General features: G+C 68.2%; 126 protein-coding genes and 2 tRNA genes (1 of these 128 only partly in view). 43 read left to right on the top strand and 85 right to left on the bottom strand.

Annotated features, from left to right (window positions below; translation table 11 throughout):
• Positions 1-227 precede the first annotated feature (227 nt).
• The 3 genes from LG388_RS10305 to LG388_RS26660 are packed head-to-tail and all read left to right on the top strand — an operon-like array spanning position 228 to position 3,116.
• Positions 228-1,466 (top strand): branched-chain amino acid ABC transporter substrate-binding protein, encoded by a 1,239-nt coding sequence (locus LG388_RS10305; RefSeq protein WP_225782702.1) that lies wholly within the window; start codon positions 228-230, stop codon positions 1,464-1,466.
• 4 nt (positions 1,467-1,470) lie between these two features.
• The gene (locus LG388_RS26665) at positions 1,471-2,112 is read left to right on the top strand and encodes an AMP-binding protein (protein WP_255632152.1); all 642 of its coding nucleotides are present in this window, start codon (positions 1,471-1,473) and stop codon (positions 2,110-2,112) included.
• Positions 2,106-3,116, top strand: coding sequence for an AMP-binding protein (locus LG388_RS26660; RefSeq protein WP_255632157.1), 1,011 nt, complete (start codon positions 2,106-2,108; stop codon positions 3,114-3,116). The genes LG388_RS26665 and LG388_RS26660 overlap by 7 nt, the downstream gene beginning before the upstream one ends.
• Positions 3,117-3,191: 75 nt before the next feature.
• Here the strand turns inward: LG388_RS26660 and LG388_RS10290 are convergent, their stop codons facing one another.
• From LG388_RS10290 to LG388_RS10280, 3 genes are read right to left on the bottom strand one after another with little or no spacing between them, the layout of a single operon-like run.
• A complete protein-coding gene (locus LG388_RS10290; protein WP_225782701.1) occupies positions 3,192-3,713 on the bottom strand; it encodes a hypothetical protein in 522 nt (173 codons plus the stop codon).
• Positions 3,710-4,873 carry a glycosyltransferase gene (locus LG388_RS10285; RefSeq protein WP_225782700.1) on the bottom strand — a complete coding sequence of 388 codons (1,164 nt, stop codon included), beginning with the start codon at positions 4,871-4,873 and terminating at the stop codon, positions 3,710-3,712. Before LG388_RS10285 ends, LG388_RS10290 begins: the two co-directional genes overlap by 4 nt.
• A gap of 29 nt (positions 4,874-4,902) precedes the next feature.
• Positions 4,903-5,673: a Crp/Fnr family transcriptional regulator gene (locus tag LG388_RS10280; protein ID WP_225782699.1), complete on the bottom strand. Its 771-nt coding sequence runs from the start codon at positions 5,671-5,673 to the stop codon at positions 4,903-4,905.
• Between the two features lie 98 nt (positions 5,674-5,771).
• On the opposite strand from LG388_RS10280, the gene LG388_RS10275 reads away from it, so the two are divergent.
• The 7 genes from LG388_RS10275 (at position 5,772) to LG388_RS10245 (ending at position 14,151) form a co-directional block, all read left to right on the top strand.
• Entirely contained in the window at positions 5,772-7,718 is a 1,947-nt protein-coding gene (locus LG388_RS10275; protein WP_225782698.1) for a long-chain fatty acid--CoA ligase, read from the top strand.
• A gap of 101 nt (positions 7,719-7,819) precedes the next feature.
• A complete protein-coding gene (locus tag LG388_RS10270; RefSeq protein ID WP_225782778.1) occupies positions 7,820-8,644 on the top strand; it encodes an ABC transporter ATP-binding protein in 825 nt (274 codons plus the stop codon).
• Positions 8,645-8,646: 2 nt separating this feature from the next.
• The gene (locus tag LG388_RS10265) at positions 8,647-9,576 is read left to right on the top strand and encodes a branched-chain amino acid ABC transporter permease (RefSeq protein ID WP_225782697.1); all 930 of its coding nucleotides are present in this window, start codon (positions 8,647-8,649) and stop codon (positions 9,574-9,576) included.
• Positions 9,577-9,579: 3 nt separating this feature from the next.
• Complete coding sequence (locus LG388_RS10260; protein ID WP_225782696.1) at positions 9,580-10,644, top strand: branched-chain amino acid ABC transporter permease; 1,065 nt, start codon at positions 9,580-9,582, stop codon at positions 10,642-10,644.
• An 85-nt stretch (positions 10,645-10,729) separates the two neighbouring features.
• Positions 10,730-12,037 carry an ABC transporter substrate-binding protein gene (locus LG388_RS10255; RefSeq protein WP_225782695.1) on the top strand — a complete coding sequence of 436 codons (1,308 nt, stop codon included), beginning with the start codon at positions 10,730-10,732 and terminating at the stop codon, positions 12,035-12,037.
• A gap of 4 nt (positions 12,038-12,041) precedes the next feature.
• Positions 12,042-12,881 (top strand): ABC transporter ATP-binding protein, encoded by an 840-nt coding sequence (locus LG388_RS10250; RefSeq protein ID WP_225782694.1) that lies wholly within the window; start codon positions 12,042-12,044, stop codon positions 12,879-12,881.
• Positions 12,882-12,903: 22 nt separating this feature from the next.
• A complete protein-coding gene (locus LG388_RS10245; protein ID WP_225782693.1) occupies positions 12,904-14,151 on the top strand; it encodes a phenylacetate--CoA ligase family protein in 1,248 nt (415 codons plus the stop codon).
• A gap of 34 nt (positions 14,152-14,185) precedes the next feature.
• Here LG388_RS10245 and LG388_RS10240 read toward each other — a convergent pair whose 3' ends face one another.
• Both LG388_RS10240 and LG388_RS10235 read right to left on the bottom strand, forming a co-directional pair.
• The gene (locus tag LG388_RS10240; protein ID WP_225782692.1) at positions 14,186-14,428 is read right to left on the bottom strand and encodes a SlyX family protein; all 243 of its coding nucleotides are present in this window, start codon (positions 14,426-14,428) and stop codon (positions 14,186-14,188) included.
• Between the two features lie 32 nt (positions 14,429-14,460).
• A complete protein-coding gene (locus LG388_RS10235) occupies positions 14,461-15,096 on the bottom strand; it encodes an FABP family protein (RefSeq protein ID WP_225782691.1) in 636 nt (211 codons plus the stop codon).
• 179 nt (positions 15,097-15,275) lie between these two features.
• On the opposite strand from LG388_RS10235, the gene LG388_RS10230 reads away from it, so the two are divergent.
• Complete coding sequence (locus LG388_RS10230; RefSeq protein ID WP_225782690.1) at positions 15,276-16,253, top strand: tripartite tricarboxylate transporter substrate-binding protein; 978 nt, start codon at positions 15,276-15,278, stop codon at positions 16,251-16,253.
• Between the two features lie 392 nt (positions 16,254-16,645).
• Here the strand turns inward: LG388_RS10230 and LG388_RS10225 are convergent, their stop codons facing one another.
• Positions 16,646-17,857 carry a porin gene (locus tag LG388_RS10225; protein ID WP_225782689.1) on the bottom strand — a complete coding sequence of 404 codons (1,212 nt, stop codon included), beginning with the start codon at positions 17,855-17,857 and terminating at the stop codon, positions 16,646-16,648.
• A 280-nt stretch (positions 17,858-18,137) separates the two neighbouring features.
• Here LG388_RS10225 and LG388_RS10220 point away from each other — a divergent pair, with 280 nt between their 5' ends.
• The 4 genes from LG388_RS10220 (at position 18,138) to LG388_RS10205 (ending at position 22,334) form a co-directional block, all read left to right on the top strand.
• On the top strand, positions 18,138-18,980 hold the full coding sequence (locus LG388_RS10220) for an undecaprenyl-diphosphate phosphatase (RefSeq protein WP_225782688.1): 843 nt from the start codon (positions 18,138-18,140) through the stop codon (positions 18,978-18,980).
• 275 nt (positions 18,981-19,255) lie between these two features.
• Positions 19,256-20,842: a TerC family protein gene (locus tag LG388_RS10215; RefSeq protein WP_225782777.1), complete on the top strand. Its 1,587-nt coding sequence runs from the start codon at positions 19,256-19,258 to the stop codon at positions 20,840-20,842.
• A 74-nt stretch (positions 20,843-20,916) separates the two neighbouring features.
• Entirely contained in the window at positions 20,917-21,303 is a 387-nt protein-coding gene (locus LG388_RS10210; RefSeq protein ID WP_225782687.1) for a hypothetical protein, read from the top strand.
• Complete coding sequence (locus LG388_RS10205) at positions 21,300-22,334, top strand: tripartite tricarboxylate transporter substrate binding protein (protein ID WP_225782686.1); 1,035 nt, start codon at positions 21,300-21,302, stop codon at positions 22,332-22,334. The genes LG388_RS10210 and LG388_RS10205 overlap by 4 nt, the downstream gene beginning before the upstream one ends.
• 68 nt (positions 22,335-22,402) lie before the next feature.
• Here the strand turns inward: LG388_RS10205 and LG388_RS10200 are convergent, their stop codons facing one another.
• From LG388_RS10200 to LG388_RS10180, 5 genes are all read right to left on the bottom strand, one after another.
• Positions 22,403-22,729 (bottom strand): DUF1840 domain-containing protein, encoded by a 327-nt coding sequence (locus tag LG388_RS10200; protein WP_225782685.1) that lies wholly within the window; start codon positions 22,727-22,729, stop codon positions 22,403-22,405.
• 15 nt (positions 22,730-22,744) lie between these two features.
• The gene (locus tag LG388_RS10195) at positions 22,745-24,010 is read right to left on the bottom strand and encodes a cyclopropane-fatty-acyl-phospholipid synthase family protein (RefSeq protein ID WP_225782684.1); all 1,266 of its coding nucleotides are present in this window, start codon (positions 24,008-24,010) and stop codon (positions 22,745-22,747) included.
• Positions 24,011-24,324: 314 nt separating this feature from the next.
• A complete protein-coding gene (locus LG388_RS10190) occupies positions 24,325-25,389 on the bottom strand; it encodes an ATP-dependent Clp protease proteolytic subunit (RefSeq protein WP_225782683.1) in 1,065 nt (354 codons plus the stop codon).
• Entirely contained in the window at positions 25,389-25,595 is a 207-nt protein-coding gene (locus LG388_RS10185) for a hypothetical protein (protein WP_225782682.1), read from the bottom strand. Before LG388_RS10185 ends, LG388_RS10190 begins: the two co-directional genes overlap by 1 nt.
• Before the next feature lie 161 nt (positions 25,596-25,756).
• Positions 25,757-26,002, bottom strand: coding sequence for a hypothetical protein (locus LG388_RS10180; RefSeq protein WP_225782681.1), 246 nt, complete (start codon positions 26,000-26,002; stop codon positions 25,757-25,759).
• Between the two features lie 151 nt (positions 26,003-26,153).
• Here LG388_RS10180 and LG388_RS10175 point away from each other — a divergent pair, with 151 nt between their 5' ends.
• Entirely contained in the window at positions 26,154-26,438 is a 285-nt protein-coding gene (locus LG388_RS10175) for a hypothetical protein (protein ID WP_225782680.1), read from the top strand.
• Between the two features lie 402 nt (positions 26,439-26,840).
• Here LG388_RS10175 and LG388_RS10170 read toward each other — a convergent pair whose 3' ends face one another.
• From LG388_RS10170 to LG388_RS10005, 34 genes are all read right to left on the bottom strand, one after another.
• Positions 26,841-27,098 (bottom strand): hypothetical protein, encoded by a 258-nt coding sequence (locus tag LG388_RS10170; protein ID WP_225782679.1) that lies wholly within the window; start codon positions 27,096-27,098, stop codon positions 26,841-26,843.
• A 232-nt stretch (positions 27,099-27,330) separates the two neighbouring features.
• Positions 27,331-27,855, bottom strand: coding sequence for a hypothetical protein (locus LG388_RS10165; protein WP_225782678.1), 525 nt, complete (start codon positions 27,853-27,855; stop codon positions 27,331-27,333).
• Positions 27,852-28,397 carry a lysozyme gene (locus LG388_RS10160; protein WP_225782677.1) on the bottom strand — a complete coding sequence of 182 codons (546 nt, stop codon included), beginning with the start codon at positions 28,395-28,397 and terminating at the stop codon, positions 27,852-27,854. Before LG388_RS10160 ends, LG388_RS10165 begins: the two co-directional genes overlap by 4 nt.
• Positions 28,394-28,645: a holin gene (locus tag LG388_RS10155; protein WP_225782676.1), complete on the bottom strand. Its 252-nt coding sequence runs from the start codon at positions 28,643-28,645 to the stop codon at positions 28,394-28,396. Before LG388_RS10155 ends, LG388_RS10160 begins: the two co-directional genes overlap by 4 nt.
• Entirely contained in the window at positions 28,642-29,160 is a 519-nt protein-coding gene (locus LG388_RS10150; protein ID WP_225782675.1) for a DUF4376 domain-containing protein, read from the bottom strand. The genes LG388_RS10155 and LG388_RS10150 overlap by 4 nt, the downstream gene beginning before the upstream one ends.
• A gap of 15 nt (positions 29,161-29,175) precedes the next feature.
• Positions 29,176-30,288, bottom strand: a complete 1,113-nt coding sequence (locus tag LG388_RS10145) for a glycine-rich domain-containing protein (RefSeq protein ID WP_225782674.1) — start codon at positions 30,286-30,288, stop codon at positions 29,176-29,178.
• Between the two features lie 2 nt (positions 30,289-30,290).
• A complete protein-coding gene (locus LG388_RS10140) occupies positions 30,291-31,232 on the bottom strand; it encodes a hypothetical protein (RefSeq protein WP_225782673.1) in 942 nt (313 codons plus the stop codon).
• Positions 31,229-36,262 carry a hypothetical protein gene (locus LG388_RS10135; protein WP_225782672.1) on the bottom strand — a complete coding sequence of 1,678 codons (5,034 nt, stop codon included), beginning with the start codon at positions 36,260-36,262 and terminating at the stop codon, positions 31,229-31,231. Before LG388_RS10135 ends, LG388_RS10140 begins: the two co-directional genes overlap by 4 nt.
• A gap of 15 nt (positions 36,263-36,277) precedes the next feature.
• Entirely contained in the window at positions 36,278-36,601 is a 324-nt protein-coding gene (locus tag LG388_RS10130; RefSeq protein ID WP_225782671.1) for a hypothetical protein, read from the bottom strand.
• A gap of 128 nt (positions 36,602-36,729) precedes the next feature.
• Positions 36,730-37,158 carry a hypothetical protein gene (locus tag LG388_RS10125; protein ID WP_225782670.1) on the bottom strand — a complete coding sequence of 143 codons (429 nt, stop codon included), beginning with the start codon at positions 37,156-37,158 and terminating at the stop codon, positions 36,730-36,732.
• Between the two features lie 119 nt (positions 37,159-37,277).
• Positions 37,278-37,748: a hypothetical protein gene (locus LG388_RS10120; RefSeq protein WP_225782669.1), complete on the bottom strand. Its 471-nt coding sequence runs from the start codon at positions 37,746-37,748 to the stop codon at positions 37,278-37,280.
• A gap of 103 nt (positions 37,749-37,851) precedes the next feature.
• Positions 37,852-38,034: a hypothetical protein gene (locus LG388_RS10115; RefSeq protein WP_225782668.1), complete on the bottom strand. Its 183-nt coding sequence runs from the start codon at positions 38,032-38,034 to the stop codon at positions 37,852-37,854.
• A complete protein-coding gene (locus tag LG388_RS10110) occupies positions 38,031-38,450 on the bottom strand; it encodes a hypothetical protein (RefSeq protein WP_225782667.1) in 420 nt (139 codons plus the stop codon). The genes LG388_RS10115 and LG388_RS10110 overlap by 4 nt, the downstream gene beginning before the upstream one ends.
• A complete protein-coding gene (locus LG388_RS10105; RefSeq protein WP_225782666.1) occupies positions 38,447-39,013 on the bottom strand; it encodes an HK97-gp10 family putative phage morphogenesis protein in 567 nt (188 codons plus the stop codon). Before LG388_RS10105 ends, LG388_RS10110 begins: the two co-directional genes overlap by 4 nt.
• On the bottom strand, positions 39,013-39,372 hold the full coding sequence (locus tag LG388_RS10100; protein ID WP_225782665.1) for a head-tail adaptor protein: 360 nt from the start codon (positions 39,370-39,372) through the stop codon (positions 39,013-39,015). Before LG388_RS10100 ends, LG388_RS10105 begins: the two co-directional genes overlap by 1 nt.
• The gene (locus tag LG388_RS10095) at positions 39,372-39,686 is read right to left on the bottom strand and encodes a head-tail connector protein (RefSeq protein WP_225782664.1); all 315 of its coding nucleotides are present in this window, start codon (positions 39,684-39,686) and stop codon (positions 39,372-39,374) included. Before LG388_RS10095 ends, LG388_RS10100 begins: the two co-directional genes overlap by 1 nt.
• A complete protein-coding gene (locus LG388_RS10090; RefSeq protein WP_225782663.1) occupies positions 39,683-40,078 on the bottom strand; it encodes a hypothetical protein in 396 nt (131 codons plus the stop codon). The genes LG388_RS10095 and LG388_RS10090 overlap by 4 nt, the downstream gene beginning before the upstream one ends.
• Positions 40,079-40,125: 47 nt before the next feature.
• Positions 40,126-40,386, bottom strand: a complete 261-nt coding sequence (locus LG388_RS10085; RefSeq protein ID WP_225782662.1) for a hypothetical protein — start codon at positions 40,384-40,386, stop codon at positions 40,126-40,128.
• Positions 40,387-40,428: 42 nt separating this feature from the next.
• A complete protein-coding gene (locus tag LG388_RS10080) occupies positions 40,429-41,670 on the bottom strand; it encodes a phage major capsid protein (protein WP_225782661.1) in 1,242 nt (413 codons plus the stop codon).
• Between the two features lie 9 nt (positions 41,671-41,679).
• A complete protein-coding gene (locus LG388_RS10075; RefSeq protein ID WP_225782660.1) occupies positions 41,680-42,546 on the bottom strand; it encodes a head maturation protease, ClpP-related in 867 nt (288 codons plus the stop codon).
• Between the two features lie 3 nt (positions 42,547-42,549).
• A complete protein-coding gene (locus tag LG388_RS10070) occupies positions 42,550-43,794 on the bottom strand; it encodes a phage portal protein (RefSeq protein WP_225782659.1) in 1,245 nt (414 codons plus the stop codon).
• A 44-nt stretch (positions 43,795-43,838) separates the two neighbouring features.
• Complete coding sequence (locus tag LG388_RS10065; protein WP_225782658.1) at positions 43,839-45,590, bottom strand: terminase large subunit; 1,752 nt, start codon at positions 45,588-45,590, stop codon at positions 43,839-43,841.
• Positions 45,547-45,942, bottom strand: a complete 396-nt coding sequence (locus tag LG388_RS10060; RefSeq protein ID WP_225782657.1) for a hypothetical protein — start codon at positions 45,940-45,942, stop codon at positions 45,547-45,549. Before LG388_RS10060 ends, LG388_RS10065 begins: the two co-directional genes overlap by 44 nt.
• A 142-nt stretch (positions 45,943-46,084) precedes the next feature.
• Positions 46,085-46,483, bottom strand: a complete 399-nt coding sequence (locus LG388_RS10055; protein WP_225782656.1) for an HNH endonuclease — start codon at positions 46,481-46,483, stop codon at positions 46,085-46,087.
• Complete coding sequence (locus tag LG388_RS10050; protein ID WP_225782655.1) at positions 46,473-46,694, bottom strand: hypothetical protein; 222 nt, start codon at positions 46,692-46,694, stop codon at positions 46,473-46,475. Before LG388_RS10050 ends, LG388_RS10055 begins: the two co-directional genes overlap by 11 nt.
• A complete protein-coding gene (locus LG388_RS10045; protein ID WP_225782654.1) occupies positions 46,691-46,885 on the bottom strand; it encodes a hypothetical protein in 195 nt (64 codons plus the stop codon). The genes LG388_RS10050 and LG388_RS10045 overlap by 4 nt, the downstream gene beginning before the upstream one ends.
• Before the next feature lie 15 nt (positions 46,886-46,900).
• Positions 46,901-46,977 (bottom strand) — tRNA-Met (locus LG388_RS10040).
• Between the two features lie 129 nt (positions 46,978-47,106).
• A complete protein-coding gene (locus LG388_RS10035) occupies positions 47,107-47,310 on the bottom strand; it encodes a hypothetical protein (protein WP_225782653.1) in 204 nt (67 codons plus the stop codon).
• Between the two features lie 128 nt (positions 47,311-47,438).
• Positions 47,439-48,023: an HTH domain-containing protein gene (locus tag LG388_RS10030; RefSeq protein ID WP_225782652.1), complete on the bottom strand. Its 585-nt coding sequence runs from the start codon at positions 48,021-48,023 to the stop codon at positions 47,439-47,441.
• Positions 48,020-48,322 (bottom strand): hypothetical protein, encoded by a 303-nt coding sequence (locus tag LG388_RS10025; RefSeq protein WP_225782651.1) that lies wholly within the window; start codon positions 48,320-48,322, stop codon positions 48,020-48,022. The genes LG388_RS10030 and LG388_RS10025 overlap by 4 nt, the downstream gene beginning before the upstream one ends.
• On the bottom strand, positions 48,300-50,135 hold the full coding sequence (locus tag LG388_RS10020; protein ID WP_225782650.1) for a toprim domain-containing protein: 1,836 nt from the start codon (positions 50,133-50,135) through the stop codon (positions 48,300-48,302). Before LG388_RS10020 ends, LG388_RS10025 begins: the two co-directional genes overlap by 23 nt.
• The gene (locus tag LG388_RS10015; protein ID WP_225782649.1) at positions 50,132-51,088 is read right to left on the bottom strand and encodes a helix-turn-helix domain-containing protein; all 957 of its coding nucleotides are present in this window, start codon (positions 51,086-51,088) and stop codon (positions 50,132-50,134) included. The genes LG388_RS10020 and LG388_RS10015 overlap by 4 nt, the downstream gene beginning before the upstream one ends.
• 11 nt (positions 51,089-51,099) lie before the next feature.
• Positions 51,100-51,669 (bottom strand): hypothetical protein, encoded by a 570-nt coding sequence (locus LG388_RS10010; protein ID WP_225782648.1) that lies wholly within the window; start codon positions 51,667-51,669, stop codon positions 51,100-51,102.
• 122 nt (positions 51,670-51,791) lie between these two features.
• Positions 51,792-52,322 (bottom strand): phage regulatory CII family protein, encoded by a 531-nt coding sequence (locus tag LG388_RS10005; RefSeq protein WP_225782647.1) that lies wholly within the window; start codon positions 52,320-52,322, stop codon positions 51,792-51,794.
• Between the two features lie 66 nt (positions 52,323-52,388).
• Here LG388_RS10005 and LG388_RS10000 point away from each other — a divergent pair, with 66 nt between their 5' ends.
• Both LG388_RS10000 and LG388_RS26655 read left to right on the top strand, forming a co-directional pair.
• A complete protein-coding gene (locus tag LG388_RS10000; RefSeq protein WP_225782646.1) occupies positions 52,389-52,643 on the top strand; it encodes a hypothetical protein in 255 nt (84 codons plus the stop codon).
• A gap of 4 nt (positions 52,644-52,647) precedes the next feature.
• The gene (locus LG388_RS26655; RefSeq protein WP_255632151.1) at positions 52,648-52,773 is read left to right on the top strand and encodes a hypothetical protein; all 126 of its coding nucleotides are present in this window, start codon (positions 52,648-52,650) and stop codon (positions 52,771-52,773) included.
• Positions 52,774-52,874: 101 nt separating this feature from the next.
• Here the strand turns inward: LG388_RS26655 and LG388_RS09995 are convergent, their stop codons facing one another.
• Positions 52,875-53,105, bottom strand: coding sequence for a hypothetical protein (locus LG388_RS09995; protein WP_225782645.1), 231 nt, complete (start codon positions 53,103-53,105; stop codon positions 52,875-52,877).
• Between LG388_RS09995 and LG388_RS09990 the strand changes: the two genes are divergently transcribed.
• The 6 genes from LG388_RS09990 (at position 53,104) to LG388_RS09965 (ending at position 56,449) form a co-directional block, all read left to right on the top strand.
• Positions 53,104-53,859 carry a S24 family peptidase gene (locus LG388_RS09990; protein WP_225782644.1) on the top strand — a complete coding sequence of 252 codons (756 nt, stop codon included), beginning with the start codon at positions 53,104-53,106 and terminating at the stop codon, positions 53,857-53,859. The two genes, LG388_RS09995 and LG388_RS09990, sit on opposite strands and share 2 nt — an antisense overlap.
• A gap of 16 nt (positions 53,860-53,875) precedes the next feature.
• Positions 53,876-54,406, top strand: coding sequence for a hypothetical protein (locus tag LG388_RS09985; RefSeq protein ID WP_225782643.1), 531 nt, complete (start codon positions 53,876-53,878; stop codon positions 54,404-54,406).
• A 193-nt stretch (positions 54,407-54,599) separates the two neighbouring features.
• The gene (locus LG388_RS09980; RefSeq protein ID WP_225782642.1) at positions 54,600-54,875 is read left to right on the top strand and encodes a hypothetical protein; all 276 of its coding nucleotides are present in this window, start codon (positions 54,600-54,602) and stop codon (positions 54,873-54,875) included.
• Complete coding sequence (locus tag LG388_RS09975; RefSeq protein ID WP_225782641.1) at positions 54,872-55,327, top strand: hypothetical protein; 456 nt, start codon at positions 54,872-54,874, stop codon at positions 55,325-55,327. Before LG388_RS09980 ends, LG388_RS09975 begins: the two co-directional genes overlap by 4 nt.
• Positions 55,324-55,779 carry a hypothetical protein gene (locus LG388_RS09970; protein ID WP_225782640.1) on the top strand — a complete coding sequence of 152 codons (456 nt, stop codon included), beginning with the start codon at positions 55,324-55,326 and terminating at the stop codon, positions 55,777-55,779. Before LG388_RS09975 ends, LG388_RS09970 begins: the two co-directional genes overlap by 4 nt.
• A 64-nt stretch (positions 55,780-55,843) precedes the next feature.
• Complete coding sequence (locus LG388_RS09965; RefSeq protein WP_225782639.1) at positions 55,844-56,449, top strand: hypothetical protein; 606 nt, start codon at positions 55,844-55,846, stop codon at positions 56,447-56,449.
• A 32-nt stretch (positions 56,450-56,481) separates the two neighbouring features.
• On the opposite strand, the gene LG388_RS09960 is transcribed toward LG388_RS09965, so the two are convergent.
• On the bottom strand, positions 56,482-57,078 hold the full coding sequence (locus LG388_RS09960) for an Arc family DNA-binding protein (RefSeq protein ID WP_225782638.1): 597 nt from the start codon (positions 57,076-57,078) through the stop codon (positions 56,482-56,484).
• A gap of 84 nt (positions 57,079-57,162) precedes the next feature.
• Here LG388_RS09960 and LG388_RS09955 point away from each other — a divergent pair, with 84 nt between their 5' ends.
• The 10 genes from LG388_RS09955 (at position 57,163) to LG388_RS26810 (ending at position 63,573) form a co-directional block, all read left to right on the top strand.
• The gene (locus LG388_RS09955) at positions 57,163-57,348 is read left to right on the top strand and encodes an Arc family DNA-binding protein (RefSeq protein ID WP_225782637.1); all 186 of its coding nucleotides are present in this window, start codon (positions 57,163-57,165) and stop codon (positions 57,346-57,348) included.
• A complete protein-coding gene (locus LG388_RS09950; RefSeq protein ID WP_225782636.1) occupies positions 57,345-58,121 on the top strand; it encodes a KilA-N domain-containing protein in 777 nt (258 codons plus the stop codon). The genes LG388_RS09955 and LG388_RS09950 overlap by 4 nt, the downstream gene beginning before the upstream one ends.
• 25 nt (positions 58,122-58,146) lie before the next feature.
• Complete coding sequence (locus LG388_RS09945) at positions 58,147-59,208, top strand: hypothetical protein (protein WP_225782635.1); 1,062 nt, start codon at positions 58,147-58,149, stop codon at positions 59,206-59,208.
• A 67-nt stretch (positions 59,209-59,275) separates the two neighbouring features.
• Positions 59,276-60,061, top strand: coding sequence for a hypothetical protein (locus LG388_RS09940; RefSeq protein ID WP_225782634.1), 786 nt, complete (start codon positions 59,276-59,278; stop codon positions 60,059-60,061).
• The gene (locus tag LG388_RS09935) at positions 60,058-60,468 is read left to right on the top strand and encodes a hypothetical protein (protein ID WP_225782633.1); all 411 of its coding nucleotides are present in this window, start codon (positions 60,058-60,060) and stop codon (positions 60,466-60,468) included. Before LG388_RS09940 ends, LG388_RS09935 begins: the two co-directional genes overlap by 4 nt.
• Before the next feature lie 234 nt (positions 60,469-60,702).
• Positions 60,703-61,377 (top strand): HNH endonuclease, encoded by a 675-nt coding sequence (locus tag LG388_RS09930; protein WP_225782632.1) that lies wholly within the window; start codon positions 60,703-60,705, stop codon positions 61,375-61,377.
• A complete protein-coding gene (locus tag LG388_RS09925; RefSeq protein WP_225782631.1) occupies positions 61,377-61,556 on the top strand; it encodes a hypothetical protein in 180 nt (59 codons plus the stop codon). Before LG388_RS09930 ends, LG388_RS09925 begins: the two co-directional genes overlap by 1 nt.
• Positions 61,553-61,840 carry a hypothetical protein gene (locus LG388_RS09920; protein WP_225782630.1) on the top strand — a complete coding sequence of 96 codons (288 nt, stop codon included), beginning with the start codon at positions 61,553-61,555 and terminating at the stop codon, positions 61,838-61,840. Before LG388_RS09925 ends, LG388_RS09920 begins: the two co-directional genes overlap by 4 nt.
• A complete protein-coding gene (locus tag LG388_RS09915) occupies positions 61,830-62,009 on the top strand; it encodes a hypothetical protein (protein ID WP_225782629.1) in 180 nt (59 codons plus the stop codon). Before LG388_RS09920 ends, LG388_RS09915 begins: the two co-directional genes overlap by 11 nt.
• Positions 61,981-63,573 carry a recombinase family protein gene (locus LG388_RS26810; protein WP_225782776.1) on the top strand — a complete coding sequence of 531 codons (1,593 nt, stop codon included), beginning with the start codon at positions 61,981-61,983 and terminating at the stop codon, positions 63,571-63,573. Before LG388_RS09915 ends, LG388_RS26810 begins: the two co-directional genes overlap by 29 nt.
• On the opposite strand, the gene LG388_RS09905 is transcribed toward LG388_RS26810, so the two are convergent.
• From LG388_RS09905 to rplN, 18 genes are all read right to left on the bottom strand, one after another.
• Positions 63,530-63,606: transfer RNA gene (locus LG388_RS09905), tRNA-Met, on the bottom strand. The genes LG388_RS26810 and LG388_RS09905 overlap by 44 nt on opposite strands.
• Positions 63,607-63,625: 19 nt before the next feature.
• Positions 63,626-64,024, bottom strand: coding sequence for a 50S ribosomal protein L17 (gene rplQ, locus LG388_RS09900; protein WP_225782628.1), 399 nt, complete (start codon positions 64,022-64,024; stop codon positions 63,626-63,628).
• 93 nt (positions 64,025-64,117) lie between these two features.
• On the bottom strand, positions 64,118-65,113 hold the full coding sequence (gene rpoA / locus LG388_RS09895) for a DNA-directed RNA polymerase subunit alpha (protein ID WP_225782627.1): 996 nt from the start codon (positions 65,111-65,113) through the stop codon (positions 64,118-64,120).
• Positions 65,114-65,259: 146 nt separating this feature from the next.
• On the bottom strand, positions 65,260-65,883 hold the full coding sequence (rpsD, locus tag LG388_RS09890; RefSeq protein WP_225782626.1) for a 30S ribosomal protein S4: 624 nt from the start codon (positions 65,881-65,883) through the stop codon (positions 65,260-65,262).
• Positions 65,884-66,020: 137 nt separating this feature from the next.
• On the bottom strand, positions 66,021-66,425 hold the full coding sequence (gene rpsK / locus LG388_RS09885; protein ID WP_038201952.1) for a 30S ribosomal protein S11: 405 nt from the start codon (positions 66,423-66,425) through the stop codon (positions 66,021-66,023).
• A 10-nt stretch (positions 66,426-66,435) separates the two neighbouring features.
• A complete protein-coding gene (gene rpsM / locus LG388_RS09880; protein ID WP_225782625.1) occupies positions 66,436-66,801 on the bottom strand; it encodes a 30S ribosomal protein S13 in 366 nt (121 codons plus the stop codon).
• Positions 66,802-66,824: 23 nt separating this feature from the next.
• On the bottom strand, positions 66,825-66,938 hold the full coding sequence (gene rpmJ / locus LG388_RS09875; RefSeq protein ID WP_038201958.1) for a 50S ribosomal protein L36: 114 nt from the start codon (positions 66,936-66,938) through the stop codon (positions 66,825-66,827).
• A gap of 150 nt (positions 66,939-67,088) precedes the next feature.
• Positions 67,089-68,429 (bottom strand): preprotein translocase subunit SecY, encoded by a 1,341-nt coding sequence (gene secY / locus LG388_RS09870; RefSeq protein WP_225782624.1) that lies wholly within the window; start codon positions 68,427-68,429, stop codon positions 67,089-67,091.
• Positions 68,430-68,459: 30 nt separating this feature from the next.
• Positions 68,460-68,891 carry a 50S ribosomal protein L15 gene (rplO, locus tag LG388_RS09865; RefSeq protein WP_225782623.1) on the bottom strand — a complete coding sequence of 144 codons (432 nt, stop codon included), beginning with the start codon at positions 68,889-68,891 and terminating at the stop codon, positions 68,460-68,462.
• A 1-nt stretch (position 68,892) separates the two neighbouring features.
• The gene (gene rpmD, locus LG388_RS09860; protein WP_225782622.1) at positions 68,893-69,078 is read right to left on the bottom strand and encodes a 50S ribosomal protein L30; all 186 of its coding nucleotides are present in this window, start codon (positions 69,076-69,078) and stop codon (positions 68,893-68,895) included.
• A gap of 17 nt (positions 69,079-69,095) precedes the next feature.
• Positions 69,096-69,614 (bottom strand): 30S ribosomal protein S5, encoded by a 519-nt coding sequence (gene rpsE, locus LG388_RS09855; protein ID WP_225782621.1) that lies wholly within the window; start codon positions 69,612-69,614, stop codon positions 69,096-69,098.
• A gap of 26 nt (positions 69,615-69,640) precedes the next feature.
• The gene (gene rplR / locus LG388_RS09850; RefSeq protein WP_225782775.1) at positions 69,641-70,006 is read right to left on the bottom strand and encodes a 50S ribosomal protein L18; all 366 of its coding nucleotides are present in this window, start codon (positions 70,004-70,006) and stop codon (positions 69,641-69,643) included.
• A gap of 11 nt (positions 70,007-70,017) precedes the next feature.
• Complete coding sequence (rplF, locus tag LG388_RS09845; RefSeq protein ID WP_225782620.1) at positions 70,018-70,551, bottom strand: 50S ribosomal protein L6; 534 nt, start codon at positions 70,549-70,551, stop codon at positions 70,018-70,020.
• Positions 70,552-70,567: 16 nt separating this feature from the next.
• Positions 70,568-70,963 (bottom strand): 30S ribosomal protein S8, encoded by a 396-nt coding sequence (rpsH, locus tag LG388_RS09840; protein WP_225782619.1) that lies wholly within the window; start codon positions 70,961-70,963, stop codon positions 70,568-70,570.
• 20 nt (positions 70,964-70,983) lie between these two features.
• Positions 70,984-71,289, bottom strand: a complete 306-nt coding sequence (gene rpsN, locus LG388_RS09835) for a 30S ribosomal protein S14 (protein WP_225782618.1) — start codon at positions 71,287-71,289, stop codon at positions 70,984-70,986.
• A 10-nt stretch (positions 71,290-71,299) separates the two neighbouring features.
• The gene (rplE, locus tag LG388_RS09830) at positions 71,300-71,839 is read right to left on the bottom strand and encodes a 50S ribosomal protein L5 (RefSeq protein WP_225782617.1); all 540 of its coding nucleotides are present in this window, start codon (positions 71,837-71,839) and stop codon (positions 71,300-71,302) included.
• 8 nt (positions 71,840-71,847) lie between these two features.
• The gene (rplX, locus tag LG388_RS09825; protein WP_225782616.1) at positions 71,848-72,165 is read right to left on the bottom strand and encodes a 50S ribosomal protein L24; all 318 of its coding nucleotides are present in this window, start codon (positions 72,163-72,165) and stop codon (positions 71,848-71,850) included.
• A 12-nt stretch (positions 72,166-72,177) separates the two neighbouring features.
• On the bottom strand, positions 72,178-72,546 hold the full coding sequence (rplN, locus tag LG388_RS09820) for a 50S ribosomal protein L14 (RefSeq protein WP_017760917.1): 369 nt from the start codon (positions 72,544-72,546) through the stop codon (positions 72,178-72,180).
• Positions 72,547-72,905: 359 nt separating this feature from the next.
• On the opposite strand from rplN, the gene proC reads away from it, so the two are divergent.
• Positions 72,906-73,736: a pyrroline-5-carboxylate reductase gene (gene proC / locus LG388_RS09815; RefSeq protein WP_225782615.1), complete on the top strand. Its 831-nt coding sequence runs from the start codon at positions 72,906-72,908 to the stop codon at positions 73,734-73,736.
• Positions 73,737-73,770: 34 nt separating this feature from the next.
• Here the strand turns inward: proC and ubiA are convergent, their stop codons facing one another.
• From ubiA to LG388_RS09800, 3 genes are all read right to left on the bottom strand, one after another.
• Positions 73,771-74,649 (bottom strand): 4-hydroxybenzoate octaprenyltransferase, encoded by an 879-nt coding sequence (gene ubiA / locus LG388_RS09810; RefSeq protein ID WP_225782774.1) that lies wholly within the window; start codon positions 74,647-74,649, stop codon positions 73,771-73,773.
• A gap of 37 nt (positions 74,650-74,686) precedes the next feature.
• On the bottom strand, positions 74,687-75,256 hold the full coding sequence (locus LG388_RS09805) for a Dps family protein (protein WP_304956843.1): 570 nt from the start codon (positions 75,254-75,256) through the stop codon (positions 74,687-74,689).
• A gap of 160 nt (positions 75,257-75,416) precedes the next feature.
• Positions 75,417-76,406, bottom strand: a complete 990-nt coding sequence (locus tag LG388_RS09800) for a LysR substrate-binding domain-containing protein (RefSeq protein WP_225782614.1) — start codon at positions 76,404-76,406, stop codon at positions 75,417-75,419.
• 150 nt (positions 76,407-76,556) lie between these two features.
• On the opposite strand from LG388_RS09800, the gene LG388_RS09795 reads away from it, so the two are divergent.
• Positions 76,557-77,195, top strand: a complete 639-nt coding sequence (locus LG388_RS09795; RefSeq protein WP_225782613.1) for a LysE family translocator — start codon at positions 76,557-76,559, stop codon at positions 77,193-77,195.
• A 20-nt stretch (positions 77,196-77,215) separates the two neighbouring features.
• Here LG388_RS09795 and recG read toward each other — a convergent pair whose 3' ends face one another.
• A complete protein-coding gene (recG, locus tag LG388_RS09790; RefSeq protein ID WP_225782612.1) occupies positions 77,216-79,384 on the bottom strand; it encodes an ATP-dependent DNA helicase RecG in 2,169 nt (722 codons plus the stop codon).
• Positions 79,385-79,478: 94 nt separating this feature from the next.
• Here recG and queA point away from each other — a divergent pair, with 94 nt between their 5' ends.
• Both queA and tgt read left to right on the top strand, forming a co-directional pair.
• On the top strand, positions 79,479-80,555 hold the full coding sequence (gene queA, locus LG388_RS09785; RefSeq protein ID WP_225782611.1) for a tRNA preQ1(34) S-adenosylmethionine ribosyltransferase-isomerase QueA: 1,077 nt from the start codon (positions 79,479-79,481) through the stop codon (positions 80,553-80,555).
• Complete coding sequence (gene tgt, locus LG388_RS09780; RefSeq protein WP_225782610.1) at positions 80,549-81,739, top strand: tRNA guanosine(34) transglycosylase Tgt; 1,191 nt, start codon at positions 80,549-80,551, stop codon at positions 81,737-81,739. The genes queA and tgt overlap by 7 nt, the downstream gene beginning before the upstream one ends.
• Before the next feature lie 33 nt (positions 81,740-81,772).
• Here the strand turns inward: tgt and LG388_RS09775 are convergent, their stop codons facing one another.
• The 5 genes from LG388_RS09775 to LG388_RS09755 form a co-directional block, all read right to left on the bottom strand.
• Positions 81,773-82,144 (bottom strand): hypothetical protein, encoded by a 372-nt coding sequence (locus LG388_RS09775; RefSeq protein ID WP_225782609.1) that lies wholly within the window; start codon positions 82,142-82,144, stop codon positions 81,773-81,775.
• Between the two features lie 170 nt (positions 82,145-82,314).
• Positions 82,315-82,704 (bottom strand): DUF3597 domain-containing protein, encoded by a 390-nt coding sequence (locus LG388_RS09770; RefSeq protein ID WP_225782608.1) that lies wholly within the window; start codon positions 82,702-82,704, stop codon positions 82,315-82,317.
• A 196-nt stretch (positions 82,705-82,900) separates the two neighbouring features.
• Positions 82,901-84,013 carry a serine endopeptidase gene (locus LG388_RS09765; RefSeq protein ID WP_225782607.1) on the bottom strand — a complete coding sequence of 371 codons (1,113 nt, stop codon included), beginning with the start codon at positions 84,011-84,013 and terminating at the stop codon, positions 82,901-82,903.
• Positions 84,014-84,045: 32 nt separating this feature from the next.
• Positions 84,046-85,992, bottom strand: a complete 1,947-nt coding sequence (locus tag LG388_RS09760; RefSeq protein ID WP_225782606.1) for an MFS transporter — start codon at positions 85,990-85,992, stop codon at positions 84,046-84,048.
• Between the two features lie 133 nt (positions 85,993-86,125).
• A complete protein-coding gene (locus LG388_RS09755; RefSeq protein ID WP_225782605.1) occupies positions 86,126-86,971 on the bottom strand; it encodes a hypothetical protein in 846 nt (281 codons plus the stop codon).
• Between the two features lie 118 nt (positions 86,972-87,089).
• Between LG388_RS09755 and LG388_RS09750 the strand changes: the two genes are divergently transcribed.
• A complete protein-coding gene (locus LG388_RS09750) occupies positions 87,090-87,863 on the top strand; it encodes a helix-turn-helix transcriptional regulator (RefSeq protein WP_225782604.1) in 774 nt (257 codons plus the stop codon).
• 9 nt (positions 87,864-87,872) lie between these two features.
• Here the strand turns inward: LG388_RS09750 and LG388_RS09745 are convergent, their stop codons facing one another.
• Entirely contained in the window at positions 87,873-88,493 is a 621-nt protein-coding gene (locus LG388_RS09745; protein WP_225782772.1) for a glutathione S-transferase family protein, read from the bottom strand.
• Between the two features lie 154 nt (positions 88,494-88,647).
• Between LG388_RS09745 and LG388_RS09740 the strand changes: the two genes are divergently transcribed.
• Both LG388_RS09740 and LG388_RS09735 read left to right on the top strand, forming a co-directional pair.
• On the top strand, positions 88,648-89,544 hold the full coding sequence (locus tag LG388_RS09740) for a LysR substrate-binding domain-containing protein (protein ID WP_225782603.1): 897 nt from the start codon (positions 88,648-88,650) through the stop codon (positions 89,542-89,544).
• A gap of 44 nt (positions 89,545-89,588) precedes the next feature.
• A complete protein-coding gene (locus LG388_RS09735) occupies positions 89,589-90,254 on the top strand; it encodes a flavin reductase family protein (RefSeq protein ID WP_225782602.1) in 666 nt (221 codons plus the stop codon).
• Positions 90,255-90,260: 6 nt separating this feature from the next.
• Here LG388_RS09735 and LG388_RS09730 read toward each other — a convergent pair whose 3' ends face one another.
• The 8 genes from LG388_RS09730 to LG388_RS09695 form a co-directional block, all read right to left on the bottom strand.
• Positions 90,261-92,348: a CHASE2 domain-containing protein gene (locus LG388_RS09730; protein ID WP_225782601.1), complete on the bottom strand. Its 2,088-nt coding sequence runs from the start codon at positions 92,346-92,348 to the stop codon at positions 90,261-90,263.
• Between the two features lie 26 nt (positions 92,349-92,374).
• Positions 92,375-93,763, bottom strand: a complete 1,389-nt coding sequence (locus LG388_RS09725) for a FecR domain-containing protein (RefSeq protein WP_225782600.1) — start codon at positions 93,761-93,763, stop codon at positions 92,375-92,377.
• 56 nt (positions 93,764-93,819) lie between these two features.
• On the bottom strand, positions 93,820-94,572 hold the full coding sequence (locus tag LG388_RS09720; RefSeq protein WP_225782599.1) for a response regulator transcription factor: 753 nt from the start codon (positions 94,570-94,572) through the stop codon (positions 93,820-93,822).
• 124 nt (positions 94,573-94,696) lie between these two features.
• Positions 94,697-95,566 (bottom strand): OmpA family protein, encoded by an 870-nt coding sequence (locus tag LG388_RS09715; RefSeq protein WP_225782598.1) that lies wholly within the window; start codon positions 95,564-95,566, stop codon positions 94,697-94,699.
• Positions 95,567-95,591: 25 nt separating this feature from the next.
• On the bottom strand, positions 95,592-101,522 hold the full coding sequence (locus LG388_RS09710) for an ESPR-type extended signal peptide-containing protein (protein WP_225782597.1): 5,931 nt from the start codon (positions 101,520-101,522) through the stop codon (positions 95,592-95,594).
• Positions 101,523-101,898: 376 nt separating this feature from the next.
• On the bottom strand, positions 101,899-103,206 hold the full coding sequence (locus LG388_RS09705; protein ID WP_225782596.1) for an FIST N-terminal domain-containing protein: 1,308 nt from the start codon (positions 103,204-103,206) through the stop codon (positions 101,899-101,901).
• A 62-nt stretch (positions 103,207-103,268) separates the two neighbouring features.
• The gene (locus tag LG388_RS09700) at positions 103,269-104,096 is read right to left on the bottom strand and encodes a PhaM family polyhydroxyalkanoate granule multifunctional regulatory protein (RefSeq protein WP_225782595.1); all 828 of its coding nucleotides are present in this window, start codon (positions 104,094-104,096) and stop codon (positions 103,269-103,271) included.
• A 63-nt stretch (positions 104,097-104,159) separates the two neighbouring features.
• Entirely contained in the window at positions 104,160-105,182 is a 1,023-nt protein-coding gene (locus LG388_RS09695) for a TraB/GumN family protein (RefSeq protein ID WP_225782594.1), read from the bottom strand.
• Between the two features lie 54 nt (positions 105,183-105,236).
• On the opposite strand from LG388_RS09695, the gene LG388_RS09690 reads away from it, so the two are divergent.
• The gene (locus LG388_RS09690) at positions 105,237-105,653 is read left to right on the top strand and encodes a VOC family protein (protein WP_225782593.1); all 417 of its coding nucleotides are present in this window, start codon (positions 105,237-105,239) and stop codon (positions 105,651-105,653) included.
• Entirely contained in the window at positions 105,650-106,819 is a 1,170-nt protein-coding gene (locus LG388_RS09685; RefSeq protein ID WP_225782592.1) for a toxin-antitoxin system YwqK family antitoxin, read from the top strand. The genes LG388_RS09690 and LG388_RS09685 overlap by 4 nt, the downstream gene beginning before the upstream one ends.
• A gap of 43 nt (positions 106,820-106,862) precedes the next feature.
• Here the strand turns inward: LG388_RS09685 and LG388_RS09680 are convergent, their stop codons facing one another.
• On the bottom strand, positions 106,863-107,285 hold the full coding sequence (locus tag LG388_RS09680; RefSeq protein WP_225782591.1) for a VOC family protein: 423 nt from the start codon (positions 107,283-107,285) through the stop codon (positions 106,863-106,865).
• A 30-nt stretch (positions 107,286-107,315) separates the two neighbouring features.
• On the bottom strand, positions 107,316-107,787 hold the 3' end of the coding sequence (locus LG388_RS09675) for a bifunctional cytochrome P450/NADPH--P450 reductase (RefSeq protein WP_225782590.1). It continues 2,765 nt past the right edge of the window; only the last 472 of its 3,237 coding nucleotides appear in the window; its start codon lies beyond the right edge, outside the window; its stop codon occupies positions 107,316-107,318.

Genomic DNA, 107,787 nt, shown 5'->3' with positions numbered 1-107,787 from the left:
CGCGCACGCAGCGCTTCGACGCGGTGCGCGCCCGCGCCGCCGCGAAGGGGTGCACTTCGCGGACACGCAGGCGCCCTGACCCTGGGCGCATGGCCCGCGCGCGCTGTCAGTCACGCAGGCGACCGCAGCCGCGCGGCGGCAGTCGCCCAACTGACTGCGGCGCCGCGCGGCCTGTTCCGACACTGCGCGGGTCCGCTCGAGGCGGACAGCATCAAGGAGACCCGTTCATGTTCAAGCCCACCCTGGTGGCCCTGGCACTGGCCTGCGCCTTCGGCGCGCACGCCCAACAACAACAGACGCTGAAGATCGCGCTCATCGACCCGCTGAGCGGCCCGATGGCCGACGTCGGCAAGATCTTCGAGAACCACCTGCGCTTCGCAGCCGACAACATCAATGCGGCCGGCGGCATCGACGGCATCAAGCTGGAAGTGCTGGCCTTCGACAACAAGCTGTCCACGCAGGAAAGCCAGGCCGCGCTGCAGGCCGCCGTGGGCGCGGGCGTGAAGGCGGTTTTCGTCGGCGGCGGCTCGGCCACCGCCACGGCCGTGATCACGGCGGCCAACCGCAACAACGAGCGCAACCCCGACAAGTCGGTGCTGGTGTTCAACTTCGGCGGCATCGACCCCGACCTGGTGGGCAAGAGCTGCTCCTTCTGGCACTTCATGACCGACGCGCAGGTGACCATGCGCATGAAGGCCTACGCGGACTTCGTGAAGAAGACGCCCGACATCAAGAAGGTCTACTTCCTCAACCCCGACTACAGCTTCGGCCGCCAGTGGACGGCCTTCGGCAAGAACCTGCTGGGCGAGGCGCGCTCGGACCTCCAGTTCGTGGGCGAGGATTTCTTCCCCACCGGCACGGTGAAGGACTTCGCGCCCTACATCGCCAAGATGCGCGCCGCGGGCGCCGACACCGTCGTGTCGGGCAACTGGGGCAACGACATGGCCCTGATGATCAAGGCCGCCGGCGAATCGGGCTACAAGCTGCGCATCCTCACGCACAGCAGCGCCAATAAGTCGACCATGATCGCGCTGGACGCCGCGCCCACGGTCAAGCTGAACATGATCGGCGAATGGTTCCCGGGCGCCGACAACGCCACGGCCGCCAAGCTGGAAAGCGCCTTCGAGGCCAAGTACAAGGAAGCCTTCTACCTGGTGCGCCTGTCCACCGCCACCGAATTGCTGGCCCAGGGCGTGCGCAAGGCCAAGTCCACCGATCCGAAGGCGATCGCGTCGGCGCTGGAAGGCATCTCGTACAAGTCCATCCTCGGCGACGTGAGCGTGCGCAAGGAAGACCACCAGTTCATGGCGCCGCAGTACGTCTACACCAACCACAAGGTGGACGGCAAGACCGTGAAGAAGGGCTTCGACGGCACGAACCAGGGCTTCGTCGCGGAATCGCTGACCCCGGTCTCGGCGCTGGCCGTGCCCAACACCTGCGAGATGAAGCGCCCGGCGGGACTCTGAAGCCATGACCTCCCGCCCCTGGCTCAAAAGCTACCCCGAAGGCACCAGCTGGAACGCGCCGCTCCGGCTGACGGCACTCACCGCCCTGCTGGCCGACGCCGTGCGGCAATGGCCGCAGCGCATCGCGCTGCGGCAGCACGGCGTGGTGCTGGACTACGCCACGCTCGCGCAGCACGTGCAGCGCGCGGCCGGCGGCCTGCGCGAGCTGGGCGTGCAGCCCGGTGTGCACGTGGGCCTGTACCTGCCCAACGTGCCGCAGTACATCGTGGCCTTCTTCGCCGTGCTGCAGGCCGGCGGCACGGTAGTGAACTATTCGCCGCTGGACGCCGGCCAGACCCTGCGCCACAAGGTGGAAGACAGCCAGACGCGGCTGATGATCACCTTTGACGCGCCCGAACTGCTGGGCAAGATGGAGGCCATCGCGGGGCACGGCACGCTGCAGACGCTGGTGGTGGGCCGCGCGGACGACTTCGCGGCCGTGCCCGCCGCCGCCACCGCCGTGCAGCCGGCGCCCGCGTGCCCTTCGCCGCGCTGCTGGCCGCGGCCCCGCTGGCCCGGCCGCATGTGCCGGCCGACATCACCACGGCCATCGCCGTGCTGCAGTACACCGGCGGCACCACGGGCCAGCCCAAGGGCGCGATGCTGAGCCACGCGAACCTGAGCGCGGCGGTCTCGCAGGTGTGGCACACGCTCGTCGCCTCGGGCACGCTGGCCGAAGGCGAGGAGCGCTTCCTGGCCGTGCTGCCGCTGTTCCACATCTACGCGCTGGTGGTGAACATGCTGTTCGGCCTGTCCATCGGCGCCGAGCTGTCGCTGCACCAGCGCTTCGACCTGGACGCCACGCTGCGCGAGTTCGTCGAGCGTAAGACCACCGTCTTCCTGGGCGTGCCGACCATGTACGTGGCCTTCACGGGCCACCCGGACATCGAGAAGCTGGACCTGTCCTCGCTCAAGTTCTGCAACTCGGGCGGCGCGCCCATCGCGGCCGAGGTCTACCAGGCTTTCGTGCGCATGGCGCAGTGCCGGCTGCAGGAAGGCTGGGGCATGACCGAGACCTGCACCATGGCCACCGCGTCGCCGGGCTTCAGCCACTACCGGCCGGGCTCCTGCGGCATTCCGGTGCCGGGCGTGGACGTGAAGGTGATCGACCTCAAGGACCAGCACGACCTGCCCGAGGGCGAGCACGGCGAGCTGTGCATCCGCGGCCCCAACGTGATGGTGGGCTACTGGCGGCGGCCCGACGCCACGGCCGAGGCCATGACCGCCGATGGCTACCTGCGCACCGGCGACGTGGGCTACATGACGCCCGAGGGCTTCGTCTACATCGTGGACCGCACCAAGGACATGCTGATCTGCGGCGGCTTCAACGTCTACCCGCGCAACATCGAAGAGGCGATCTACAAGCACCCCTCGGTCGAGGAAGTGATCGTGATCGGCATTCCCGATGCCTACCGCGGCCAGTCGCCCAAGGCCTTCATCAAGTTCAAGGCGGGGGCGCAACGCCCGACGCTGGACGAGCTGAAGCGCTTCCTGGGCGACTTCCTGGGCAAGCACGAGATGCTGCAGGCGATGGAAGCGCGCGACGAGCTGCCGAAGACGGCGGTGGGCAAGCTGTCGAAGAAGGACCTGCAGGCCGAGGTGGCGCGTTGAGCGTTGAGCGTTGAGCGGGATGAAACACCCCGACTTCACAGGGCTGTTCACGCTCGACGCCAAACGCTCAACGCATCACGATCGCCCGCCCGCCTCGCGCCGCACCAGCCGCACATGCGCCCAGGCCAGCGCGATGGCCAGGGCGGTGCCGCCCCAGTAGTCGACCGGCGCGCCACCCAGCCAGTGCGGGTGCCAGGTCACGATCTCGGGCGTGAAGCGCGCCAGACCGTAGGCCGGGTTGAGGACGAACCAGAGGAAGTCCTCCGTCACCCAGAACACGGCCACGCCGGCGACGGACAACACCACGTCGCTCCAGCGCCAGCGCGCGCTGAAGGCCAGCGGCATGAAGAAGACCAGGATCATGAAGCTGAAGACCCAGGCGTGGTAGCCGGTCATCGCTCGCCCACCCCAGAAGAGATCGAGCAGCCAGTGCTTCTCGATGCGCCAGGTGGGCAGCGAGGTGGCCCAGCCCGCACCGCCTTCGATCTGGATCTCGGCGTTGGCGAAGAAACAGGCCATGAGCATGGCCCAGGCGTAGAAGATGACGATGCGGCGCCAGGGACGGGCCACGGCTTGCGGGTCGTGGCATGCGCTCATATCGCGGCCTCTGCGGATGCCGGCGCGCCCAGCACATGCGTCAGCACCGCCCGCGCCGCCTGCGGCCGGCCCAGCGCCCGGCTGCGCGCCGCCATGGCCTGCAGCCGCGGCGCATCGGCCATCAGCCGCGCCACCTTGTATTCCACGCCGATGCCGTCCCAGGCCAGCCAGGCCGCGCCCTCTTCCATCAGGTAGCCCGCGTTGTGCTCCTCCTGGCCCGGAATGGGCGAAGTCAGCAGCATCGGCCGCCCCAGGGCCAGGCATTCGGCAATGGTGAGGCCGCCGGGCTTGGTCATGACCAGGTCGGCGGCGGCCATGAGCCTTTCCATCTCGTTCGTGAAGCCCAGTGCGCGCAGCCGCTCGGGATGGCGCTGCTGCAGCGCCTGCAGGCCGGCGAGTGCCTGCGCATTGCGCCCGGCCACCGCGATGAGCTGGAAGTCCAGGCCTTCGAGGGCGAGCAGCCGCGCCGCCAGCGCGGGCAGGTCGCCGATGCCCGCCCCGCCCGACGCGACCAGCAGCGTTCGCCGCGCGGCGCCGAGGCCTAGGGCCTGCAGGCAGGCCTCGCGCGACAGCGGCGCGCGCGGCGCGAAGGCCGGCATCACGGGAATGCCCGTCACGTGGATGCGCTCGGCCGGCAGTCCCCGCGCCCGCATGCGGAAAGCCACCTCCTCTGTGGCCGCGAAATAGCCGTCCATGCCCGGCACCAGCCACATGTTGTGCAGGTCGAAATCGGTCACCTGCAGCCACACGGGGCAGTCGATGCGGCCGCGGCTGCGCTCGCGCATCAGCAGCTCGGCCGGCAGGAAGTGCGTGCAGACGATGGCGTCGGGCTTCTCGCGCCGCAGCGCGCGCAGCAGGGCCGTGGCGCTCAGCCGCTCGATGCCGCGCCGCACGCGCTGGGCGGTGGCCGTGTGCGGCGTGCTGTCGCTCTTGGCGTGCAGGTAGGACCAGAGCTCCGGCGCGCGGTGGACCAGGTGGAGGTAGCCCTCGGTGTAGACCTTGCGGAAGCCGGCGGCCACATGCGCCATGGCATCGATGTGCACGGCGCGGCAGCCGGGCCAGCCCAACTCGGCGGTGGCCACCAGGGCCTGGGCGGCACGCACATGGCCGTTGCCGGCGCTCACGCTGAGGGTCAGGAGCTTGGATGCGGAGGCAGTCATGCAAAACGAGGGGAAAGCGGCCGCGCCGATCAGCCGCCGCCGCGCGCCGGGCCGAACTGGCCCTGGCGCAGCGCCGGCAGGTCCAGCACGCGCAGCCCACCATACTCGATGCGGATGACACCCTGGTCCTGCAGGTGGCGCAGCGCCTCGTTCACGCGCTGGCGCGACAGGCCGACCAGGTAGGCCAGTTCCTGCTGCGTGATGCGCAGCACCTCGCCCACCCGCGGGAACAGCACCGGGTTGACCAAGGCGGCCAGGCTGCGCGCCACGCGCGCGTCGGGGTTGTTCAGGCGGTCGATCTCGCGCGCGGCGATGAACTGGCCCAGGCGCTCGTTGAGCTGGCTCATGATGAAGCGGTTGAAGCCGATCGAGTGGTCCAGCAGCCAGTGGAAACTGTCCACCGGGATGCCGGCGACCACGCTGGCGCGCAGGGCCTGCACGTTGTAGCGGTAGGGCTCGCGCTTGAGGGCCGTGCCCTCGCCGAACCAGCCGCCCGACGGCAGGCCCGCGAAGGTCATGGTCTGGCCCTGCGCCGTGTCGGAGCTCATCTTGAGCAGGCCCTCGATCACGCCGAACCAGTAGGTGACGGGCCGGCCCACGCGGCACACATGGTCGCCCGGCCGCGCATTGACCGCCGTGATCTCCGGCAGCACGCCGGCGCGCTCGGCCGGCGTGAGCGCGGGCAGCCACGGAATGGCCTCGAGCTCGCGCGCCGTCGGCGCACGGCGGCGCTGGTGCAGCGAATCGGTGCCCGCATCCGCGCGGCGCGGGGCCTGGGGAAAGTCCGGGGAAGGGGTCACCCTTAAATTGTCGTTGAGCCGACATCCTGGCGTCAAAGCGCGGCCTACGATCCGCCCACTTCTGCAAGGCTGCCGTGTGGAAGCCACCGAGGAACGTGATGGACACCACCTTTCCCCAACTGCTGCGCAAGCATGCCGCCGAACGGCCGGACGCGCCGGCCATGCGCGAGAAGGAGTTCGGCATCTGGCAGACGCTGAGCTGGCGCGAGCTGGCACAGATGGTCGAGCACGCGGCCTGCGGCCTGCATGCGGCCGGCCTGCAGCGCGGCGAGCACCTGGCGGTGGTGGGTGCCAACCGGCCGCGGCTGTACGCCTGCATGCTGGCCGCCCAGGCGCTGGGCGCGATCCCCGTGCCGCTGTACCAGGACGCCGTGGCGGCCGAATGCGTGTTTCCGCTGTCCAACGCCGAGGTGCGCATGTGCGTGGTGGAAGACCAGGAGCAGGTCGACAAGATGCTGGAGGTGCGCGCCCAGTACCCGGCGCTGGCGCGCATCTGGTATGACGACCCGCGCGGCTTGCGCAACTACAGCGAGGAGGGCCTGGCCGGTCTCACCGAGCTGCTGGAACTGGGCAAGGCGCGCGCCGCGCAGGACAGCGGCTTCTTCGCGGCCCAGGTCGCGCAGGGCCGTCCCGACGATGTGGGCGCCATGTTCTTCACCTCCGGCACCACGGGCAACCCCAAGGGCGTGGTTCACACCCACCGCAGCCTGCTCAACCGCGCCAAGGCCGGCGCCGACTTCGACAAGCTCACGGCCGCCGAGGACGTGCTGGCCTACCTGCCGCCGGCCTGGATCGGCCAGAACATCTTCAGCTACTCGCAGTGGCTGGCCTGCGGCTACACGGTCAACTGCCCCGAGTCCGCCGCCACGGTCAGCATCGATCTGAAGGAGATCGGCCCGACCTACTACTTCGCCCCGCCGCGCGTGTTCGAAGGCCTGCTGACCAGCGTGATGATCCGCATGGAGGACGCCGGCCGCATGAAGCGCGCGATGTTCCACCGCTTCATGGACGTGGCGCGCCGCGTCGGTCCCGCGCGCATGGACGGCAAGCCGCTCTCGCTCGCGGACCGCCTGCTCTACGCGCTCGGCGACCTGTGCGTCTACGGCCCGCTGCGCAACACGCTGGGCTTCTCGCGCGTGCGCGTGGCCTACACCGCCGGCGAGGCCATCGGCCCGGACCTGTTCACCTTCTACCGCGCGATCGGCATCAACCTCAAGCAGCTCTACGGCTCGACCGAGACCGCCGTGTTCGTCTGCCTGCAGCCCGACAACGCCGTGCGCGCCGACACCGTGGGCGTGCCCATCGAGGGTGTGGAGATCAAGGTGGCCGACAACGGCGAGATCCTGGTGCGCTCGGCCGGCCTGCTCAAGGGCTACTACAAGAATCCCAAGGCCACCGAGGAGGTGCTGACGGCCGACGGCTGGTACCACACCAGCGATGCCGGCTTCCTCGACGCGAGCGGTCAGCTCAAGATCATCGACCGCGTGAAGGACGTGGGCCGCCTGGCGGGTGGCGCCAACGACGGCGCCATGTTCGCGCCCAAGTACGTGGAGAACAAGCTCAAGTTCTTCCCCTACATCAAGGAGGCCGTGGCCTACGGCGATGGCCGCGCCACGGTCTGCGTGATGCTCAACATCGACTTCGAGGCCGTGGGCAACTGGGCCGAGCGCCGCAACCTGCCCTACGCGGGCTACACGGACCTGGCCGGCAAGCCCGAGGTCTACGAACTCATGCGCGAGTGCGTGGAGAAGGTCAACGCCGATCTCGCGCAGGACGCCATGCTGGCCGGCAGCCAGGTCAGCCGCTTCCTCGTGCTGCACAAGGAGCTCGACGCCGACGACAACGAGCTCACGCGCACCAACAAGGTCCGCCGCGGCTTCATCGCCGAGAAGTACGCCGTGCTGATCGACGCGCTGTACGGCGGCCGGAGCCAGCAGTTCATCGAGACCCAGGTCAAGTTCGAGGACGGGCGCACCGGCAGCGTGAGCGCCACGCTCAACATCCTCGACACCAAGACCTTCCCCGCCGTGCGCAAGGCCGCGTGATATGACGCCCCCACGCGCATCACTTCGTGTATCGCTGCCCCCCGAGGGGGCGCGTCAATGCCTTCGGGCGGCCGGGCGGCACTGACATGTACGACCCCACCATGACCGACATCCAGCTGCCGCCCTCGTCGCAAGCGCCCGCCACGGGCCGCAAGATCGGCGACGTGATCCTGGAAGTGCGCAACATCAGCCTGCGCTTCGGCGGCGTCAAGGCGCTGACCGACATCAGCTTCGATGTGCGCGAGCACGAGATCCGCGCGATCATCGGCCCCAACGGCGCCGGCAAGAGCTCCATGCTCAACTGCATCAACGGCGTCTATGCGCCGCAGGAAGGCGCCATCACCTTCCGCGGCCAGACCTTCAAGCACATGAACTCGCGCCAGGTGGCCGAGATGGGTGTGGCGCGCACCTTCCAGAACCTGGCCCTGTTCAAGGGCATGAGCGTGCTGGACAACATCATGACCGGCCGCAACCTGCGCATGAAGAGCAACCTCTTCCTGCAGGCGCTGCGCTGGGGGCCGGCCGAGCGCGAGGAGATCGCGCACCGCGAGAAGGTCGAACGCATCATCGACTTCCTGGAGATCCAGCCCTTCCGCAAGACACCCGTGGGCCGCCTGCCCTACGGCCTGCAAAAGCGCGTGGACCTGGGCCGGGCCCTGGCCATGGAGCCGCAGGTGCTGCTGCTCGACGAGCCCATGGCCGGCATGAACGTGGAAGAGAAGCAGGACATGTGCCGCTTCATCCTCGACGTCAACGACGAGTTCGGCACCACGGTCGTGCTGATCGAGCACGACATGGGCGTGGTCATGGACATCTCCGACCGCGTGGTGGTGCTCGACTATGGCAAGAAGATCGGCGACGGCACGCCGGACGAAGTGCGCGGCAACGAAGACGTGATCCGCGCCTATCTGGGAACGGAGCATTGACCATGGGGTTCTTCCTCGAAACACTGTTCGGCGGCCTCATGGCCGGCATGCTCTACGCCCTGGTGGCGCTGGGCTTCGTGCTGATCTTCAAGGCCTCGGGCGTCTTCAACTTCGCGCAGGGCGCCATGGTGCTGTTCGCGGCGCTGGCCATGGCGCGCTTTTCCGAGTGGTTCCCCAAGTGGCTGGGCTTCGACAGCTTGCTGCTGGCCAATGCGATGGCGCTGGTCGCCGCGATCGCGCTGATGGCGGGCCTGGCCTGGCTCATCGAGCGGCTGGCACTGCGCCAACTGGTCGGCCAGGAGCCGATCGCGCTCTTGATGGCCACGCTGGGCATCGCCTACTTCATCGATGGTGCGGGCCAGCTGCTGTTCGGCAGCGCCACCTACAAGATCGACGTGGGCATGCCCAAGGACCCGATGATGGTGCTGGAAGGCACGTTCGACGGCGGCCTGCTGCTGAGCAAGGAAGACCTCTATGCGGCGCTGGTCTCGGCCCTGCTCGTCATCGGCCTCACGCTGTTCTTCCAGAAGACGCCGACCGGCCGGGCGCTGCGCGCCGTCGCCGACGACCACCAGGCCGCGCAGTCCATCGGCATCCCGCTGTCGCGCATCTGGGTCATCGTCTGGACCATCGGCGGCATCGTGGCGCTGGTGGCCGGCATCATCTGGGGCTCCAAGCTCGGCGTGCAGTTCTCGATCTCGCTGGTCGCGCTCAAGGCCCTGCCGGTCGTGATCCTGGGCGGGCTCACCTCGGTGCCGGGCGCCATCGTGGGCGGCCTCATCATCGGCGCGGGCGAGAAGCTCTCGGAGATCTACATCGGCCCCATGCTGGGCGGCGGCATCGAGAACTGGTTCGCCTATGTGCTGGCCCTGGGCTTCCTGCTGCTCCGGCCCCAAGGCCTGTTCGGCGACAAAATCATTGATCGGGTCTAAGCGATGCTGTACAGAGAAAACGGCCAGTTCAAGCAGACCTACCGCGCCGACCTGCAGATCTTCCCGGTGCTGCAGGACCGCATCGGCATCTCCGTGCTGCTGCTCGTGGCCTTCGTCGCCGTGCCGCTCCTGGGCAGCGACTACTTCTTCCGCGCGATCCTGATCCCCTTCCTGATCCTGGCGCTCGCGGCCCTGGGCCTGAACATCCTGGTCGGCTACTGCGGCCAGATCTCGCTCGGCACGGGCGCCTTCATGGCCATCGGCGCCTATGCGGCCTACAACCTGCAGGTGCGCATCGAGGGCATCCCGCTGCTGCTCGCGCTGATCGGCGGCGGTCTCGCGGCCACGGTGTTCGGCGTGCTGTTCGGCATTCCCAGCCTGCGCATCCGCGGGCTCTACCTCGCGGTGGCCACGCTCGCGGCGCAGTTCTTCACGGACTGGTTCACCAACCGCGTCAAGTGGGTCACGAACGACTCGCCCTCGGGCTCGGTCAGCGTGGGTGCGCTGTCGTTCTTCGGCCTGCCGGTGGAGACGCCGGTGCAGAAGTACCTGCTGTGCCTGGCCATCGTCTGCGTGTTCGCACTGCTGGCCAAGAACCTCGTGCGCGGCGCCATCGGCCGCCAGTGGATGGCGATCCGCGACATGGACGTGGCGGCCGCCGTGATCGGCATCCGCCCGGTCTATGCCAAGCTGTCGGCCTTCGCGGTGAGTTCCTTCATCGTCGGCGTGGCCGGCGCGCTGTGGGGCTTCGTGCACCTGGGCTCCTGGGAGCCGGCGGCCTTCAGCATCGACCGCTCGTTCCAGCTGCTGTTCATGGTCATCATCGGCGGCCTGGGTTCGATCTCGGGCGCCTTCTTCGGCGCGGCCTTCATGGTGCTGCTGCCGCTACTGCTCAACTACGTGCCGCACTGGCTGGGCCTGCCGTTGTCCACGGCGACTGCCTCGCACCTGGAGCACATGATCTTCGGCGCGCTGATCGTGTTCTTCCTGATCGTTGAGCCGCATGGCCTGGCGCGCCTGTGGCTCACGGCGCGCGAGAAGCTGCGCCTGTGGCCGTTCCCGCACTGAGCCCGCGCCTGCCGCCCTGGATTCTCTGCCGACCCTTGCCTGATTCACCCCGCACGCCAACGTGCCCATTCCAAGGAGACAAACCATGAAGAAAAAGCTGAGTTCCCTGGCCCTGGCGGCCGCCGCCGGCCTGTCCCTGCTGGCGCCGCCGGCCGCCCATGCGCAGGCCGAGCAGTTCGTGCCGCTGCTGGTCTACCGCACCGGCCAGTTCGCGCCCCTGGGCATCCCATGGGCCGATGGCAAGCAGGACTACCTGAAGCTCATCAACGCGCGCGATGGCGGCGTGAACGGCGTGAAGCTGGCCTTTGAGGAATGCGAGACGGCCTATGACGCCGCCAAGGGCGTGGAGTGCTATGAGCGCCTCAAGGGCAAGGGCGATGCGGGCTTCGACACGCAGTCGACCGGCATCACCTTCGCCGTGACCGACAAGGCCTTCGTGGACAAGAAGCTGGTGGTCACGCCGGGCTACGGGCTGTCGCAGTCGGTGGATGGCACGGTGTTCGAGTGGAACTTCCCGCTGCTGGGCACCTACTGGACCGCGGCCGACGTGATGATCCAGGACATCCTGAAGAAGGAGAAGGGCAATCTCAAGGGCAAGAAGATCGCGCTGGTTTACCACGACTCGCCCTACGGCAAGGAGCCCATCCTGCTGCTGCAAAAGCGCGCCGCCAAGGAAGGCTTCGAGCTGTCGCTGCTGCCCGTCACGCCACCCGGCGTGGAGCAAAAAAGCACCTGGCTGCAGATCCGCCAGCAAAAGCCCGACTATGTGCTGCTGTGGTCGGCCGGCGTGATGACGCCCGCCGCCGTGCGCGAGGCCCAGGCCACCGGCTATGCGCGCGACAAGATCTACGCCATCTGGTGGGCCGGCTCGGACCATGACGTGAAGGACATCGGTGCCGGTGCCAAGGGCTACAACGCCATCACCATCCACAACAGCGCGGCCAAGGACAAGGTGCATGACGACCTGAAGAAGCTGGTCTACGACAAGGGCCAGGGCACGGCGTCCAACGCCAGTTCCATCGGCTCCATCGCCCACACGCGCGGCATGATGATCTCGATGCTGCAGGTCGAGGCCATCCGCGCCGCGCAGGAGAAGTTCGGCAAGGGCAAGGTCATGACCGCCGAGCAGATCAAGTGGGGCATGGAAAACCTGGACCTCACGGCCGACAAGCTCAAGGCCCTGGGCTTCGGCGAGGTGATGCGGCCGGTGAAGACCTCGTGCAGCAACCACATGGGCACCGACTGGGCGCGCATCGTGCAGTGGGACGGCGGCAAGTGGAACATCACTTCCGACTGGTACCAGGCCGACAAGAGCCTGATCGACCCGCTGGTCAAGGAGCTGTCGGCCAAGTACGCCAGCGACAAGAAGATCACGCCGCGCAGCTGCTCCTGAAGCCATGTCAGCACTGCCTTCGGCCGAGCGCCGCGCATCCTCGGATGCATTCCTCGATGTCAACGGCATCGAGGTCATCTACAACCACGTGATCCTGGTGTTGAAGGGCGTCTCGCTGCGCGTGGACGAAGGCAGCATCGTGGCCCTGCTGGGCGCCAATGGCGCCGGCAAGACCACCACCTTGCGGGCAGTCTCCAATTTGCTGCACGCCGAGCGCGGCGCGGTGACCAAGGGCTCGATCGCGCTGCGCGGCGAGCGCATCGAGAACCTGACGCCGGCCGAGCTCGTGGACCGCGGCGTGATTCAGGTCATGGAGGGTCGGCACTGCTTCGCCCACCTGACCATCGAGGAAAACCTCATGACCGGGGCCTACACGCGCCGCGACGGCAAGGGCGCCGTGGATGCGACGCTGGAGAAGGTCTACGCCTACTTCCCGCGGCTCAAGACCCGGCGCACCAGCCAGGCCGCCTACACCTCGGGCGGCGAGCAGCAGATGTGCGCGATCGGCCGCGCGCTGATGGCCAACCCCAAGATGGTGCTGCTCGACGAGCCCTCCATGGGCCTGGCGCCGCAGATCGTCGAGGAGGTGTTCGAGATCGTGAAGGACCTCAACACCAAGGAGCGCGTGACCTTCCTGCTGGCCGAGCAGAACACCAACATGGCGCTGCGCTACGCCGACTTCGGCTACATCCTGGAGAGCGGGCGCGTGGTCATGGACGGCGCGGCCAGCGCGCTGCGCGAGAACGAGGACGTCAAGGAGTTCTACCTCGGCACCGGTGGCGAAGGCCGCAAGAGCTTCCGCGACGTCAAGAGCTACAAGCGCCGCAAGCGTTGGCTGGCCTGAACCCTTTGCACCCCTGATCTCCATGACCGATTTCTACGACGCGCTGGAAACCCGCGACCCGGCGGAGCGCGAGCGCGACCTGCTGGCCGCACTGCCCAGGCAGGTCCTGCAGGCGCAGACCGCGTCCACGGCCTTTGCGAAGATCCTCGACGGCACGAGGCCGGCCGAGCTGACCAGCCGCGCCGCGCTGGCCCGGCTGCCGGTCACGCGCAAGTCCGAACTGCTGGCGCTGCAGCAGGCCCGGCGTGAAGAGGACGCATTCGGCGGCTTCGCCGCCATTCCTCGCGGCGCGCGCATGCGCCGCATCTTCGCCAGCCCCGGCCCGATCTACGAGCCCGAGGGCACGGGCGCGGACTACTGGCGCACGGCGCGCGCGCTGTTCGCCGCGGGCTTTCGCGCCGGCGACCTGATCCACAACAGCTTCAGCTACCACATGACGCCGGCGGGCTCGATCATGGAGACCGGCGCGCATGCGCTGGGCTGCACCGTGTTCGCGGGCGGAACGGGCCAGACCGAGCAGCAGCTCGAAGCCATCGCCCACCTGCGCCCGAACGGCTACGCAGGCACGCCCAGCTTCCTCAAGATCCTGCTGGAGAAGGCCGCGGAGAAGGGCCAGTCGCTGGGCACGCTCAAGAAGGCCCTGGTGTCGGGCGAGGCCTTTCCGCCCAGCCTGCGCGCCTTCCTGGCCGAGCGCGGGGTGCAGGGCACGCAGTGCTATGCGACGGCCGACCTGGGCCTGATTGCCTACGAGACCGAGGCGCGCGAAGGGCTGGTCGTGGACGAAGGCGTGCTGCTGGAGATCGTGCGCCCGGGCACGGGCGACCCGGTGCCCGAGGGCGAGGTGGGCGAGGTCGTGGTGACCACACTGAACCCCGACTACCCGCTGATCCGCTTCGGCACGGGCGACCTCTCGGCCGTGCTGCCCGGCGCCTGCCCCACGGGCCGCACCAATGTGCGCATCAGGGGCTGGATGGGCCGTGCCGACCAGACGACCAAGGTGCGCGGCATGTTCGTGCACCCCTCGCAGGTGGCCGAGGTGGTGCGCCGCTTTGCGCAGGTGGCGCGCGCGCGGCTGGTGGTGCAGGGCCAGACCGGCGAGGACCGCATGACGCTGAAGGTGGAATGCGCGGCCGCCCCCGAGGGCCTGGCGGCGCGCCTGGCCGAGGCGGTGCGCGACGTGACCAAGCTGCGCGCCGAAGTCGAGGTGCTGGCGCCCGGCGCCCTGCCCAACGACGGCAAGGTGATCGAGGACGCGCGCAGCTACGCCTGAGCGCAGCGCCCGGCGCCCCGGCGCCGACGCGCCCTCAGTAGTGGGGCGGCAGCTCGTCGCGCAGGCTTCGCGGCGCACTGCCGGCACTGTCGGGCGACTGGCGTTCTTCCAGCTCGCGCAGCTTGCGCTGCAGGGCGTCGATCTGCTGTTGCTGGCGGTAGACCGTCAGGTTGAGCTGCTCCAGCAGGTCTTCGGCATAGCTCGCCTTGATCTCCAGGGCGTCGAGGCGCTCGGAGGCCGGCGGGCCGGCGGCGGCTTCGGGGTCGTGGGCATGCATGCAGCGATTGTCGGCGCGGCGCGGCCTGCCGCTCAGGTCGCGGCGCGCGCCAGCGGGTTCGGCGTCGGCTGCGCCACCATGTGCAGCAGGTTGCGGTCGGTGTGGTGGAAAGGCGCCTCCTGGCCTTCGATGTGCAGCACGGTGTCTTCGTCATACCCCCAGCTGCCATCGTCGTTGAAGAAGACGCGGATGCGGAATTCGGAGGTGCGAAACGCTTGCTGCAGGAAGGGCGCCGAGCAGATGCCCCAGGTTTCCAGGCCCTGCGTGGCGACCAGCTCGAACTCGCGCGCGTCGGGCGCCACGCGGCCCGCGGCCATGGCGACCTGCCCGCGCGGGATGGTCAGCGTGTGCATCACGGTCTGCGTCGCCGGCTCCCACAGCCAGTAGCCCACCTGCTCGTGGTAGGTCTTGACCTGCCCGGGCTTGGTGATGTGCGTGTGGTAGCGCAGGCCGTACAGCAGTTGCGGGCCATTGGTCACGGGGTCGATGGGCTGCAGTTCGATGCGTTCCACGTAGGCCTGCTTCCTGGGACCTTCGGCCTTGGGCTTCACGTCCAGGCCGCGCTGGCCCTCCCAGATGCCGGCCATGGGGCGCAGGGGCCCCAGCTGTTCGAGCGTGCGCAGGTCCACGTCCTGGGGTTCGGTATAGATGTCGCGGGAAATGGTCATGAATGAAGGGCAGGATGTGATCAGGAAACAAGGCGCAGGGACGACTGCCGCCTGCGCGGGGCCGGCGGTCCGGCACGGACGGCATAACCCCTCCTCCTAGGGCAATTTTCGATGGTGGGACCTTTCAAGCGCCGATAACATCGCGCACCCCTTGCTTTTTGTAACTCTTCGGAGACAGTATGAAGAAACTGTTCGCCTTCACGGCCCTGGCTGTCGCGGCCGCAGGCGCATTCGCCCAGGACTTCCCGGGCGGCAAGCCCATCACCATCGTGGTGCCCTTCGCGGCCGGCGGCCCGACCGACCGCGTGGCCCGGGACTTGGCCGAAGCGATGCAGAAGCCGCTGGGCGGCTCGCCGATCGTGATCGACAACGCCGCCGGTGCCGGCAGCACCATCGGCAATGCCAAGGTGGCGCGCGCCAAGAACGACGGCTACACGCTGCTGGTCACGCACGTGGGCATGGCCACCACGCCCGTGCTGTACCGCAAGCTCTCGTACAACTACGAGACCGACTTCGAATACCTGGGCATGATCAATGACGTGCCCATGACGCTGATCGGCAAGCCGCAACTGGAAGCCAACAACTTCGCGCAGCTGCGCGAGTGGATCGGCAAGAACAGCGGCAAGGTGAACCTAGCCAATGCCGGCATCGGTTCGGCTTCGCACCTGTGCGGCCTGCTCTTCCAGAGCGAGCTGAAGGCCGAAATGACCACTGTGCCCTACAAGGGCACGGCCCCGGCGATCGCCGACCTGCTGGGCGGCCAGGTGGACCTGCTGTGCGACCAGACCACTAACACGACGAGCCAGATCGAGGCCAAGAAGGTCAAGCCCTATGCCGTCACCACGCTCAAGCGCCTGAGCACGCCCGCCCTGAAGGACATCCCCACGCTGGACGAATCGGGCCTGAAGAACTTCCAGGTCACGATCTGGCACGGCCTGTACGCCCCCAAGGGCACGCCCGCGCCGGTGCTGAAGAAGCTCAACGATGCGCTGAAGGTGGCCCTGAAAGACCCCGACTTCATCAAGAAGCAGGAAGGCCTGGGCGCCGTGGTGGTGAACGACAAGCGCGTCGAACCCGCCGAGCACAAGAAGTTCGTGCAGGCCGAGGTGGCGCGTTTCGGCCCCATCGTCAAGGCCGCAGGCGTGTACGCGGACTGAGCGGCGGCGTCTCGCTCCCACTCAAAAAAGCCGGGGACCCCCGGCTTTTTTGTGGGCGCGCGGGCCTGGCATCGGCAAGGCCTGTGTCACGGGAGCCCCCGGCCCCCTGCACGCAGCGCCCCGGGCCGTCCGGGCCCCAGCCCCTGCACGAAGAACCCGCGTCAGGCGCCAACGCGCAGGCGAAAAAAAGCCCGCACAACGGCGGGCCGAATGAACCAGCAGGCTCCTTGGAGAAACTTGGAATGAAGGCTGCCCCGGATGCGGGCAACCCTTTGGCTTCCCGAAGCGCGCGCTTGCAACACGCGCCTCGGGTCGGCAGGGTCTTGCGACCTTGCCGCCGGACTTTGCAGCTACAGCGCCAGCACGCTGCAAGGCCCGGCCGTCTGCGCCAATCAGAACGAGTGGCGCAGACCGAACTCGTAGCCCGTCGAGTTCTTCATGCGGTAGGTCGCGCCGGCGGGCGCCAGTTGCGCGGCCGTCAGGGCCGGGCCGCCCACGGTCAGGGCCGCGCCGTTCTTGTTCGACACGCGGGCCACGGTGGCGTACAGGGCCGTGCGCTTGGACAGGTTGTGCTGGTAGCCGAGCGCGAACTTGTTGGCCTTGCGGTCTTCCACCGGGTTCCACAACGTGCCGACGGTGTTGTCGTCGTACTTGACGTGGGCGTAGCTGGCGCGGATCAGGCCCGCGCCGACCGGCACGGACACGCCCAGCAGGTAGCCTTGCACCTTGGTCTTGGGGTCCACCACCAGGAAGCCGTTCGTGTAGTCGGCCGCCAGCGTGCTGCGCTCGGTGCGGTTCTGCGAATACTGGCCGAAGAGCTTGACGACGCCGAAGTCATAGGTGGCGCCGGCGCTCAGGATCTTGTTCTTGGTGGTGCGGTCGGTGCCGATGTTGATGGTGTCGGTCGTGACCGTGGCACCGTCCAGCTGGCCATAGGCCACGGCCACGTCCAGCGGGCCGTTGGCGAAGCCGATGCGGCCGCCGAAGAACTGGCCGGCCTTGGAGTCGCGCTGCACGGCCGTGAGCGGGTCGAAGCGGCTGCGCTCGTGGAAGGCGTACATCACGTTGCCGTACACGCCGCCCAGGCCCCTGGGCAGGAAGTACTGCACCGAGTTGCTCACGCGGCTGTGGCTGTAGGCGGTGGCGATCAGCGAGGCGCCGATGCCGGTGGCGCCGAACGGATCGAACTGGTCGTCGTTCAGCTTGGTGGGCGTGGAGTCGCGGCCCAGGCGCAGCTCACCGAAGCCGCCGGCCAGGCTGACGGTCGAGCGGCGGCTGAAGGCGCTCAGGCCACCGCCGTCGTCGTTGGTCAGGGGCGATTCGAGCCAGAAGCCGGCCGTCAGGCCGCCACCCAGATCTTCCACACCGCGAAAGCCCAGGCGGCTGGAGCTCAGGCCCGAATTGCGCAGCTCGGTGCGGCTGACCTTGATGCTGTCGGCCAGCAGCGAGGGGCGGGTCAGGTCGGCCAGCGTGTAGACGCGCTCGGCCTTGTTGGAGACGTTGCTGACCGCGACGTCGACCACGCCGAACAGGGTGACGGAAGACTGGGCCGATGCGACGCCGCACAGCGCCAGTGCGGCCAGGGCCGCCAGGGTCTTTTTCATTCGTAGAACTCCAGGATGTGTACTGTTGCTTCTCTGCCGTAAGCGGGGAGCCCGGGCACCCAGCCCGGGACGCCTTGCAGGCTCCAGCCACAACAAGTCAGTTCCGTGACATCGGGTAAACCCTTTTGATTGCTTCTTTGGAGTGTTGCGTCTAGTTCACATCCCTTGGCCCCGGGACACCGGCTGCGCGCCCGCGCCGTGGGGTCACCGGGGCCGTGCGACACTCGCGGCCCCGCGGCGGGCACCGGCCCGCGCTTGCGCCGTCATCGAAGAATTGCCCATGGGTGTTGTGTCCTGGCTCGAAGCAGCCCTCCTCGGCCTGGTCCAAGGACTGACCGAATTCCTTCCCATTTCCTCCAGCGCCCATCTGCGCATCCTCGGGCCGCTGCTGCCCTCGGGGGTGGACCCGGGCGCCAGCTTCACCGCCATCACCCAGCTGGGCACCGAGCTGGCGGTGCTGATCTACTTCCGCCACGACATCCTGCGCATCCTGCGCGCCTGGTTTGCCTCGCTGGCGCCCGGTGGCCGCCGCGGCGGCATGCCTGCCGACGCCCGCATGGGCTGGCTGATCATCATCGGCACGCTGCCGATCGCGGTGCTGGGGCTGCTGTTCAAGGATGCGATCGAGACCTCGCTGCGCAACCTCTACATCACGGCCGCCATGCTCATGCTGTTCGCGCTGGTCCTGGCCTGGGCCGACCGGCGCGGCCGCAAGACGCGTGACCTGCAGACACTGAGCTGGGGCCACGGACTGCTCTACGGGTTGGCACAGGCGATGGCGCTGATCCCGGGCGTGTCGCGCTCGGGCGGCACGATCACGGCTGGCCTGCTGCTGGGCTACACGCGCGAGGCCGCCGCGCGCTATTCCTTCCTGCTCGCCGTGCCGGCCGTCATGGCCTCGGGCCTGTACCAGCTCGTCAAGAGCTGGGGCGTGCCCGGGCCGGTGGCGCCCGGCCCGACGGCGCTGGCCACGGTCATCGCCTTCGGGGTGGGCTACGGCGTCATTGTCTGGTTCCTGCGCATCGTGTCCTCGCGCAGCTACATGGTTTTCGTCTACTACCGCCTGGCCCTCGGCGCGCTGCTGTTCGCCCTGCTGGGCGCGGGCCTGCTGGCACCGCACTGACGCAGCGCCCACCGCCCTGACCACGCCCTGACGCCATCATTTCCCCGGCAAGGTCCGGGAATTCAGGCGCCGCGAAGGCGGCCGCTTTCTAGACTTGCCCCCATGCCCCCCGAACCTCCCAGTCGGGCGCTGGCCTGCGCCAGCACCCCGTCCAGGCGACCGGCCTGCCCCGTTTTCCGGTCCTTCCCCGCCTTCTTTCCTCGCACCGCGCCGGCCGCCTCGGCCCGCCCAGCGGCGCGCCTGCGCGCCGCGGCGGCCGAAGGAGCGCGCGCATGATGGAGCTGCTCACCGACCCGGCAGTCTGGGCCGGCCTGCTGACGCTGGTCGTGCTGGAGATCGTGCTGGGCATCGACAACCTGATCTTCATCGCGATCCTGGCCGACAAGCTGCCGCCGCACCAGCGCGACCGTGCGCGCGTGATCGGGCTGAGCCTCGCGCTGGTCATGCGCCTGGGCCTGCTGTCGGTCATCTCCTGGCTGGTCACGCTCACGGCGCCGCTGTTCAGCGTCTGGGGCAAGCCCTTCTCGGGGCGCGACCTGATCCTGCTGGGCGGCGGCCTGTTCCTGCTGTACAAGGCCACGACCGAGCTGCACGAGCGTCTGGAAGGCGTGGTGCACACGCACCGCACGCAGGTGGCTTACGCCGGCTTCGGCGTGGTGGTGGCGCAGATCGTGGTGCTCGATGCCGTGTTCTCCCTCGACGCCGTGATCACGGCCGTGGGCATGGTGAACGACCTGCCCGTGATGATGGCGGCCGTCGTGATCTCCATCGGCGTGATGCTGCTGGCCTCCAAGCCGCTCACGCGCTTCGTGAACGCGCACCCCACCGTGGTCATGCTGTGCCTGAGCTTCCTGCTCATGATCGGCCTGTCGCTGGTGGCCGAGGGCCTGGGCTTCCACCTGCCCAAGGGCTATCTGTACGCCGCCATCGGCTTCTCGATCCTGATCGAGTTCTTCAACCAGTGGGCCCGGCGCAACCAGGCGCGCCAGCAAGCCGCGCAGCCGCTGCGCGAGCGCACGGCCGAGACCGTGCTGCGCCTGCTCGGTGGGCGCCTGCATGGCGAGACCGTGCCCAGCAGCGACGCGGACGACCGGCCGGCCGAAGCGCCCGCCTTCGCGCCCGAGGAGCGGCACATGGTCAGCGGCGTGCTGTCGCTGGCCGAGCGCAGCGTGCGCTCGATCATGACGCCGCGCGGCGACATCTCCTGGGCCGACATCGAGGAAGACGCCGCCGAACTGCGTGCCCAGCTGCTGGCCACGCCGCACAGCATGTTCCCGGTGTGCCGCGGCTCGCTGGACGCGGTCATCGGCGTGGCGCGCGTCAAGGACCTGCTGGGCGCCGTGGCCGAGGGAGGCCGCCTCGACGCATCCGACGGCTGCCTGCGCCCGCCCCTTTACCTGCCCGCCAGCACCACGGTGATGCAGGCGATCGACATCCTGCGCCACGCGCGCGGCCAGCTCGCGCTCGTCACCGACGAATACGGCCAGGTGCAGGGCGTGGTCACGCCGATCGACGTGCTGGAAGCCATCGCCGGCGAGTTCCCGGACGAGGATGAGACCCTCGAGATCCAGGGCGTGGGCGACGGCCAGTGGCGCGTCGCCGGCTCGGCCGACCTGCACCAGCTCGAGCGCCTGCTGGACACGCACGACCTCGTGAGCGACACGGACCGCTACAACTCCGTGGCCGGCTACCTGCTGGCGCGCTTCGGCCGGCTGCCCGCGGTGGACGAGACGCTGCGCCACGACGGCTTCGAGTTCCGCGTCGGCGAGGTCGACGAGCAGCGCATCCTCTGGGTAGCGGTGCGGCGCCTGGGCCCCGCGGAGCAGGCGACGCCCGCCGAGGCCGAAGCCGGGCCCCTGTAGGCCGGCGCCGGCAACCGGGCGCTCCAGGGGTTTTCACCCTGCGGGGCGCGGCGGGATAGCCGCTACAACGCGGCATGCCGATCTGCCTGCGCGTGGTCGATTCCATCACCGAGCTCCAGCCCCGGGACGCGGGCTGCATCGCCGTCAGCGGCTCGCACGGCGGCCGCAGCTCGGCGCGCTATGCGCTCGCGGCGCAGCCGCTGCTTTCGGTATTCAACGACGCCGGCGGCGGTCGCGACGCCGCCGGCATCGCGGCCCTGGACCTGCTGCAGGCCCGGGAGCTGGCCGCCTGCACGGTGGCCCACCACAGCGCGCGCATCGGTGAAGCGCGCAGCACGCTCGATCACGGCGTGCTGAGCCACCTCAACCCCGCCGCGCAACGCCTGGGCCTGCGCCAGGGCCAGCCGCTGCGCGCCGTCCTGCGCCAGCTGTGGCCCGATCATCAGGAGATCTCTGCATGAGCCCCGTTCCTGCGTCCCGTGCTTGCCCCCTGTCCGCCCGCCGCCGCGCATGGCTGGGTGCCGCCCTGCTCGGGGCCCTGGCCTGGCCGGGCGCCGCATTGGCCGAGGCGAACTGGCCCAGCAGGCCCGTGCGCATCGTGGTGCCCTTCGCCGCCGGCGGCACCACCGACATCCTGGCGCGAGCCGTGGCGCCCGAGCTGTCGAAGGCGCTGGGACAGCCTTTCGTCGTGGACAACCGCGCCGGGGCCGGGGGCAATGTCGGCGCTGAGATCGTGGCCCGCGCGCCCGCCGACGGCTACACGCTGCTCATGGGCACCGTCGGCACGCATGGCATCAACCGGGCCCTGTACCCCAAGCTGCCTTTCGACCCGATCCAGGACTTCGTGCCCGTCACCATGGTCGCGGCCGTGCCCAACGTGATGGAGATGAACGCCGAGAAGGCGAAGCAGCTGGGCATCGATTCGGTGGCCAGCTTCATCGCCAAGGCCAAGGCGAACCCGGGCCAGTTCAACATGGCGTCCAGCGGCAGCGGCACGTCGATCCACCTGGCCGGCGAACTGTTCAAGCGCATGACGGGCGTGCAGATGACCCACGTGCCCTACAAGGGCTCGGCACCGGCCCTGCTGGACCTGGTGGCCGGCAATGCCGACGTGATGTTCGACAACCTGCCGTCGTCCATGCAGCAGATCAAGGCCGGCAAGCTCAAGGCGCTGGCCGTGACCAGCAGCCAGCGCTCGGCCGCCTTGCCCGACGTGCCCACGGTGGAAGAGGCCGGCGGCCCGGCGCTCAAGGGCTTCGAGGCCAGTTCCTGGTTCGGCCTGCTCGCGCCGGCAGGCACGGCGGCCGGCACCGTGCAGCGCCTGCAGCAGGAAGTGGCGCGTGCACTGGCCAGCGCCGATGTGAAGGAGAAGATGCTGGCGCAGGGCGCAATTCCCAGCGGCAGCACGCCGGCCGAATTCACCCAGCACATCGCGCGCGAGCACGAGAAATGGGCGCAGGTGGTGAAGGATTCGGGGGCGAAGGTGGATTGACACCGATCGGTGCGCCGCGCGCGCGCCGGCCCCCGGCCGGCGCCTTCGGACGGGCCCGCAGGCCCCGCTCAGGTGCCCCAGACGATATCGCGGTTCTCCGCCATCGATTCGCGCATCATCTTGATCAGCGGCGCAGCGCGCTGGTGCAGGCCCACGTGCTGGATCTCCGCCTGCGTGTCGTGATCCTCGGCTGCATGCGCGTCATGGTTGTGCCGCCCCTGCTCGGCCTCGCGCTGCGACGCCGCCTGCAGCGCCGAGATGGCGCCAGGCATCTGGTCGACGGTGATGATGCCGCTGCTGCCCGCCGATTTGCCGATGATCTCCAGGAGCGGCCGGGCGTGGCCTTCGAGCATCAGCACGTCCGCGCTGGCCTGGGACTTGAAGCGATAGAGCATGGGCGACCTCCGTGATCAGTTGTAGATGTAGTTGCGGGTGAAGGGATAGTCCGTCTGCGCGCCGCGCATCGCATGGGCCTGGATCTGGCCGTCGGGCCGCGCGCACAGCATCTGGTGCAGCGAGATCCAGCCTTGCTCGAAACTCATCGCGCAGCCCGAAAGATACAGCCGATAGGCCCGCAGGATGCGCTCGCCGCGCTCGGGGCCCGCCGTTTTTTCCAGCACCGCGCGCGCCTTTTCCAGCTGCGCTTCCAGCGCGTCGGACCAGGCCCACAGCGTGCGCGCGTAGTGCGGGCGCAGGTTCTCGGTGTCGACCATTTCCAGCCCGGCGCCGGCGATGTGCTGCAGCACGCTGCTCACGTGCAGGAGTTCGCCGCCCGGGAAGATGTATTTCTCGATGAAGTCGCCCATGCCGGCGCCCAGTTGCTGGTGCGCCAGGACACCCGCCGTGATGCCGTGCTGCAGCGTCAGCCCCCCGGGCACGAGCAGCTTCTGCACGCCGCGGAAGTAGCCGTCCATCTGGGCCTGGCCCACATGCTCGAACATGCCGACCGATGCGATCTTGTCGAAGGCCTGCTGGCCCTCGAGTTCACGGTAGTCCATCAAGTGCACGCGCACCCGGTCCGCCAGCCCGCGCTCAGCGATCAGCGCCTGCACGTGCGCATGCTGGTTCTGCGAAAGGGTGATGCCGGTCGCATCCACGCCGTAATGCTCGGCGGCCCACAGCAGCAGGGCGCCCCAGCCGCAACCGATGTCCAGGAAGCGCTCGCCGGGCTTGAGCCGCAGCTTGCGGCAGATGTGGTCCAGCTTGGCGGCCTGGGCCCCCGCGAGGTCCAGGCTGGCCTCGCGGAAGTACGCGCAGGAATACACCCGGCGCGGATCCAGCCACAGCGCATAGAAGTCGTCGGAGACGTCGTAGTGGAACTGGATCTGCTCGCTGTCCTTCTGGCGCGTGTGGGCCCCCCGCGACTTGGCATTGCGCAACAGGCGGGACCACCACCCGGTCTGCGTCTGCACCGGCTGGCCCGGCATCAAGGCGGCGGCGGCCTGCATCAGGTCGCGCATGGCGCCCTCGATCTGCACGCGGCCTTCCACGTAGTCCTCGGCCACGCTGCCGATCTGGCGGGCCGCCAGCTTGGCCACGCTGGACCAGCGCGAGAACGCCAGCCGCAGGCGCGCGCCCGCGGGTTCGATGCGCTGCCCATCGGGCAAGGCGACGGCCACCGGCACCGGAAGTGCCGCAAGTTCCGCTTCGATGCGAGGTGCCAGACTGCTGTTCATGCTGGTTCAAGCCCTTTCTCTGACTGCCGCGTCCAGGACGCGCCTTCACTTTGTCACAAAAGAAAAGAGAGAGCAGTAGGACGGAAGATGACAGCTGCGCGCGTCAGGGTCATTGCGGGCCTGGACGACGATCAAGCCCTAACGGCAGTAAGCGGCGACAGCATTGCGCCGGCGGCCCGGGATGCTTCGGAAAAACAAAAGGCCCTCTTTCGAGGGCCTTCTGCATTTCTGGAATTGGTTGCGCGAGCGGGATTCGTGAGCGAGAGACTGATTCACATACCCAAAGCACTCAACAAGAGCGGCTAAATGCCACACTACTTGCCCTTAAGTTCGCGGCGCTGAGCGCGGTTCAAACCCGGCTGGAACACCGGCGGAACGGCCGGGGCACGACCTGGACCAGGCGCAGGCTGGTTCGGCACACCCACAGGAACGCCGGCCTGTACCAACATTGACTGCATTTGGTTGATGAAGGCGCGGCCCAGGTGGTTCTCGATGATCTTGACCGCACCCGTATCTGTCATCGTATGCGTGGTCGCATGGAAGACGCTGAGGAAGATGTCTTGTTCCTCTTCGTCGGCCTCAAGATCGACGATCTTCAAACCCTTTGCTCTCAACTCATCGCGGTTGATGTGCCGACCGTGACTGTTGAAGTTTTCGTGACTTGAGAGCCACGTAGCGGCAGTAGCCGCCTTGGTGTCGGCATCGGCGTCACCCTTAAACATGTAGCGACTGAGCCACTGCTGGACCAGCTCTCTAGACAGCTTTGATGCCCGGTCAGCCTGCACCAAGAGGTCCGGCCCATATTGGGACAGGATTGGCGCCCACACCGCTAGGTTCCGCTGATCCGCCAAGCACTCTCGGCGAGCGCGCTCGAACTGTTCAATGATCGACTGCGCAGCCACCTGCCGGTAACCGCCAAGCGGTGTTGGCAAATTGAACTGAGGATCTGAAGGACCTAGGAACGAGTGCTTGCCCATGACGATCTCGTCGCAGGCGCAAGCAATCATGCCCGCAGCAGACATAGCCGCGCTGGGGACGATGGCTCGAATGTGGGTGAACTTCTTACGAAGGTAGTCGACGATTGCCGCAGCAGCGTCAATACCGCCACCCGGACTGTGCAAGATCAGGTCGAGCTTGTCTTCCTTGACCCCATGCATCACCTCCATAAAGCCCTGCAGATCTCCCGACCCGATGGACAGCATTTGAGGGGGAGTGCCCTGGTCCGGAAGCGTCCACTTCGTGGCGTACAGGATCACAGCACGCCCGGTCTTCTGGCGTGCCGCGACTAGATACCCTCGTCGAACTCTGTCGTGCGGCTGCTTGTCTCGCTGCTGTATCAGCTCATGGATGCTGAAGCCGATCTTGCCCCAGCTTGGCATCAGTCAGCCATGCCCCACTGGCCCACGCTCGGCACCGAAGTGAAGCGGACAGCATTCATACTGGCCTGCACCTGCAGATAGTCCTGATGAACCTCCTGGCCCGCGCGGACCATGGCCAGCGTCTCCATGACCGTGGCGACGCCGGGCTGGCTGCATGCTTGCTCCAGCATCTCAGCAAACTCAGTGCTCAGTCCAAGGTCTTCCATGATTACTCCAGTGACAAAAAAAGCCCCTACGGGCGGAGGCCAGGTGGCCGATAACACAGATTGTGGGCGGCGAATATCGAAAAGCAAGAGGTAGGAGCCCCGCCGAAAGGGTTAGAGCGGTCACTAACGTGACGACCATCACACACCAAAGTTCTACATTTTCACGGCTTTTGAGAATTCATGGGCCTGATCCAGAACACCCACAGCCCGCGCAGCCACGCGAAGCCGTACAGCACCGACACCGCGAAGATGCCCCACTGCTCGGCCTTCCAGCTGGCGTAGAACCAGAACGGCTGCCCGATCAGCCCGAAGATGCATGCCCAGCGCGCCAGCTTCGGCCGGCGCTCCTGAGACAGCCAGGCGGCGAGCGCGCCCAGGATGGGGATGGCGATCTGATCGATGGGCATGGCGGATTGTGCTGGATGGATGCACAGTAGGTCTGGGCGGCATGGTCAGATTTCAAATCCGAGCATGCGCGTCCGGAATTCGGACGCGCTCCCTGTCGGCCGACGCCGCATGTTCACACCGCCGCCACGGCCGGAGCGGTAGATTCCGCCCATGCCGCTCCGCATCACCCTCCAGGACTACCCCGGCGCCGATCCGGCCATGCTGACCACGGCCGTCACCCGCTTCCGGCGCGAGCTGGAGCGCAAGCTGGGCGACGAGGCCGAAGCCGCGTTCAAGGCCTTCCAGAACGCCAGCGAGTCCAGCGCCAACGAGCTGACAAAGGAAGAGCATCGGCTGGCGACCGCCTACCACGCGGCCTACGAGGCGGCGCGCACGGCCGGCTTCCGCGACCTCGGCGATGTGCAGGAGGCGTACTTCGACGTGCGGTTGACCTGAGGGGAGGCCGCTGCCATCATGAGGCACCGCAGGCACGATCCGCCGTTTCTCCTCCCTGACGGCGGCTGCGGCTTGGCCCACCCACGGCGGTGGGCCTTTTTGCTGGCGCCTGTACGCAGCCCCTTAGCCAGTCAGCCGGGCGAGTTCAGCGCGCACGGTGCGCAAAAGCTTTATTGGCGGCTTCTCGCGCCGTAGCGCCCTGGCGCACAACCGTGCATAGATGTCAGTGAGCCTCACCCATCGGGTGTAACGAGGATCCATCGCATCGAGCAACATAGTGGCTCCTTGCTTGCTAAGCGGAAGGGCAAGAGGAAGATCCAACTCTCCCCGCAAGCATGCCCGCAAAGCTCAACCACTACAAAACGTTTCCAATGCCCGCTGCTGGATGATGGGCTTTTGCCCTCAATCGAACAAATCCAAATGGGGCGGGAGTCGCGGATCGGGCAGGCCCAGGAACTGCGCTCCCATGGCCGTCACGTCCCGGATCACAGCCGGGCGCACCACGACCGCACGGCCGCACGGCAGAAAGTCAAGGACTCCCGCATAGCCGACGACGAGCCCACCCTCGATGAGGCTGCGGACCCCGAGTACTTCGTTCAGGTCCTCAACGATCAGCGGCAAGTCCTCCTGGGAAATGGCTCTAAGTTGCTCAATTGACATTGGGTATCTCCTATGTCAATTGACGCTCATCGCCAACGGAGTCGCCACAAGATGAAACGCCGCCCCCGAGTGGTCGGGCGCCCGGGCCGCGGGCAGTAACACTTCCATCTATGTTGTAGGCACGATACGCGTTCACGTCTTACATGGCGACGTCGTGAAATCCTACCTTGCTATGGCAGTGATCTGATGGTAATTACCGCCCTCGTCCTACGCGCCCGGTGGCTGCGGTTCACTAGGGAACTGCAAACAGCAGCCGATCTGCCTGGATCTGCTCCACCAGCAGCATCACTTCTGCGTCCCGTCGCTCAAGATCTCCACGGAGCGCCGCGACCACTCCGACGCCGGCTGCAAGCTGCCGGTCGAGGGCTTCACATCGATCTGCGAGATCGCGGCGGGCAGCGGCGTCGCCCTGGGCTTGCGCGCGATAACGGGCGGCTCGGACTTCGGCGCCGTCACGCACCCGGCGAGCATCAGCAAGCTCAGCGCGCAGAGCAAGCTCACGGCCAGGCGCCGCGAGAGAGAACCGCTCGGCGGCGGCGAGTGTGAGGCCTGCATGTTGGTGCTCCAGGGTTGCGGTCTTCTGTTCGTCGGTACGCGCGGCCTCGGCGCGGTCGGCGCGTCCGGTGGCCAGCTCTGTCTTCACTTCGGCTACTGCTGCGCGTCCGGTCATGCCGTTGAGGTGCCAGCCGGCAGCGAACGATGCACCGGCAATGACCACCGCGGCGGCCCACTTAACCCAAGGCGGGATGATGGTCATGTGTCATCGCACAGGGTGCGCTCCGCTTTTCGCCGGTTGTGCAGCCCCTGCACGAACACCCCGCCTGCATAGGACCAGTTGGGCGTGCCGTCGTAGCGGAACGCCAGCAGCGCGCAGCCCTCGGCGATGCGCCCGACGTTGATCGCGCGGAAGGCCTGCGAGCCACACGCGCCCTCTTTCCCGACGTTGACCGCGAACATGGTGAGCCCGATCAGGCGACGTGCCGTCAGGTAGTCCCACGACACGCAGCCGAGGACCGCATAGCCGTATTCCAGCAGCGTGACCTTGTTGACCTCGCGGCACTGGTCATCAGACAGCGGCGTGCCCACCTTCGCGGCCCAATCTGTGCGGCCGGCGCAGTAGGTCGGAATGCCGCCTGCGAGGTGGTCGGCGTACACCCGCTTGATGTTGCCCTCCAGGCGCTCCAGTGTCGTGAACGCCAGGGGGCTGGTCAGCGCGGCCAGCAGCGCGGCGGGGATCGCTCCTTTGCGCACCAGCGCTGCCGGCATGCTCGGCTGACGCGGCAGGGTGACGCCGCTCATACCTCGTCCCACCCCGTGCCGAACTTGTGCCGCAGCCGGGCCTCCGACTCGCGTTGTTCGCGCCGGTCCTTGCGCCAGGCCCAGTACTGCCCGAGCAACAGGCCCAGGACACCCAGCAGCATGCCGACGATCACACCAATTTCCGACAGCGTGAGGCCGCTCGCAACGGAGCCCGCTGCACCGCCGTACATCAGCGTCTTGCCGGCGACGGCGCCGGCCTTCTCCATCGCTTCAGGATGCATGCTCATGTTGGCCAGCCCTCCGTCACGTCGTAGGCTTGCGCGCTTTCCAGGTCCGGCAGCGCGGCGATAGCGTCGTGATGCGCGCGCTCCGCAGCGAAGCACGCTTGCACATGCAGCGCGATGTCCGCGGCAATGCCCTCCACCTCTGCGAGCGTGAGCGTGATCCAGCCGTTGGCGGCCTTGAAGTCAACCGACTCGACGCCGGCCAGGCGCGCATTGGCGATGACCGACGTGATGCGCGCTTGGTCTTCGGTGCCGGTCTTGATCTGGACACCGTTGGGCAGCGTGATGCCGCCAGTCTCGACAGTCCAGCGGTGGGCTGTAGCGGCTTCGATCAGCTCGGCCTGCAACGCCTCCAGCGTGCTGTTGGTCGTGGGTCGCTCGAAGCTCTCGCCTGTCCACAGGTCGCCCTTCGCACAGCTATCGCTTGGGTCGTGGATCCAGTTGTCCGACAGTGGCGAGTCAGCCACAGCGATGTTGATGACGATGCCGTCTTCGACGATTGCGTATCGCATGGACATTTCAGTTCCCCCCTTTCACCACCACCACACGCGCACGCGACCATTCGCGCCGGCACCCGATGTGGTCGTTCCTGCCCCTGTCGGGTTGGAGTACTGGCATGCGCCACCACCACCACCGCCAGGGAATTGACCGCTTCCTGCGGTGATGCTGGCGCCAGACACATTGGATGCCGCACCATCTCCGCCATTGCCGGCGTGCTTTGAAACCCCGCCTTGACTCGACACGGCTCCCGCCCCGCCGGTCCCGCCACCAGCCCCGCCGTACAAGGAGTCGCCGCCGCGCTGCGTCGAGCCTCGCGCGCCCATGGCTCCACACTCCAACGACAAAGCTTTCGACCCCGACGAGTCCGTCGACGGGATGCAGATGAGCGAGCCCAGCTCAAGAAACACTGTCCCTGTTGTCGCCACACCACCCTTCCCGCCAGGGGCTACGCGTGTGTGAAAGGAGCTGTCGCCACCGTCGTTCCCGGCGATCTGCGCCGTCGCCGCCGAAGACGAAACAGCCGCGCCGCCGATTCCCACCACGACATTGATGGAAGCCGGCAAGTCCGCGCCGCGAAGCAGCTCTCGAAGCGCAACGCCGCTGCTGCCGCCACTAACCACAGGCGAACCTGTTGTCAGCCGCTGGATTGCGCCACTGCCTGCTGCCGGCACGATTTCCACCCAGAAGTACTCTGCATCTGCTGGCTTGGGCCAAGCCTGCGAGGTGGTGAACTCTTGATAACCTGAAGCGCCCGCAACGCCGTAGCCGAGCTCTGGGCCCGGCTTGACAACCAACGCTTTTCCGACATCCGCCAAGGTCGGAAGCGGAAGACCAACGATGGCCTCGGCACCAGCAGCCGCTGCCTCGGCGCGCTGCGCATCGGCGGCCGCAGCAACGCGATCAAGGCCCGTCTGCACGCGGTCAGCTGCAGTCGCGGCGGCATTGGTGGCGGCGTCCGCCAGCCCAGCGGCCATGGCGTCAGCGACGGCCTGCGCGGTGCTGGCTTCCTTCGCGTTGACATTGACCTCCAGCGCATTGGCCTGCGCCTGGAAGTCCAGCAGCGCCCCCAGGAATGCATCTGCACGGGTGTCGAAGTTGGCCGGGTCGCTCGTGCTCGGGGGCGTGGGTAGTGGGCTGATAGGCATGGTCAGAGTCCCTCGATCTTGGTGTTGAGGTGCGGTTTGTCGTAGTGGTCGAGGCTGAAGTCCCAGCTCCTGGCGAAGCCGAGCACCATCAGGCTCTTGAAGTACCAGTGGTCAGGGCGGTCGATGCCGACCCACAAGGCCACGGATCCGTCGATGTCGTTCAGGGCCTGCGTGATGGCGTCCACGTCCAGGCCCTCCACCAGGGTGTCCTGCTCGACGATTGGGACGCTGTGGCGCTTGACGAAGGTCCGGTCGCCGAAGGCGTTCTCGCGAATGACCGAGAAGCTCTTGCCGCTGACCTTGGCGCCCATGGCTGTCGAGCCCATCTCGACGGATCGGCCGATGACGATGGGCCCCACGGACACGTCTCCGGTCGCGCGCGTGAACGTGAACTTCAGGCGCGAGCCGGCGATGAGGTGCACGTCATCGACGTATGTGTTCGTCGCAGGGCGGAAGGCGCCGAAGAAGTAGTCGCTCCAGCTGCGCGTATTGCGGCCCACCAGCCCCAGCGTCCAGGTCTTGACCAGCACGTCGTTGCTGTCGTACTGCTCGATCTGTACCTGGTCGGCCTCGACGAACGGAATTCCGATGGCGTCCACGCGCGCGCCGGGCGCGATCTCGACGACGAGCGGAGACGGCGACACGGTGCGGCGGTTGGCGTCAAGTCGCAGCATCCGCCACTTGTTGGCATTGCCCAGGTCCACCCACTTCGGCGGGTCGGTGGCAGTGGTCTGCTCGGGCACGTTGCCGGTGTTGCCGCCGGCCACGCTCTGGTAGTAGCGCCCCGTCTCGGCGCGCACCACGCGCGCGCCTGCTGCGTAGGTCGCGCCTGCGTTCCACAACTCGGCACCCACGCCGTCGCCGGCAGCCGTGGGTGACGGGAAATCCACTGTCGTGCTGAGCAGCGTGGTGTCGTCGATGGGGACAGGGACGACGACTTTCATGCGGGCTCCGTCATCAGGGCTCGGCGGCCCGTCGCAGCGTCGTCCAGCGCTTCGGCCGCGGTCGCGGTGTTGCGGTTCGACTCGGCCATGTCGCGCGCCCGCTCGGCGCGCAGGCTGTTGACCTCGGCGCGCAGTTCGCGCAACTCAGCCACCACGGCGCCACTGTCGTCACCGCTGCGGGCCCAGGCGCCACTGGAGAAGATCGCGTTGTCCTGCGCCGTCAACACACGCTCGCCGCGGTGCAGCTCGGCCACATAGCCGTCGAAGGGCACGCTGGCCAAGCCGGTGGCGTGGGAGCCATTGACGGCCGCACGCGCAGCGTCCTCGGCGGCGATGGCGGCAGCCAGTGCGCTGATGGACTGACCCACGCTCATCGTGGCCTGGTACGTGCCGCGCGCGATGTCGATCTGCATGCGCCAGTACGCCAGCGTCTGGTCCAGCGCAGCGAGGTCAGCCTCGTGCTTCTCGCGCATGGCCTTGAGCTGTGCCTCGCTCGCCGAATTGATCGCACGCAGCGTCATCTCGGCGGTGCTCATCTGACCTGCCGCGATCTCCCGCAGGTTGTAGATGTCGCTGGACGTGCGCGCCTGGTCGATCGCGTACTGCTCGAAGGTCGTGTACAGATCCTCGCTCGGCTCGGCGACGGTGCGCAGCGCGTTCTCCAGGCCCGCGAAGCCGGCCAGGGACTGCCCGGACTGACCCGCTGCGAGCGCGCCCTGCAGGTAGACCTGTGCGGCTGCCCGGCGCGCACGCGTCAGCTCCAGCGCCTCCACGCGTGTGCTGCCGATGGCCGCGTCCAGCGCGTGGAAGATGCTGGTGATGGCGCTCAAGCGGTCCTGCGCTGCGGCGGCTTCGCGCTGCGCGGCCTCCTGTGCCGCTGCCACGCGCTCGTCGTACGCGGCTTGCAGCGCGGCCTTCTCCGCGTTGATCGACGTCTGCAGCGCGTTGTAGGCGGCGTCGGTGGCTGCCTGCGCCACCCGCAGGGCTTCGGCCAATGCCTTCGCCAAGTCTTCAGCCGCTTTCGCGGCATCTTCTTCGACCGGCAGCAGCTTCTTGAACGCCGACCACACGCCCAGCAGCGCGGTGGCCTGGTTGCGGCTCTCGTCGGTGCCCAGCTCGAAGAGGTAGCGGAACGCCTCTTTAAAGGTGTTCTCGTCGGCGCCCAGGATGTCCTGCACGCTGATGTCGAGCCCACCATCCAGCAGCTGGTCGCGGATGCGCTCGGCGCGGTACTGGCGCAGGGAGCCTTCGTCCAGCCATTCCTCGGCCACGCCGTCGAACGCCCGCTTGACGTTGTTCCAGCTGTCGATGTGCGCCTGCTCGATGGCGGCGATGCGGTCCAGCTCGGCCTGCTCAAGCTGACGCTGGGCTTCGGCAAGGTCATCCGCGCGGCTGGTGAGGTCCGCGAAGGAGCCGGCCAGGGCCATGATGCCGCCGAAGAGCTGCGCCCCCTCTTCCGTCGTCTGATCCAGGCCCAGGGCGAATGCGCGCAGCTCCGCGTTCGTGCGCGGCATCGCTACGCCCAGAATCGCGAACTGCTCGGCCATCCGGTCCCATGCCGCGGCGACCTGCTCTTCTTCGCTGAAGAAGTTGTCGCGGAACGCCTCCAGGCCAGACAGCAGCGGGTCGATACCGCCGGCGCCGCGCACCTGGCCCACGCCCAACAGCATGTCGTTCACGCCGATGTCGCGCAGCAGGCCGCGCGCATCGCGCAGCTGCTGGTACAGCGACAGGAGGTCGGCCAGCTCCCCGGTGAACACGTCGATGATCTGCGCCACACCAGAGCCCACGGGCTCCAGGGCCATCACGGACTGGCGCACGATCTCCACCGCCACATCGCCGTTCTTGCGCACGATGTCGGCGTAGTTGATCGCCTCGATGCCGTAACGCTCCAGCGCGTACTCGGCCTGTTCAATGCCTGTCGTGACGCGCACGAGGGTTTCGAACATCCCTTCGCCGATCTGTTGGAAAGGCTTGAGCGCCGGCAGCGCGGCGGCGGCCATCTGGTCCCCGACCGACGAGAACACGGCTTCGAGTTCTTCCTGAATCTCCTTGCCGCTCTTGTCCTTGAACGACAGCAGGCCGCCGCCCGAATCGAGGATGCCGTTCATCAAGTAGGTGCTGGTGTCGCCCAGCGTGGGGATGATGGACAGCATGCGGTCCGCCAGACCACCGTCCGCGAGGCCGAGCAGCTCGGCGGCACCGAGGATGGTGTCTGCGATGTTGCCCAGCACCGAACCCACGGAATCCTTGAACGCCGGGTCCAGCTCGCGCCACATGGCTTGGGCGCCCTTCTGGAAAATCAAGTTGAAGCCGAAGCCCTGGATACCCTTGCCGATGATGTCGGCCACCGTCTGGCCCGGCAGGAAGCCGACGCCGCTGTCGAGGAAGTCGTCGCCGAAGCTGGCGCCGGCCATGCCCCGGATGAAGAAGTCCTTCGACACATCGCCGGCAAGGCCCGCGATCCCTTCGCGCACCTTGGTCAGCTCCGACAGCATCCGCTGGCTCACGGTCAGCTCGATGCGGCTGTTCTCGGCCAGCAGGTCGATCGCGTTGGCGATGGATTGCGAGGCCTCGCCCTCCATCCCGAGCACCGTCCCGGTGCCGCCGGCTGCGATACCGGTGTAGCCGCCGCCACCCGCGCCCGCGCTGCCCCCGGCACCGATGCCGGCGAGTAGTGCGGCCACCGCGGCGAACGCCACGATGCTCACGGGCCAGAGCGTGTTAAGCGCGGCAGTCAGCGCCCCTTTTGCCTTGGCGCCAGTCTTCGCCTCCTCGGCCGCGATGATGGCCGGAGCGGTGCCGACGGTCTCCGTGACTTCCTTCGCATTGGCAACGGACTTCGCAGTAGAGACGGCGCCGATCCCGAACAACTGCTCGGTCATGGAAGCGATGGCCTGGGCGATCTCGAACGCCCGGAACGCCTGCTCGGCGGCTTGCATCGCCTTGTAGCCGCGACTGTGCTCCTTGAAGAACCCCTTCATTGCACCCGCGACGCTCGCGTAGGTGCCCACCTGAATCTGTGCCGACTTCCGGGCAAGGTCAATTTCTCGCTTGGCGCGTTCTTCAGGACCGATGCTCTTGTCGTCGTCCAGAGCCTTTTTCTTCTTGTCCCATTCGGCCTGCAGCTGCGTGTAATCCTGGAAGGCGTTGGCCAATTGCGCCAGGGCGTTGCCTGCCTCACCAAAGGCGTCTTTCAATGCGGTGCCGAAGTCCTTGGGCTTGGCCGGGTCCAAGTACGCATCCAAGTCGCGCAGCGTGTCGATGGCACCCTTGGTGCCGGCCGCGTCGAACTTCAGGTCTGCAAGTGCACGCGTGGCCGCAGCTTGCTCGCGCAGCGCCGCAGAGGTTCGGCCGCTCAGGTCGATCCCGTCCTGAGTCACTGCCTGGCGCTCAAGCTGTGCGGCCGCCTCGTAGGCCCACGAGCGTTCCAACTCTGCCACCTGGCGCGCCAGCTCCGCAGTAGAGCCTGCAGCCCCCTGCGCAGCGTTCGCGTACTCCAGGCCCAGAAGCTGGTTCTGGCGCTGCTGCTCCTGCACGCTCGTGCGCAGCGTCTGGGCGGCGCGTTCTTGTGCCACCGCGCGGGCGTCCAGCGCGTCCAGGCGTGCCTTGTCCAGCAGCGCCAGTTCGGAATCCGCCTTGCGCCGGGCTTCGACTTCCGCGCGCTGCAGGTCAGCCACGCGGCCGTTCAACTGCTCGGCGTCCTTCAGCGTCAACTGGCCCGCCGCCTTGCGCACGGCGCGCTCGCGCTCCACCAGCGCGATGCGCTCGTTGACGGTGGACAGCTCGCGTGTCAGCGTCTTCTCGATGGCTTCTTCTTCAGTCGCCTTGCCCAGCTTCACGGCCAGGGCGATGTCATCCAGCGCATCCTTGCGCGCCGCCACCAGAACCTTGTCCAGGGCCTTGATTTTCTCGACCTGCGCGCTCATGGCGTCCAGCGCCGCCTTGTCCGCTGCGGCCTTCTCCGCGTCCGACTGCATGCGGATCTCGCGGCCCTTCTTCGCGGCGCCGGCCATCGTGGCCACGGTCGCGTCGCCGGTGTTGGTCCAGACGGCCGTGATGGTCTTGGCCGCCCCGGTCCAATCGGCTTTCATGTCCTCGACCCATGCCGAGCCCGCAGCCTTGGCGCCCTTGAAGTCGCCGGACAGAAGCGCGACAACCTGCGCTGCGGCGGCGCCGAGCGTCTTGCCCACGGTGCTGAAGACCTGCACCACGCCCACACCGACGCTGTAGAGGATCTTCATCGAGGCGGCCAGGAAGTCCGACACCTTGCGCAGGTTGTCGCCTTCCGTCAGCGTCTCGAAGAACTGGCCTGTGAGGGTCTGGAGCGTCGGCAGAACCTGGGCAGCGATGCCCTGCGCCACACCCTGAGAACTCAGCTTGATGAGGTCCAGGGTGTCATTGAATTCGGCAGCCGCATTGCCCGTCTCGTCGCTGACCACCAGGCCCAGGCGCTCGGCCATGTCGGCCATCTCGCGCATGCCTTCGCTGCCGTCATTGAGCATCGGGATCAGCGCAAGACCTTGCTTGCCGAACAGCTCAAGCACCAACGCATTCTTGGCCGCCCCGTCCGCCATTGACGCGATCACGTCGGCGGATTCGTAGAGCACGTCTTTCGTGTCCCGAAGTTGGCCGCCGGCCGTCTTGGTCTTGATGCCCATGGCATCCAGCGCCTTGTTGCCGCCGCTAATCGCCTGCGACAGCTTGCCCATCGTGGCGACCATGGCGTCGCCTTGCACATCGCTGAACTGGAAGGCGAGCTGCAGCCCAGCCACCTCCTTGGTGGCAACGCCCATGCGCTTGGCCATGTCGCTGGCCGCGTTGGCGGCGTCGATGGCCCCCTTGATCCAGCCCATGAAGCTGGATACGGACAGGCCGATTCCCACTGCAGCGAGTGCAGCGGCGGCCACGCCTGCGGCCTTTTTCGTGAAGTCGGAGAAGTCCCCCACCAGTTTCCTGGCTTCGTCCATGTCCTTCTTGAGCTTGGCCATGTTGGCCATCAGCTCGATCTCGAGCGATCCTGCGAGCATGGTGGGGTTCTCGGCTTAGCCGCGCAGCAGACTGCGGACGTGTTTTGCTGTTGCCGCCCGCTCAGCCGCCTTGATTTCGGCGTCCTCGGGCTCCCACGGCGCAGGGCGCCCCGGGTCTTCGGCTTCGTGTGACTCGGCCAGGTAGGCCGTGGACATGGCACGCACGGCGTCCACTTCCCACGGCTCCAGCGTGTTGCCCGTCAGATCGACCCATGCGGCGATCTCCAGGCAGCTCAGGCGCGTCGGGCCCATACCGGCGCTGCCAACCCTGCCGAGGTCGCGCCAGTGCGCAGCCAGGTAGGCGACGCACTCGGGCAACGGCGGGTAGTACAGGTCCAAGCCCTTGGCCTCGCGTGCTTCAGCGCGGCTGACGGGCTTGGGCTCAGGCGGTGGCGCCCCCTTGCGGGGCTTGGGGGCGGGCCTCTTCGGCGCCGCGCTCCACCATGCTTCCTGCGCGGCGTACAGCGTCAGGTCGTCGAAGAGGCTGGCGAGAAATTTGCCCAGTCCTTGACGTGCTCGGACACCTGATCAGCGATGAAGCCGATGGACGGATCGCTGTAGATGGCCAGCGACAGCGCGCGGCCGGTCTTGCCGTCGAACTCACTGGCGTCGATGTTGTTCCAGCCCTGGGTGATGTCGGCCAGGTAGTCGGCCTGCTCGGCCAGCTTCTCGTCGGCGGACTGTTCGAACTTGCCCTTCTTCTGCAGGCGGCGCACCGCGCGGCTGTTGACCTTGGCTTGCGCCTGCTGGAACTCCTTCGAACCGGGACCGAAGACGACGACCTCGACGGGCTGTTTCATCTTGGCGCCGTCCGCGAACAGCAGGTTCTCTGCGGAGTCCTTCAGGTGCAGGACGGAAGTGGCGGCAACGGCGGTGCTCTTGAGCTTGAACGACATGTGATTTCCTATTGCGGAGGGGAGACACAAACGCCCGTGCCCCAGCCGCCGCGCTCCGCAACAGAGCGACAGCGGCCGGGGTCGGTGCAGGGGTGCCGGCGCGTGCCGGCGAATGGGGATCAGGTCGGCGCGGGCGCGTTGACTTCGACGATGCCGACGCCGGACTTGCTGGTGGTCAGCGCCAGCGTGACGGTGCCGCCGCGTACGGCATTGCCATCGCCGCCCGTGGTGGTGAAGCTGGTGACGTAGGCCGGGAAGTAGTCGATGTCACCGCCCTGGTACTCAACCTTCACGCTCAGGCGGGTCTTGTTCGCCAGCGCCGTCTTCAGGATGGCCTGCCCCGCGTCAGTGCGGTCCTGGCCAAGCTGCAGTGTCTTCTCGCCGAGGCTGGTCGTGCCCGGCAGCTTCTGCGTGATGCCCGTGTCAATGGGCGTGTGGTCGGTGATGCTCAGCGTGGGGCCGTGCTCGCCGGCATCGGTGATTTCGCCGACCTTCGTGTACGTCAGCGCGGCGTAGCCGGTGGCGTCGTAGGTGGCAGGGGCGGCAACCGAGACGCTCAGTTCGGTGCCAACGACAAGTTCAACTGACATGGGTTTTTCCTTGGAAAGACGCCCGCGAGGGCAAAAGAAAAGCCGCCAGCGGGATGCATGGCGGCTACGGTCTGCCCTCGCGGGCAGGCGTTCGGGGGTGCGCTTACTTGGCGCGCTTGGCCGGGGCCTTCACGGGCGGCGGGGCGGGCGCTGCGGGCGGCGCGTCCTCAGCCGCGAAGCCCTCGGCCACCAACCACTTGGCGCGGTCGGCCTTGGCCTCGAAGATCTGGCCGATGGCGAACTTGCCCTCGGGCCCTGAGAAATTGCGCAGTGCCTTCAGCTTCATGGCGGCGTCCTTTGAGGTTGCAGGTAGGTGATGAAGAAGTCGAACGACTGGGTGAACACAGCCGCTTCGGTGTTGTCCAGGTCCGGGCCCACGCCCGCGTGGCGCACGTTCTGCACACGCACCCCGGCGATCAGGCCGCGCCGTCGGTCACAGGCCAGGCGCACGGCGTCCAACACCGCCTTCTTCGCCGGGTAGCTGCTCGCCGCCACGGTGATCTGCATGCGCTCGTCCACCAGTAGCGCCGGCTCGATGCCGGCCACGGTCGGCCGCTGCACCGTGCTGACGCTGGCATAGGCCACCGCCGGCAGGGTTGCGCTTTGCGGGATCTCGCCCGCGTGGATGCCGTCGACGGGCACCAGTGCCAGGAAAGGGGCGTCGGCCTTCAGCAGCGCCACGATGACCCGCGGGCCGCTCATTCCTGCGCCTCCACGTCGATGTCGCTCGTGTCGATGCCGTGCTTGGTGGCCAGCCGCTTCTTGATGTACTCGCCGGTGGCAACCAGCGCCGCAGACGCCTGGGTGTCCAGCGCCGGCCGCATGAAGGGCTTGGCCTTGGCGCCCGGGTGCTCGACCGTTGCGCCCACAAGCGCATCGCCGATCTTCAGCGAGCCGCGCTTCACCATGCGGTTGAGCGTGCGAACGCTGACCTGCTGAAGACCCCGTCGCGTGCTGCGCTTCGGAGCCTTCTCCGGATCGACCGTGACGATGTGAGGCGCAGTGCCGTACTCGACGAACTTGGCATAGAACTCGTCCGTCTTGACGCTGGCGGTAGGCACGCCCTGCTTCACTCGAGCGGACACACGGAGGCTCTTCTTCAGCTCGCCCTGGTCGACGGGCACCAGCGCCTGGGCCTCGCGCAAGATGGGCGCGGCGCCGGCCCGCAGCGCGCCACGCATCACGTTGCGCTGCAGCTTCTCGGGCAAGTCGCCCAGCAGCTTGCCCAGCTCTTTCAGGCCGTTGACCTTGACTTCGGTAGCCATCACGCCCCCTGTCGGTTGAACGCCTTGACCTGCAACTCGATGCCCTCGCGGCGCCCCAGCTCGGCGGGGCCGGCGACGATCTCCGTGATGCGGTCGGGCTCGCCCACGCCGACGATGACCACGCGCATGTCGGGCGCGATGCCCGGCAGCCAGCGCATGCGCACCCGGCTGGGCCGCTCGGTGACCTCGACGCCCTCCTGCAGCGTTTCTGCCTTGCTCGGCAGCACGTCCTGCACCTGGGCCCACACCTCGGCGAACGTCTCCCAGGTCTTGATCGGTGTGTTGTAGTCGGGGTCTCGCGTCTCGGTGAAGCGCTCGATGCGGATCTGCTTGTCCAGCTGTTCGGCTTTGATGAGCATCACACCCCCAGGCCGACGCGGTAGGGCCAGACCAGCCGACGCACCCGCTCTTCGGCCTCGTCGCCCCGGTTGTCGTAGAGCGCCGCCAGGTATTCCAGGATGCCGGCGCGGATGGCGTCGTTGACCACCATCGGCAGGTCGCCGGCCGTGCCTGCCGTCACAGCGGCATCGAGCGCGGTCTGGTCGGCGAATACCTGCCGGTTCAGGAAGTCCACCACGAAGCGCTCGGCCGCGCCCAGCTGCACGGGCAGCTTCGGGTCTGCCGGGCTCGCGCGGACGTAGCCGGCGGCCAGGGCAGGATCGACGAGGCTCATGACAGGGCTTCCTCAAGGGTTTGCTGCGGGAACACCCGCAGCGCGGTTTCTCGGGAGGCGTTGACCACCTCCACGCCCGCCAGGCGGGGCAGCACGGCGCGGAACTGCGCCGGCCACTCGTTGACGCTGGCTGCATCCAGCAGGCCCGCCGGGTGGCTGCCGTGCCAGTGCGTGCGCCCGCCCGTGTGCTGGCAGTCGTAGCCAAGCATCACGATGCGCCGCGCGCCCATCCGGGCCGCCACCACCAGCGCCATCGCGCCGCTGTTGGTCTTCTCGGCCGGGAGCCAGCCGTAGTCGCGCTGGACGCCGGCCACCTTCTGGGGCGACACCAGCAGGCCGCCGAAGGTGCTGCGCGCCTCATCGCCATGCACTCGCCACCAGGCGAGATCCACGGCGTAGAGAACGTCCGCCCACGGCGCGGCGCGGAAGGTCGTGTTGGTTACGAAGACGCCGCGCCCTGGGCCTGCTTCGCGCCACGCCCGCGCGGCTTCACAGTCTGCTCGGGTGAGGCTGGGGCCGCTGGCGATGCAGACGGCTTCGCGCCAGCAGCCTCGGAAGGGTCGGCTGGCGCCGCGCCCACGATACGCACGAGTCCCGCGCGCTCCAGCTGCTCGGCGTGCTGCTCGGTCACACCGAACTGCTCGCCGCGCCGGCGCCGCGATCCGTGCTCGAAGTTCTGAATGGCTTCGACTTGCTTCATCTGTTGCTCCTACAGCGGGGCGGCCGAAGCCGCCCCAGCCGATCAGGTGCCAGAGGGTGCCGACGGGGCCGACGGAGCCGGCGCAACCGGGCCCACGCCGTCGAAGTCGCCCTTCACGAAGGCCTCGGGGCGGTAGACCGTCAGGCCCACGCGCTCCTCGCACAGGATCGTGACCATGTTCTTCACGAAGTTGTCGCGGTCCTGGTTGCTCACCGTGATGTTGGCGTCCTCGCGGTCCCAGCCCTGGGCGCCCAGGGAGAAGGCACCGGTCAGGAAGTCGCCCGCGTCCATCGCCTTGGTGGACACGATGGGGCGGCCCCACAGGCCCGGCGCCGCCAGCCCGCGCGGAGTGGCGAACAGGTAGGCGTTGTCCGTGGTCTTGGTCAGCTCGATCTGCGTCCAGTCGATGGGGTTCAGTACGATGCCGTCGGCAGCGTACTCGGCCAGCTCGACCTGCAGCATGGCGATGCGCAGGCGGTCCAGCATCGTTTCAGCTTGCACCGCCACGCCGGGATTGGCGTAGGCGGATGCCTGCGTCCAGATGCCGTTGAGGTTCAGGCCGACGCCGGAGCCCTTGAGCAGCTGCGCTTCTTCCTTCAGCTTGAGACCATAGGTCAGGCGGCCGTCGATGTAGGCCTCCAGCATGGACACGTCCTGCAGCACCTGCTTGGACGCGCGAATCCAGTGGGCGATGGTTGCCACCTTGGCCGAGTCCATCTCGAACGTGATGTCCGACTCGGGCTTCACGGCGCTGGGGTTCTCGGCGACGGGCGCGGCGTTGTTGGTGAAGCCGGCCTCGCGCACGTACTCGATGCTGTTCGAGGTCGTGCGGCCCCAGTTCAGCAGGTCTCGCAGAAACAGGCGTTGCGTGGGCGTGGCGATCAGGCCCACGCGCTCGGGCTGGATCAGCGTGCCCGCCGAACCGGCAGTGCTGGTCACTGCGGCATGGATGCTGCCCACCTTGACCGACACGCTGCCCTGGATCTCGGGGTTGAAGCCCGTGATGGCTTCTGCCTTGATGACGCGCTCGCCCAGTGTCTCGGACGCCGCAGGGCCATCGCCGCCATTTTGCAGCTTCGCGATGACCTGTTCGGCTGCACGCAGGTTGGCCTGCAGCTCGCCCTGCTTGGTCAGCAGTTCGTCCACTTTGGCCTTGGTCTCCTGGGAGAGCTGGGCGTGTGCCTTGATGTCCTTCTGCGCCTGCTCGGCATGGGCCTTCAGCTGGTCGCCCACCTGCTTCAGGCTGGCGTTGATGCTCTCGATGTCCTTCTCGACTTGCGACATGGTGTTTCCTTAAACGAGGATGGAGGTGAGGGAGTTGGCTTGCGCCACGGATGCACGAAGGTCGGCCGACTGGCCGCGCTCGGTGGGATCGCCCTCACCGCTGCCAGCGGGATCGCCCGCGCTGGACTTGAATTCGCTGAGCAGGCGCATGGCCTCGCTCTTGGGCAGCCCGCTTTGCCGCAGGGCAGCTTCGAGCCGGCGGGCAACCGCAGCGCTCGCCTTGGCTTCGCCGCGGCCCACCTGGTCGGCGGCCAGCAGCTCATCCGCGAAGCCCTGGTCGATGGCAGCCGAGCCACCGATCCAGGACTCCGCGTCCATCAGCTTCGCCACGGCCTTTGTTTCGAGCCCCGTGCGCGCCACGTAGATGTCGGCCATCGCGGCGTCAAAGGGCTCAAGCCAGTCGGCGATCTCGCGGAAGTCGTTGCGGTTGCCGGCGGCGATCACCCAGCCGTTATGGACCATGAAGAAGCCCGCGCGCGCGATCTGCACGGTGTCGCCGGCCATTGCGATGACGGACGCAGCAGAGGCGGCCAGGCCGAGGACCTTCACCGTCACCTCGCCCTTGTGCTCGCGCAGCAGGTTGTAGATGGCCAGGCCCTCGAACATGTCGCCGCCCGGGCTGTTGATGTTCACGGTCACCGGGCCGGCGCCGAGGTGGCGCAGCGCGCCGGCCACGCGCTTGGCCGTGACGCCCTCGCCCGACCAGTAGTCGTAGCCGATCACGTCGTAGACGCTGATGCTCCGCTCGTCCTCGTCCTCGCCCGCCGCGGCGCGAAGCTCGCGGTTCCATCGGTCCAGCGCACGCGGCAGGATCTCGCTGCGCACGCTGGCGCTCGGGCGGCCTTGCGGGGCGCCCGGCAGGTCTTTCAAGCTCATGGATTACTCCGTCAGCGGCTTCTCGTCGAAGCCCAGGAAGGCCCGCAGTGCGGCGCGGGCCTGATTCGATTCCGTGACCTGGCCCACGCTGTCCAGCGTGGTCATTGCCGACTGCACGGTGAGCACCGCAGCGTTTCCGCCCAGCGGCTCGCGGTCTTCCAGTTCGCGCACCTCGTCGCGGGTCAGGATGCCGTTGTTGACCATCGCGGCGTAGAAGGCGGCGCGGCCGGCGCTGTCCGCGCGCAGCAGGCCCTCCACGGCGAACTTCGGATAGAAGCGCGCGCGCTCGGCCGGCGTCAGCAGGTCCTTCACGATGGACTGCTCGATGCGCTTGAGCCAGGGCGACAGCGTGAAGGTGAGGAAGCCCACCATCTGCTGTTCCAGGCCCGTACCCCAGTTCGAGCCCTTGTCGGTGTGGCCCACCATCCAGGGCGGCACGCGGAACCAGCGGCAGATTTCCTCGACGCTGAACCCGCGCGACTCCAGCAGTTGCGCATCGGACGGCTTGATGCCAATGGCCGACACATCGATGCCGCCCTCGAGCACAGGCTTCTCGCCGCGCTCGATGGTCTCCACGACCTCTTTCTTGAAGATCTTGCGCTGCTCGGGGGTGAGCCAGTCCTTGAACTTGTAGTACAGGGTCTGCAGCAGCCCGCCCTTGAACGTGCCGCCGGCCGCGTCGCTGGCAGCGCGCGCTGCGCCGAACACCTCGGCCCCGTAGCGGATGACCGAGACGCCCTCCTGGCCGTCCAGCGAAAAGCCGGGGATGTACCAGATGCGGCTGCCCGGGATCACCCGCTGGCGGCCATTGCGCATCGTGTAGCGCCAGTCCTTCGTGCCGTCCGCCTTGCGGATGGGCGCGAGGCGGTCAGGCGCCAGGAATTCCAGGCCCACGATGCGTTCGCCGATCATCAGCTTTTCACACCGCGCGCCGTCGCGCAGCAGCATCGCCGACACCACCGCCTCCCAGAACACCGACGCGGTGCTGTCCGCATTGGGCTGGTCGTGCAGGATCTCGTGCAGCCAATGCTGCGGCGCGCCACGCTTGCCCTGCGGCGTGCGCTCGTTCATGCCCAGCGGCAAGGTGGCGATGGTCTCGGAGATCAACCGCGTGCACGCCCACACAGCCGACAGCTGCAGCACGCTGAAGTGGTTGACGCTCGCCCCGCTGCTGTTGCTGCCAGCCCCCAGGATGTGCACGAGGTCTGCGCTACTGGCGCTGACCGGGACGCCCAGCCAGCTCTGCACTGCTGCTTTTATCCGGCCGACGCGATGTTGCTTAGGTACTGCTTTCATCGGCCTGTTCTGATGATGTTGCCCAGGAATCCGTCCAGGGTTCCGTGCTCCGTGCCGTTCAGGCTCATGCCCGTAGCCATGAGCAGCGCGCACATGTCGTCGATCTTCTCGGTGGACTTGCGCTTGTCCGGTGCGTTGTTCAGGTTTTCGTCCGTTCGGGCGACGAGGTTCGACGCATTCCAGTTCAGCACCGGGTCACTGCCGTGTACGAGGTCGCCATTCAGGTACGCAATCTCCAGCTCCTGCATGGCAGGGTGGTAGCTCTTTGGCCCCTGGATGAACTGCACCATCGGCACGTTGGCCTTCTTCAGCCGCTGCACCGTCTGCGTGGCGTTCCACCCGTCATAGCTCACGCCCTGCAGATTCAGGTTCTCATGCGCCCAGATGATCTTTTCCTCGATGGGCGCGTAGTCGATGGCCTCGTCGCCGGACTCGATCAGGAAGCCGCCCTGCACCCACGCTGCATAGGGCACCAGCCCACGCAGCGTGCGCTGTCGCACGGCCGCCGCCGGCACCCAGCGCCAGCCGCGCGTGATGATCTTGCGGCCCAGGCGCCACACCAGCCGGAAGGCGGTCATGTCGGTGGTGCTGGACAGGTCCAGCCCGCCCCAGCACGGCACGCCCTTGAGCGCGTCCATGTCCACGGAGCCCTTGCACTCGCGCCACTTCGTCAAGTTCACCCAGCCCCCGGCCACGGATGCCGGACGGTTCAGGCGCTTGATCTTGAACTCGGCATGCGTGCCGGGCTTTTCCTTCGCCTCGATGGCCGCCTTGCGGATCTCCACCAACAGCTTCGGATTCACCTCCATCAGAGGATTGGCCTTGTGCCATGCTTCCTCGTCGAAGTCATCGTCCGCCGTTGTCCCGAGTTCCTCGTCCTTCTCATCGACTGCGTAGTAGATGGCCAGGTAGTGGTCGGCCTCGACGATGCCGCGCAGCACCTTCTTGGCGAACTCACGCTCTTCCTGCCACGGACCCGGGTTCGCATAGCCCTCAGTGGTCAGGTACAGCCACAGAGGGTTCCCACGCGCCCCGGCCGCCGACTTCAACACGTTCAGCAGGTCGTGATTCTTGTGCGCGTGCAGCTCGTCCAGCACCGTGCACGAGGGGTTCAGCCCGTCCTGCGTGCTGGCCTTGGCGTGCACCGCCTTGTAGGTGCCCCCGTTCTCGTAGCTCGCAATGGCCTTTGCGAACACCTCCATGCTGAAGGCTTCGCGCAGGTCCGGGGTCTTCTCGACCATCCGCTTGGCGACCTTGAAGACGATGCTTGCCTGGTCGTAGGTGGTGGCCGCCGTGATGACCTGCGGCCCGACCTCACCCTCGCACACCTGGCAGTACAGCGACACCACCGCCGCCAGCGTGCTCTTGGCGTTCTTGCGCGCGATGGCGAACAGCGCCGTGGTGAACCGGCGCGTTCCGTCCAGCTTGCGGAAGCCGAAGAGCTGCACGAGGAAGAAGACATGCGACTCGTGCAGAACGATGGTCGGCGTCTCCCACACGCCCTCGACGTGCGGCAGCTTCTCGGCGAAGTCGCACACGTCGTTGGCGTGCCACTCGTCGAAGCGGAAGGGCGCGTCCTTCTTCTTGGCGCGCTCCAAGTCGTTCAGGAACCGCTGCGCGGCGAACCTGATCCAGATGCCGAAACGGTTGCGATTCTTCGGGTCCAGCGCCTTGCGGGCGTAGGCCTTGGCGATCTCGACGAAGTTACGCGGTTCCGGTTGGACGCTGTCCGTTTTTCGAGAAGGCATTCTTCGCAGGCCCTTCCCCAACGGGCTTGACCTTGCCTTGCGCCACGGGCGTCAGGCCAAAGTCATTGATGAGGTTACGTAGCTGGCCGACCATGGACGCCACGGGCGCTTCGCCGGCTGCGTATAGCTGGACCACCTTGCCGTGCAGCGCGCACAGTTGGCCCAGCGCGGACAGGCCGCCTTCGGTCAGCAACTTGTTGGCCACGAGGATCGGCGCGAGGCGCTGCCACTCCTTCACGGCGTGGGCATTCGGCAGCCAGTCGGGCGGCTCCGGCACTGCATCAAGCGCAGGCAGGTCAATCCCTGATTCCGGCATGCGGTCCTTGCGCTGCGTCCCCGCTATGATCTTCAACGTGGACGGTTTCTTACCTGGCCCTGGCATTGGCGGCCTCCCCGAAAATCAGGATTTCCATCCTGGCGGCGTGAAAAAGATGGTCGACCGCCGGTCTAGACAGCCGGGCCTCTAGGGTTTTCCCCCGCCCCTCCCCGTCCGATCAGCCGCCGTCGCCCCGTTCTGGTGCATCCGCCTCGATGGGGAAGCCGTCCAGCCCGATGCGCGGGCTCACCCTTCCGCCCTTCTCAATCTGCTGCTTCTCGCCGTTGTGGTGCGGAGCACATAGCCCTTGCCACAGCTTGCGATCCCAGAACAGCACCGGGTCGCCGCGATGCGGGATGCGGTGGTCAACGACCTGGGCCAGCGGTGCGGGGATGCCGCGCCGGGCGCAGGCCAGGATGATCTCGGGCACCGTCGTCGCCGTGATGCCGGCATCGCGCAAGCAGAACACGCAGTAAGGATGCTCCTGCAGGTACTCGGCCCGGGCCTTCTGCCATGCGTAGCCGTAGCCGCGCTGCGTGCTGCTCTTGGTGGCGCCGTGCCAAGACTTAGCGCGCACGCTCAGCCTTGAACGTCAGGGCCTTCATCACCATGTCCGCCACCTTCTGCTGATCGGGCCGCATGCCCGTGGTCAGCGCCATCATGTAGACGCCGGCCAGATACCAGCGCAGCCACCAGGCCACACGCACGCGGATGACGACCACGTCCGGGGCTTGGCCGTGCGCGCGGACGATGCGCTCACCAGGGGGAAGGACAGCGATGCGCGTCACTGCTTCGCCTTGGCGACGCGGTAGCGACTGCCTGCCGCCCGGTTGCGCGCGGCGTCGTACACCGTGTTCAGCGTCTCGACCTGGGCGGGCGTGAACGTCAGCGGCGACTTCGGCAGGCGCTCTCCGGCGAGGCCGGCATTCATCGCGCGCACGGTCGCATCGGCCGCTTGCTGGCTGGTGGCTGTGGTCATGGCAAATGAGAGAAGTGGTTGCGGTGGCGGGCTTCAATCCCGCGACTCGCGGGGTATGAACCCGCTGCTCTACCAGGCTGAGCTACACCGCTGAAGAAAAAGGCCCGCGCGAGGCGGGCCATCAAGATCCGAAGCCGGATCAAGGAGACATCGGCGCCGGCCGACCGCCAACGAAAAAAGTCCGCAGGGCGAACCGTGCGGGCTGTGTGTTGGCCTGTCGCTCAGTCGAAGAGCGCCCTGTATTCGGCCCGATCCTTCTCGAACTCTTCGAGGGTCATGCCCGAAAGCACGTACAACTCGGCGATGTCCTCATCCGTGAACTTGCCTTCAGAGGCATCCTGGAAACGGCCGTAGTCGATGAAGTCCACGCCTTCACAGGCCGCAACGTGCCCTGCGTACTTCTTGAGAAGAGCCTTGTAGTCCATGAGCCGCATTGTGTTGCCCCAACGAAAAAAGCCCGGAGGCGTGAACCTTCGGGCTTTGGGTGTGCTGGTGGCCAGCTTGGGGGTTATTGAAACACAACCCGCAAGACTGCGCAAGGGGTAAGTCAGGTTCAGACAGCAACTTCTTCCGGGTCGGGGATGAGGCCCCCGCGCATGAATCGGTCCGTCAGTCCATCCAGGGCGCGCTTGTGCAGGCTTACCCCGTACTTGCGCATCTTGCTGCAGTCGCCCTCCACGGTGCGCAGCGACACGCCGAACTGCTCGGCGATGTCGCGCTGCGTGACGCCCTGCCTCTGCTCGGGGCGCATGAAGACGTGCCACGCCACGTACAAGCAGAAGTCGGTGCCGCGCCCGATCACCGGCTCAAGGTAGGAGGCCATCGAGCGCACGCCGTTCGCCTTCTCGACCTGGTGCCCGTAGATGGCACGGCACGCCGCACGCTCGGCCTCATGCCCCAAGTGGTTCACCATGCTGACCACCTGGGCACATTGCGCACGCACCTCCAGCGGGTTGAGGCTGCCCCAGTTGACGGTCGCGGTGTGGTCGGTCTGGATGCCATCCCAGGGCGCCAGCTCACGCTTGAGGCGGTTGATGACCGCAGCCGTAGGGCTCTGTGAAGTCGCCGGCATGTTCTGGATGATGTAGCTGACGTGCAGCGCCTGCGAGGCGCTCTTGAAGACTGCGGTGCTGCTCAATGGCCTTGCTCCAGTTGTCGCGCCTCGCAGCGCGCGTGAATCGTCGGACGGACGGATCGCGCCATGCTGTCGATCTCGTCCCGGCTGCCGAACACGAGCGGCACGTAGTCCATGCGGCGGTCCTCGGTGTAGGCGCGGCGGTTCGCCCGGAGCATGTCGCCCACCTGCTCGACGTGCAGGGCGTTCTGGCTCTGGCTCCAGAGCAACACCCAGGTATCGGACGGCAGAAGCTCCACCGTACCGACAGCGAGTGGGGCGACGGCCCCCGCCAGGGGCTCATTCAGCATGGTCAGGTTCATGGGGGATTTCCTCCTCAGTGGAGAACGGGACAAAGCTCAGCGCGTACTTGCGCAGGCTGGTGCGGTACTGCATGCACTCGGGATCGAACCAGAGCCGGAGCGTGTAGTCCTGGTAGCCGCCGTAGCGCTGCTTGAACAGCACCACCTCCGCGTCGGGCTTGTCACGCTCCTTCTCCCACTCCTCGACGCATTCCGGGTCGTTGGGGTCCAGGGGAGCGGGCTCCTTCTTGCGACGCCAGACGCTGAAGATGTTGTCGGCCGCATTCACGATGTCGCCGCTGCCGGCCACTTCGGCCTTGACGGATCGCTTGCTCTCATCGCCTTTGCGGGGGTGTGCGACGAGATGGACATGCACCCGGAACTGCTTGGCGAATGCCGTGATGCGCTGGACGGCCTTGCGCTGCGCAGACAAGGCCCCGGGACCGTCGATGGGCACGTCGATCATCATCAGCGAGTCGATGACGAAATGCTTGACCCCGTGCCGCCGGGCCGCGTAGGTGAACACTTCCAGCAGCCTGTCCAGCTTCGCAGTGCCCACCACATCGAACAGCCAGAACCGGTGATGAAGCCATGCCCCGATGGCCCGGATGTAGGCCCGTGCGGGCTTGGCCAGGCCAGAGGCTTGGCGGTGGACCCGCTGCAGGTGGATGGCTGGCGGCAACTCGCCAGAGAACACAGCGACCTTCTGCCCTTGCTTGACCAAGCCCAAGAGGATCTGGTCAATGACCAGGCTCTTGCCGTGCCCGTTCCAGCCCGTCCACGCCGTGTACTCGCCATCCCGGAACTGGAACCAGTCGAGGCGCTGGTCGATGTAGAGGGCCGGCAGTGCAGGCGCCCCGGCGGGCGGATGGAACAGATCCTCGACCGCCTGCGTGAAGTCGTTGGCGCTGCGCAGCTCGTCGGGGTCCAGCGGCCTCGCGTCAGCCATGACGTGCAGGAAATCCACCGCCTCAGCGCCCTGCTGCAGCCAGTCGTTGGCGTCTTTCGCGCCGACACGCATGCGCCGGCACCGCTCGATCCCCAGCCGCTGGATGACCTCGTTCGCGCCCTTGTCGCCCGGCCCATCGTTGTCGTAGCAGACGAGGATGTCGTCGAAGCGCTCCAGGCGGTCCCAGTCGGTTTCGATCCATTGGTGCGCTCCCGCGCCTTGGTTCGCCGACAGCGCGGCGATGCCGCATTGGTGCAGCGACATGGCGTCGATCTCGCCCTCGCAGATGACGATCTGACGTGCATTGGGATCGATCAGGTGCCAACCGAACAGGCACGGCGCTGCGCCGCCCTCTTGGGTCTGCTCCTTCTTGTCGTCGATGTTCCGGCGCTTGACGTTGACCAGTTCGCCGGCCTCATCGAGGAACGGGAACACGCAATACGCCTTGCCGTCGCGCAACTGCTCGCCCACCTTGAAGGCCTTGAGCGTCTCGTCGGTCAGACCCCGGGCCTTCAGCCACTCGTACACCCGCGCTTTCGGGGCCTGGCACTTCGGCCGCTCCGGCTTGCGGTAGGTCTTTGTCGGCGGCTTGATGGGCTCATCCCGGATGCCGAGGTGCCGTTTGATGTCCTTGATGGCCTCCACCAGAGACAGGCCGCGCGACGCCATCCACAGGTCGATGAGGTCGCCGCTCTCGCCGCTGGCGAAGTCCTTCCACACACCCGCCTTCTCGCCGGTAAGCCGGACGGACAGGCTCGTACCTTCCTCCCCCAGCGTGTTCCCGGCTTTCCACTCGCTCCCGACCTTCTTGCCCTTCGGCAGCAAGTGCTGAGCGATCTCGGCCGCCTTCTGCGCCAGCAAGCCTTTCAACTCCCCAGCGTTCACGCGGGCTCCTCCTGCGGGATGCGCTTGCCGTCGCGGAACAGGTGCGCCGTGTGCGCCCAGCACATCGCGTTGTGCGCCTCATCGACGTTCTCGAAGCCGGCGGCACGGCACCACTCGGGCAGTGAAGGCGGCCGGCTGGCTTGCGCGCTCGTTGAGGGCCTACGCCCACCACGGTCCTGCTCCCTGCCAATCCACCCCGTCAGGAATCGACGAACGCCCCGCGCTGTCTTGCGCTTGGTCGGGTTGTCCTTGCACCAGATCCTGGCCTGCAGCACCGCTGCCCGCACGTCCACGCCGGGAAAGGCCTGGGACCACTCGGCAACATCGGCTGCCGTCACCTGATGCTCCTCGCCGTTCACCAACGGAATCAACGCAACGAGCTCGACAGGTTCAGCATCGACGCCGCCTTGCGGCTCGGTGCAAAAGGTATTTGTCTTCTCTGATGTCTTAAGGGTGTCTATGGATGTATCGGGTGCACGTCGTGCATCCCCGGGTGCATCTGGTGCATGGGTACTGGTGCACGTCGTGCCAGGGTGGGGGTGCACGTCGTGCATCGGTGCATCTGGTGCACTGGTGCATGTGGTGCCACCGTTGGCCCCTGGTTCCACATCGGTATCGGGTGCACGTCGTGCATCCCCGGGTGCATCTGGTGCATGGGTACTGGTGCACGTCGTGCCAGGGTTTTCGGCCGCTTCCCGCAGCTTGTCGAGCACGAATTCGCACCGGGTGTTCTTGCCAGGGATCTTGTTGATGTGAACAAAACCGGTCGCTCCTAGGTCTTCCAGGGCGTTCCAGACGGCCCTCCGGCTGAAGCATGTCCACTCGCACAGCCATGCCAGGGATGGCCACGCCACGCCCTCATCGTTCGCTCGATCTGCAAGCGCCATGAGCACGCACTTCCGCACAGGCTGCAGTCGCAGCGGTCGGCAAAGATTCGTCACCAAGTTGCTCATGAACACCTTGATCAGAACGGCGCTTCGTCGCCTGGACCATCACGCTTCACAATGCGCCGGGTCTGGAGCATGTCGGCCAGTCGCTTCTTGTGGTGCTCGATTTCCTCCAGGCACTGCGCCGTCGCAGCTTCGTCCCAGCGGGAAATTTTGAGCCTGCAGGCGGCTACGGCGGCCTCCAGTCGGTGCAGCACGATGCAGGCTTCGTGGCGTTGGTCGAGTAGGTCCTCAAGCTCGTCTTGCTGCGCGTCTTCTTCATCCGCCTGGGCCTGCGACGTGACCATGAACACGGCGGTGTCGTACTCCTCGATGAGCCAGCCGCGCTGCGCCAGCCATTCGATGAAGGCGTGGTGCACATAGCCGTCGTAGTAGTCCGGGTCAGGGCACGCGAATGTGCAGAACATCGGCACCTCATCGGGCATGAGGGCTTCGCCGCCGACCCACACACCGTGCTGGCACCTCTCGCTGCCGTACTCGCGCGCCGGCCGCGCGTGGATGCCTGGGAACGTGGCCAGGAGATCCGCAATGAGCGCCGATTCGCTGGGCCAGTGATCCGGCACTACCGGGATGTTTTGCTGCGTCATAGATGCCTTTCAACGTGAGCAAGGCGCCTTTCGGGAAGAAGAAACCAGCGGCAGGCAGGAAAGGCAAACTGCTTTTCGGGGCGGGTAGCTATCCCGCAGCCCTAGCCGTGGTCCAAACGGGTTCAGGCCGCGGCGGTGGGCCGGGCCATGGTGTCTCGCACGGGCAACTCGACCACGCTGCGCTCCGATGTCGGCTTGCCGGCTTCATGCATTGCGGCCAGGGTGGCGCGCACGCGCTGGGCGCAGCCGATGAGGTGCGCCAGCTCCTGATCGACCTGGGCCAGCTCGTTGGCGCTGACCTTGCCGTCTGCCGTCGCGCTTGCGGCGGCGGCCACGAACTCCGCGAACTCGCGCGCGGCACTGGACAAGTCCTGCATCGTGCAACCGCCGGTCTCGTACATGCCGGGGAGCGGCACGACCATCGCCCCGACGTTGCGCGCGAACGTGTTCAGGATCTGCAGCGGGTCGCTGACGTTCTGCTCGATGGCGAACTGCGTCATCAGCTCGGCGTCTTCCAGGCCCAGCTTGTAGCCACTGCTGCCGGCCAGCTCGTGGCGAGCGGAAGCCGGGTTCTTGCCGACGCGGAGGGCCCAGGCTTCGATGCCGCCATGCATCCGACGGGCAAGGCTGCGGGCAGAGTCACGGAGGTTCATAGCAACGTTGCTCCCGAATTGCTGTACGTATGGGTAAGGGACGAGGCGCCCGACAAACTGCGGGGCATGACGAACCCCAAGTACCTCTTCGAGCCCGTTCCGCCCATGCAAACCGCCGATGGCGAACTGCATTCCTCGGTGCGCACGGCCATCACCTCCACGACCGACGCGCACGGGCGGCCGGTGTTGACGATCAGCTCGACGCGGCTGCGGCTGGAATCGGTGGGCGGCGTCTTGCGCGTGGGCTTCGCGCAGATGCGGCACTCGGCGCCGGCACGGCTTCCGAGTGCGCGGGCGCGGCGCATGAACGTGCGGCGATGAGTCAATGCAGCCTCCCTTCCCTGCGGGCCTGGAGGGCTTCTGCCATCGCCTGAACGTGTTCAACCAGGGCGGCCATGCCGAGGGCGAACTCAAGCGCGGCCTGTTCCAGCGCGGCAGTGAAGGCCGGTAGGTTGAAGACGGGCGGGCCGTAGGTGATGAGCGGCAACGCCGGGAGTTGGTGCGCTACCGTGCGGCGCGGCGACTGCTTGCGGAGGCGGCGAAGGCTCGGCATCAGGCAGCCGCCATTTCCGGCTGCCGGAGGTTGGCCAGCAGCTGATTCAGAGCCGACTTATCCAGCGTGCTCAGTTCGATGAGCCGGCGGCCGAGCGCGTAGCGCGGTTCCTTGCTCTTGCTCGTGAGCAGATCCGTGATGGTGGACTGGCCGCACCCGCATAGCTTGGCGATTTGCGAGTGAGTCAAGTCCTTGCCTTGGAGCGATGAAATGATTGAGGGCCAGTCCATGGGATGGCGACTCTATCGGGATACCGATTTTTATGCAAGCGGCATTCCGATTTCCCCTATCGGTAACCTATCGGCTGTGAGAGAAACTGATCGCACCCCCTTCGGCGCGCGCCTGCGCGAAGCACGCCTGCACGCAGGCCTGAGCCAGCCCGCGCTCGCGAAGGCTGTGGGTATGGGTCAGTCGACGCTGGCCGAGGCCGAGCGCACCGGCCAAGGGTCTTCATTCACGCCGCAACTTGCAGAAGCCTGCGGCGTGAGGGCTACGTGGCTGGCCACTGGGGAAGGCGAGATGCTGGCCCGGCCACCTGGAATGGATCACGCCCAACTGGTGGCCCCATCCAAGTTGCGCGAGGTGGCGGTCGTTGGTCGAGGTAACGGTGGAGCAATGCCCAGCGTCATCTGGACGGATGGCGACTATCCGGTGGGGGCTACGGGAGAGGTCGGCGCAGGCATCCTGAGCAGCGATCCGCACGCCTTTCTGGTTGAGGTCGAAGGGCCCAGCATGATCCCCAAGTACACGCCGAAGAACTTCGCGCTTGTGGAGCCAGGCACCGAAGTCGATCTGGAAGACGACGTGCTCGTGCGGCTGCGCACTGGCGAGACCTTGATAAAGCGACTCGCCTCACGGCGGGGCGGCCTGAGTCTGTCTTCGTACAACGACACAGTAGTGCTGCACTTCAAGGACGAGGAGGTTGACTGGGTGTACTACATTGCCTACCCGGTCCCTCGCAAAAAGATCAAGTCACGCGCCTGAGCGTAGGAGATAGCCAGTGAAGTTCGCTCTGACCCTTTCCATTGCCGCACTTGTCGGGCTTGCTGGCTGTGCGGCGCCTACGCGCACCGTCGATATGGGAGGCCAGTTTGACGAGGAGGCTGCGCGCGCAGCGCTTGAGCCGGGTGCTGGCAAGATTCAAGGCAATGCACTGTTGCGCCAAGTTGGTGGCGGCGTGGTCACCTGCGCAGGGAATCGTGTCGATCTCCATCCCGCTACCGGCTACGCGCGCAAGTGGTTCGCAGCATTCTTCGGCAACGAAGGAGGCGGCTATCGATCCGTTCACGAAACACCAATCATCAAGTTCGTGAACACCTCTCCGGCCTTCTCGACACTCGGCAAAGCTGGGCACTGTGATGCACAGGGGAACTTTGAATTCACCCAGGTGAAGGATGGCGATTGGTACGTCATCACAAATGTGCAGTGGAACGTCATGACTCGCTACGGAGCAGAGCCGCAGGGTGGCACGCTTGCCCGCCAGGTCACTGTGAAGGACGGACAGTCGGTACGCGTCGTGCTCGCCCCATAGGGGCAGCCCGATAACCGCCAAATCGGAAAACCGTTGACACGGCAAGCGGAATACCGATAATCACTCCATTGCACCGATACGCGGTGCCATGGAGTGATGAATGCACCGCACGTCAGCCGCAGCAGCGGCCCATCGCCGAGAGGCACAGCCAGCAGCGCCAGCGCCGCGCCGCTTCTCCGGCCTGCTGGACAGCATGTCCCTCGCCGTCAAGCTGACGGCCCAGGCAGACGCCCTACCCCGTGATCCGCACGGCCTTCGGACCGCCGTCGAGATGGATCTGCGCCGACGCGCGCACATCGCGCTGAGCGTCACGCCGGAGTTCATCGAGTACCGCCGCAAGGCCCGCCGAGGCAACGACGAACTGCTGTTCCTCGAAGACTGGCGCGCTCCCGATGGCTCGCTCGTGCATCGCCTGGCGGCCCAGCGCAAGCGCGCACATGCCGTTGAGCACCTGGGGAGCGCGGCATGAACGCGCGCCCCTCCCCTGCCCACTACGCCGCCCAGGGCCGGCTGTACCGCGCCATCGTGAGCCTGCCCGATCGGCTGCGCCCACGCGATGAGCTGCTGCACGAGCGCATCGTCTTCTTCGACGGGCCGAGACCCCCCGATTGCGCGGGCGCCTTCCTCGAAAGCCTGCTCTTCCAGGCATGGGGCGTGGGCACCGCGAACTGGTGCGATGACGGCCTGATCTACAACATCCAGAGCGCCCAGGACCTCATCGAGCAGAACGTCAGTGAGGACATCGACGCGCGCCTGTTCGAACTGAGCTGGGGTGGCCCCGAAGGCGTGGGCTACGCCGACCCCGCCCGCGTGGACATCTTCGCGGCGCCAGTGCTGAAGGCTCGGCTGCTGGCCGTGCTCGGGCGGACTGTTGAGGCGAGCGTGATGCGGGCCGGCACCAACGCACCGGGGGCAGCATGATCGCCTGGCACTACACGCGCGGCCAGCACATGGCCTCCATCCTGTCGTCGGGCTTCCTGCGCCCAGCAACTGCCAACGTGCCCGACGTTGAGCGGCCGGTGGTCTGGTTCAGCCTGAACCGGCACTACGAGCCCACTGCCCTGCCCGGCATCCAGGGCGCCGACGGGAAGATGCGGTTCGCCACGCTCTCCGAAGCGTACACGCACGGCAATGGCCTGTACCGCTTCGGCACCGAGGCGCGAAGACTGATGACCGGTGCCGAGTTGCGCCGGGCTGCGCGCATCGGCAACGAATCATGGCGCTCCCTGTGCGCCAACGCCAACGGCAGCCACCCTTCCAACTGGTTCGGGCGCGTCGGCCCCATGCCCATCGAGGGCCTGCACATCGAGCGCATGGACGGCATCAACGGGCCTTGGGTGCGGCTCGATGTGCATCAGGAGGTCGCAGCGTGACCGCCGAAGACCTCGCCCTCTACGTCATGGCCGTGGTGTCTGTCGTTGTTGTGTGGTGGACGCCATGAACTTCGAGATCACCGGCAACGAAACCGCCGACCAGCTCATCAAGCAGCTGGTGGGGCTGCGCATCTGCGCGCGCCGCATCGTCATGGCGCGCAACGCGCAAAACTACAACCGGGCTCACTGGACCCGGCTCAGCGAGAACGCGCCCGATGGCGCAACCAAGGCCGCTGCGCTGGGCGAGCTTGCGGAACTGGAAGAGCGCCGGCTGCAGCTGGACTCCGCCGAGATCGAGATCGGCCGATACCTGATGCCGCTGTGCCACGCGCTCGACCAGAAGGCGACCCGGCAACAGGTGTTCGAGGCCATCAACGCCAACCCGGCAGATCGGGACACCGAGGACGTGCGCAAGTACGGCGACTCCGCACTGAATCTGATCTGCGTCATGCAGTTGGAGAACTCGGCCAGCACGCGCGGCGAGGACTTCTCCTCGCGCGAGTTTCAGCCTTTGCATTGGTGCCACACCAAGGCATTCATGCGCGAACTGAAGACGAACCCGAAGCTGGATCGCATCGTGCACGACGGCGCGAACGAGTTCTTCAACGGCGCGTTCGGTGAGTACCGCGAACGGCCGCTGATGGAGCGCCTCGCCGGGAGGTCGCTGTGATGGCCCCGGCCTGGTGCATCGGCACCAAGCGATCAGGGCTTCGGTGCGCCCCTTCGCGCCTTGGTGGTGACTTCAATCTTGCGCGCCTTGCCGCTGGGGCCTTTGAAGCTGACGACTCGTTCGGCGGGAAGATCGCTGCTTTGCGAACGCCGCGTGGCAAGTTCCATCAAGGCGGCCTGCGCTTCGTCAAGTCTGCGTTGGGCAACTTCGGCGCGCTTGATAACAGCGTCCAGCCCTCCAGACTCGAAGCGGTGCTCAGCATCGCGCACGAACCTCGTAGCGTTGATATAGGCCTCGTCAAGGCTTTCCTGGTTCACGTCCAGCGTGATCTCACGGCGAGCAATCTCATCGAGAACCTCAACCAGCACTTTCGACACATTTGCAGCGGCGAAAAGGCGCCCCTCCGATTGGACAGCCGCCATTGCCGCATCCTGCTGCGCACTGGCCAGCGCAGCGGCGAAGCTCTTCACGGTCGCATCTGGCGCGGACTCGCCATTGATGGATCGCTCCAACCGATCCGCGATTTCAGCATTCAGGCTGCGCTTCGCCGTTTGCGCCTCGGCTTCCAGGCGCTCGCGCAACTCTGGATTTATGCGCAAGGGGTACGGCGGCTGCTGCTTAGGCTCCATCCCCTAATCATCGACTCTTTCAGATTCTTTCACAAAGAATCTACTTGACTCTGTTGAATGACTCTTTAAGAATCTACTCATGCCATGACCGACCGTCACCAACTCGCACCCACCCCGGTCCGCATTCCGGATGACCTCAAGGCTCAACTGAAAGCCGAGGCCATCGCGAACGACCGTAGCTTGAACGGCGAGATCCTGGCCCGCCTGCGCTCGACCTTCAAGGCCAAGCACACCCAGCAACCCAGCACCACCAAGGAGCAGCAGCAGTGACCACCGAAGTGATCCAGGCAGAGTACGACGGCCACACGTTCGCATTCGACGCCGAGGGCTGGTTCGACGCGACAGTGGCTGCAGATCGCTACGGCAAGCGCCCCAACGACTTCTTGGAGTTGGACTCCACTATCGACTACATCGCGGCGCTCGACGCACGCCAGATCGCAATTACCGGGAAAGCTGGTATTTGGAAGGTCACTCGGCGCGGACGGTACGGCGGCACCTGGCTGCATCCAAAGCTCGCCGTGCGCTACGCCCAGTGGCTCGACCTCAACTTCGCCATCTGGTGCGACGAGCAGATCGACCAGATCCTGCGTGGCGCTCCGACCTCGCCACAAGCGATCCGGGCTGAGTACCTCTCGGGCTATCACGAACTCCACGCCGTGGTCGATGCCAAGGCAGCGGAATCGTCAAAGCCCTGGGCCGTGCATGTCAACGTCAACAAGGCCATCAACAAAGCAGTCGGTATCGAGCCCGGCCAGCGAGGCAGCCTCCCGCCTGGAAAGCTGGCCCTGGTAGCTGCAGCGAACCAGATCGCCTGCGCGACTTTCGCAGTGGCGAGCGACCATCACGACGGCTACGACAACGCCAAGGCCGCGCTGGGCCAGTTCGGAACGCTGCTCGCGCCAGCAGCACAGGCGCCGCGCATCGAGCCCAGCACGCACCCGCCGCCGCGAAAACGGCGCGCCACAAAAGGCGAAGCCCCGACAGCGCCAACCGTCGAGGCTTCTATCGAAACCAGCTCGGCGCCAACCGAGCAGGCCTCTTGATCCAAACCCTCTCAAGGAAAGAACCATGGCGAATGATGCCACGTTGGCACCTGCGCGCGCAAATGCTGCGCCGGCACGCCCCGAGGACAACCCCGAGCCGATCTTCTACAAGGACCCGGCAAAGCCGAAGGTTGAGTGGACCCCGCCGCCGAACTGGCCGAACTCGGGCAGCCCTACCCTGATCACGCTCTTCCTGCGCCCAACGAAGGGCGAGGCGTTCAAAGGGAAGTGGTCTGAGGCCGTTGAGGCGGCCCGACTTGAGCATCCCCGTCGCTACCCCATCGGGTCTGAGGCCCTGTGCCACAGCGACACCCGCGAGCCGTTCGTGTGGTTCACGCCGAACAGCGGCTACCAGTTCTTCGCGTTCAAAGAGGTCGCCATCCACTTTGATCCCGAAAACTGCCCTGCCTACGGCGAGAGCGGGACAACCATCATCGAGGCGATCAACAAGGCCGCGCGCAAGCTCGGCGCCCACGTCGTCGATGGACTGGGGAAGCGCCTGCGCCGCAAGGAGATGGACATGCTCGCCCAGCATATCCAGGACACCCTCGTGCGCCGCCAGTACGAGGCGGAAGCGGCCCGGACATCGTGGCCGGACAAGCACACGAAGAGGGTGCAGCGAGAGCTTTCCTTCCAGTTCCGGGAGACCAAGCACGGACCTCGCGGCGGCTATGTCTCGGGCTCCGGAAGAACGGTGTTCTTCGACGCACCGAAGCTGCCGTACGAAGCCGGGCGCGCGTTGGGCATCCGCATGGCTCTTGAGCACATCAAGTATCTGGAGACTCACTCCTACTCCGATGGCCACTTGATGGCGACCATTGAGAGTGCATTCGAGATGTACACGGAAGACCGCGAGAGCCCGAAGCGCCTCACTCGCGGCAACGTGGCTGCCGGCTATCTGTTCATCATGATGCGGCTGGTGAAGATCGGCGCCAAGGGCGTGAACTTGAAATGGGTCCAGCAGCAGGTCGAGTACCGAGAGCAGGAGGCGGAGATGGAAGCGAAGATTCACGCCGCCGAGTCGAAGAAACTCACTGCCCGCCTGAAGGCCGCCCGCGAAGCCAAGCGCAGCGGAGGTGCAGCATGAAGGACGCGATCCTGGGCATTGCCCTGACGCTGGTGTTCGCTGCGCAATGCGTGTGGGGGCTGACATCGTGAGCGCCGTCAACGATAAGCCCAAGGCCGCCAAGAAGGCGCCGGCCAAGAAGACATCGGCCTCGAAGAACGTGGCTGCGCCGGCAAACCCACGCGCTCGGAAAACTGCTGCCAAGACGCCGGAAAAGGCCATGGCTGAGATCGTGAAAGCCATTGAGGCTGCTCGCGATCTTGTGCTCGGCGCGGACAAAGCAGCCGGCGACGAAGGTGACTCCGGCAGTACGCTCCTGTTCTTCGCACAGATCGAGATCAGCAAGGCGCTAAGGTCTGCCGCCCCCAACTCGGACGCTATGCGCGACCTCGGGCGCTCGGTGTTCGATATTCAGGCGTTGGTGCAGGGCTGCGCTGCCTTGCACGTCGGAGACGGACGCGGGCTGCTGGCGCAGCAGGCGGATGCCGTGCTTGAGTCTCTGCACCCGATGATCGACACCGGCACGGCCTTCTGGCCCAAGGCGCCCGCCCCTGAGCCTCCGGCGGCAGAGCCGGTAAGCGAAGCAGTGCCGCCAGCGCCAGCTGCGGACCCCGATGCGGAGCGACGGTTCGACCTTGCGCGGGAGGTGAACCACGAGATTGCCAAGCTGGCCGAAGGCGTCATCAAGCTGCTGGAGATTGAGCGAGATGACGACTTCCCGATGTACCACGGCATGCTGCAGCGCATCGTCCTGCTGTCGAGCATCAACTTCTTTGCGATGCAGTTGCACGGAGACGGCGACGGCCGCAAGTCGTGGGGTGACGATGCGGACGTGGGGAACATGGAACGCGCTTACCGAGGGTTCTACCGATGACTGACCGCATCGAAGTCGCCCCGGGCGTCATGCGTCTGGTCTCCTACTCGCGCGCCATCTACATCGGCTCCGCCGAGGCGCTGGTGGCGGCGGGCGTGGCCCAGCGCCACCACTTCCCCGGCCAGCCGGGCAACCCGCGCGGCATGTGCTCGTTCGACCCGGCGGGCGTGCGCGTCACCAAGGGCTACCGCGGCCGCGAGCGCGGCGGCCCCGGCCACGTCCGTATCGTCGCGCGGCGCGAGGGCTTCGAGGTGGAGTTGCGCCTGTCGCCCCAGCGCCTGGAAGGCATCGAGGCCGAGCGTGCCCAGGCCGCCAAGGGCTGGCCGTTCCCCATCATCAACGGCATGCCTGCAGGCGCAGCGAAGAACTGCAGGCTGGCCACATTCCTGCAGGAGGTGAAGGCGTGATCTACCGCCCCAACCCCGAGAGCCTGGCCGCGCGCGTGGTCGGATTCTTCGCCCTCAACCCCGATGAGGCCCTGGCGCTGGACGACATCGCAGAGAAGTACGTGATGCCCGGGGACTCCCGGAACATCCACGCCCAGCTCATCATGGCGCTGGACCATGACCTGCTGGCCTACGACCCCGAGAGCGGCGTCTACACGAAAGGCGCCAAGGACATCCCTACCCTGGAGGCGGCGCATGCTCAAGAGAAAGCCGATGCCGAAGTGGACAGCCGACGAGGACGCAAGGCTGCGCGAGCTGTACGGCACGATGCCGGTGAAGGAAGTAGCGCGGCAGCTCGGCCGCACGAAGATGGCGGTGGCCACGCGCGCCAGCGACATGAAGCTGGACGGCAAGCCGCTGCGGTGGAGTCTGGCGGAGAAGACGCTGCTGGCGCAGCTGTACCCGGTGACGCCGATGGCCGATCTGTGCAGGCTGATGAACCGGCCGAAGGATCAGGTGCGCGCGATGGCGAAGAAGTTGGGGCTGGAGAGACCGGCCGAAGTGAGACTGGCCAGCAATCAGCGCCTGCCGCTCGGGGCCGAGCGCCGCAACTCTCGGGGCGACCTGATGCGCAAGGTGAAAGCAAGCGGCCCGCGCGCGGAAGCGTGGAAGCGGGTGGAGGTGGCGACGTGGGAGGAAGCGCACGGCCCGGTGCCGGCGGGAATGATCGTGACGGCGAGCGACCCAGCGCAGCCGCTGACCTTGGCCAACCTGATGCTGGTGACGCGCACCGACTTGGCGAACCGGAACCGGCTGGATCAGCGTTACCCGCCCGAGGTGCAGCAGGTCATCCGCCTGAAGTCCCTCATCACGCGGCAGATCAACCGCATGGCGAGCAAAGCGGAATCGGAGAAGTCCGAAGCCATCTGATGGCCACGCTGCGCGCCCTGCGCGACCCCGACAACCCCATGGCGCTGGACCGCGCCAAGGTCATCGGCGAGGTGGCAACGGTGCTGGTCAACAGTGCGAAGGTGGAGGTCGATTACCTGAAGGTGACGCAGCAGCGGCGCGGCCAGTTCTTCGAGGCGCTGCCGGGAGGTGGCAAGTGAAGCGCTCCGACCTGAACCACCTTCGCCGCCTGGTGGCCTGGGTGCGCTGCGAGATCGGCCCCAGCCCGGAGGAACTTCAGGCCGGCATGCAGGACATCGCGGCCCACGGGGTTGGGCCCGCCGACGATGCTGCGCGCCAACGCATGGTCGAAGCCTACGACAAGGCCCGCAGCGTGCCGAAGTACGTGCGCGCCGCCGTGAAGGCCCTGGACGGCTACGCCCGCGCGCCGGGCGCAGTGGTGGATGCACCAGCGCGAGAAGTGAGGAGGATCGATGACCGCTGATACCGTCGCCCCGATCCGCCGCCCCGCCCGGCCTGCGGCTCCCCCGCCTGCCGGCCTGACCGACTACAGGAGCCCGGCCCGCTCGCGCCTCATCGAGATCATCGCGCGCCAGCTGGTCAACGAACTGATCCAGGAACGAGATGAGAGTCTGCCTGTACGCCAGGTTTAGCACCGACAACCAGAATCAGAACAGCATCGAGGACCAGCTGCGCGCCGGCCGGGAGCGCGCCGCGCGCGAGGGCTGGCCCATCGTGGCCGCGCATTCCGACGAGGGTATCAGCGGGTCCACGCCCGTGACCCTGCGGCCCGGCGGCAAGGCGCTGATGGCCGACGTGCTAGCCGAACGCTTCGATGTCCTGCTGGTGGAGGGCCTGGACCGCATCACGCGCGACCTGGCCGAGCAGGAAGCGGTGGTGAAGCGCATGGAGCATCGCGGCATCCGCATCATCGGCACGGCGGACAGCTACGACAGCCAGGCGTCCGGACGCAAGGTCATGCGGATCGCGCGCGGGCTGGTGAACGAACTGTTCTTGGACGACCTGCGGAAGAAGACCCACCGAGGCCTGCAGGGGCAGTTTGAGCGCGGCATGGCTGCGGGCGGGCGCACCTACGGCTACTCAAGCGAGACGGTTCCAGGCGGCCGGCGCATCGTCATCGACGAGGCCCAGGCCCAGCACGTCCGATGGATCTTCGAGCAGGTCGCGGCGGGCGCCACGCTGCGCAGCATCGTCTATGAGTTGAACGCGCGCGGCGTCCCAAGCCCTCGCGGCGCTGGCTGGGCGGCAAGCGCCTTGGTCGGCTCGCCCGCAATGGGCGATGGCCTCCTGAACAACGAGATCTACATCGGCCGCGTCGTGTGGAACCGCCGGCAGTGGCTGAAAGACCCCGACACTGGGAAGCGGCAGGCGGTCCCACGCCCGCGCGCGGAATGGGTCGTGCGCGAACAGCCCGACCTGCGCATCATCACGAACGAACTGTGGGACCAGACCCGGCCGGTCCAGCGCAAGAAGTGGTCAGGCAACGGCCGGCCGACGACGACGCTCTTCGGCGGCCTGCTGCGCTGCGAAACATGCGGCGGCCCGGTGATCGCCGTCAGCGCGCTCCGGTACGGCTGCAGCGCGCACAAGGACAAGGGCCCGACGGCCTGCGCCAACTCGTCCACCTGGACGCGGAAGGATGTGGACTATCGGCTGCTGGCCGAACTGCGCGAAGACCTCCTGTCCCCCAGCGCGCTTGCCGAAGTCGAGGAAGTCGTTCGCCGGCTGCTGACCGAGATGGACAGCGGCCACGAGCAGGCGCGGGCTGCGGCCGTGCGCCGTGCCGCAGAGCTGGACAAGGAGATCGAGCGCATCGTTCAGGCTATCGTGGCCGTGGGCAGCAGCGACGCACTGGCCGATCGGCTACGTGCGGCAGAGCTGGAGAAGAAGACGCTTCAGGCCGCACGCGCCGCCGAACCGCCGCCCATTGCGAGTGCGGGCGCCATCATGGCGAAGTACCGGAAGCTGGTGCTGAACCTACGCGAGACGCTGGTGGCCAGCGAAACATCAGTGGGCAAGGCTCGGGCTGCGCTGGCCGACCTGCTGGGGGAAATCACGCTCAGCCGCGATGAGAACGGCGAGAGCTGGGCCAAACTGAAAGACCCCGCATCACAGCTGCTTGTGGCAGCCGCAAATGCGGGGTCTCTGGGAGTGGTTGCGCGAGCAAGATTTGAACTTGCGACCTTTGGGTTATGAGCCCAACGAGCTACCAGACTGCTCCATCGCGCGTCAGAAATGAAAGTATAGCTTAATCCGCGGCGTTCTGCACAGCGTCGTCCGAAGAAACTTCGGGACGGTCCACCAGCTCCACGAAAGCCATGGGCGCATTGTCGCCCACGCGGAAGCCCATCTTCAGGATGCGGGTGTAGCCGCCCGGGCGCGTCTGGTAGCGCGGGCCCAGTTCATTGAAGAGCTTCACGACGTTGTCGCGGTTGCGCAGGCGATCGAAAGCCAGGCGCTTGTTGGCGACCGTGGGGTTCTTCGCCAGCGTGATCAGCGGCTCGACGACGCGGCGCAGTTCCTTGGCCTTCGGCACGGTGGTCTTGATGGCCTCGTGCTCGATCAGCGAGTTGGTCATGTTGCGCAGCATCGCCAGGCGGTGCGAGCTGGTGCGGTTGAGTTTGCGGAGTCCGAGTCCGTGACGCATGGTGTGTTCCTTGGAGGATTTTTAGTAATGGAGGGCAGCCGTGTCAGGTACTGCCCCTTCTGCGGGATTTCGCGAAGAACGCTGGAGAAAGGATCAGCGCTTGTCGAGGCCGGCCGGCGGCCAGCTTTCGAGCTTCATGCCCAAGGTCAGGCCGCGCGAGGCGAGCACTTCCTTGATTTCGTTGAGCGACTTGCGACCCAGGTTCGGGGTCTTGAGCAGCTCGTTCTCGGTGCGCTGGATCAGGTCACCGATGTAGTAGATGTTCTCGGCCTTCAGGCAGTTGGCCGAACGCACCGTGAGCTCCAGTTCGTCCACGGGACGCAGCAGGATCGGGTCGAACTGCTGGGCGCTGCGCTGTTGCGGCGCCTTGGCATCGAACAGCTCGTCCACGCCGCCTTCCAGCTGCGCGAACACGGCCAGTTGCTCGACCAGGATCTTGGCCGACGCGCGCACGGCGTCTTCGGCCGAAATTGCGCCGTTGGTTTCGATCTCGACCAGCAGCTTGTCCAGGTCGGTGCGCTGCTCCACGCGGGCGCTCTCGACCGTGTAGCTCACGCGCTTGACGGGCGAGAACGACGCGTCGAGGACGATGCGGCCGATGGACTTGGTCGGCTCGTCGGCGTAGCGGCGCATCGTGCCGGGCACGTAACCGCGGCCCTTCTCGACCTTGATCTGCATGTCCAGCTTGCCGCCTTGCGACAGGTGGGCAATGACATGCTCGGGGTTGATGATCTCGACGTCATGCGGCGTCTGGATGTCGGCGGCCGTGACCGGGCCTTCGCCATCCTTGCGCAGCGACAGCGTGACCTCGTCGCGGTTGTGGAGCTTGAACACCACGCCCTTGAGGTTCAGAAGGATGTTGACCACATCTTCTTGCACGCCGTCGATCGACGAGTACTCGTGGAGCACGCCGGCGATCGTGACTTCGGTGGCTGCATAGCCCACCATCGAAGACAGCAACACGCGACGCAGCGCATTGCCGAGCGTGTGGCCGTAGCCGCGCTCGAAAGGCTCGAGCGTGACCTTCGCCTTGTTGGCGGCCAATTGCTCGACCTGGATGGTCTTGGGTTTCAGCAGGGTTGTTTGCATGCGGACTTCCTCTCAATACCCCCGGCTCGTTACACCGGTAAGGCTGGTGAAGCGCCTGGGCTGCGCAAGAGCGTCTTGGCAGCGCAGGAACGGGAACAACAGAATGGGGCGCAGGAGGTGGGTACCTGCCTGCGCCCTCATCAGCATCAACGCGAATAAAGTTCGACGATCAGCGATTCGTTGATGTCGGCGCCGAACTCGTCGCGGTCCGGCACCTTCTTGAACGTGCCCTCGGCCTTGTCGACGTTGACTTCGACCCAGGCCGGGATGCCGACCTGCTGGGCCAGTTGCAGGGCCTCGACCACGCGTGCCTGCTTCTTCGACTTCTCACGCACCGCCACCACGTCGCCGGTCTTGACCAGGTACGAGGGGATGTTGACCGGCTGGCCGTTCACGGTGATCGCCTTGTGCGACACCAGCTGGCGCGCTTCGGCGCGGGTGGAGCCGAAGCCCATGCGGAACACCACGTTGTCCAGGCGCGACTCGAGCAGGAACAGCAGGTTGGCGCCGGTGTTGCCGCGGCGGCGGTCGGCTTCCTCGAAGTAGCGGCGGAACTGCTTCTCCAGCACGCCGTACATGCGCTTGACCTTCTGCTTTTCGCGCAGCTGCAGGCCGTAGTCGGAGGTGCGCTGGCCCGAGGTGCGGCCGTGCTGGCCGGGCTTGGAATCGAATTTCGCCTTGTCCGCGATGGAGCGACGCGCGCTCTTGAGGAACAGGTCGGTGCCTTCACGGCGGGAAAGCTTGGCCTTGGGGCCGAGGTAACGTGCCACGGTATTTTCCTTGTGTGGTGTCTGCCGCAGCGGCTGCTGCGGGAGCCATCAGCCGTCTGTGCCGATGGCGGTGGGCTTGTGTTGAAAAGCAAAACGCGCAGCGACCCCGAAAGGACGCTGCGCCGAGGGAAAGCGCCTCAGATGCGGCGGCGCTTCTGCGGACGGCAGCCGTTGTGCGGCACGGGCGTCACGTCGGAAATGGACGTGATGCGGATGCCCAGTGCGGCCAGCGCGCGCACCGACGACTCGCGACCGGGGCCGGGGCCCTTGATCTCGACGTCGAGGTTCTTGATGCCCTGCTCGACCGCAGCGCGGCCGGCGACTTCGGACGCCACCTGGGCCGCGAAAGGCGTCGACTTGCGCGAACCCTTGAAGCCCTGGCCACCCGACGACGCCCACGACAGAGCGTTGCCCTGGCGGTCAGTGATGGTGATGATCGTGTTGTTGAACGACGCGTGCACGTGCGCGATGCCGTCCGCAACGTTCTTGCGGACCTTCTTGCGAACGCGTTGCGCGGCGTTGTTGGCGGGAGACTTGGCCATGCTTTATTCCTTACTTCTTCAGGGCTTGCGCAGCGCGACGCGGACCCTTGCGGGTACGGGCGTTCGTGCGGGTGCGCTGGCCACGCATCGGCAGGCCGCGACGATGACGGAAGCCGCGGTAGCAGCCGATGTCCATCAGGCGCTTGATGTTCATCGTCGTTTCGCGACGCAGGTCGCCTTCGATCGTGAACTGGGCGATCTGGTCGCGGATCTTTTCCAGATCGGCGTCCGTCAGGTCCTTGACCTTCTTCGCGTAGTCGATGCCGCAGGCTTCGCAGATCTTGCGAGCGCGCGTGCGGCCGATTCCGAAGATCGCCGTCAGGCCGATTTCGGCGTGCTTGTGCGGCGGAATGTTGATGCCAGCGATACGTGCCATGTTCGTCCTCTAGAACTCTCGAATCAACCCTGGCGCTGCTTGTGGCGCGGGTCGGTGCAGATCACGCGCACCACACCCTTGCGGCGGATGATCTTGCAATTGCGGCAGATGGTTTTGACCGAAGCCGAAACTCTCATTTGATTTCTCCTGAAACTCTGTGGGCTGAACTACCTGCCCCAAAACACAATGTGCGCCAGGCACAGGCCTTTGGCGTCAACTCCACTTTCCAAATCTTTCGATCCGGACCGGGCGGCCGGGCGAGAGCCCGCCACCCTGATCAATCCGCATCAGCCACCCAGCGACGTCTTGAAGTTCGCCTTCTTGAGCAGCGACTCGTACTGCTGCGACATCATGTAGTTCTGCACCTGGGCCATGAAGTCCATGGTGACGACCACGATGATCAGCAGCGAGGTCCCTCCGAAGTAGAACGGCACGTTGTATCTGAGGATCAGAAACTCCGGCAGCAGACACACGAAGGTGATGTAGATCGCACCCGCCAAGGTCAGGCGCAGCAGGATCTTGTCGATGTAGCGGGCCGTCTGGTCGCCGGGGCGGATCCCGGGGATGAAGGCGCCGCTCTTCTTCAGGTTGTCGGCGGTCTCGCGGCTGTTGAACACGAGGGCCGTGTAGAAGAAGCAGAAGAACACGATCGCACCGGCGTACAGCAGCGTGTAGATCGGCTGACCTGGCGCCAGCGTGGAGGCGGCGTCGCGCATGAAGCGCGCGAACCAGCCCTCGCCGCCCGTGCCCATCCAGCCCACCACCGTCGCCGGCAGCAGGATGATCGAGGACGCGAAGATCGGCGGGATCACACCGGCCATGTTCAGCTTCAGCGGCAGGTGCGAGGCTTGGCCGCCATACACCTTGTTGCCGACCTGACGCCGCGCATAGTTCACCAGGATCTTGCGCTGTCCACGCTCCACGAACACCACGAACCAGGTCACCAGGCCGACCAGCACCACGATGAACAGCGCGACCAGCACGCTCATCGCACCCGTGCGCACCAGCTCCAGCAGACCACCGATGGCGGTGGGCAGCCCCGCCACGATGCCGGCGAAGATGATGATCGAGATGCCGTTGCCCAGACCGCGCTCGGTGATCTGCTCACCCAGCCACATCAGGAACATGGAACCAGCCGTCAGGCTGAACATGGCCGTGATGCGGAAGCCGAAGCCGGGGTTGTTGACCAACCCTGCCGAGGACTCCAGCATCGTGGCGATGCTCACGGACTGCACCAGCGCCAGCGCCAGCGCACCGTAGCGCGTGTACTGCGTGATCTTGCGTCGACCTGCCTCGCCTTCCTTCTTCATCTGCTCGAAGGTCGGCACGACATAGGTCATCAACTGCATGATGATCGATGCCGAGATGTACGGCATGATCCCCAGCGCGAAGACCGTGAAGCGCGACAGCGCCCCGCCCGAGAACATGTTGAACAGGCTCAGGATGCCGCCCTGCTGGCCCTGGAACAGCTGTGCCAGCTGATCCGGGTTGATGCCGGGCACCGGGATGTGCGCGCCGATGCGGTAGACCACGAGCGCCAGCAGCAGAAAGACCAGCCGGCGACGCAGGTCACCGAACTTGCCCGTCTTGGCCAGCCCTTGTTGCTTGGTCAGCGCGTTGGTTGCCACGTTCTGGATCTTCCTCTTGGCTCAGATCGCTCAGGCCAGGCTGCCGCCGGCGGCCTCGATGGCGGCCTTGGCCCCGGCGGTCGCGCCGATGCCCGTCAGCTTCACCGCCTTGGTCAGCTCGCCCGACTTGATGACCTTCACGACCTTGGCCAGCTGGCCCACCAGGCCAGCCTGCTTCAGCGCGAGCAGGTCCACTTCGGCCAGGCCCAGCTTGTCCAGCGCAGCCAGCGTGACTTCGGCGTTGAACTTCAGGCTTTGCGACTTGAAGCCACGCTTGGGCAGGCGACGCTGCAGCGGCATCTGGCCGCCTTCGAAGCCCACCTTGTGGAAGCCACCGGCGCGCGACTTCTGGCCCTTGTGGCCACGACCCGCGGTCTTGCCCAGGCCGGAGCCAATGCCACGGCCGACGCGACGCTTGGCGTGCTTGGCGCCCTCAGCGGGCTTGATGGTATTGAGTTCCATGTCAGAGCACCTTCACCAGATAGGCGATCTTGTTGATCATGCCGCGCACGGCGGGCGTGTCCTGCAGCTCGCTCACGCTGTTGAGCTTGCGCAGGCCCAGGCCACGCACGGTGTCACGGTGCGACTGCTTCGTGCCGATCGGGCTGCGCACCAGCTGGATCTTCACGGTCTGTTGTTGCGTCGTCATTGCAAATGCTCCTGGTCTCAGGCGAAGATGTCTTCGACCGTCAGGCCACGCTTGGCTGCGACTTCGGCCGGCGTGGTCGAGTTCTTCAGCGCGTCCAGCGTGGCGCGGACCATGTTGTACGGGTTCGACGAGCCATGGCTCTTGGCCACGACGTCGGTGATGCCCATCACTTCGAACACGGCGCGCATCGGGCCGCCGGCGATGATGCCGGTCCCCTTGGGAGCCGGCGACATCATCACCGTCGAAGCACCATGGTGGCCCGTCACTTCGTGATGAAGCGTGCCGTTCTTGATCGACACCTTCATGAGGTTGCGACGGGCTTCTTCCATGGCCTTCTGCACGGCAGCGGGCACTTCCTTGGACTTGCCCTTGCCCATGCCGACGCGGCCATCGCCGTCACCCACCACCGTGAGTGCCGCGAAACCCAGGATACGACCCCCCTTCACCACCTTGGTGACGCGGTTGATCGAAATCATCTTCTCGCGCAGACCGTCCTCGGGACCCTCGGCGCTCGTTCTTGCCTGAATCTTTGCCATCTTGAATTCCTGATTCGTGCGCGTTCTTAGAACTGCAGGCCGGCTTCACGCGCGGCTTCTGCCAGCGCCTTGACGCGGCCGTGGTAAGCGAAGCCGGCGCGATCGAACGCCACCTTCTCCACGCCAGCAGCCTTGGCCTTCTCGGCGATGCGCTTGCCGATGATCGCGGCAGCGGCGGCATTGCCACCCTTGCCGGCACCGCCGAGCGAGCTGCGCACTTCGGCCTCGGCCGTCGAAGCCGTGGCCAGCACCTTGGCGCCGTCGCCGGAGATGACGGTGGCGTAGATGTGCAGGTTGGTACGGTTCACCGTCAGACGGGCAACGCCTTGCGTGGCAATGCGGATGCGGGTCTGGCGGGCGCGGCGCAGGCGCTGTTCCTTTTTGGTCAACATCATGCAGCCTCTTACTTCTTCTTGGTTTCCTTGATCACGATCTTCTCGTCCGAATAACGGATCCCCTTGCCCTTGTAGGGCTCGGGCGGACGAATCGCGCGGATCTCGGCAGCCACCTGGCCGACGCGCTGGCGGTCGGCACCCTTGATGACGATTTCGGTCGGGGCCGGGGTGGCCACCGTGATGCCCGCAGGCATTTCCTTGTTGACGGGGTGCGAGTAGCCGACCGACAGGTTCAGCTTCGTGCCTTGCGCCTGGGCCTTGTAGCCCACGCCCACGAGCGTCAGCTTCTTCTCGAAGCCCTTGCTCACGCCCACGACCATGTTGTTGACCAGCTGGCGAACGGTGCCGCTCATCGCGTTGGCTTCACGCGACTCGTCCACCGGCTCGAAGCTCAGCTTGCCTTCCTTGTTCGACACCTTCACCAGCGCGCTGGCGGCGATGGCCAGCTGGCCACCTGCGCCCTTGACGCTGATCTGGTCTTCCTTGATCGACACGTCCACGCCTGCGGGGACGACGACCGGCATTTTTCCGACTCGGGACATTGCTATTTCCTCCGCGTCAGGCCACGTAGCACAGCACTTCGCCGCCGACGCCGGTGGCACGTGCCTTGCGGTCGGTCATCACACCCTTGGGGGTGGTGACGATCGCCACGCCCAGGCCGTTCTGGACCTTGGGGATGGCCGCCGAACCCTTGTACACGCGCAGGCCGGGACGGCTCACGCGCTCGATGCGCTCGATCACCGGACGGCCGGCGTAGTACTTCAGGGAGATCTCGAGTTCGCTCTTGCCGGCCTCGGTCTTGACCTGGAAGCCGTCGATGTAGCCCTCGTCCTTCAGCACCTGGGCGATGGCGACCTTCACCTTGGAAGACGGCACCGACACGGTGGGTTTCGCGACCATCTGCGCATTGCGGATGCGCGTCAGCAGGTCGGCGATGGGATCACTCATGCTCATAGTTCTTGCTCCTGCTGCGCTTACCAGCTGGCCTTGGTCACGCCGGGGATGTCGCCGGCGAAGGCCAGTTCACGAACCTTGGCGCGTGCCAGACCGAACTGGCGGAACGTGCCACGCGGACGGCCCGTGATTTCGCAGCGGTTGCGCTGGCGGGTGGGGTTGGCGTTGCGCGGCAGCTTCTGCAGCGCCAGGCGTGCAGCGGCACGCTCTTCGTCGGTCTTCTTGACGTCGCCGGCGATCGCCTTCAGCTCTTCGTGCTTCTTCGCGTACTTGGCGACCAGCTTCTCGCGCTTGAGTTCGCGCTGGATCAGTGCAACTTTTGCCACAGGGCCACCTTTAGTTCTTGAAGGGGAAACGGAAGCCTTGCAGCAGCGCCTTGGCTTCTTCGTCGGTCTTGGCCGTCGTCGTGATGCTGATGTTCAGACCACGCAGAGCATCCACCTTGTCGTACTCGATTTCCGGGAAGATGATCTGTTCCTTGACGCCGATGTTGTAGTTGCCACGGCCGTCGAAGGCGCGGCCGCTGATGCCGCGGAAGTCGCGCACGCGGGGCAGGGCCACGGTGACGAAGCGGTCCAGGAACTCGTACATCTTCACGCCGCGCAGCGTCACCATCGTGCCGATGGCCTGGCCTTCACGGATCTTGAAGCCGGCGATGGCCTTCTTGGCCTTGGTCACGACGGGCTTCTGGCCGGCGATCTTGGTCAGGTCGCCCACGGCGTTGTCCATGACCTTCTTGTCAGCCACGGCCTCGCTCACGCCCATGTTCAGCGTGATCTTGGTCAGGCGGGGGACCTCCATCGGCGACTTGTAGCCGAACTTCTCGGTCAGTTCCTTGGCGATCTTGTCGCGGTAGATTTCTTGCAGTCGAGCCATGGTATCCCTCAGGCAAGCTTGATTTCTTCGCCGCTGGACTTGAACACGCGCACGCGCTTGCCGTCCACCAGCTTGATGCCCACGCGGTCGGCCTTGCCGGTGGCCGCGTTGAAGATCGCCACATTCGATTGGTGAATCGGCATGGCCTTTTCCACGATGCCGCCGGTGGTGCCCTTCAGGGGGTTCGGCTTGGCGTGCTTCTTGACGAGGTTGATGCCCTCGATCACCAGGTGCGAGTCGTCGGCGCGCAGCGTGACCGTGCCACGCTTGCCCTTGTCACGGCCCGACAGCACGATGACCTGGTCGCCCTTGCGAATCTTGTTCATGACAGCGTGTCCTTAGAGAACTTCGGGAGCCAGCGAGACGATCTTCATGAACTTCTCGGTACGCAGTTCACGCGTCACGGGTCCGAAGATGCGGGTGCCGATCGGCTCCAGCTTGGCGTTGAGCAGCACGGCGGCGTTGCCGTCGAACTTGACGAGCGAACCGTCGCCACGGCGGATGCCCTTGGCGGTGCGCACGACGACGGCGTTGTAGATCTCGCCCTTCTTGACGCGACCACGCGGCGCCGCTTCCTTGACGCTCACCTTGATGACGTCACCGACGCTGGCATAGCGACGCTTGGAGCCACCGAGCACCTTGATGCACAGGACGGACTTCGCGCCTGTGTTGTCGGCCACTTCGAGCCGGGATTCAGTCTGGATCATTGCTTGTAGTTCCCAACTTGTACCGCCACAACCCTTGGAAGGAGCCGTGCCGATCAGTCTTGGGCCCGTCGTCTGGACGGATTGCCTGTACTGATTACCAGCAGGCAAAGCGCCATTCGTCTGGGCGGAATTCCGCTTTAGTAAAGCGAAGCCCGCGATTGTGGCATGCGCGCCCCGCGCTGTCAAACCCTCATTGCGGCGCACTCGCGTGCAGGGCCAGCGCCGGGGAAAGCGGCGACCGGCCCTCCGGGAAGACGCGCCGTGCCGCCCGGCCGCGGGGCTTCTGGCGGCACAATGGCGGCCGCGCTGTTGCGCCCCCGCATCAATCCGAGCGATCTCCCCTCATGACCGACACCGCCATGCCTGCCGCCCTCCCGCCGATCGCCTTCATCGGAGGCGGCAACATGGCCGGCGCCATCCTGGGCGGACTGCGCCGCGCCGGCCTGCCGGCGGACCGCTTCGAGGTGGTGGAGCCCTTTGCCGCCACGCGCGAGCAGTTGCTGGCCCGCCAGGGCGTGCAGGCCCAGGCCGGCGCCAGCGCGGCGCTGGCGCGCTGCGGCCTGGTGGTCTGGGCGGTCAAGCCCCAGGTGTTCGCCGACGCGGCGGCCGCCACGCGGCCGTTCCTGGCACCCGGCGCGCTGCACCTGAGCGTCGCGGCCGGCATCCCCTCGGACAGCATCGCGCGCTGGCTGGGCAGCGAGCGCATCGTGCGCGCCATGCCCAACACGCCGGCGCTGGTCGGCCAGGGGATGACGGGCCTTTTCGCCCGCCCCACCGTCCCGGCCGGCGAGCGCACCCAGGTCGAGCAGCTGCTGCAGCCCACCGGGCGCCTGCTGTGGGTGGATGCGGAGCCTGCGCTCGATGCCGTCACCGCGCTGTCGGGCTCGGGCCCGGCCTACGTGTTCTATTACATCGAATCCATGGTGGAGGCCGGGATCGAGATGGGGCTTTCGCCGGCCCAGGCCCATGCGCTGGCGGTGGGCACCTTCACTGGCGCCGCCTCGCTGGCCGCCGACGCCGGCGAACCGCCGGCCACGCTACGCGAGCGCGTCACGTCGAAGGGCGGGACCACCCACGCGGCCATCAGCGCGCTCGAGGCCGCCGGCGTCAAGGCGCAGTTCAAGGCAGCGATCCGCGCCGCCGAGCAGCGCGCGCGCGAGCTGGCACAGGAATTCGGCCAGGCCGACTGATCCGCGCTCCGCGGCGAGAAGGCCCCGCCCGAAGTCAGCGCAGCGCGCAGTCGGCCACCACGCCGGCAAAGACCGCGAAGCCCAGCCAGTGGTTGAGCCGGAAGGCGCGAAAACACCCTTCGCGCGTGCGCGTGCGGATCATCTGCCAGTGCCACAACGCCTGCGCCGCGGCCGCCGCCAGCCCCAGCAGGTAGACCGCGCCCAGCCCGGCACGCAGGCCCACCCAGGCCCAGACGGCGAGAAAGAGCGCGTAGCAGAGCATGACAATGGGCACATCGGCCCGGCCGAAGGTGATGGCCGAGGTCTTCATGCCGATCTTCAGGTCGTCGTCGCGGTCGACCATCGCGTACTCGGTGTCGTAGGCCAGCACCCAGAACAGATTGCCGGCCAGCAGCAGCCAGGCCGCGGCCGGCACCGCGCCCTGCACGGCCGAATAGGCCATCGGGATGCCGAAGCTGAAAGCGATGCCCAGCACCGCCTGCGGGACGGACACCCAGCGCTTGGCGAAAGGGTAGACCAGCGTCACCGCCAGCGCCGCGAAGGACCACAGCACGGTCGGGCGGTTGGTGGTCAGCACCAGACCGAAGGCAGCCAGCGCCAGCACCGCGCCCAGCGCGAGCGCCTCGCGCGGCGACACGGCGCCGCTGGTCACGGGCCGCTGGGCCGTGCGCTTGACGTGGCGGTCGAAGTCGCGGTCCGCCACGTCGTTGACGCAGCAGCCCGCGCTGCGCATGAGGATGGTGCCCAGCGTGAACACGGCCAGCAGGTGCCAGCCCGGAAAGCCGCCCGCGGCCAGCCACAGCGCGGCCAGCGTGGGCCACAGCAGCAGCAGCCAGCCTGCCGGCCGGTCCCAGCGGATCAGGTTCAGGTACAGCGAAAGCCGCCCGCGCGGCGTGGGCGCGGCGGGCGGCATGGAGGGCTGCGGCAGGGCTCCGGCGGTCAAGCGCGCATCACTCCTCGAGCAGCGAGCGCAGCATCCAGGCCGTCTGGTCGTGCACGGTGCAGCGCGCGGTCAGCATGTCGGCCGTGGGGGCGTCGCTGGCCTCTTCGGCCACGGGGATGAACTCGCGCGCGATGCGCGACACCGTTTCGTGGCCCTTGACCAGGATGCGCACCATCTCCATCGCCTTCGGCGGGGTCAGCGGCACGTCGGGCACGGTGGCGATCTTGCTGAACTCGGCATACGAGCCGGGCGCGTAGTGGCCCAGGGCGCGGATGCGCTCGGCGATCACGTCGGTGGCGTTCCACAGCTCGGTGTACTGCTCCATGAACATGGCATGCAGCGAGTTGAAGTGCGGCCCCGTCACGTTCCAGTGGAAGTTGTGCGTGGTCAGGTACAGCGTGTAGGTGTCGGCCAGCACGCGCGACAGCCCCTCCGCGATGGCTTCGCGGTCCGCGCGGTCGATGCCGATGTTGATCAAGGGGGCGGCGCGTCCGGATTCGGGGGCCACCAGTTCGCCGCCCTTGGCGGGCACGGTGCCCTTGCTGCTCTTCTTGATGTCCTTGATCGTCTTGGCCATGGGTTACCTCTTGAGAGAACAAAACATTGAAGCGATGAGCTGGTGGCGCCAGGGCGCCGGCTCAAGCCCATGAACTCTATCGCGGCCATGCAGCCTGGCAATGCCTCCCGCGTAGGGCAAGGCCGCGAAGCGCAAGGGTGGCATGCCGCGTTTCATGGCTTCATGACAGCCGCGCCACGCCGGGCAGTTCGCAGGCATAGATGGCGTTGCGCAGCGCGGCGATGGCCTCGTAGCGCGTGAAGCTGCGGCGCCAGGCCAGCACCACGCGGCGCGTGGGCGGCTGGCCGTCCTGCGTGTCGCGGATGGGCAAGTAGCGCACGATGGGCTCCAGCGCGGGCGCGGGCGAAGCCTTGGCGCGCCCGTTCCGGCCCTCGCGCGGGGCCAGCGCCTCGGCCGGCACCGACAGGCGCGGCACCAGCGTCACGCCCATGCCGGCGGCCACCATGTGCTTGATGGTCTCCAGCGAGGAGCCCTCGAAGCTCTTGCGGATGCCCTCGGCGCTGCTGGAAAAGCGCGCGAACTCCGGGCACACCTCCAGCACGTGGTCGCGGAAGCAATGGCCCGTGCCCAGCAGCAGCATGGTCTCGTTCTTGAGCTCCTGGGTGCTCAGCCATTCGCGTGCGGCCAGCGGATGGCTGGCCGGCACGGCGGCCAGGAAAGGCTCGTCGTACAGCGCCGCCATCGCGAGGCCGGTGTCCGGGAAGGGCTCGGCCATGATGGCGCAGTCGATCTCGCCCGCGCGCAGCATCTCCAGCAGCCGCACGGTGAAGTTCTCGTGCAGCATCAGCGGCATCTGCGGCGTGCGCGCGATGTTCTGGCGCACCAGGTCGGGCAGCAGGTAGGGGCCGATGGTGTAGATCACGCCCAGGTTCAGCGGGCCGGCCAGCGGGTCCTTGCCGCGCTTGGCGATCTCCTTGATGCTCGCGGCCTGGTCGAGCACCGTCTGCGCCTGCTGCACGATCTGCTCGCCCAGCGGCGTGACCGTGACTTCGCCCGCGCTGCGCTCGAAGAGCTTGACTTCCAGTTCGTCCTCGAGCTTCTTGATGGCCACCGAAAGAGTGGGCTGCGAGACGTAGCACGCCTCGGCCGCCTTGCCGAAATGACGCTCGCGCGCGACGGCGACGATGTATTTGAGTTCGGTCAGGGTCATAGCTTTCATCAATTATGGGCCGGCGCACGGCCGCGCGCACCTTTGACCGCACCGCCCTGGCTGGCAATCGCGCGATGCCGGGCGGCAGGCGCGCGGCCGGCGGGCGGCCGGCACGGGCGAGAATCCCCTTCCCCGCCGCGGAGAACCGTCATGGATGTGTCCAGCTACCTGCTCTTCCTGCCCGCCTGCTTTGCGCTCAACATGGCCTTCGGGCCCAACAACCTGCTGTCGGTCGGCAACGGCGCGCGCTGGGGCGTGGGCCCGGCCGTGCGGGCGGCGCTCGGGCGGCTGCTGGCTTTCGCGCTCATGATCGCCGTGGCCGGCGTCGGCATGGGCGCGCTGCTGGCGACTTCGGCCCTGGCTTTCAACACCGTCAAGTGGCTGGGCGCGGCCTACCTGGTCTGGCTGGGCATCAAGCTGCTGCGCGCGCCCGCGCCGCCGCTGGTCGCGGCGCCGGACGCCCCGGAGGCCCCGCAGACGCCCGATCTGCGCGCCCTGGCCCGCCAGGAATTCGGCGTGGCCATCGGCAACCCCAAGGCGATCCTGATCTTCACGGCCTTCTTCCCGCAGTTCGTGGCCCCCGACGCCTATGCGCTGAGCTACCTGCTGCTGGGCCTGAGCTTCCTGGCGCTCGAGCTGGTGGCGATCGCGCTGTACGCGCTGCTCGGCGCGCGCGTGCGCCGGCTGGCGCGCGGCGGTCCGGCCATGCGCTGGTTCAATCGCGCCAGCGGCGGGATGATGATCGGCTTCGGCCTGCTGCTGGCCGCCACGCGGCGGCCGGGGGCCTGAGCCGCGCGCCGCTCCTTGGCTCAGGCCTTCAGGTATTCGGCACGCGTGCCGAGCCAGCGGTCCACCTGGCGCTGCGCGGCTTCGGGGTAGCGGTCCAGCAGTTGCGGCGCCACGTCGCGCGCCCACGCCAGGAGGTGCGCATCGCTGCTCAGGTCGGCAAAGCGCAGCAGCGGCGCGCCCGACTGGCGCGCCCCCAGGAACTCGCCCGGCCCGCGGATTTCCAGGTCGCGCCGGGCGATCTCGAAACCGTCGGCCGTCTCCACCATGGCCCTGAGCCGCGCGCGCGCGGCCTCGCCCACCCGTCCGCTGTCACCGGTCGCGTAGAGCAGCACGCAGGCCGAGGCCGCCGCGCCGCGGCCCACGCGCCCGCGCAGCTGGTGCAGCTGCGACAGCCCGAAGCGCTCGGCATGCTCGATCACCATCAGCGAGGCATTGGGCACGTCCACGCCCACTTCGATCACCGTCGTGCTGACCAGCACCTGCAGCGTGCCGGCGCTGAAGTCGGCCATCACCGCCTGCTTCTCGGCCGTCGGCATGCGCGAATGCAGCAGGCCGACCCGCACGGCCTCGCCCAGCGCCTCGGCCAGCTCGTCGCGCGTGGCCGTCGCATTGCGCAGGTCCACCGCCTCGCTTTCCTCGATCAGCGGGCACACCCAGTACACCTGCCGCCCCTGTGCCAGCTGGCCCTGGATGCGGTCGATCACCTCGTCGCGCCGGTGCTCGGCCACCAGCTTGGTCACGATGGGCGTGCGGCCCGGCGGCAGTTCGTCGAGCGTGGACACGTCCAGGTCGGCGTAGTAGCCCATGGCCAGCGTGCGCGGGATGGGGGTGGCGCTCATCATCAACAGGTGCGGCTCCAGCGGCTGGGCGCCGCCCGGGGCCGCTTCAGCGGCTTTCCCGCGCAGGGCCAGGCGCTGGGCCACGCCGAAGCGGTGCTGCTCGTCCACGATGGCCAGCGCCAGCCGCGCGAAGCGCACCTTCTCCGAGATCACGGCATGCGTGCCGATGACCAGCGCCGCCTCGCCGCTTTCCACGGCGGCCGTCATCGCGTCGCGCTCCTTCTTCTTCTGGCTGCCCGTGAGCCAGGCCACGCGCCGCCCCTGCGCGGCCAGCAGCGGATCCAGCCAGCCCACCAGCTTGCCGAAATGCTGGCTGGCGAGGATCTCGGTGGGCGCCATCAGCGCGCACTGGAAGCCCGCATCGATGCAGCGCGCCGCGGCCAGCGCCGCCACCAGCGTCTTGCCCGAGCCCACATCGCCCTGCAGCAGCCGGTGCATGGGCCGCACGCGCGCCAGGTCGGCCGCGATCTCGGCATCGGCCCGCGCCTGCGCACCCGTGGGCGAGAACGGCAGCGCAGCCAGCAGCCGCGCGTGCAGCGACTCGGGCGCGGCCGCATCCGCGCGCAGCACGGGCGCGCGCTGCGCCTCGCGCGCCCGGCGTGCCTGCAGCTGGGACAGCTGCTGCGCCAGCAGCTCGTCGGCCTTCACGCGCTGCCAGGCCGGATGGCTGCGGTCTTCCAGCGCGGCCATCGCCACGTCCGGCGCCGGATGGTGCAGAAAGCGCAGCGCCTCGCGCAGGCCCCAGGCGCCGTGCGGGCGCAGCGCGTCGGGCAGCAGTTCGTCCAGCGAGGCGCGCGCCAGCCCGGCCTGCACGGCACGCCGCAGCACGGGCTGCGCCAGGCCGGCGATGGTGGAGTACACGGGCGTCAGCGCCAGCGGCAGCGGCGTGCCGGCGGCCTTGACCACGGGCTGCATCATGGTTCTTCCGACGAAGCCGCCGCGCACCTCGCCGCGCACGCGCACGCGGGCGCCCGGCGCCAGCTGCTTCTGCTGCGAGGGATAGAAGTTGAAGAAGCGCAGCTGCACCGTGTCCGTGCCATCGTCCAGCGTGGCCAGCAGCTGGCGGCGTGCGCGGTACACCACTTCCTGGTCGACGATCACGCCTTCGACCTGCACCGTCTCGCCATCGCGTGCGTGGGCCAGTTGCTGCAGGCGCGTCTCGTCCTCGTAGCGCATCGGCAAATAGAGCGCGAAATCGATGTCGCGCACCAGGCCCAGTTTCCTCAGGGCACGCTGCGTGGCGCTTTCACCGCTGCCGGGCGCGCCGGAAGCAGCGGACGCGCCCGCGGTGCCCGCTGCCTTCGGCTTCGACGTGTCGGCGGGTTTCTCGGCTTTCTGGCGGGCGGGCATGGGAGAATTCTGCCCTTTGGCCGCGCGCCCTCGCCTTGCAAGGCGGCGGGCGATCGGTCTTCACTTGGAACGGGTCCGTCCGGCCCTCAAGCGCATGCGCTCCTACACGCTTTCCGATTTCGATTTCGCGCTGCCCCCTGAACTGGTGGCGCAGCACCCCGCCGCCGAACGCAGCGCCTCGCGGCTGCTGGATGGCACGGGCCCCGATCCCTCCCACCCGACCGACCGCATCTTCCGCGACCTGCCCGGCCTGCTGCGCGCGGGCGACCTGCTGGTGTTCAACGACACGCAGGTGGTCAAGGCCCGCCTGTTCGGCGAGAAGCCGACCGGCGGCAAGCTGGAACTGCTGGTCGAGCGCGTGCTCATGGGCCAGGAAGTGGTCTGCCACATGAAGGTCAGCAAGAAGCCGCCCGTGGGCACGGTGCTGAAGATGGCCGGTGGCTTCACCGCCACGCTGCTGGGCCGCTGGCCCGACGAGAACGGCCCGCTGTTCCGCTTCGCGTTCGAAAGCCCGGCCGGCGAGGATCCATATGCGCTGATGGCACGCTGCGGGCACGTGCCCTTGCCGCCGTACATCGCCCATGGCGACTCGGAAGACGACGAACGCCGCTACCAGACCGTGTTCGCGCGCGTGCCCGGCGCCGTGGCCGCACCGACGGCCGCGCTGCATTTCGACGAGGCGCTGCTGGCCGCGCTTCAAGCCCGCGGCGTGCAGCGCGCCAGCGTCACGCTGCATGTGGGCGCCGGCACCTTCCAGCCCGTGAAGACCGAGAACATCGCCGAGCACACCATGCACGCCGAGCGCTACGAAGTGCCGGCCGCCACGCAGCAGGCGATCGCCGACTGCCGCGCGCGCGGCGGCCGCGTGGTCGCGGTGGGCACCACCACCGTGCGCACGCTCGAGTCCTGGGCCGCCAGCGGCGAGGCGCGCGGCGACACCCGCATCTTCATCACGCCGGGCTTCGCGTTCCAACACGTCGACCTGCTGATCACCAACTTCCACCTGCCCAAGAGCACGCTGATGATGCTGGTGAGCGCCCTGGCCGGCTACGAGCGCGTGATGGCGCTGTACGCCCATGCCATCCGCGAGCGCTACCGCTTCTTCAGCTACGGCGATGCCATGCTCCTCGAACGCAGCCCACGCCCCCAGTCACGCGCCACCCCATGCTGAACTTTGAACTGCTGACCACCGACCCCGACAGCCACGCGCGCCGGGGCACGCTGACGCTCAACCACGGCGTGGTGCAGACGCCGATCTTCATGCCTGTGGGCACCTACGGCACCGTCAAGGGCGTGATGCCGCGCAGCCTGCACGAGATGGGGGCGCAGATCATCCTGGGCAACACCTTCCACCTCTGGATGCGGCCGGGCCTGGACGTGATGCAGTCCTTCGGCGGGCTGCACGGCTTCGAGCAGTGGGGCAAGCCCATCCTGACCGACTCCGGCGGTTTCCAGGTCTGGAGCCTGGGCGCGATGCGCAAGATCACCGAGGAAGGGGTGCATTTCGCCAGCCCCGTCAATGGCGACAAGCTGTTCATGTCGCCCGAGGTCAGCATGCAGATCCAGACGATCCTGAACTCGGACATCGTCATGCAGCTGGACGAATGCACGCCTTACGAGACCCACGGCAAGAAGACCACGGAAGCCGAGGCGCGCAAGAGCATGGAGATGAGCCGCCGCTGGGCCCAGCGCTCCAAGGCCGAGTTCGAGCGCCTGGGCAACCCCAACGCGTTGTTCGGCATCGTGCAGGGCGGCATGTTCAAGCACCTGCGCGAGGAATCCTTGCAGGCGCTGGTCGAGATGGACTTCCCCGGCTATGCCGTGGGCGGCGTCTCGGTGGGCGAGCCCAAGGACGAGATGCTGGACATCATGGCCCACACGCCGCACCGGCTGCCGGCCCACAAGCCGCGCTACCTGATGGGCGTGGGCACACCCGAGGACCTGGTGCAGGGCGTGGCCGATGGCGTGGACATGTTCGACTGCGTGATGCCCACGCGCAATGCGCGCAACGGCACCATCTTCACGCGCTACGGTGACCTGAAGGTGCGCAACGCGCGCCACAAGACCGACCACCAGCCACTGGATGCGAGCTGCACCTGCTATGCCTGCGCGGGCACCTCCGGCATCACCTGGGAGCAGAGCGGCGGCAAGGCGGAAAACGGCTGGAGCGGCTTCAGCCGCGCCTACCTGCACCACCTGGACCGCTGCGGCGAGATGCTGGGCCCCATGCTCACCACCATCCACAACCTGCACTACTACCTGAACCTCATGCGCGAGGTGCGCGAGGCGCTGGACGCGGGCGCCTACACGGCCTTCCGCGCGCGCTTCAAGGCCGATCGCGCGCGCGGCGTCTGACCGGCGATCGAGCGGCGCGGGCCGGCGCCGGGCTCAGCGCGTCGCGCCCGGCGCCTTCACCGGCAGCGGCGAGGCGTAGGGCTCGATGCGCAGCAACTCGTTCTTGAACACCGCCACCTGGCGCAGCGGCGCCTGCACCAGCGCGCCGCTCGCGTCCTTCTGGGAGGCGTACTGCCACAGCGTCAGCTGGCCCTTGTCGGCCAGCAGCGTGGCCAGGCGCTGCACCTCGGGGGTGTCCCCCGCCCCCAGTTGCGCGGCATCCACACCGACCACGATGTCGTCGCGCGGCGAAACGATCTTGAAGAGCTTCATCTGCGTCATGCCTTGGGCGGGCACCGCCAGCGACCAGGCGCAGGCCGACACCAGCAGCAGCCGGGAAATCACGGAACGGGAAAGGGCAGCCATCACGGGCTCCGGTTCGAAAAGGCCCGAAGCGTAGGGCCGCGGCCCCGGCCTGCCCAGTCGCCTGAAGCCATAGGCCCTGGCCGAAAGGCAAGGCGCCTGCCGTGCAGGAAGCAGGGCAGGCGCCGAAGGAGTGATGCGCGACCGTTCGCGCATCCGCAGGAGCGGCGGGCTCAGTCGCGCAGTTCGGGCGGCAGCGTGCCGCCGTTGGCCGCGATGCGGCTCATCACCTGCTTGTGCAGCCAGATGTTCCATTCGGCCGAGCCGGGTTCGGCATTGCCGGTGTAGATCAGCTCGCTGGCCAGTTCCTTGCGCGCGGCCAGGCTGCTGTCCAGGCCCAGGAGCTTGAGCAGGTCGACGATGGAGGTGCGCCAGTTCAGCGACGCAGCACCGGGCATGGCGTCGAGGATGGGAGCGACTTCACCGAGCGGGATGGCCGGCGGCGGAGCCGGCACGGCGGGCGCGTTGGCCGCGGCCGGGGCTGCAGCCGGCGGCGCGGCTACCACTTCGGCGGCATTGGCCGACGGAAAAATCTTGGAAAAAATCTTGCCGAAAAAGCTCATGGATCGGTCCTCGTCGTTCGTGTTCCGAGACCGGCGCCGCACGGGTGCCGGTCACTGACTGCGCGCGGATGCGCGCAGGCCGCTGTTCTAACACTTCACGGTGGCGTCCCGCATCAGACAGTGGCCTCGATCGTGCGGAAAGCCCGCTCGGACTGCACGTGTGGACGCCGGCGCGCACCCAAAGAGAACTTCCGGCCTACCTCGCCGGCGCCATCGGCCCGCGGGCTGCCGGGGGCGCGTCGGCGGGGCCAGCCTGTGCGGGGCTTCCGCAGTCCGGGCAGAAGCGCGAAAACGCGCTCTTGCGCGCATGGCAGCGGCCGCAATGGTCGAACAGGCCGATGCCGCAGTGCGGGCAGAAGTTGAGCGCGCCGCCCGTGGCCTGGCCGGCCGCTGCCGCCTTCAGGTCCACCGGCCTTTCGCAGCCCGGACACACGCCCTTGGCCAGGCGCGCCAGTGCCGTGTCGTAGCCCAGCGCCTCGCGCCGCTGCTCGGCGGAGTGGGCCTCGGCCTCTTTCTGCCGCGCCAGGTAGCGCTGCAGGCCCACGATCGCGTAGCGCCCCACCAGCGCCGTGATGAGCAGGCCCACCAGGTAGCGCACGTAGCCGCCATAGCTGGGCAGGTAGGGCACCAGCTCGACGAAGAAGGCGAACAACGCGAAGAAGATGAAACCCCACACGAAGGGCCACCAGGGGCTTTGGCGCTTCTTCGCGAACAGCCAGCCGGCCAGCGCCAGCAGCGGCAGCGTGAGCGCCAGGCGGTAGAGGAACACGCGCAGTTCCACGCGCCGCTGCTCGGCCTGCAGCGACTCGGCCGCCACGGCCTCCAGTGCCTGCAGCTGCTCGACCGCCTTCTCCCGCGCCTGGCTGCGGTCCAGGCGCTGGCGGCGCAGCGCCGTGAGCTTTTCCTGCGCCTGCGCTTCGGCCGCCTTGAGCGCGTCCAGGGCCTGCGTGCGCTGGATCAGTTCGGTGTCCTGCGCCGGCAGCTGGGTCGCGCGGCGCGTGGACAGCCAGTTGGAAAAAGTCTCGCGCGCATTGCGGCTGCTCTGCTCGGCGGCGTCCAGGGCCAGCCGGGCCTGGTCGATCTCGCGCCGCGCCCGGTCCAGGTCGGCGTCGGCCTGCTCGATCTGGTCACGCAGGCGCTCGCCTTCGCCGGCCGGCATGAACTGCGACAGTTCCAGCGGCCGCTCGACGCGCGGCAGGTCGCCCACCAGCGTACCGCCCAGGCCGATCAGGAAGCCCGCGAAGACGAAGGCCACCCCCCACAGGCCGCGACGGAACCATTTCTCGGACAGGCGCAGGGACTTGCTCATGCGGCGTTTCGCTCCATCGGTTGAACCCTCCCTCAGCCCTTGAGCAGCGCGGCCACGCGCTGCTGCATGGCGGCGGGCGCCTGTTCGGCCGGCGCCATGGCGGCGCCGATGTTCAGGCCCACGCGGCTGAACAGGCCGCGGCGGAAGGGCCGCACCATGGCCACGTTCTGGCCTTCGCGCACCTCGATACGGCTGAAGAACGAGCCCCAGAGGTGGGTCAGGGCCATGGGAATCACGGGCGGCTCGGCGCCTTCGGCGCGCGCCATCTCGAGGATCTTCATCACGCCACCCTTGAAGGGCTGCAGTTCGCCGTCGCGCGTGATGGCGCCTTCGGGGAAGATGCCCAGCAACTCGCCTTCGCGCAGCACGGTCACGGCTTCGGCAAAGGCACGCTCATAGGCCTGCGGGTCTTCCTTCTGGGGCGCGATCGGAATGGCCTTGGCCAGCCGGAACAGCCAGCCCAGCACCGGCACCTTGAAGATGCGGTGGTCCATGATGAAGCGGATCGGCCGCGGACTGGCCGCCATCAGCAGCACCGCATCGACGAAGCTCACGTGGTTGCACACCAGCACGGCCGGGCCGTCGGTGGGGATGTGCTCGTCGCCCTGCACCTGGTAGCGGTAGACCAGGCGCGACAGCACCCAGGCGAAGAAGCGCAGCAGGTACTCGGGCACCAGCATGAAGATGTAGAAGGCCACCACCGCGTTGGCGATGCCCGTGACCAGGAAGACCTGCGGAATGCTGAAGCCCGCCCCCAGCAGGGCGCCGGCGATCAGCGAGCTGCCGATCATGAACAGCGCGTTGAGGATGTTGTTGGCCGCGATGATGCGCGCCCGGTGCGTGGGCTGGCTGCGCAGCTGGATCAGCGCGTACATGGGCACGCTGTACAGGCCCGCGAACAGCGACAGCAGCGCCAGGTCGGCCATCAGCCGCCAGTGCGCCGGCTGCGCCAGGAAGACACCCAGGCCCATCACCTCGGCCGGCGGCAGTGCGCGCGAGGCGAAGTACAGGTCGATGGCGAACACGCTCATGCCGATGGCGCCCAGCGGCACCAGGCCGATCTCGACCTGGCGGCGCGACAGCACCTCGCACAGCAGCGAGCCGACCCCGATGCCCACCGAGAACACCACCAGCAGCAGCGAGGCGACCTGCTCGTTGCCATGCAGCACTTCCTTGGCGAAGGCGGGGAAGTTGCTCAGGAACACGGCGCCGAAGAACCACATCCACGAGATGCCCAGCAGCGAGCGGAACACGACCACGTTGCCGTAGGCCAGCCGGAGGTTGCGCCAGGTTTCGCTGATCGGGTTCCAGTGGATGGCCAGGCCCGGATCGGTGGGCACCGTGCGCGGAATGGCCTGTGCCACGGCGCGGCCGGCCAGCGCCAGCAGCAGGCAACCCGCGGCCACCACCGTCGGGCCCACGCCCGGCAGCGCCACCAGCAGCCCGCCCGCCACCTGGCCCAGCAGGATGGCGACGAAGGTGCCCATTTCCACCATGCCGTTGCCGCCCGTGAGTTCGCGCGCGTCCAGCACCTGCGGCAGGTAGGCGAACTTCACCGGCCCGAAGAGCGTGGAATGCAGGCCCATCAGGAACACGCAGGCCAGCAGCACCGGCACGTTCGCGGCCACGAAGCCCCAGGCCGCCAGCGCCATGATGGCGATCTCCAGGTTCTTCACGAAGCGGATGATCGCGACCTTCTCGTACTTGTCGGTCAGCTGCCCCGCGGTGGCCGAGAACAGCAGGAAGGGCAGGATGAACAGCGCGCCGATCACCAGGCCGGCCTGCGCCGGCGGCAGCCAGCTCAGCTGCAGCTGGTAGGTCACCATCACGGTGAAGGCGAACTTGAAGAGGTTGTCGTTCGCAGCGCCCGCGAACTGCGTCCAGAAGAAGGGCGCGAAGCGGCGCTGGCCCAGCAGCGCGAACTGGTTGGCATGCGCGTTGGCCCCCGGATGGGTCGGGTTGGAAGCCGTGGTGCTCATGGATGACCTTTCCCTCGCAGCGGCCGCCCGGTCCGGAACGCCGCCAGTCTTGTGCTGTGATGGGCCGCGGCGTTCGGGCCGGCGGGCCGGCCCGGGCGGGGCGCCGGGGATTGTGCCGCAGGGCTTGCGCGCCTCATGGGGTGCGGCGGGCGCTTGCCAGCATCTGCAGCACCGGCAGGGCCGCGCCCGCGGCGATGAGGTGCTTGAGCGTGTGGCCCGACACCACCTCGTGGGACAGCGCATAGATCGCGTGGTCGCCCAGCTCGGCCGCCTTGGCGAGCGCATAGCAGCCGATCACGCCGCCCAGCCGCAGGCCGAGCGCGCCGGGCACCGGGCGCAGCGCGGCCAGCCCCAGCACCAGCCCCATGCCGCCGAACTGCACGAGCGCCCAGGGCAGCACGTTGCCGGTCTCGGCATGCACGGCGGCGCCCAGCAGCCCGCCGGCCAGCATCGTCCAGGCCGCCGCCCAGCCGGCGCGCTGCGACACGCGCTCGCACACGGCCAGCCCGATCAGGCCCGCGAAGGCCACCGCCATGCCCGCGCGGTCGGCCGCCAGCCGCAGCGTGTCGGGCGCCAGGTGATAGAAGCCGGAGCCGACTGCCGTCGCGATCAGCCCGGCGAAGAACAGCCAGGTGCAGTCCAGCGTGTGGCCGGGCACGCGCTCGTCGAAGCCGTCCAGGCGCCGCAGCCGCTGCAGGCCCCACAGGCCGAGCAGCGCGAAGGGCAGGTTGCTGAGCACGTCCATGGCGTTGGCCAGGCCGTGCCAGGGGCGGGTGTCGGCGAAGGCGCCGAGCGCCAGGGGCGGCGTGGGCAGGGACGGCCCGAGCAGCGCGGCCAGGAACAGCGCCGCGAAGACGCTGGCCAGCACGCGCTCACGCGCAGTCCAGGCGACGCGCGGGCGGCGGCGCAGCAGGCGGCCCAGCGGCCCGCGGCGGCGCGCAGGCGGGCGAAGAACGGCGGCGGACGGCGGGGGCGGCATGGTCGGACTCCTGAAGGGTGGCGCGACTGTAGGCAGCCGGCACCTGCGCAGGGACCGCGGACCGATACGGCAGCGAGGCGTGGGCTCTCCGGTATCGCATTTTTGTACCATCCGCCGCATGAGCACCACCGTCGACCTCGTCCAGGCCATCAAGCATGAACTCAAGGCCGCCCGCATGACCTATGCGGACCTGGCCCGCGGGCTGGGCATGGCCGAGTCCAGCGTCAAGCGCATGCTGGCCAAGGGCGACATGCCGCTGTCGCGCGTGGACGCGATCTGCCGCGCCCTGAAGATGGACTTCGCCGACCTGGCGCGCCGGGTGGCCGACGCGCAGCCGCTGCTCAAGGAACTGTCGGTGGAGCAGGAGCGCGCCGTGGTGCGCGACAGGAAGCTGCTGCTGGTCGCCATCAGCGTGCTGAGCCAGTGGACGCTGGAGCAGATCGTGGCGGCCTACCGCATCAGCGAGCCCGAATGCATCGCCTGCCTGGCGCAGCTGGACCGCATCGGCATCATCGAGCTGCGCCCGCTGAACCGCTACCGGCTGAAGCTGGCCAAGACCTTCCGCTGGCGGCCCCACGGGCCGGTGATGGAGTTCTTTCGCGAGAACGTGGTGCTGGACTACTACCGCGGCGGTTTCGACGGCCCGGCCGAAGGCCTGCTGCTGGTGCACGGCTCCATCAGCCGCGCGCTGGCGCCCGCCTTCCTGGAGCGGCTGCAGCGCGTGGCGCAGGATTTCGCGCAGCAGCACCAGACCGACCAGCGCCTGGCGCCGCAGGAGCGCGAGGGCTACACGCTGCTGCTGGGCATGCGCAACTGGGAGTTCGAAGGGTTCACGCAGCTGCGGCGCGCACAGCCACCGGCCCCCGGCCGCCCGGCCGCCGGCCCGCGCTGAACGGCGCGCTCAGGCATGCGGCCAGGCGCGGAAGGCGGCCAGCGCCTCGGCCTGCGCGCTGAAGGCGGCCGGCAGCGGGAACTCGTCCGGCGCCAGCACCCCCGGCAGCAATTGCTGCGTGAAATGCCAGCTCACCGCCAGCGTGAGGCCGGCCTGGCCGATGGGCTGGCCCGCGGCGCCGCCGGGCACCGCGCCCTGGCGCATCTCGTCCTGCAGCGCGCGCCAGGCCGAGTGCATCTGCGCCTGCACGCGCTCCAGCCAGGGCGCATGCTGCTTTTCCGGCGGGCGCAGCTCGCGCTCGTACACCCTCTGCACCGCCTTTTCGCAGGCGGCCAGCGCCAGCCCGGTCAGGCGCAGGGCGCGCAGCCGCTGCGCCGGCTCGGCCGGCCACAGGCTGCGCGAGGCCGGCACCAGCGATTCCGCATGCGCCAGGATCAGCTGCGAGTCCATCAGCACCGTGCCGTCGTCCAGCACCAGCGTCGGCGCCTTGATCACGGGATTGATCCGGGCGAAGGCCTCGGCCTGGCGGAACACCGAGACCGGCCGCGATTCGAAGGGCAGGCCCAGCAGGTGCAGGGAAATGGCGGTGCGCCGCACATAGGGCGAATCCAGCATGCCGATGAGTTGCATCATTTCAGTTCGTCTTTCCAAAGGGCTGGATCCGCCCTTGCCACCAGGCCGCCAATTTAGAGGAAGATGAGCGCGCCGACCATCGACTTGTTCTGCGGCGCTTCGTTAGAAAATCTGACATGAAGCCCCTCCCTCCCGGATCCCTGACAGCACCATGAGCGACCTTCCCCCGCTGCCCGCCCTGCGCTGCTTCGAGGCCGTGGCCCGCCTGGGCAGCGTCACACGCGCCGCGCAGGCGCTGCACGTCACGCATTCGGCCGTGAGCCAGCAGGTGCGCCAGCTCGAAGAGCTGCTGGGCCTGCCGCTGTTCGAGCGCGCGGGCCGCGGGCTGCGGCTGTCGGAGAACGGGCGCCTGTACGCGCTGCAGGTGCGCGAGGCACTGCAGCAGATCGGCGAGGCCACGCGGGCGCTGCGCATCCGCCCGCGCGAGGGCGAACTGGTGGTGGCGCTGCTGCCGTCCTTCGGCCAGCACTGGCTGCTGCCGCGGCTGCCGCGCTTCATGGCGCGCCACCCGGGCCGGCGGCTGCGGCTGCTGGCCAGCCTGGAACTGCAGGACCTGCGCCAGGGCGCCGCGCACGTCGCCATCCGCATGGGCCATGGGCCGTGGGAAGGGCTGGAACAGCAGCACCTGTTCGACGACCAGCTGCTGGCCGTGGCCGCCCCGCATTTCAACGGCGGGGCGCTGCCGCGCACCCCGGCCGAGGTGCTGGCCGCCCCGCTGATCCGCTCCGCCGAGCCGTGGGCGCCCTGGTGCGCGGCGGCCGGCCTGCCCGAACCGGCGGCATCCGCCGGGCTGTGGATCAACGATTCGAACCTGTCGCTCGAAGCCGCACGCCTGGGCCAGGGCGTGGCCCTGGAGCGCCTGAGCGTGGCCGAGGCGCTGCTGCGCCGCGGCGAGCTGGTGCCGCTCACGGCGCTGCGCGTGCCCTACGCCTATGCCTACTGGCTGGTCTGGCCGCCGAGCGAGGATGCGCGGGTGCGGGAAAGCCGCGAGGCCTTCGCGCAGTGGCTGCGGGAAGAGGTGCAGGAGGCCTGCCATGCCGCGCCGTGAGGCCCCGTGACGCCGGGGCATGCGAACGCAGCTATCGTGGCTGGATGTCTTCTTCTTCCGCCTTTCGCCAGCCCGTCCCGCTGGACCGCGCCTACCGCCTGCTCAACCACGGCCCCACCGTGCTCGTGAGCGCCGCAACCCAGGGGCGCCGCAACCTCATGGCAGCCGCCTGGGCCATGCCCCTGGACTTCGCGCCGCCCAAGGTGGCGGTGGTGCTGGACAAGAGCACCTACACGCGCCAGTTGCTCGAGCAGAGCGGCCATTTCGCGCTGCAGGTGCCGGTGCGCGCACAGATCGACGTGGTGAATGCGCTGGGCAATGTCTCGGGCGCCGACGCGCAGGCCCTGCACGGCCGCGACAAGTTCGAGGCTTTCGGCCTCACGCCCTTCGACGGCCCGGCCACCGGCGCCCCGCTGGTCGAAGGCTGCGCCGCCTGGCTGGAATGCCGGCTGCTGCCCGAGCCGGCGATCCAGGCGCGCTACGACCTCTTCCTGGGCGAGGTGGTGGCGGCCGCGGCCGATGCGCGCGTGTTCAGCCAGGGCCGCTGGCATTTCGAAGGCCACGACGACCTGCGCACGCTGCACCATGTGGCGGGCGGGCATTTCCTGCTGCCCGGCGAGGCGCTGGACGCACAGGCCCTGTCGCCCATCCCGCCCCTTTCGCCTCTGCCTGCGCCCCAGGCAGGCGGTGCCGCGCGAGGCCGCGCATGACCGATCTCAGTCGACCGCACGCGACGCCGGCAGCGTCAGGCTGAACACGCTGCCCTCGCCCAGCGTGCTGCGGCACTGCACGCGGCCGCCGTGGCGTTCGGCCACCGTGCGCACCAGGCTCAGGCCCAGGCCGTGGCCCGCCACGGCGCCCGTGTCGCCGAAGCGCCGGTAGGGTTCGAACAGCTGCGGCAGGTCTTCGGGCGCGATGCCGCGGCCGTGGTCGGTCACGGTGAACACCGCGTCCTGGCCCGTCCGCCAGGCCAGGGCCAGTTCCACCGCGCGGCCCGCCGGGCTGTACTTGATCGCGTTCTCCACCAGGTTGAACAGTGCGCGGTTCAAGAGGCGCGGCTCCACGCGCATCCAGCAGCCGGCGCTGCTGCCGGCGCCCTCCTCGTCACCGCCGCCGTCGTCGGCCCCGCCCTCCTGCGCGCCGCCCGCCGCGGCCGGCAGCCTCAGCAGCAGCTCGATGGACTTGGCCTGCGCCAGCGGCCAGGCCCGGTCGTGCACGTCCATGGCCAGCGCCGCCAGGTCGATGTCCTGCCAGTCGTAGACGCCCTCCTCGGCGCGCAGCTGCAGCACGAAATCCTCCGCCAGGGTGAGCGTGGCATGCACCTGCTGGCCGATGCGCTGGTGCAGCGCCGCCAGCGCGGGGTCTTGCGCCGCCTCGGCGGGCGCGCTGTGCAGCAGCGCGAGGATGGCCGACTGCGGCGCACGCAGGTCGTGCGACAGCAGCCGCAGGGCCTCGCCGCGCTGGCGCTGCGCCTGCCGTTCGGCGGCAAGACCGCGGTCCAGTGCCTGCACCACCTGCTGCCAGCCATCGCTGCGCCCAAGGTCCGTGCGCGCCTGGGCCGTGGCGCCCGGGTGCAGCATTTCGGCCCGCTGGTACAGGTCGGCCATCAAGGCGGCCAGGCGGCGCCAGCTCCACAGCAGGTAGCCCACCAGCGCCGCCAGCAGCCAGGGCGCGACGGGCAGCCACAGCCGCGCCACCCGCTGCAGCGCCGCGCTGAGCACCAGGGCGGCCAGCGCGAAGGCGACCAGCGCCCACAGGCCGTTGCGCGGCCCCTGCGGCCCCAGGCGCCGCAGCAGCAGCATCCACAGGCCCACGGCCAGCAGCGCCGCCGCGGCCTGCGCCGCCGGGTCCACGGGCCGGAGCATGCGCCCCGTGAGCAGGCCGTCGACCGCGGTGGCGTTGATCTCCACCCCCGGCGTGAGCGCGGAGCCCGCCGACAGCGGCGTGGCGAAGCGGTCGCCCACGCCGGTGGCCGTGAGGCCCACCAGCACCGTCCTGTCGCGGATCACGGACGCGGGCACCTCGCCGCGCAGCACGCTGGCGGCGGGCACGGTGCGGTAGTGGCCGGCCTCGCCCGCAAAGGGCAGCAGCAGGCGCGAGCGCCGCTCCCAGCCGGTGCCCTCGGGCGGCGCGTCCGGCCCGCGCGGCGCAGGGCCGGCGCCCGACGCCGCGGCCAGCCGCAGCGCCAGCGCGTCCCAGGGGGCAGCCGCCGTGCCTTCGTGCAGGTACAGGCTGCGCGCCACGCTGTCAGCGTCCAGTTCGGCATGGATGTGGCCCAGGCCCGTGACGGCACCCTCGAATTCGGGCAGCGGCCGCAGCAGCTGCGGCGGGCGCCCGGCGGCCAGCGGCACCCGCACCGTGACCGGCAGGAAGACCGGGCAGGCCGCGCGCAGCGCCGCGAAGGCGCGCGCCAGCGCGGCGTCGGCGGCCGGGTCGCCGGGTTCGGTGAACAGCATGTCCAGCGCGACGGCCCGCGGTCGCGCCGCGGCCAGCCGTTCCATCAGTTCGGCATGCCGCTCGCGCGGCCAGGGCCAGCGGCCGACCGCCTGCAGGCTGGCCTCGTCCACGGCCACGATGAGGATGTCGGGGTGCGGCGCCGTGGCGTCCAGGCGCAGGACGGCGTCGTAGAGCGCGAGGTCCAGCCGTTCGAGCACCCCGCTGCGCTGGAACAGCAGCACGCACACCAGCGCGGCGCACAGGCACAGCAGCCATTCGCGCCACAGGCGGCGGGAAGGGCGTGGCGCCGCCGGGCCGGCCTCGGTCGGCGCGGCCGGGCTCAACGCGGGCCCCGGCACGGCAGGCACGGCGGGATCGCCTGCATGCGTGTGGCTCAGCGCACGCCTTCGACCGACAGCGGCCGGGGCGGGCTCAGCAGCTGCGCGCGCTGGCCCTGGTCCACCACCTCGGCCTGCACGCGCCACCAGTACTGGCCCGGCGGCAGCGCCTGCACGCGCACGCGCTCGCTCGTGAGGCCGGCGGCCTGCACGCGCATCTGACGGAAGGCCTCGTCGTCGGCCACTTCCAGGCGGTAGGTGGCGCCGGGCAGCGGGCGCCAGTCGAATTCGATCTCGCCGCTGGCGGCGAGCAGCTGCGCGCGCCCCTCCAGCACCGCCTGCGCGCGCGAGAAGCCGGTCACGGCGACCAGGCCCTCGACGCCCTCGGGCGTCAACGCGGCCACGCGCGCGAAGTAGGTGCCGGGCGCCAGACCGCCGAACAGCGCCTGCCCCGCATCGCCCTGCGCGGGCAGCCGCTGCTCGGCCACGATCTGCACGAATTCCGCATCGCCCGCGACCTGCGCACGGTAGCTGCCGGCGCCGGGCACGCCGTGCCAGGCCAGCAGCACCTCGGGCTGGTTCTGCGCGCGCCCGGGCTCCACCCATTCGGGCGCGGGCAGCAGCGGCTGCACCTGCGCCGCCTGCGACCCGTCGCCCACCAGCAGGCCCTGCGCGGCCGCCACCTGCTGGCCGCGCTGCGCGGCGGTGTTCACGGCCACGGCACTTTCGAGCACGCTCACGGCCGTCCGGTCGGGCTGCGGCAGGCTCACGCGGAAGTGCGTGCCGCGCACCCCCACGGTGGCCATGCGCGTGCGCACCCGCCACGCCCCGCCGGGCGCCGGCCGCGGGCGCGGCGGCACGCGCGATTCCACATCGCCCGACTCCAGGTCGACCAGCACCGCCGGCCGTCCCTGCGCGTCGAAGTAATGCACCAGCCGCAGCACGGACTGCGAAGGCAGCGTGGCGCGCGAGCCGTCGGGCAGGCGCAGGGTCACGAAGCTGTCGGCCCCCGTGCGCACGCGGCTGCCTTCGGGCAGGCGCATGCCAGGCACCAGCAGCGTGCCGGCCGACGGCCCGTCGGCCAGCCGCACATCGCCGGTCGCGGCCATCACCACGGCCTGGCGTTCGGCGTCGCCCAGCTGCAGCACGCGGCCGATCTGCAGCAGGCGCGGCTCGCCCACGCGGTTGCGCTGCTGCACCTCGGGCCACAAGAGAGGCCGGCCCAGGTGCTGGCGGCTGATGTCCCACAGGGTCTCGCCGGGCTGGACGGTATGGGTTCCGGCCGGCGCACCGGGGGCGTGCACGGCGGGCTGGGCACTGGCCAGGCCGATGCCGAGCCCCCACAGCAGGGCGCCCACGGCCACGGCCGGGGCGCGCGGCGCGCGCCTGGCCGGCGCGCCGGCATCGCCGCTCGCCAGGCCGCGGCCGAGGGCTGGCGCGCGCACGCCCCGCCACGGGGCGAAGCGCGCAGGCCCGGCCTGCCGAAGCGGCGCGCCACCCTTCATGCGCGCCCCGCCTCCAGCTGGTCCAGGCGGTAGCCGAAACCGTAGATGGCCTGCAGCTGGAAGCCCTGGGCGACCGTCAGGTCCAGCCGCACGCGCACGCGGGAGACATGGGTGTCCACCGTCCGCGACTGCGTGCCGCCGCCCCAGACGACCTGGTTGAGGTGCTCGCGCGAGACCGGCTGGCCCAGGTGCCGGAACAGCACGCGGGCGACTTCGAATTCCTTGCGCGACAGCTGCACGGACAGCGCGCCATGCGTGACGCGCCGGTCGACGCTGTCGAACACCCAGCCGGCCCAGCATTCCTCGCCCGCGCCGCCGGCGCGCTGCGGCGCGGCGCGCGTGAGCACGCGCAGGCGCGCCAGCAGCTCGAAAGGACGCCAGGGCTTGACCACGTAATCGTCGGCGCCGCCCTGCAGGGCCTGCACGACCTCGAACTCGCCGCCGCGCGCGGTCACCATGATCACCGGCACCGTCAGGCCCAGGTCGTCGCGCACGCGGCGCAGCACTTCGTAGCCGGTCATGCCGGGCACGTTCCAGTCGAGCACCAGCACGTCGAAGCTGTCCCGGCGCAGCATCTCCAGGAAGGCATCCGCGCGCGACTGGTGCGAGACCTCCAGGCCGTTGGCGCCGAGCAGGTCCTTCATGGCCACGGCTTCCTCGGGCGAATCCTCGAGCAGCGCCACGCGATGCAGGGTTTTGGCCGGCACGCCCGAACGGAAGCCCACCGGCAGGTCGGTCAGTGTGGCCATGCGTCGCCTGTCCACGCGCGAGAGCGTGCAGGACGCCGGGGCCCGCGCGCGTCGGTGCGGGCGGTTTCCGGCGAGGGCTGGGAAGGCATCATCCGTTCAGGTGCGGCGGGGTTCGGGCTGGCGCTCAGCGCTCACCGCGCACCTCCAGCTCCACGCGCCGGTTCGGCTGCAGGCAGGCGATCAGCGCGGCGCGAGCCAGGCTGTCTTCACACTGCTTGACGGGCTGCGATTCACCCACCCCATGTGCGCGCACGGCCGATTGCGGCAGCCCGCGCGCCACGAGGTAGTCGCGCACGGTGGCGGCCCGCGCCACCGACAGGCGCTGGTTGTAGGCGGCGTCGCCCAGGCGGTCGGTGTGGCCGACGATGGTCACGCTGTCCAGCCGCTTGTAGCCCTGCAGCTGGCGCGCCAGTTCGTCGAGCTGGCGCCGGCCCTCGGGCAGCATGTCGTCTGCGCCCGATCTGTCGAAGGCGAAAAGCGCATCGGCACCGAGCTGGAAGCGTTCGGGCGCGGCGGCCACGGCCGCCACCGGGCGAACCACCTCGCGCACCTGCGGGCTCAGCCGCTCGGCGCAGGCCGGGTCGCGCCAGAAGAACTGGTCGGACAGGCCGTCCTTGTAGACCACCTTGTACTGGCAGCTGACGAACTCGTCGCCCTTGCCGGTGCGGAAGTTGAACAGGTAGTCCCATTCGGTGACGCCAAAGAAGCCTTCGCTGAAATGCGGCGTGCCGATCAGCTCGCGCACCTGGTTCTTGTTCATGCCGCGGCCGATGCGGCGCAGTTGCTCCACGTCGACGAAGGTGCCGCCCTTGAGCCAGGCGCTGCCGGGGTCGGGAAAGCGCACGTCCTGCCGCTCGCCCGAGGCGCCCTGCGCCACGTCGGCCGTGCTGACCGTCGAGCCGCCGGTGCTGCTGCAGGCGGCCAGCAGCACCAGGGCCGCCGTGGCGAGCGCCGCCTTGGACAGCGCTGCGAAGTTCATGGAAGCGTTCTTCATGATGAGAGGTCTCCGCGGTCCGCGATCAGTCGAAGGAGAAGCCGAAGCCCACGCGCACGATGGCCTTGCTGCCGCCCGTGCCGTAGCCCACGCCCGCGTGCAGGGTGCGCTGGCCGTTCTCGGAGCGCTTGAGCACGTTGAAGCCGATGCCCACCTGGCCGTTGTACGCGGCCATGCCGCCGGTGACGTGGTAGCGCCCCGGCTCCACCGGCGTGACCACCGCCAACGCCGCCGACGCCGCAATGCCGCCGGACAGCATGCGTTCCTGCTGGTCGATGCGCGCGTCCAGCCGGTTGACATGCTGCGTCATGCTGGCGTTGAGCACGCCCAGGCCCTGGTTGAGCTGGTTCACGTTCACCGCGTCGGTGCCGTGCGTGCCAGCGGCCACGTTGGTGATCTGGCGCTCGTTGCCCGCCGAGCCCACCGACATCACGTTGGCGCGGCCGTCGTCGAAGGAGCCGGTGCCGATCGCGATCGAGTTGGTGCCGATGGCGATCGAGCCGCTGCCCACCGCCGTCGCGTTCACGCCGATGGCGCTGGGCGCCTTGTAGTCGGTCACGTTGGCCGTGATCCACTTGTTGGCCGCCGTGTTCAGCTGGTTGACGTTCACCGCATCGCTGCCGTTCACGCCATTGGCCACGTTGGTGATCGTGGTCGGACCGTTGCCGTTCGGGTTCAGGTGGACCTCGTTCTTGTTGAAGCTGCCGTCGACGTTCTTCGTGTACTGCACCACGCCGGCCACGTCGGCGTCGACGCCGTCCTTGCCGTTCAGGCCGTCCTTGCCCGCGGCGCCGGTGTCCCCCTTGTCGCCCTTGGCGCCGGTCGCCCCGGTGGCTCCGGTGGCCCCGGTGTCCCCCTTGTCCCCCTTGGCGCCTTGCGGACCTTGAGGACCTTGCGGGCCTTGGGGACCTTGCGCTCCCGGCTGCCCCTGCGGACCTTGCGGCCCCTGGGGCCCCTGCGGACCTTGAGGACCTTCCGGGCCCGCAGGGCCTTCCGGACCCTGCGGCCCCGCCTGCGTCGGGATGTTGTCGATGCGCTCGTTCAGCCCCTGGGCCACGGCATACAGCTGGCTGCCGTTGATCGCATCGGTGCTCGTCGCGGTGATGGCGCCCGGCGCCACGTTGGTGATCTGCCGCGTGGCGCCGCCGGCACCGCCGACGCTGACCACGCCGACCACGTTGGAGGCGCCCGCGAAGCCGCCATAGTTGTACGTGCCGCCGTTGGCACCGGCGGTGGTGATGGACGCCGTGGTCACCGCGGCCGATGCGCCCGTCACCGAGCCGCTGCCCAGGGCCACGCTGTTGGCATGGCTGGCCGTCGCGCCCTGCCCCAGGGCCACGCCGTTGGTGGCCGAGACGCTGGCGTTCGGGCCCACGGCCACGCCCCCCGCGGCCGCCGCCGTGGTGCTGGCTCCCACGCCCGCGGCCAGGCTGTCTGCGCCTTGCGCCCCATCGTTGTTGTAGTTGCCGGCCTTGTCGTCGCTGCTGCCCACGCTGTAGAAGTGCGTAGCCCCTGCCGCCGCGCTTTCGGCCACGGCCTTGAGCTGCGCTACGTTCACCGCATCGCTGTCGACAGTGCCCGCGGCCACGTTCACGATCTGGCGGTTACCGCCCGCCGCGCCCGTGCCCACGCTCACCGCGCCCAGCGTGGTGCTATTGGTGGCCTGGATCGCGGCGATGTCCGCTGCCGTGGCGCTTGCAGGGTTGTAGCCCAGCGCACCACCCGCCACCGAAGCCACACTGCCTGCGCCCAGCGCCACGCCTCCTGCGATGGTCGTCGAAGCTTCGTTGCCTATCGCCGTGCCGTTGGCCACGTTGGCACGGGTTCGCGCGCCAATCGCCACGGCGGAGATCGCTTGAAAACGTGCATCGATGATCGCCTGGGCATCATTGCCAATCGCAACGCTGCTGTTGCTGAAGTTGCTGGCGGCGAAGCTCGCCACAGTCCTTGCATTCTGCCCCATGGCCACACTCGGCCCGTTCGCGAATGCCGAAGAGCCAACCGCGATCGCACCTGTTCCATAGGCACCCGAATCCGTCCCGATGGCCACCGCATTCTGGGTGGCCCCGGGGGAAAAGGTGCTTCCTGACCGCGCGTTGGTGCCAATAGCAACAGTGCCTGTGCCCGTGGCGCTCGCGCTGACGCCAGCAGCAAGCGCATTGGTACCCGTTGCGCCATCGTTGCTGTAGTTACCGCCCTTGGTCCCCCCATCATTGACGCTGTAGTAATGCGTCGCGGCGGCGGCCGTGGTCGCCTTCAACTGCGCCACGTTCACGGCATCGGTGTCTTGCGAGCCGGCAGCCACGTTCGTGATCTGCCGCGTCTGCCCATTGCCGCCCACGCTCACCGCGCCGCGCGTGCTGAGCCAGGTTGGGGACGTGTCCGTGCTGGCCAGGCCCGTGCTCGGGTCGTAGCCACCCACCGCCGTGTTCACCCCAGCATCGGTGCTGGCGAGGCTGCCCGCGCCCAGCGCCACGCCGTCCGCCACCGTGACCTTGGAGGCATGTCCCAGCGCCACGGCCCGGTCGATGCCCTTGCCGATGGTCACGCTGCCGCCCAGCACGGCGGCCTGGTTGCTGTCCACGGTGTTGGAAGCACCAATGGAAATGCTTTGCTGCGAACTGTTCATCATCATGCCGGAGCCGATGAGGATGTTGTCGTTGCCCGGGTCGCCGGCCGCGCCAGGGCCACTGATCGTGCTGCCCGCTCCCAGAATCACGTTGCCATAGCCACCGTAGATTTGGTTGTACGCGCCCACCGCCACGTTGTTGCTGGGGGAGGAGCCGGCGCTCGACGCGCTGACATGGCTGCTGTTGCCCACGACCAGATTGCTGGCGCCGCCGTTCGCCTGCGAGCTGGATCCAAGGACGATCGAATCCCTGCTGTCATTGATCTCTGCCGAGGCGCCCAGGGCAATGGCGGTGCTGGACACTGCGGTGGTCCTGGCACCTCTGCCGATGGCGATGCTGGTCTCTGCGGTGGCCTGGGCGCCGCTGCCAATGGCCACGGCTTCAGCGACGGCCTTAGATTGGTAGCCCGCCACGAAGGCGTGGTTGCCTGTGGCCTGGTTGGACACGCCAACCGCCGTGGAATCGTCACCGTTGACCGTGTTGCCCAGGCCGAATGCGTTGGCAGAGCCACTGTTGGGGTTGGTGGCCGTGACCTGGTTGAAGTAGCCCACGGCGGTGCTTCCGTAGCCGTCCGTCACGGTGTTGCCCATGCCCACAGCCGTGTTGCCGTTGCTGCCACTGCCTTGCAGGGTGTTATCGGTGCCCAATGCGGTACCGTTGGTCGCGGTCTGCGCGATGCTGTTGTCGGTGCCCCAGGCAGCGCCACTGCCTGCAATGGTGTTGCGCACCCCTCCTGCGACCCCCGAGCTGTAGCCCCCGCCCGTGCCGCCAATCGTGTTGTCGACGCCCAGGGCCACCGCCGCGTCCTTGTTGCCGGTGGTGGCAATGGCCGTGTTTCCGGAGCCCACGGCGACGGCGCGGGAGTCGTCGCTGGAGGTGGTGGCTACGTTGCCATAGCCCACCGAGGTGCTGTACTTGCCCTGTGCCGACGCCTTCACGCCTGCGGCCAGGGCGCCTTCGCCGCTGGCGCCGTCGTTGGCGTAGTTGCTGCCCGTGCCGATTTCAGTGGAATCGACGCTGTAGTAGTGCGTGGCGGACGCCGCTGTCATCGCCTTGAGCTGGGCCACATTCACGGCATCGGTGTCTTGCGCGCCCGCGGCCACGCCGGTGATCTGGCGCGTGATGTTGGCGCCGTCGCCCACGCTCACGGCCGCGTGCGTGCTAGTCCAGGCGTTCGAGGCGGCGCCCGCGTAGGTGGTGCCGGTCGACTGGTCGTAGCCGGTCACGCCTGCAGCCGTGCTGGCCACCGACTGGGCGCCCAGCGCCACGCCGTCCGCCACCGTGACCTTGGAAGCGTGCCCCAACGCCACCGCCCGGTTCACGCCCGCCGCCAGGTTGACGTTGTTGCCGAGGATGAACGCTTCGGTCGTGCCTGCCGCGATGGTGTTGTTGTTGCCGATGGCGTAGCTGTCATCACCGTCGATATAGCTGGGGTCGCCGATGGCGCCGGAACGGGCGCCGGTCACGATGTTGCCCGTGCCGATGCTGATGCTGCTCGCGCCCGAGGCCAACGCGCCTGCACCGATCGCGATCGCCTTGTCGGCCGACGCCAGGCTGTTGCTCCCCACCGAGATGGTGTCGTTGACGGGCGCCGCCGCAGTGCCAATGTCGCGGCCTGCCCACGAACCCAAGGCCACATTGCGACTGCCCGTCACATTGGCGCCAGTCAAGTACCCTGCGCCGAAGTTCTCATCTCCCACCACCGTGGCACCCGCTGCCGTACCGAAACCAATGTTGCTGCTGCCGGTCACGGTGTGGCCTGCGTTCATGCCGATTCCGGCGTTGTAGTCGCCGCGAACGCCACGAGCGCTGCCTTGCCCCAAGCCAGTGTTCGCGACTCCGATGACGTTCTTTCCGGACTCCATGCCCACGGCGGTGTTGTAGTAGCCATTCACCGCTTGGCCGGTACTGGTTCCGATCGCCACGTTGCTGCCATTGGCGTTGCTGGTCACGGATCCCACGCCCGCATTGGTGCCGATCACCACCGAGCTCCAGTTGTTGGCCGTTGCCCCCGTACCAATGGCCACGCTGTCACTGATGAAACCAGGCTGGGCGGCCGTCTTGGCCCCGCTTCCCAACGCAATGCCTCTCCAGCTTTCGGACTCCGCATCGGTGCCAATCGCAATGCTCCGGAACGACAGGGCTTTGGCATTGGAGCCGATCGCGAGGGCGTAGCCCAACGAAGCCTGGGCACCTTGGCCGATCGCAGTGGTACTGAGGTTGGACGACGTAGCGCCGTCGCCGATGGCAATGGCGCTTGTCTGGCTGGCGCTGCTCGCGTAACCCAGAGCGATGGCCCGCTCGGCGACGGCACGCGCGGCCGTCGACGGGTCCCTGCTTCCGCCAATCGCCACCGCGTTCCCCCCTTGCCCCAGCGTGTTCGCGCCAATCGCCACCACATCATTGGCCGTGGTCTGCGCGGACGAACCCAGTGCAATGCTGCGAGTGGCAGTGGAGGCTGCGTTTGCGTTATCCCCCATCACGATGGATTCACGCCCCAAGGCCTTGGAAACGCGCCCGATGGCGATGGCGCTGATGGCTTCCGCCTTGGCGCTGTCACCCACGGCGATCGTGCTGAACTCGCTGGCGGTGGCCGCCGAACCCAGCGCGAATCCGCGGAATCCGGTGGCCGTGGCACTGTCGCCGAAGGCAATCGAGCCCGCGCCCGTCGCCTGGCTGATGCGGCCCAGCGCCAGCGATCCATCGCCAGTCGCCGTGTTGTCGGAACCGATGGCCACCGCGCCCACGCCCTGCGCATTCTGGTTGTAGCCGATGGCCACCGCGCCCGAGGGCAAGTCCGTTGCCTTGCTGCCCGTGCTCGCCCGCGAGTCCGCGCCGATGGCCACGTTCTGCTCGCTGATCCCACCCGTGCCGCTGTTGGCATTCAGGCCGATGGCCACGCCGTTCATGTTGGCGGCTGTGGCGCCGTTGCCGATGGCCACGGCGCTTTCGCCCGTGGCCACGGCCGCCGTGCTGCCGGCGGCCTGGTTGTTGACGTTGACCAGAAAGGAATTCGACGGCAGCAGCACCCAGGCCGTGCCGTTCCACTGGTACAGGCCGCGGGTGACGGCGGTGGCGCCGCTGCCCGCCTCGGCGGTGTTGAAGACCACCTGGCCGGCGGTGGGCGTGCCGCTGGTGTCCCCGGTGCCGGTGAGCGCGCGGCTCGTGACGTTGGCCTGCGCCTGTGCGCCCAAGGCCGCCAGGCCCAGCACGCTGGCCACCAGCAGACTGCGCCCACTGCGCTTGCCCCGCGCCACCGTGATTTCGCTGGCGGCCACCCAGGCCCCCAGGGCTTCGTTCCAAATCGAGCGGTAAGACTTGTTCATCGCGAGAACTCCTGCAAAAAGCAACGAGAGAGGGGCGCAGAGGCGGGAAAGGTACAGCCGAGCTGCGGCCGCGCGATTGTGGAGAGTGCGGAATGTGGCGGTGACAGCCGTCACACAATTTGACAGATATTGTGGACAAAGCTCACAGTTTCGAGATAGCAAGCCAAAGTACGCATTCCCTCCGAAACGACAGCACTTTGTCACGTTCTTCCCGAAACAAGCCTGACCATTGCGCAGCGGGAGAAACAACTGTTACGAACGCAAACAACGCGCGCTTTACACCCCCTGCGGCGGGGTCGGCCTGCGTGGCGAGGCGGGCCTTCCGGCCAGCTCCCGCCCTTCTGCGATCAAGGACGGCGCTGAAGTTGGCGCGGCCTCAGCGCCCGCGCTCGTCCACCACGAACACCGTGAGCACGCCGGTGTAGCCGTACAGGTGGTGGCGCGCGATCTCGCCGCCGGCGAAAAAGCCGGTGAGCGGCACGTCGCCGAGCGCATGGCGAACGATCTGCAGTTCGGCATGCGGGCCGCCGAAATGGGCGCCGCCGCGGCCCACGCAGCTGACGTAGACCGCCCCCGCGATGCGGCGCGCCAGGTGAGGCGCCGCGCCGGCCTCGCCGGCCGCCACGGCCTGCGCCACGGCCAGGGATTGCTCCTCGGGCTCCAGTTCTTCGCGGATCTCGGCGCAGATGCGCATGAGGTCGGCGCGCGCGGCCTGGGCGTTGCGGCGGCACCAGCTCACCTGCATGCCGGCCTCCACCTCGTCGGCGATGGCCACGCCGCGGCGGTTCGGGTCCAGACCGACGATGTGGCGCACGCGCGTGTCGTCGCCCAGGTGCCGCATGCGCCGCGCGCCGCCCTCGCCTTCCGGGCCCGGCGAAGACAGGCCCGCGAGCGTGGCGCGCACGGCGGCAATGGCTTCCTCGGGCTCGTCGAGCGAGACCTGGAGCGTGTCCAGCAGCCGGTCCAGCGCCGGCTCGCCGTCCAGGCTCAGGATCAGGTGGCCGTCGGCTTCGGTGATGCGCTGCGCCGGCCCGATCGGCCGGCAGCCCTGGGTGACGCGCGAGATCAGCCGCACCTGCTTGCCGAAGGCCACGCCCGAGAGCCCGCCATGGAACACGCCCCCGGCCGCGCCCTGCCCCTCGATGGCGCCGTTGCCGCCCACGGCGAACTGCAGCGCGCCGTTGCGGGCCGAGGACAGGCCGCCGAAGAGGTAGCCGGTGTCGGTGCGGCCGGCCACCTCGGCCACCAATTCGGGCAGCTCCGGCGTCTGCGCGTCGGCATGCACCAGCGCGGTGTGCGCGCGGAAGAAGCGGTTGGGAGCGGCGGGCCCTTCGTTCTCGGCCTGCGCCAGCGGCGCGACGCCCGAGAACACGCGGTACTGGTCGCTCGGCAGTTCGCACAGCAGCACGCTGAGGGCGGGCTCGTCGATGTACTCGACGTTGTTGGCCACGACGCCGATCCCGGTGGTGCCGGCCCAGTCGCTCACTTCCGGCAGTTCGGCGCTCAGGTGCTCGAGGATCTGCTGCGCATGCGGCGCGTAGTGGTCGGTGATGTAGAGCAGCCCCAGCGAAGGCTGGCTGGCGTAGTCGGGCAGCGCCATCTGCGCACGCAGCTGCGCCAGCACCAGGCCGGCCGCCATGGGCCATTGCGGATGGGTGGCATGGCCGGAGGGAAAGAGTCTCATCGGAAATCGCAATCGGCGCCGCGGGCGCCGGACAACACAAAGGAAAAGCCGCGCCGGCGGTGTCAGCGGCCGCCGGCCTTGCGCGCCGCAGGGCGCTTGGCCGCAGCCCGGCTGGCGCGGCCCGCGGCCGGGGCCGCTTTCTTCGCGGCGGTGCCGGCAGCGCGGCCGGCCTTCTTGTCCGCGGCCGAGGGGCGCGTCGCGGCACGCGGCGGGTCCGCCTTGGCGGCCGGCGCCGCGCCCGGCATCGCGGGCATGCGCAGCTGGGCGGCGTCCTGCAGGGCGTTGCTCGCGATCTGCTGGAACTGCTGCGTGAGCGCGTTCCACCATTGCAGCGTGTCGACCACGCCCTGCGCCGGGGCCGCGGCGGCAGCCTTCCTGCCGCTGCGCGCACGCGCCGCGCCGCGCGGCCCGCCGGCCTCGTCCGCGGGCGCCTGGCTTTCGTCTTGCGGCGGCGCTTCGGCCGGCTCGTGCGGCGAAGCCGGTGCCTCTGCTGCAGCCTCGGGGGGTGCGGCGGGCGCCGTCGCCGACGCCGCGGTGGCCGCCTCGCGCATCGCCGCCGCGGCGCTGGCCGTGCCGCGGGTGAAGGCCTGGGCCAGGTCTTCCATGCGCACGTTCATGCCCTGCAGCGTGGACAGCGTCATCTTCTGCACCTCCAGCGCCTGGATGGTGGCCTTGAGCGCATGCACGTTCTGCTCCAGCCAGTACTGCACCGTCTTGAGTTCGCTGATGCGCTTGTCCAGCTCGTCCACGCTCAGCGTGGGCGCCACCCAGTTCGACAGGCCGGGCAGGCCCGGCACCGCGCCGCCGGCGCCGCCGCCCGTCAGGCTCTTCAGGAAATCGAAGCCCGGCACGAACTGCGAGAAGGCAAAGGGCTTGGGGGCGTCGGACATGGCGGTGTCTCCTGAGAAAGGGGTCGGCGGGCGGCAGGGGGCGCAGCGCCTTTCGCCGCCAGCTTAACGCAGCGGCGCCGGCAGCACGGGCGTGAGCACGAAGCCGCGCTGCGCGAGCAGCGCGGGCAGGGCCGTGGGCCCGACCATGTGCAGCGCGCCCACGGCCGCGAACACGCGCTGGCCGCGCGCATGCAGCGCCTCGATGCCGTCGGCCAGGCCGGGGTTGCGCTCGTCGAGCAGGCGGCGCATCAGCGCGCGTTCGGCCGGCGTGTCCAGGCATTCGCACCATTGCTCGTAGGCCTGCAGGCGCGGCCAGTCGCTGCGCGCCCACATCGCGGCCAGCTCGCCCATGCGCTGGCGCAGGCGGCCGTTCTCCAGTTCGTCCAGCGCTTCGTCGATCTGCTGCGCCTCTTCCTCGGCCGTGTCGGCGCGAAACAGCGCCAGCTGGCTCTGCGCGCTTTCCAGCGCCACCAGCGGCAGGCCGGCGCGGCGCGCGTAGCCGGCCAGCACGAGGTCGATGGCGAAGTCGGTATAGAGCCCGTCGCGCTGCGCCGACTGGCCGGACAGCACGGTGGCCTGCAGCAGCGGCTGCAGGCGCGCATGGCGCTGCTCGGGGTCGGCCGCACACGCAGCCTGCCACTGGCGCTGCAAGCGCTGCAAGCGCGCGGGCGTCAGCACCTGCGCGCGGCGCACCGGATCACCGGGCTCGAAGAGCGGCCTCATCGCCTCGGTGTCCAGCGGGTCGATCTCCAGCGCGATGCTGTCGCTGGCCCGCAGGGCGCTGGCCAGCAGCGGGCCCGGCACGACCCAGGCCGCGCGGCCCAGATGCAGCGTGCCATAGAGCCAGGAGGTGCGGCCGTCGCGCTCCAGCCGCCACAGGAAGCCGCGGTCCTGCGGCTGGCGCTGCGCGGCCTGAAGCACGCGCGGCGTGAGCTGCGACTGTGCCGTGGGCGGGCAGGCGGCCCCGGGCGGGGCGGCCCAGCTTGCGGGTGCGGCCAGCACCGCCAGCACCGCCGCAGCCAGCGTGCGCCAACCCGTGCGCACCCCACGGCCACGGCAGGCGCGCAGGAAACGAGAAAGCTTCATGCCGCGCATTCTCCAGCGCCCGCACGGCCGCACAAGCTCCCCATAATGGGACACATGCCAAGCATCTTCCATTTCGCCTTCAACGTCCGCGATCTCGACACCGCCCGCCGCTTCTACGGCGGCGTGCTGGGCTGTGCCGAGGGGCGCAGCACCGACACCTGGGTCGACTTCGACTTCTTCGGCCACCAGATCTCGCTGCACCTGGGCGAGCCTTTCGCCACCGCGCGCACGGGGCACGTGGGGGACGTGCGGGTGCCCATGCCGCATTTCGGCCTGATCCTGGACCTGCCTGCCTGGCAAGGCATGGCCGACCGACTGACGGCCGCCGGCATCGACTTCGTGCTTGCGCCGCAAGTGCGCTTCGAAGGCCAGCCCGGCGAGCAATGGACCATGTTCTTTCTCGACCCCTTCGGCAATCCGATCGAGGTCAAGGGCTTCCGCTCGCTCGACGCTGTGTACGCCCCGCAATGAAGCACCGCACAGCGCGGCCCGTGGCCGCGGCGATCCTCGTGGCCGCCGGCCTGGCCGCCCCCGCCTTCGCGGTGCAGGACTGCGAGCTCAACGGCGAACCGGTCAACCCGGCCAACGGGCACACCACGGCCGGCAAGACGGGGCTGATGCGCTGCAAGGAGCGCGACACCGGCGAGCTCAGGCGCGAACAGGAATTGCAGAACGGCCGCTTCATGGGCCTGGTGCGCTTCTATGACAAGGGCCGGCTCGTCAAGGAGCACAGCGTCAACGAGAAAGGCAACATGGAGGGCCGCGCGCGCGAGTTCCTGGCCTCGGGCCAGTTGCTGCGCGAGGCCACCTACGCCAACGGCCGCCCGGTGGGCCTGATGCGCAGCTTCCATCCCAACGGCCAATTGCGGCGCGTGTCCTTCCACGAAGAGCCGGGCGGCGAACGCGCGGTGGCGGAGTTCAACGAGCGCGGCCAGCTCGCCGAACTGCGCTGCGCCGACCGGGCCGTGCTCGCGCCCGCCCTGGACGATGCGCGCCTGTGTGGCCACACCGGCGCGGCGCCCGCGAGCGTGGAGCTGTTCGACGCCCGTGGCCGGCTGCGCGAACGCCTGAGCCTGCGCGCGGGCCAGCGCGTGGGCGCCGAGGGCTTCCACGACAACGGCCAGCTCGCCGCGCGCATGACGCTGCAGGGCGACCAGCGCACGGAGCAGCAGTTCTCGGCCGACGGCGTGAAGCGGCGCGAGCGCGTCTCGCGCGTGGTGGAGCGCGGCAGCGTGCGCCAGCGCGATGCCGAGTATTCGGAGCGCGGCACGCTGCTGCGCGAGCAGCGCTGGACGCCCGAGGGCGAAGCGCTGGCCGACGACAGCTACTTCCTCAACGGCCAGCCGCGCCGCCAGGCCCGCTATGCCGGCGCGGGCGACGCGCGCACGCTGGAAGTGCAGCAGTTCTTCGACAACGGCCAGCGCGCCAGCGTGGCGCACTACGCGCTGGACGCGCGCGGTGCGCAGCGCGCCATCGGCACGCACCAGTCCTTCGACGAACAGGGCCGGCGGATCGGCGAAACGGTGTACGACGCGCAGGGCCGCCCGAGCCGCGAGCGGGCCTGGGACGCCGAGGGCCGGTTGCTGCGCGACGACGAGGTGTTCGAGGACGGCTCGCGCAAGGCGTACCGCAGGTAGACCCGCCCCGCCGCCGGGTGGGCGTGGCGCGGCGTGCAGCCGGCTACCGCAGGGGCCCGTGCGGCGGCGCCGCAGGCTCCTCGCCATGGCAGGCCACGCAGAGCTTGTTGCGGTCGGGGTCGCGGAAGTAGGCCCCGTAGTAGTGCGGGTGGTAGTGCGGCCGCAGCCCGGGCGCTCCCTCGTCGAGGCCACCGGCCTGCAGCGCGACCGCATGAGCCCGCCGCACGGTGTCGCGGTCGGGCGCCGAAAAGGCCACCATCTGGCCGTTGCCCGGGTGGTGCGCCAGCCCATCGAAGGGCTGGCAGATCACGAAGAAGGGTCGCGCGCCGCCCGGGCCGTGCCAGCCGGCCCAGGGCCGGCCCGGGTCGTGCCAGCGCAGCTCCAAGGCCAGCGTGCGCATCAAGGGCGCGTAGAACGCGAAGGCGCGGTCGAAGTCCGTCACGCCAATGAAGATGTGCGAGAACATGGCAGCGGCCGGCCGTGCAGTCCGTGCGGTTCAGTTGCCCGCCCACACGTCCAGCACATAGCGCTGGTCCGTGATCATCCGGGCCATCCACGCCTCGCCGTCTTCGCCCTGCGCGCGGGCGATGTCGACCAGCGTGCGGCGCACGTCGGGCTCCATGCGCGCGCCATCGCCGCAGACGTAGATGTGGGCGCCCTGCTGCAGCAGCGACCAGACGGCGTCCGCCTGTTCGCGCAGGCGGTCCTGCACATAGGTCTTGCGTTCGCCGTCCCGCGAGAAGGCGGTGTGCAGGCGCACCAGGCCGGCCTGCGCCCAGGCCTCGAGCTCGTCCTCGTAGAGGAAGTCCTGCGCCGGATGGCGGCAGCCGAAGAACAGCAGCGCCGCGGCCTGCGGCTGGCCGCCCGCCTGGCGCGCGGCACGCTCCTGCAGGAAGCCGCGGAAAGGCGCAAGCCCCGTGCCGGGGCCGATCATGATCAGCGGCTTGCTCGCGTCCTCGGGCAGGCCG

The organism is Xenophilus sp. Marseille-Q4582 (assembly GCF_916700565.1).
GTDB lineage: Bacteria > Pseudomonadota > Gammaproteobacteria > Burkholderiales > Burkholderiaceae_C > Xenophilus.
Note: the sequence above shows the minus strand (reverse complement) of the source record. Positions and strands in the feature narration are given on the sequence as shown.

Coding starts and splice junctions, on each gene's coding strand:
- LG388_RS10305 (WP_225782702.1), top strand. CDS start 228: ATGTTCAAGCCCACCCTGGTGGCCCTGGCACTGGCCTGCGCCTTCGGC.
- LG388_RS26665 (WP_255632152.1), top strand. CDS start 1,471: ATGACCTCCCGCCCCTGGCTCAAAAGCTACCCCGAAGGCACCAGCTGG.
- LG388_RS26660 (WP_255632157.1), top strand. CDS start 2,106: ATGCTGAGCCACGCGAACCTGAGCGCGGCGGTCTCGCAGGTGTGGCAC.
- LG388_RS10290 (WP_225782701.1), bottom strand. CDS start 3,713: ATGAGCGCATGCCACGACCCGCAAGCCGTGGCCCGTCCCTGGCGCCGC.
- LG388_RS10285 (WP_225782700.1), bottom strand. CDS start 4,873: ATGACTGCCTCCGCATCCAAGCTCCTGACCCTCAGCGTGAGCGCCGGC.
- LG388_RS10275 (WP_225782698.1), top strand. CDS start 5,772: ATGGACACCACCTTTCCCCAACTGCTGCGCAAGCATGCCGCCGAACGG.
- LG388_RS10270 (WP_225782778.1), top strand. CDS start 7,820: ATGACCGACATCCAGCTGCCGCCCTCGTCGCAAGCGCCCGCCACGGGC.
- LG388_RS10265 (WP_225782697.1), top strand. CDS start 8,647: ATGGGGTTCTTCCTCGAAACACTGTTCGGCGGCCTCATGGCCGGCATG.
- LG388_RS10260 (WP_225782696.1), top strand. CDS start 9,580: ATGCTGTACAGAGAAAACGGCCAGTTCAAGCAGACCTACCGCGCCGAC.
- LG388_RS10255 (WP_225782695.1), top strand. CDS start 10,730: ATGAAGAAAAAGCTGAGTTCCCTGGCCCTGGCGGCCGCCGCCGGCCTG.
- LG388_RS10250 (WP_225782694.1), top strand. CDS start 12,042: ATGTCAGCACTGCCTTCGGCCGAGCGCCGCGCATCCTCGGATGCATTC.
- LG388_RS10245 (WP_225782693.1), top strand. CDS start 12,904: ATGACCGATTTCTACGACGCGCTGGAAACCCGCGACCCGGCGGAGCGC.
- LG388_RS10240 (WP_225782692.1), bottom strand. CDS start 14,428: ATGCATGCCCACGACCCCGAAGCCGCCGCCGGCCCGCCGGCCTCCGAG.
- LG388_RS10235 (WP_225782691.1), bottom strand. CDS start 15,096: ATGACCATTTCCCGCGACATCTATACCGAACCCCAGGACGTGGACCTG.
- LG388_RS10230 (WP_225782690.1), top strand. CDS start 15,276: ATGAAGAAACTGTTCGCCTTCACGGCCCTGGCTGTCGCGGCCGCAGGC.
- LG388_RS10225 (WP_225782689.1), bottom strand. CDS start 17,857: ATGAAAAAGACCCTGGCGGCCCTGGCCGCACTGGCGCTGTGCGGCGTC.
- LG388_RS10220 (WP_225782688.1), top strand. CDS start 18,138: ATGGGTGTTGTGTCCTGGCTCGAAGCAGCCCTCCTCGGCCTGGTCCAA.
- LG388_RS10215 (WP_225782777.1), top strand. CDS start 19,256: ATGGAGCTGCTCACCGACCCGGCAGTCTGGGCCGGCCTGCTGACGCTG.
- LG388_RS10210 (WP_225782687.1), top strand. CDS start 20,917: ATGCCGATCTGCCTGCGCGTGGTCGATTCCATCACCGAGCTCCAGCCC.
- LG388_RS10205 (WP_225782686.1), top strand. CDS start 21,300: ATGAGCCCCGTTCCTGCGTCCCGTGCTTGCCCCCTGTCCGCCCGCCGC.
- LG388_RS10200 (WP_225782685.1), bottom strand. CDS start 22,729: ATGCTCTATCGCTTCAAGTCCCAGGCCAGCGCGGACGTGCTGATGCTC.
- LG388_RS10195 (WP_225782684.1), bottom strand. CDS start 24,010: ATGAACAGCAGTCTGGCACCTCGCATCGAAGCGGAACTTGCGGCACTT.
- LG388_RS10190 (WP_225782683.1), bottom strand. CDS start 25,389: ATGCCAAGCTGGGGCAAGATCGGCTTCAGCATCCATGAGCTGATACAG.
- LG388_RS10185 (WP_225782682.1), bottom strand. CDS start 25,595: ATGGAAGACCTTGGACTGAGCACTGAGTTTGCTGAGATGCTGGAGCAA.
- LG388_RS10180 (WP_225782681.1), bottom strand. CDS start 26,002: ATGCCCATCGATCAGATCGCCATCCCCATCCTGGGCGCGCTCGCCGCC.
- LG388_RS10175 (WP_225782680.1), top strand. CDS start 26,154: ATGCCGCTCCGCATCACCCTCCAGGACTACCCCGGCGCCGATCCGGCC.
- LG388_RS10170 (WP_225782679.1), bottom strand. CDS start 27,098: ATGTCAATTGAGCAACTTAGAGCCATTTCCCAGGAGGACTTGCCGCTG.
- LG388_RS10165 (WP_225782678.1), bottom strand. CDS start 27,855: ATGACCATCATCCCGCCTTGGGTTAAGTGGGCCGCCGCGGTGGTCATT.
- LG388_RS10160 (WP_225782677.1), bottom strand. CDS start 28,397: ATGAGCGGCGTCACCCTGCCGCGTCAGCCGAGCATGCCGGCAGCGCTG.
- LG388_RS10155 (WP_225782676.1), bottom strand. CDS start 28,645: ATGAGCATGCATCCTGAAGCGATGGAGAAGGCCGGCGCCGTCGCCGGC.
- LG388_RS10150 (WP_225782675.1), bottom strand. CDS start 29,160: ATGTCCATGCGATACGCAATCGTCGAAGACGGCATCGTCATCAACATC.
- LG388_RS10145 (WP_225782674.1), bottom strand. CDS start 30,288: ATGCCTATCAGCCCACTACCCACGCCCCCGAGCACGAGCGACCCGGCC.
- LG388_RS10140 (WP_225782673.1), bottom strand. CDS start 31,232: ATGAAAGTCGTCGTCCCTGTCCCCATCGACGACACCACGCTGCTCAGC.
- LG388_RS10135 (WP_225782672.1), bottom strand. CDS start 36,262: ATGCTCGCAGGATCGCTCGAGATCGAGCTGATGGCCAACATGGCCAAG.
- LG388_RS10125 (WP_225782670.1), bottom strand. CDS start 37,158: ATGTCGTTCAAGCTCAAGAGCACCGCCGTTGCCGCCACTTCCGTCCTG.
- LG388_RS10120 (WP_225782669.1), bottom strand. CDS start 37,748: ATGTCAGTTGAACTTGTCGTTGGCACCGAACTGAGCGTCTCGGTTGCC.
- LG388_RS10115 (WP_225782668.1), bottom strand. CDS start 38,034: ATGAAGCTGAAGGCACTGCGCAATTTCTCAGGGCCCGAGGGCAAGTTC.
- LG388_RS10110 (WP_225782667.1), bottom strand. CDS start 38,450: ATGAGCGGCCCGCGGGTCATCGTGGCGCTGCTGAAGGCCGACGCCCCT.
- LG388_RS10105 (WP_225782666.1), bottom strand. CDS start 39,013: ATGGCTACCGAAGTCAAGGTCAACGGCCTGAAAGAGCTGGGCAAGCTG.
- LG388_RS10100 (WP_225782665.1), bottom strand. CDS start 39,372: ATGCTCATCAAAGCCGAACAGCTGGACAAGCAGATCCGCATCGAGCGC.
- LG388_RS10095 (WP_225782664.1), bottom strand. CDS start 39,686: ATGAGCCTCGTCGATCCTGCCCTGGCCGCCGGCTACGTCCGCGCGAGC.
- LG388_RS10085 (WP_225782662.1), bottom strand. CDS start 40,386: ATGAAGCAAGTCGAAGCCATTCAGAACTTCGAGCACGGATCGCGGCGC.
- LG388_RS10080 (WP_225782661.1), bottom strand. CDS start 41,670: ATGTCGCAAGTCGAGAAGGACATCGAGAGCATCAACGCCAGCCTGAAG.
- LG388_RS10075 (WP_225782660.1), bottom strand. CDS start 42,546: ATGAGCTTGAAAGACCTGCCGGGCGCCCCGCAAGGCCGCCCGAGCGCC.
- LG388_RS10065 (WP_225782658.1), bottom strand. CDS start 45,590: ATGCCTTCTCGAAAAACGGACAGCGTCCAACCGGAACCGCGTAACTTC.
- LG388_RS10045 (WP_225782654.1), bottom strand. CDS start 46,885: ATGACCACAGCCACCAGCCAGCAAGCGGCCGATGCGACCGTGCGCGCG.
- LG388_RS10035 (WP_225782653.1), bottom strand. CDS start 47,310: ATGGACTACAAGGCTCTTCTCAAGAAGTACGCAGGGCACGTTGCGGCC.
- LG388_RS10025 (WP_225782651.1), bottom strand. CDS start 48,322: ATGAACCTGACCATGCTGAATGAGCCCCTGGCGGGGGCCGTCGCCCCA.
- LG388_RS10015 (WP_225782649.1), bottom strand. CDS start 51,088: ATGAGCAACTTGGTGACGAATCTTTGCCGACCGCTGCGACTGCAGCCT.
- LG388_RS10010 (WP_225782648.1), bottom strand. CDS start 51,669: ATGACGCAGCAAAACATCCCGGTAGTGCCGGATCACTGGCCCAGCGAA.
- LG388_RS10005 (WP_225782647.1), bottom strand. CDS start 52,322: ATGAACCTCCGTGACTCTGCCCGCAGCCTTGCCCGTCGGATGCATGGC.
- LG388_RS10000 (WP_225782646.1), top strand. CDS start 52,389: ATGACGAACCCCAAGTACCTCTTCGAGCCCGTTCCGCCCATGCAAACC.
- LG388_RS26655 (WP_255632151.1), top strand. CDS start 52,648: ATGCAGCCTCCCTTCCCTGCGGGCCTGGAGGGCTTCTGCCATCGCCTG.
- LG388_RS09990 (WP_225782644.1), top strand. CDS start 53,104: ATGGGATGGCGACTCTATCGGGATACCGATTTTTATGCAAGCGGCATT.
- LG388_RS09995 (WP_225782645.1), bottom strand. CDS start 53,105: ATGGACTGGCCCTCAATCATTTCATCGCTCCAAGGCAAGGACTTGACT.
- LG388_RS09980 (WP_225782642.1), top strand. CDS start 54,600: ATGTCCCTCGCCGTCAAGCTGACGGCCCAGGCAGACGCCCTACCCCGT.
- LG388_RS09975 (WP_225782641.1), top strand. CDS start 54,872: ATGAACGCGCGCCCCTCCCCTGCCCACTACGCCGCCCAGGGCCGGCTG.
- LG388_RS09970 (WP_225782640.1), top strand. CDS start 55,324: ATGATCGCCTGGCACTACACGCGCGGCCAGCACATGGCCTCCATCCTG.
- LG388_RS09965 (WP_225782639.1), top strand. CDS start 55,844: ATGAACTTCGAGATCACCGGCAACGAAACCGCCGACCAGCTCATCAAG.
- LG388_RS09960 (WP_225782638.1), bottom strand. CDS start 57,078: ATGGAGCCTAAGCAGCAGCCGCCGTACCCCTTGCGCATAAATCCAGAG.
- LG388_RS09955 (WP_225782637.1), top strand. CDS start 57,163: ATGACCGACCGTCACCAACTCGCACCCACCCCGGTCCGCATTCCGGAT.
- LG388_RS09945 (WP_225782635.1), top strand. CDS start 58,147: ATGGCGAATGATGCCACGTTGGCACCTGCGCGCGCAAATGCTGCGCCG.
- LG388_RS09935 (WP_225782633.1), top strand. CDS start 60,058: ATGACTGACCGCATCGAAGTCGCCCCGGGCGTCATGCGTCTGGTCTCC.
- LG388_RS09930 (WP_225782632.1), top strand. CDS start 60,703: ATGCTCAAGAGAAAGCCGATGCCGAAGTGGACAGCCGACGAGGACGCA.
- LG388_RS09925 (WP_225782631.1), top strand. CDS start 61,377: ATGGCCACGCTGCGCGCCCTGCGCGACCCCGACAACCCCATGGCGCTG.
- LG388_RS09915 (WP_225782629.1), top strand. CDS start 61,830: ATGACCGCTGATACCGTCGCCCCGATCCGCCGCCCCGCCCGGCCTGCG.
- LG388_RS26810 (WP_225782776.1), top strand. CDS start 61,981: ATGAGAGTCTGCCTGTACGCCAGGTTTAGCACCGACAACCAGAATCAG.
- rplQ (WP_225782628.1), bottom strand. CDS start 64,024: ATGCGTCACGGACTCGGACTCCGCAAACTCAACCGCACCAGCTCGCAC.
- rpoA (WP_225782627.1), bottom strand. CDS start 65,113: ATGCAAACAACCCTGCTGAAACCCAAGACCATCCAGGTCGAGCAATTG.
- rpsK (WP_038201952.1), bottom strand. CDS start 66,425: ATGGCCAAGTCTCCCGCCAACAACGCCGCGCAACGCGTTCGCAAGAAG.
- rpsM (WP_225782625.1), bottom strand. CDS start 66,801: ATGGCACGTATCGCTGGCATCAACATTCCGCCGCACAAGCACGCCGAA.
- rpmJ (WP_038201958.1), bottom strand. CDS start 66,938: ATGAGAGTTTCGGCTTCGGTCAAAACCATCTGCCGCAATTGCAAGATC.
- rplO (WP_225782623.1), bottom strand. CDS start 68,891: ATGGAACTCAATACCATCAAGCCCGCTGAGGGCGCCAAGCACGCCAAG.
- rpmD (WP_225782622.1), bottom strand. CDS start 69,078: ATGACGACGCAACAACAGACCGTGAAGATCCAGCTGGTGCGCAGCCCG.
- rpsE (WP_225782621.1), bottom strand. CDS start 69,614: ATGGCAAAGATTCAGGCAAGAACGAGCGCCGAGGGTCCCGAGGACGGT.
- rplR (WP_225782775.1), bottom strand. CDS start 70,006: ATGTTGACCAAAAAGGAACAGCGCCTGCGCCGCGCCCGCCAGACCCGC.
- rplF (WP_225782620.1), bottom strand. CDS start 70,551: ATGTCCCGAGTCGGAAAAATGCCGGTCGTCGTCCCCGCAGGCGTGGAC.
- rpsH (WP_225782619.1), bottom strand. CDS start 70,963: ATGAGCATGAGTGATCCCATCGCCGACCTGCTGACGCGCATCCGCAAT.
- rplE (WP_225782617.1), bottom strand. CDS start 71,839: ATGGCTCGACTGCAAGAAATCTACCGCGACAAGATCGCCAAGGAACTG.
- rplX (WP_225782616.1), bottom strand. CDS start 72,165: ATGAACAAGATTCGCAAGGGCGACCAGGTCATCGTGCTGTCGGGCCGT.
- rplN (WP_017760917.1), bottom strand. CDS start 72,546: ATGATCCAGACTGAATCCCGGCTCGAAGTGGCCGACAACACAGGCGCG.
- proC (WP_225782615.1), top strand. CDS start 72,906: ATGCCTGCCGCCCTCCCGCCGATCGCCTTCATCGGAGGCGGCAACATG.
- ubiA (WP_225782774.1), bottom strand. CDS start 74,649: ATGCCGCCCGCCGCGCCCACGCCGCGCGGGCGGCTTTCGCTGTACCTG.
- LG388_RS09805 (WP_304956843.1), bottom strand. CDS start 75,256: ATGGCCAAGACGATCAAGGACATCAAGAAGAGCAGCAAGGGCACCGTG.
- LG388_RS09800 (WP_225782614.1), bottom strand. CDS start 76,406: ATGACCCTGACCGAACTCAAATACATCGTCGCCGTCGCGCGCGAGCGT.
- LG388_RS09795 (WP_225782613.1), top strand. CDS start 76,557: ATGGATGTGTCCAGCTACCTGCTCTTCCTGCCCGCCTGCTTTGCGCTC.
- recG (WP_225782612.1), bottom strand. CDS start 79,384: ATGCCCGCCCGCCAGAAAGCCGAGAAACCCGCCGACACGTCGAAGCCG.
- queA (WP_225782611.1), top strand. CDS start 79,479: ATGCGCTCCTACACGCTTTCCGATTTCGATTTCGCGCTGCCCCCTGAA.
- tgt (WP_225782610.1), top strand. CDS start 80,549: ATGCTGAACTTTGAACTGCTGACCACCGACCCCGACAGCCACGCGCGC.
- LG388_RS09775 (WP_225782609.1), bottom strand. CDS start 82,144: ATGGCTGCCCTTTCCCGTTCCGTGATTTCCCGGCTGCTGCTGGTGTCG.
- LG388_RS09770 (WP_225782608.1), bottom strand. CDS start 82,704: ATGAGCTTTTTCGGCAAGATTTTTTCCAAGATTTTTCCGTCGGCCAAT.
- LG388_RS09765 (WP_225782607.1), bottom strand. CDS start 84,013: ATGAGCAAGTCCCTGCGCCTGTCCGAGAAATGGTTCCGTCGCGGCCTG.
- LG388_RS09760 (WP_225782606.1), bottom strand. CDS start 85,992: ATGAGCACCACGGCTTCCAACCCGACCCATCCGGGGGCCAACGCGCAT.
- LG388_RS09755 (WP_225782605.1), bottom strand. CDS start 86,971: ATGCCGCCCCCGCCGTCCGCCGCCGTTCTTCGCCCGCCTGCGCGCCGC.
- LG388_RS09750 (WP_225782604.1), top strand. CDS start 87,090: ATGAGCACCACCGTCGACCTCGTCCAGGCCATCAAGCATGAACTCAAG.
- LG388_RS09745 (WP_225782772.1), bottom strand. CDS start 88,493: ATGCAACTCATCGGCATGCTGGATTCGCCCTATGTGCGGCGCACCGCC.
- LG388_RS09740 (WP_225782603.1), top strand. CDS start 88,648: ATGAGCGACCTTCCCCCGCTGCCCGCCCTGCGCTGCTTCGAGGCCGTG.
- LG388_RS09735 (WP_225782602.1), top strand. CDS start 89,589: ATGTCTTCTTCTTCCGCCTTTCGCCAGCCCGTCCCGCTGGACCGCGCC.
- LG388_RS09720 (WP_225782599.1), bottom strand. CDS start 94,572: ATGGCCACACTGACCGACCTGCCGGTGGGCTTCCGTTCGGGCGTGCCG.
- LG388_RS09715 (WP_225782598.1), bottom strand. CDS start 95,566: ATGAAGAACGCTTCCATGAACTTCGCAGCGCTGTCCAAGGCGGCGCTC.
- LG388_RS09710 (WP_225782597.1), bottom strand. CDS start 101,522: ATGAACAAGTCTTACCGCTCGATTTGGAACGAAGCCCTGGGGGCCTGG.
- LG388_RS09705 (WP_225782596.1), bottom strand. CDS start 103,206: ATGAGACTCTTTCCCTCCGGCCATGCCACCCATCCGCAATGGCCCATG.
- LG388_RS09700 (WP_225782595.1), bottom strand. CDS start 104,096: ATGTCCGACGCCCCCAAGCCCTTTGCCTTCTCGCAGTTCGTGCCGGGC.
- LG388_RS09695 (WP_225782594.1), bottom strand. CDS start 105,182: ATGAAGCTTTCTCGTTTCCTGCGCGCCTGCCGTGGCCGTGGGGTGCGC.
- LG388_RS09690 (WP_225782593.1), top strand. CDS start 105,237: ATGCCAAGCATCTTCCATTTCGCCTTCAACGTCCGCGATCTCGACACC.
- LG388_RS09685 (WP_225782592.1), top strand. CDS start 105,650: ATGAAGCACCGCACAGCGCGGCCCGTGGCCGCGGCGATCCTCGTGGCC.
- LG388_RS09680 (WP_225782591.1), bottom strand. CDS start 107,285: ATGTTCTCGCACATCTTCATTGGCGTGACGGACTTCGACCGCGCCTTC.